Raw genomic sequence first — 90,631 nt, 5'->3', positions numbered from 1 at the left:
AGCGCGGCCCGGTGGGCTTGATCGGCCACACCAAGGGCGACGCGAACGAGACCGTCGCCTCCCTCCTGGCGGACCACGCGGCGGGCCTCCTTTCGACGCCTTCGGCGCCGTCTCCGGAGGCGGTCGAGGAGTTCCTGCGCGAGCGCGGCGTCCGCTGGACCACGTGGGAGGGGTGGTATCGGCTGGACGCCCACGAGCGCGCGCTGGGCGCCCCGGAGGGGCGCGAACGTGTGAAGGTGGTCCCCCGCGACGAAATGCTGGACGCCTCCGGCGCGTAGCCGGCACCGCACTTTTCCGGGCGGACGGGACGTTGCAGCACCTCAGGGGCGCGGGGAACTGCGCGAGAAACCACTGACGAGCGGATGGCCCTGCGCGATCGAGGGTCCACCTGCCTGGGTGGCTTGTCGCGCAGTTCCCCGCGCCCCTGATGGTGCAACGTCTCTTCGTCGTCACCTGACGCGCCGTTTCGGTTCTGCTCTGGCCCGTTCGGGTGATAGGTCCGCGCGGGTGGGCATGCGCCCCTACGCTGGATTGGGTAGGGGGTGGTGCTGCGTTGGGGGGAGTGGGCGTGGGGCGGATCAGGGTGTTGGTGGCCGATGGGCATCGGATCTTCGCTGAGGCCTTGGCCACCGCGCTCGCCGCGGAGCCGGACGTGGAGGTCGCTGCAGCAGGCAGCGCCGCAGGCGCGGAGCGTGCGTTGGAGCGCGCCGCAGGCGAGGGGCGCGGGTTCCAGGTGATGCTCGTCGACGCCGACCTCGGAGCCGGCGCCCCCGCGCACGTGCCCGCCCAGCGTCGGCCGCTCGGGGCCCAAACGGTCCCAGCGGTCGCAGCGGCGCCGCCGCGTCCGCCGACCGGTCCCACCGGAGACGGCATCGCCCTGATCGGCCGGGCCCGCGCCGTGCATCCGGAGCTGCGGGTGATCGTCCTCGCCGCCGCCGACGACCCGCACCGCGCCGTGCGCGCCCTCCAGGCAGGCGCCGGAGGGTGGGTGGCGAAGGAGAGCTCGCTCGGGCGGCTCATGGCCGTGATCCGCGGCGTGATGCGGGACGAGACGCACCTGCCGCCCAGCCTGCTCACCGGCGTCGTCCGCGAGCTCACCGCCGCGCGGAGGGACCGCACCGAGAGCGAGCGCCTGGTGGACTCCCTCACGCCACGCGAGAAACAGGTGCTGCGCTGCATGGTCGCCGGTCTCGGGCGGCAGGCCGTCGCCGACCGGCTCTACCTCTCCCCGCACACCGTGCGCACGCACATGCAGAACGTCCTCGGGAAGCTCGGCGTCCACTCCACTCTCGCGGCCGTCGCCCTGGCCCGCCGGGCGGGTGTCGGCCCGGCCGAGGGCTGAGAGCCTGTGTCTGAGCCCCCGGCTCAGGTCCGGCGGCGCACCAGCAGCAGGGCGTCCAGCGCCGCGCCCGTGCGCTGCGCCTGGCGGCGCACCAATTCGCCGCCGGTCGAGAGGGTCAGCGCGGTCAGGATGGCGATCAGATGCTCCGCGCCCGCCAGGTTCGGCTTCACCACGGCCTCACCGATCATCATCGCGACCACCAACCCGCCCGTCACCACCGCGCGATAGCGCCATGCGATGCAGACGGCCAGGGCCACCACGGCCACCGAGGGTCCGGTGTCGCGGACGAACGCCGCGTCGTAGGAGAGGCCGAAGAAGCGGTTCGGGCCCATCTGGATGCCCTGCCGCGCGTACATCGTGCCGGCCAGCGTCGCCGCGTAGCTCACGGCCAGGGTGCGCCAGCGGCCGAGAGTGAGCTCGGCGATACCGAAGACGAAGAAGAGCTGGGCCGCCGCGCCCCAGACCGGCAGGTCGGGCGCGGGGACGAAGAGAGACAGCGGCGTGCGCGAGAGTGCGACCCCGATCGGGAGCGACGCGCGGACGACGCCCAGCTGTTCGACCATCGCCGCGCCGGACGGCGTCTGCTGCCAGATTTGGAAGACCAGGACCGCCAGCGTGGCCGTGAGCGTCATCGGTATCGCGGCCAGGCCCCTGCCGCGCAGGCCCGCGCGCAGGGCGCGCACGAGTCCACCCCACTCGCGTTCCGCGCCCGAGCGGACCGCGGAACGGACGGCGGAGCCTACGGCGGTAGCTCTTCCAGGCATACGCGCGGTTCCTCCGAAGACGTCACCTTTTGCGTCTTATATAACGGTAAGCCTGAAATAAGCTGACGCTGTGCTCTGTCGAGCGGAGATCTGGATCATTCGGAAGGAGGACCCGCGACCGACGCGGCCCCTTCGGCGGGGGGCAGCGGAAGCGGGGTGTGCCGCCGCTTGAACAGGGCGGGCAGGCTCGGGGCGGTGATGAAGCCCTCCGCGCGGGCGGAGGCGACGCCGATCCTGGGCAGGTCGCTGGTGCGCTCGAAGAGCAGGTAGCGGGGCTCCCAGATCGGCCGGTACTTGGCATTGGCCCGATAGAGGGATTCGATCTGCCACCAGCGCGAGAAGAAGATCAGCACCTCGCGCCAGAGCCGCAGGATCGGCCCCGCGCCCAGCTTGCCGCCGCGCTCGAAGACGGCCCGGAACATGGCGAAGTTCAGCGAGATCCGCTTCACGCCCAGCTTCTCGGCCTGCTGGATCAGCTCGATGACCATGAACTCCATGAGGCCGTTGTCGGACTCGCGGTCCCGGCGCATCAGGTCCAGCGACAGGCCCTCGCGGCCCCAGGGGACGAAGCTCAGCAGAGCCCGCAGCTCTTCCTCGCCGTCGTGGCACTCCAGCATCACGCACTGGCCGTCGTCCGGGTCGCCGAGACGGCCGAGCGCCATCGAGAAGCCGCGCTCGGTCTCGCCGTCGCGCCAGTGGTCGGCCAGGCTGAGCAGCGAGTCCATCTCGGCCTCGGGGATGTCGCCGTGGCGGCGCACCCGGACGGTGTAGCCGGCCCGGCCGACGCGCTTGTGCGCCTGGCGGACGCCACGCATGGCCCGGCCGTCGAGTGTGAACTCGTCCACCTCGACGATCGCCTCGTCGCCCAGTTCAAGGGCGTTCAGGCCGTGGCGGGCGTACACAGTGCCGCCCTCCTCGCTGGCGCCCATCACGGCCGGCGTCCACGCGTGCACCTCGGCCTGCTCCAGCCAGCACTCGATGGCCCCGGGCCACGCCTCCACGTCGCCGATCGGGTCGCCGGACGCGAGCGAGACGCCGCCGACCACGCGGTAGGCGACGGCCGCCTTGCCGCTGGGCGAGAAGACCACGCTCTTGTCGCGGCGCAGCGCGAAGTAACCGAGCGAGTCGCGCTCTCCGTGGCGGTCGAGCAGCTCGCGCAGCCGGTTCTCGTCCTCCGCGCCCAGGTACTCCTTGCCCTTCGGGGAGCGGAACAGGGCGTAGAGGACGAGCAGGAAGAGGATCACGCTCATCACGTTGATCGCGATGTCCACCCAGTGCGGGATCTCGACGCCGACATGCTCGGAACCCGCCGGGGCCAGTGTGTACACGCGCATCAGCGCGTAGTTCATCCGGTCCCAGAGAGTGGAGCCGGCCGCGGTGTTGGTGATGGTGACCAGCGCGGTGCCGATCAGCATGCCGAGCGCGCCGCCGCCGACCAGGGCCGCCAGCGCGAGCAGCGGGTTGGACCGGTCCCCCTTGGCGTGGAACTCACGACGGCCCACGATCAGGCAGAGCAGGAAGACGGCGCTGATGCCGGTGGAGATCCAGTTGAAGCCGTGTTCGCGCACCTCGGGCGCGACGGCCATCACCAGCGCCACGAGCAGGATGTAGGCGCCGGACAGGACCACGTTGAAGATCCACGCGGCGCGCTTGCCCCGGCGCATCATGATCGCCATGAACCAGGCGACCGCGGCGGAGGTGAAGCCTGCGGTCAGCAGGTAGGGCGTGAAGAGATCACCGGTGTTGTGCCGCGTCACCTGGCGGCGGAACGGTGCGGAGACGCCGCCCAAGAGGTTGAGCGCCGTGGCGATGCGCAGGTACCAGACGGCCGCGAGGGCGGCTCGACGTTGCCACTTCTGGCGACTGATGGGCGGGGTTTCGCTCGACACGTACGCATCCATCCCGTTCTGGTCGAATCTTCATGATTACACACCAGAACGGGACAAATTGGCCACCTTGCCCCCTGTCGGTGGGGCCGGCAGCTGGTGGTGCCTACCGCCGGTGGTGCCGGAAGAGATCCAGGAAGACGCCCGCGATCACCGCATGTCCGGTGGGGGTGGCGTGGATGTCCTGGAACGGCGTGCACTCCCAGGTCCAGGTGCAGATCCGGGCCACGTTGAGCGGCACCTGGCCGATGCCGGGAAGCGTCGCCTGGTCGGTGAAGTCGAGCGTGGAGAAGGCCGTGGACACGTCCGCCAGCTGGAACTCCCCCGGCTCCAGGCCGGCCGCGATCGCGCCGTTCAGTGCCACGCCCAGCTGGGTGGAGAGCTGCGCCGCCTGCTGGCCCGCGGGCCCGGTCAGCCACACGGCCAGGAACGGGTCGTAGTAGTTCATCGCCGCGTAGCGCGGGTGGCTGCCGCCCGCGTGGTGCAGGGCGGCGGTGATCTGCGGGACCTGGGCGGCGACGGTGGCGATGCCCTGGCTCGCGCAGGCCAGGTCGATGGAGCCGCCCTTCAGGCAGCCGTCGACGTCGTTGGCGCCGATGTCGAGGGTCACGTAGGTCACGTGGCCACGGTGCTCGCGCAGGAACTGGACGGCCGCGTCGAGCTGCGAGGTCGCGCCCGGGTAGCTGCAGATGCCGCCGTTGATCATCGTCTCGGTGGTCTCGCCCGAGCAGCCGAGCTTGATGTGGACCAGATCAGGGTCGTGCTGCTTGAGCTGGGTGTAGAGCTGGTCGGTGTAGGAGACGTCGGTGTTGTGACGGACGTCCGGCTGGTAGCCGGCCGCCAGCGAGTCGCCGAGCGAGACGTAGTACTCGGGGCTCTCTTGGTGCGCCGGGCTCGGCGCCTGGGGTGCGGCGTCCACGTTGACCTGGTTCGTGGCGGAGGCCGGGCCCGCCAGGGCGAAGGCGAGCAGCGCGGCGGTGGCGGTGGCGCCGAGCGCGCGCGCCAGCCGCGGGAGTGCGGTCATCGGGTGGTGTCCCCCTTCCGGAGACCGCCGCGTTGCGGCCCCCGGCAAGGGAGTAGACAACCCGCCAGTAACCCGTGACAAGACCCGTGCATGGGTGGACGTCGACCTGGTGTGTCAGAACTGACGGAGCGGAAGCTGAGGAAGGGTCAGCGATGTCCGTCCGCGGCGACCGGCTGCCTGCTCCGGTTGTTCCGGCTACTCCGGCAAATTGTCGAAGGGCGCCACGAGCTGGCGCAGCAACCCGGCGAGATCCTCGCGCTGCGCGGGGGAGAGCTCGCCGAGGATCGCGCGTTCGTGGTCCAGCAGCCCGGCGAGCGCGGCGTCGGCGCGCTCCTGGCCCGCCTGGGTGAGCCGGACCAGCACGCCGCGGCGGTCTCCCGGGTCGGGCAGGCGCTGGACCAGGTCTTTGCCGGCCAGGCGGTCGATCCGGTTGGTCATCGTGCCGGAGGTGACCAGCGTCTGGGTGAGCAGTTGCCCCGGGGAGAGCTGATAGGGCGTCCCTGCCCGGCGCAGTGCGGTGAGGACGTCGAACTCCCACGGCTCCAGCGAATGTTCCGCGAAGGCGGCGCGACGGGCACGGTCCAGGTGGCGGGCGAGCCTGCTGACCCGGCTTAGCACCTCGAGCGGCCCCACGTCGAGGTCGGGGCGCTCGCGACGCCACGCTGCGACCAGCCGATCGACCTCGTCCTCCATGGTGATCAGTGTAGTCGGATATCTATCGACATGAAGTCTCTTGACATCAAGAATTTACGCAGGGCATGCTGAAGGTATCTTGACGTCAAGATAGTTGAAGTGAGTGCAGTGGCTGAAGTGGTTCGAGAGAAGTGATGACGACATGACGCCCGTCTCCTGGGATCCAACGCAGTACCTCCGCCACGCCGACCTGCGCGGCCGCCCGTTCTTCGAGCTGGTCGACCGCGTACCGCTGGTCCCCACCCGCGTCGTCGACCTCGGCTGCGGCCCCGGCAACACGACGGCGACACTGCCCGCACGCTGGCCGGGCGCGGTCGTCACCGGCCTGGACAGCTCGCCGCAGATGATCGAACAGGCCCGCCGCGACCACGGCGCGCACGTGGAATTCCTGGTCGGCGACATCGCGGGGTACGCACCGCCCCCGACCGGCGCGGAGCGGCCCGACCTGATCCTCTCCAACGCCGCGCTGCAGTGGGTGCCCGAGCACCTGGCGCTGTTCCCGCGCTGGATCGAGGCGCTGCCGCGCGGCGGAGCGCTCGCCCTGCAGGTGCCAGGCAACTTCGACCAGCCCTCGCACACGCTGCTGACCGAGCTGCGGAACAGCCCCCGCTGGAAGGCGACAGTCGGCGGCCCGCACCGGGCCGACATCCCCGAGCCGGGGGAGTACCTGTCGACGTTGGCCGGGCTCGGCTGCGCGGTGGACGTCTGGGAGACGACCTACCACCAGGTGCTGTCCGGCGACCACCCGGTCCTCGACTGGATGCTCGGCACCGGCCTGCGGCCCGCGCTCGACGCGCTCCCCGACCCGGCGCAGCGGGCCGACTTCCTCGCGGAGTACAGCGCACTGCTGGACACCGCGTATCCGCGCCGTGACTTCGGCACGGTCCTGCCCTACCGCCGCGTCTTCGCGGTGGCCGTCAAGCGCTAGGAGACTCGCATGATCGTCGCTCTCGACCACGTACAGCTGGCCGCACCGGCCGGCAGCGAGGACGCGCTGCGCGCGTTCTACGTGGACGTCCTGGGCCTGACCGAGATCCCCAAGCCGCCCGTGCTGGCGGCGCGCGGCGGCTGCTGGTTCGCCTCCGGCGACGGCGCGGTGCAGGTGCACGTCGGGATCGAGGACCCGTTCACCCCGGCGAAGAAGGCACATCCCGCGCTGCGGATCCGGGGCATCCGCGACTACGCGGAGACGCTGGCCGCGAAGGGCGCGGAGGTCGTCTGGGACGACAACCTGCCGGGCCACGACCGTTTCTACTCCTTCGACCCGGCCGGCAACCGCATCGAGTTCCTGGAGCCGCACGCGTAGGCACACGGGGTGACCCTCCAGGGGCGCGGGGAACTGCGCAGCAAGCCACCCGAGATGGTGGATCCCCGAACGCGCAGGGCCATCCGCACGGGGGCACCTCCCGGCCGAAGGCTGGGGGAGGGTGGTTGCTCTCGCGCGCAGTTGATCAAGCAGAGCCCCGCGCCCCTGAAGGCTTACGCCTTCCTTCGTCCCACCAACTGCGGGCGACGCTCCATGCCCTCCAGGCCGTGCCAAGCGAGGTTGACCAGGTGGGCGACGACTTCCGCCTTCTTCGGCTTGCGGACGTCCAGCCACCACTGGCCCGTCAGAGCCACCATGCCCACCAGCATCTGCGCATACATCGGCGCCAGCTTCGGGTCGTAGCCGCGCGACTTGAACTCCAGACCGAGGATGTCCTCCACCTGGTTCGCGATGTCGCCGATCAGCGAGGCGAAAGTCCCCGTCGACTGCGTCACCGGCGAGTCCCGGGTCAGGATCCGGAAGCCGTCCGTCGAGGTCTCGATGTAGTCGAGCAGCGCGAACGCCGCCTCCTCGCACAGCTCGCGCGGGTGACCGCCCGTCAGGGACCCCGTGACCATGTCCAACAGCAACTGCATCTCGCGGTCGACGACCACCGCGTAGAGCCCCTCCTTGCCCCCGAAGTGCTCGTAGACCACCGGCTTGGAGACGCCCGCCTTCGCGGCGATCTCCTCCACCGACGTCGCGTCGTAGCCACGCTCGGCGAACAGCGTCCGCCCGATGTCCAGCAGCTGTTCGCGGCGCTGCTTCCCGCTCATCCGCACGCGTGTCCCACGACGTGCCGGCGCCCCCCGCCTGGACGAGGGCGCGTCGCCTACCGGGTCTCTGTCGCCACTGCTCTCGTTCACAGCACCATCATGCCGCCCGCCGGGCCGCCAACCGATCCGGGCTCGGCCAGCGGACGTCGTGCGCCCAGCCGAATCGCTCGAACCAGCGGATCAGTCGCGCCGAGGAGTCGACCTGCCCGCGCAGCACGCCGTGGCGGGCCGAGGTCGGGTCGGCGTGGTGGAGGTTGTGCCAGGACTCGCCGCAGGAGAGGACGGCCAGCCACCAGACATTGCCGCTGCGATCGCGCGAGCGGAACGGGCGGGAGCCCACCGCGTGGCAGATCGAGTTGATCGACCAGGTCACGTGGTGCAGCAACGCGATCCGGACCAGCGAGCCCCAGAAGAACGCGGTCAGCGCACCCTGCCAGGACCACGACCACAGGCCGCCGACCAGCGGCGGGAGCAGCAGCGAGATCAAGGTGAAGAGGAAGAACTGGCGCGAGATCCAGTGCACGTCGCGGTCCTTGACCAGGTCCGGCGCGTACTGCTGCTGCGGCGTCTGCTCCTCGTCGAAGAGCCAGCCCATGTGCGCCCACCAAAGGCCGCGCAACAGCGCCGGCACGGACTCGCCGTAGCGCCACGGGGAGTGCGGGTCGCCCTCGCGGTCGGAGAACTTGTGGTGCTTGCGGTGGTCGGCCACCCAGCGCACCACCGGCCCCTCGACAGCGAGGCTGCCGGCCACGGCCATGGCGATCTTCAGGACGCGGTTGGCCTTGAAGGAACCGTGGGTGAAGTGGCGATGGAAGCCGACGGTGATCCCGTGGCAGGCGGTGAAGTACATCGCGACGGCGATGACGACGTCATGCCAGCCGATGCCCCAACCCCAGGCGACGGGCACGGTCGCCAGCACGGCGAGGAACGGCACGACGATGAACAGTCCGAGCGCCACGCGCTGCGCCACGCCCTGCTTCTGGCCGCCCCTGGTCCCATCGTCCTGCGGCGCGCCGGCCGGACCGTTCGGGCCGTTGTCGACGACGTCGGTGATCTGCAAGGTCATGCGTCGCCCCTCGGCCTACGGAACCGTAACTTACGGCATCGTAGGTTGTGTTCCCTCCGCCAGGGAAAACCATCCTCCGGACGGCGTGGCGGAAGGGTGAATTCCCGACGACGGCCGATTTCGCTCGATTGCGTGAACGGTGGTCGTTCGCCCGCGCGGCCATGCGGCGGGTGGCGAGGGTGGTGCCATGCAAGCCAAGCACCACGAACAAGCCGAAGCCCGACGCCTCCGCGCCGAGGGGCGCAGCCTCAACGAGATCTCGGACGCACTGGGCGTCTCGAAGAGCTCCGCTTCGCTGTGGGTGCGGGATCTTCCGCGGCCGCCGCGATCGCAGCAGGACCGCGATGAGCGGCGACGTCATATGGAGGAAGTCTGCTGGGGGCCGCGTCGTGCGCGTCGGGAGGCTCTGCATCGGGTTGAGCGCGAGACAGCCGCCGGGGCCGTCCAGTCACTCGGCGAGCGGGAGCTGTTCCTGCTCGGTGTGGGCCTCTACTGGGCGGAGGGGACCAAGTCGAAAGCCTGGCGTACCCAGCACAAGGTCCAATTCGTCAACAGCGATGCTGGGATGATCGACGTGTTTCTGGCCTGGCTCGACCTGCTCGGGGTCGAGCGCGATCGGTTGCGCTTCGCGGTGTCCATCCATGAGTCCTCTGACATTCCGGGGGCCGAGAACGGTATTGGTCCGATCAGGTGGGCGTGCCAGCCTCGGCGTTCAACCGGACCATCCTGAAGCGCCATAACCCCAAGACGGTGCGCAAGAACTGTGGGGAGTCCTACCACGGTTGTCTGACTGTGTATGTTCTTCGGAGCGCTGAGCTACTTCGTCGCATCGAAGGATGGTGGTGCGGCATAGTAGGGAGCGCACGTTCGCCGGTTGCGCCGGGGGACGGCGATCCTTCCCGGATCGTCTAAAGGCAGGACAGATGATTTTGGATCATCGAATGAGGGTTCGATTCCTTCTCCGGGAGCTCTGCATGAGTGCGGCCGCGTAGGCCAGTTATCCTCACTGTGTTCGGGCACGTCTGTGCGGCTCCCTGTGCGGGTGTTCGGCGGCCCGGCGGACCCTCCCCGTTCCGTTGCAGAGGAGCCTGCGCCCCATGACTCCCACCGCCGTGATCGTTCTCGCCGCCGGCGAGGGCACCCGGATGAAGTCGGCCGTTCTGCCCAAGGTGCTGCACCCGCTCTGTGGGCGCACGCTCGTCGGGCACGCCGTCGCGGCCGCGCGGGAGCTGACGCCGGAGCATCTGGCCGTCGTGATCGGCCACATGCGGGACAAGGTCGCCGCCCACCTCGCCGAGGTGGACCCGGGCGTCCGCACCGTCGTGCAGGAGCAGCAGAACGGCACGGGCAACGCCGTGCGCGTCGCGCTGGAGGCGCTCGCCGCCGAGGGGCTGGTGCTGGACGGCACGGTCATCGTCACCACCGGCGACACCCCCCTGCTCACCGGCGCCACGCTGCAGGCGTTGGCCGCCGCGCACGCCGCCGACGGGAACGCCGTCACCGTGCTGACCGCCGAGGTCCCCGACGCCACCGGCTACGGCCGGATCCTGCGCGGCGAGGACAACTCCGTGCAGGCGATCGTCGAGCACAAGGACGCCACCGATGCGCAGCGCGCCATCGCCGAGATCAACTCCGGTGTCTTCGCCTTCGACGGCAAGCTGCTGGTCCAGGGCCTGGCCGAGGTCCGGACCGACAACAGCCAGGGTGAGGAGTACCTCACCGACGTGCTCGGCATTCTGCGCGAGGCCGGCCACCGCGTCGGCGCCGTGGTCGCCGCCGACTACCGCGACATCCTCGGCATCAACGACCGGGTCCAGCTGGCCGAGGCCCGCCGCATCATGAACGACCGCCTGCTCGACGCGGCGATGCGCGCCGGTGTCACCGTGGTCGACCCGGCCACCACCTGGCTGGACGTCCAGGTCTCCTACGAGCGCGACGCCGTGCTGCAGCCGAACACCCAGCTGCTCGGCTCGACCTCCGTGGGCGAGGGTGCCGAGGTCGGTCCGAATTGCACGCTGCGGGACACCGCGATCGGCGCGGGCGCGGTTGTGATCAATGCCACAGCGGAGCGCGCGGTGGTCGGAGCGGGCGCGAGCGTCGGCCCGTACGCCTATCTGCGCCCGGGTACGGTGCTCGGCGTCAAGGCCAAGGCGGGCACCTATGTCGAGATGAAGAACGCCGTCGTCGGCGACGGCGCCAAGGTTCCGCACCTCAGCTATGTGGGTGACGCGACGATCGGTGAGGGCACGAACATCGGTGCCGCTTCGGTCTTCGTCAACTACGACGGCGTCAACAAGCACCGCACCACGATCGGTGCTCACTGCCGGACGGGTTCTGACAACATGTTCGTCGCTCCGGTGACGGTCGGGGACGGCGCGTACACCGCGGCCGGCTCGGTCATCTATCAGGATGTGCCGGCCGGCGCCCTCGGTGTGACCCGTCCGCAGCAGCGCAACATCGAGGGCTGGGTCGAGCGCAAGCGCCCCGGAACCGCGTCCGCGCAGGCCGCGGCGGCTGCGAAAGCGGCGACTGCGGGGGCCGCTGAGGCCGAGGTGACCACTCGAGGGGACGACCCGGAGGCGACGGGAGCCTCCGCGGACGCGTAACCTGGTGGTCATCCACACGCCACAGGCCCGCTCCAGGCCAGACGTTCGCCTGCGGTGTATCAGCAACAAGGAGACGGTTGCAGTGACCGGGATCAAATCGTCCGGCTCGCGGAAGATGATGCTCTTCTCCGGCCGCGCACATCCCGCCCTGGCGCGGGAGGTGGCCGAGCAGCTGGGTGTCGACTTGGTCCCCACCAAGGCTCTGGACTTCGCCAACGGCGAGATCTACGTCCGATACGAGGAGTCGGTGCGCGGTGCGCACGCCTTCGTGCTGCAGAGCCACACGGCGCCGATCAACCAGTGGATCATGGAGCAGCTGATCATGATCGACGCCCTCAAGCGGGCGTCGGTCAAGACCATCACCGTGATCATGCCGTTCTACGGCTACGCCCGTCAGGACAAGAAGCACCTCGGTCGCGAGCCCATCTCCGCGCGGCTGATAGCGGACCTGCTGAAGACGGCGGGCGCCGACCGGCTGATCTCCGTGGACCTGCACACCGCGCAGATCCAGGGTTTCTTCGACGGTCCGGTCGACCACCTCTTCGCGCTTCCGCTCCTCGCCGACTACGTCGGCGCCAAGGTGGATCGCGCCAAGCTCACCGTCGTGTCGCCGGACGCCGGTCGGGTGCGGGTCGCGGACCAGTGGTCGGACCGTCTCGCCGCGCCGCTGGCCATCATCCACAAGCGTCGTGACCCGAACGTGGCCAACAAGGTCATGTCCGCCGAGGTCGTCGGTGACGTCAAGGGCCGCGTCTGCGTCCTGGTCGACGACATGATCGACACCGGCGGCACCATCGTCGCCGCGGCGGACGCGCTCTTCGACGCGGGGGCTGAGGACGTCATCGTGGCCGCCACGCACGGCGTGCTCTCCGGTCCTGCGGCGGACCGGATCAAGAACTCGCGGGTCAGCGAGTTCGTCTTCACCAACACCCTGCCGACGCCGGGTGAGCTCCAGCTGGAGAAGGTGACCACGCTCTCGATCGCCCCGCTGATCGCCCGCGCGATCCGCGAGGTCTTCGACGACGGCTCGGTGACCAGCCTCTTCGAGAACGCCTGAGGCGGCTGCACCACCTGATCGTTTTGGCTCCCTCGCCGGGCCCGGGTAGACTCGAAAACCTGCCCGGCGAGGGAGCCTTTTCGTTGTCCTGAGTACGACACACGACACGATCGAGCTCCGTTATCGACGCGCTTCTTGTGACGAGATGTGTGAGATGGCCGCCGAGCGCCCCTGTTTCTCGCACTTCCAAGGAGCGCTTCCATGTCTGAGATCCGCCTTTCCGCTGAGGTCCGTACCGAGTTCGGCAAGGGTTCCGCTCGTCGCGCCCGCCGCGCCGGCCTGGTCCCCGCCGTCGTCTACGGCCACGGCCACACCCCGGTCCACCTGAACCTGCCGGGCCACGACCTGATGCTGGCGCTGAAGACCTCGAACGCGCTCATCTCCCTGTCGATCGACGGCAAGCAGGAGTTCGTGCTGCCGAAGGCCGTCCAGCGTGACGCCATCAAGCGCACCATCAAGCACGTCGACCTGATCCTGGTCAAGCGTGGCGAGAAGGTCACCGTCGAGATCCCGGTCCACACCGAGGGCGAGCTGGCCCCCGGCGGCAACCTGCTGGAGCACGTCCTCAACGCGCTGCCGGTCGAGGCCGAGGCCACGCACCTGCCCGAGTCCGTGACGGTCTCGGTCGAGGGCCTGGAGGCCGGCGCCTCCATCCACGCCAAGGACATCACCCTCCCGGCCGGCACCACCCTGGCCGTCGACGGCGACACCGTCGTCCTGCAGGTCATCGGCGCCCAGGCCGAGGCCCCCGCCGAGGAGACCGAGGCCGCCGAGGCGACCGAGGCCCCCGCCGAGGCCTGAGCCTTGCAGTAGGAGCTGTCCCGCTGCCCCGGTCGTCCCCGCTGATGGCCGGGGCAGCGTCGCACCCGCCGCAACCCGCATCCCGACAGGAGTCGCAAGAGATGAGCGAGCAGGGCCCCTGGCTGGTCGTCGGCCTCGGCAACCCCGGTCCGCAGTACGAGGGCAACCGGCACAACATCGGTTTCATGGTCGCCGAGCTGCTGGCCGAGCGCATCGGCGGGAAGTTCAAGGCGCACAAGAGCCGCGCGCAGGTCGTGGAGGGCAGGCTCGCGGGTCAGCGGGTGGTGCTGGCGAAGCCGATGTCCTTCATGAACGTCTCCGGCGGCCCGGTCGTGGCGCTGCGCGACTTCTACAAGGTCGGCGTGGACCGGCTCGTGGTGATCCACGACGAGCTTGACCTCGAGTACGCCACGCTCCGCCTCAAGTGCGGCGGCGGTGACAACGGCCACAACGGGCTGAAGTCCATCACCAAGTCGCTGGGCCCGGACTACTTCCGCGTCCGCGCCGGCATCGGCCGCCCGCCGGGCCGGATGGACGTCGCGGACTTCGTGCTGCGCGACTTCTCCTCGTCAGAGCGCAAGGAACTGCCGTGGTTCGTGGACCGCTGCGCGGACGCGGTGGAGTCGCTGACACAGGAGGGACTGGAGCGGGCCCAGTCCGCGTACAACGACTGAGCCCGCCCGGGGCTGTGAACTGACTTGCGTCAGGCCGTGATCAGCGCACGTGGACGTAGGTCCCGGGACCGAAGCCGTCGACGTGCCACTGGTCACCGGTGAACCACGCGACCTCCCAGGTGCCGCCTGTGGTCGCGCGGCCGTACAGGTTCCAGTTGCCATAGCGGTTGGACCATGTGTAGCCCTGGTACTGCCAGTTCCTGCTGCCGTACGGCCGGAAGAAGAGGTGCACGCGGGTGACGCCCATGCGGGACCAACTGCCATAACCCTGCTGCCACAGGCCCCCGCTGAAGTGCAGGGTCTGCCCCTTGTAGGCCCAGGTGGTGTTGGGCTTGGCCCCGGTGACGGCCGTCAGGTAGCGGAACATGTGGATCACGGGGCTGATCGCAGCTGCATAGCCGGGCGCACCCGGGTACCAGAGCTTCCAGTAGCCATGCGGATTGGCCACCCACGCCGTGACGGACTGAAGGCCGCTGCCGGGAGTGACCTTGATGTAGCCGAGGTTCTTCCAGCCGCTCGAGCCGTTGGCGGACTCCAGCACGTACACCTTGTTGCCAGGGAGCCGGTAGTCGGAGCTGTTGACTGAGTACCAGAAGCTGAGCTGTGAATACTCGTCAAGGCTCTCGGGCATCAGGACCAGGTTGACCGTTTGGACCACCGAGGTGACCTGGAAGGCCGCGGAGGCAGGGGCCAGGAAGGCGTCGCCGCGGTTGTCCTGCGCCAGGTACACCTTCCACGTGGTGGCCGCCCCGGGCGCGCTCGATTCGAGGCTGAACCGGCCGTTCGCGTCCGTGGCCGCGAGCGTCGAGGCGTAGCTGGACTGGCCGAACTCAATGGTGTTGCCGACAAGCGGGTGCCAGACCTGTTGCGCGTCCTGGTACTGCGCGACGCCGCTGAGCTTCACGAGTGAACCGACGGTGTAGCCGCCGCCGGAGGTGCTGTCGAGCACGATCCGGGTTGGGGCGGGCGCCGCGGAGTTGACGGTCGTGACGCCCAGAGTGGTGTGGTTCAGTCCGTACTGGTCGGAGCCGAAGAGCGTGTACGTCTGGTTCGAGAAGTTCGGTCCGGGCGACGCTGTGATCTTGAACTTGCCGTCCGGTGCAGTCAGGTAGGCGTACCCGCTGGCCATGTAGCCGCTGAGGTCGACCTGCGCGCCGGAGTTGACGAAAGGCGTCCCAGTGTCGCCGGTGGCCGGATCGTAGGTGGTGACCCGACCCGTCGCGGTGACCTGCTCGTTGCCGAAGCTGAGCGAGGTCGAGCCGAAAGCGATGTCGTGGTAGGCCGGGATCTTGTCGTAGACCAGGTTGCCCTGGACGACCGGGCTGTGGGTGCCCAGGCTGTCGACGACGTCGGCGGACACGACGTAGGCGGCGTACTTCAGCCCCAGTGGGGCGGTGGTCTCCCAGACTCCGTTGCTCGCCGTGCCGCTGGTGAGCGTGAACGAGGTCAGTGTGGCGGTGGGCGCCGCGTATGAGGCGGCGGTGACCTCGACGGCGCTGATGTCCGCGCCACCGTGGGCGGTGACCTTCAGCACGACGCCATGGTCGGTGTTGACGCCGGTGACCTGGTCCACGACGGGCGGCGTGGCCGGGGCCGGGGCCGGAGTTGCCGTGACCGGGGCGCTCGGGCTGTTGTTCGGCGCCGGACTCACGGACGCGCTGGGGCTCGCGCTGGGATCGGCCATGGCCTGGCCGGGCATCGCGACGACCGCGGCCAGCAGCGCGGCGGCTGTGACGGCGGGGATGATGGAACGGAGTCTCACGTTGAGATCCCCCTGATGGAAAGGTGGCTCATGCGCGGACAGACAGATGCGCGAAACATGAGTGGTGCGCGTGTGAGCCTATTGCGTGGCTCAAAGCAAACTGCGGCCGGTGTCCGGATTTCTCCGGAAACCGACCGCAGCCGATGTGCGAATCGTTACTTCGCCCGATTCGACGTCAGTCGATCCGGCGTCAGCCGGTGTTGCGCAGGCCCGCTGCCACGCCGTTCACGGTGAGGAGCAGGGCGCGGGAGCGCAGCGGGTTCTCGGTGACGGCGTTCTGGGCGTCTTCGCGCTGGCGGCGCAGCAGGGCGACCTGGAGGTAGGAGATCGGGTCGAGGTAGGCGTCGCGGATGGCGAAGGTCTGCTTCAGCACGGGGCTGTGCGAGAGGAGTTCCGTCTCGCCGGTGATCCGGAGCACCTCACTGAGCGTCAGCGCGTGTTCGGCCTCGATCAGGTCGAAGATGTGCCGGAGTTCCTTCGGGACCAGCTGCTCGACGTAGTGGCGGGCGATCCGCAGGTCCGTCTTGGCCAGCGTCATGGCGACGTTGGAGAGGAAGTTGCGGAAGAAGTGCCATTCCGTCTGCATTTCGTCCAGGATCTCGCCGAGCCCCGCCTCGCGCGCCGCCGCCAGGCCGGAGCCGACGCCGTACCAGCCGGGCACGATCTGTCGGGACTGGGTCCAGCCGAAGACCCACGGGATCGCCCGCAGGCCGTCCAGGCCGGCGCCGGAGTCCGGGCGGCGGGAGGGGCGGGAGCCGAGGTGGAGCGAGGCCAACTGGTCGACCGGGGTGGAGGCGAAGAAGTACGCCGGCAGGTCGGGGTCCTCGACCAGGCGGCGGTAGGAGCCGTGCGCGCCGTCCGAGACCGTGTTCATGGTCGCGTCCCAGCGGGCCAGCGCCTCCTCCGACTGACGCGGCGCGGTGTGCAGCGCGGAAGCCTCCAGCGTCGCGGAGACGGTGAGCTCCAGGTTCTGCCGCGCGAGGGAGGCGATCAGGTACTTGTCCGAGATCACCTCGCCCTGCTCGGTGACCTTGATCTCGCCCTCCAGCGTCCCGTAGGGCTGGGCCAGGATCGCCTCGTGCGAGGGACCGCCGCCGCGGCCGACGGTGCCGCCGCGGCCGTGGAAGAGGCGCAGCCGGACGCCGTAGCGGTGCGCGACGTCGCGGAGTCGGCGCTGGGCGCGGTGGATCTCCCACTGCGAGGTGGTGATGCCGCCGAACTTGGAGGAGTCCGAGTAGCCGAGCATGACCTCTTGCACGTCGCCGCGGAGCGAGACCAGGCGGCGGTAGGAGGGGTCGCGCAGCATCTCGTCGAGGATGGTGTCGGCGGCGCGCAGCTCGTCGGTGGTCTCCAGTAGCGGCACGATGCCGATCTTGGCGACGCCGCCGTGCAGGTCGATCAGGCCGGCCTCGCGGGCCAGGACCGCCGCGGCGAAGACGTCGTCGGCGCCCTGGCACATGGAGATGATGTAGCTCTCCACGATCTCCGGCCCGAAGCGCTCGAACGCCTCGCGGACGGTCTCGAAGACGCCGAGCGTCTTCGCGCCCGCCGCGTCCAGCGGCGCCGGGGTCGGCGCCAACGGGCGGCGGGACTTGAGCTCCTTGGCGAGCAGCCGCTGCCGGTACTCGCGTGGCATGTCGGTGTAGCGCCAGGCCTCCTCGCCGAGGCGGTCGAAGAGTTGGCCGAGCGCGTGGTGGTGCGCGTCGGCGTGCTCGCGCACGTCCATGGTGGCCAGTTGGAGGCCGAAGGCGGAGATGGTGCGGATCGCGCGGTTCATCCGGCCGTCCGCGATCAGCTCGCCCTTGTGGGCGCGGAGCGAGGACTGGATCACCTCCAGGTCCGCCAGCAGCTCGCCGGTGCCGAGGTAGTCACGGCCGGGGACGTGCGGAGTCCCGTTGGCCAGGCGCTCCTTGGTGCCGAGCAGCTTCTGCCGGATGCAGGTGGCCTTGAGCCGATAGGGCTCCTCGGCGTTCATCCGCTTGTAGCGCGGGCTGATCTCGGGCAGCTCGGCCAGGTCGGCGGCGAGGCTCTGCAGCAGCTCGTCGCTCGCGCCGGACAGCCGGACCGAGGAGGAGAGCGAGCCGCGCAGCTCGTCGACGACGTCGAGGGCGTCGTTGATCCCGTACTCGTGCTGGAGCACCAGCACGTCCAGCGTCACCTCGGGGGTGACGTTGGGGTTGCCGTCGCGGTCGCCGCCGATCCAGGTGCCGAAGGTGAGGGGGCGCACGCCCTCGGGGAGGGTGATGCCGACCCGGGACAGCTCCTCGTTCAGCTCCTCCAGCACGTCGGGGACCGCGCGCTTGTAGAGCTCGTCCAGGTAGTAGACGGCGTTGCGGGCCTCGTCGGTGGGCTCAGGGCGGGCGATGCGCAGTTCGTCGGTCTGCCAGAGCAGGTCGATGACCTCGGCGAGCCTGCGGTCGGCCTGACGGCGGCCGGTCGGGCGGGACGGGGTGTCGAACTGGTCCAGCAGCTCGGCGATCCGGCGCAGCTTCTGCAGGACGCTGCGGCGGGCGGCCTCGGTCGGGTGCGCGGTGAAGACCGGACGGACGTTGAGGTGCTTGAGCGTCTGCGCGAGGCGGTCCGCGTCGACGTCGGCCAGCTTGTCGACGGTGCGGGAGAGGAGGCTGCCGTTGTCCGCGCGGTGGGCGTTCAGCTCGCGACCGCGGTGCACCTGCTCCGCGACGTTGGCGAGGTGGAAGTAGGTGGAGAAGGCGCGGACCAGCTTGGCGGCGGTGTCGAGGTCGGTCTCCTCCAGCAGCCGTGCGGCGGCGGCGCCGTCGCTGCGCGTGAGCGCGCGGACCTGTTCGACCAGGTCGAGCAGCCACTGGCCCTCCTGGCGGACCAGGGTCTCGCCGAGCAGGTCGCCGAGGCGGCGGATGTCGGCGCGTAGGGCGCTGTTGTCCGGCTCGGCCGGGGGGACGGCGGGCACGGTGGCCTCGCGTGCGTCGCTCACGCTGGTGCTCCCTTGCGGGGTGGGTGGGGACGGGCATGGCGTGTTGCGGACCACGCTGTCCGCCCCGATTGGTGCTGCGCTCTGTCGTGCCGTGCGGTGAGAGTCTCGTCTCTCGCGGTCCAGCATAGGTTGCGGGCGGTGACCGTCCACGGGAGTGGCCGCTATGCGGACATCGCGGCGCGCCTTCCCAGCCACCCGGCCGCCGCCCCCTTTCCCACGCCCCGCACCCGCCCCGCCGACGTCGGGCCCTCACCCGGCTCCGCCGCCGCGTGCCGCGGGCCCGGTCGGTCCGTGTCGGTGCGGGCTTTCGCGCGGGCGGGGGTCGCCTTCTCTTGTCCTTCGGTGCAGCGCTCACGTCGGGGCCTCACCCGGCTCTTGCGTCCGCCGCCGCGTACCCGTCGGTCCCTGGCGGTGCGCGCTGTCGCGCGGGCGGGTCGCGTCCGTTGTCTCCTCCCGGGCGCCGCTCCGGGCGGGCCCTCACCCGGCTCTTGCCTTCGCTGCTCGATAGTCAGTCGGTGTTTACCCGGCGCCCTTCTAGGCTTGGGGTCATGAGGGTGGGAGCGTGGACGCGACGGCGGAGCATGTGGCTGGACCTGGGGATGGCCGCGGCCGCAGCGGTGGAGTGCGCGTACTCGTCTGCGATGTTCGCCTACCGCGAGGGTCTCGGCACCGTGGCGATGGCGGCTGTGGCCGTGTTCGGGCTGGTGGCCGGTTCCACCGTGCTCGTGCGGAGGCGTTGGCCGCTCGTGCCGGTCGCGGCCGCGCTGGCGACGATCCCGCTGCTGTCGGGCTACGTGCTTCTCATGATCGGCCTCTACACGCTGGGGGCCTACCGCCCTGAGGGCGCCGCTGGGCGCTTCGCCGAGCGGCGGGCGATGAGCGTGCTCTGCGCGATCGCGATCGCCGAGACGGTGCTCGTCTCGACGCTGACGCTCGGCACCCAGCAGCAGGAAGCCCTCCAGCACGGCGTGCCCGAGCCCCTGCTGATCGTCTTCTCGGTGCTGGCCGCCGTGGGGATCAGCGTTCCGCCCGCCATCCTCGGCCTCTACATCGGCGCGAAGCGACGGCTCTGGGTCGCCCTCACCGAGCGTGCCGAGGGCCTGGAAACGGAGCTCACCCTGCTCGCCGACCAGGCCCGCGAACGCGCGCGCCGGGCCCGGATGGAGGAGCGCACCCGGATCGCGCGCGAGATGCACGACGTGGTCGCCCACCGGGTCAGTCTGCTCGTCGTGCACGCGGGCGCACTCGAGCGCGTCGTGCACAAGGAGCCCGACAAGGCCGCGGCGAGCGCGAAGCTGATGGGCGACATCGGCCGGCAGGCGCTGGATGAACTGCGGCAGATCCTCGGGGTGCTGCGCACGGTCGAGCCGGAGGACTCCGACGAGGAGCCGGGGGCTTCGCGGGAGGCGGCGGCGCTGGCGCCGCTGGGCCTCGCCGACCTGGCCAAGCTGGTGGACGAGTCGCGTGCGGCCGGTCTCGGCGTCCGTTTCACGATGGGCGGGGCACGTCGCTCGCTCAGCGCAGAGGCGGAGCAGACCGCCTACCGGGTCGTCCAGGAGGCGCTGACCAATGTGCTGAAGCACGCGCCGGGCGCGGACGTCGAGGTCGTGGTCGCCTATGTGCCGGCCGGCGTCGCGCTCGCGGTCTCGAACAGCTGCCCGGTGGCGGACGCCCACTCCGCGACGGAGAAGGCGCTGCCGAGCGGCGGCAACGGCCTGATCGGCATGCGCGAACGGGTCACCGCGCTGGGCGGCGCCTTCTCGGCCGGCCCGACGGAGGAGGGTGGCTTCCGCGTCGAGGCCCGGCTCAGGACGGCGCACTGACGTCCGGGCGACAGTCTCTCCGGACCTCCACGGTTCGCGCCGGGGCGCGAGGCTGTGCTCATGAACTGCGTGCGCGACAATCCCCAGCCTTCGGCCGGGAGGTGCCCCCTACCGCGTGGCGGGCTGACCGAACGAGCAGGGCCATCCGCACAGGGTGGCGTCTCCCGCACGCGTCGCCGGTGAACGGGTGACCGGGTGCTCGGCGTGCCGTGCAACAGTTCGCGGGCGGTCGACGGCCGCGGGCTGGGCGGCACTACCGTAGGAGCGTGCCGAAGCCCCAAGCGCCGGAGTCCGCAACGTGCTGATCACTCTTGACCCCGCCTCAACAGTCCCGCCCTTCGAGCAGATCCGCGCGCAGATCGCCGCAGCGGCGACGACCGGTGACGCACCGGTGGGGATGCGGCTGCCTACGGTCCGCAAGCTGGCCGAGGAGCTCGGGCTGGCGGTCAACACCGTCGCCAAGGCGTACCGCGAGTTGGAGTCCGCGGGTGTGGTGGAGACCCGCGGCCGCGCGGGAACGGTGATCGCCGCCTCGGGCGACCGCTCGCTCGCCGAGCTCGCAGGCAGCGCGGCGCGGTACGCGGCGCGTGCCAAGGCCCTCGGCCTGCCCTCGGGCGAGGCGCTGACGCTCGTCGCGACGGCGCTTCACGAGGTCTACGGCGAGTAGCTCGCGCGTCCAGTCGGCTCCCCAGCCTTCCCGGCCGCCTTCCCCGCCCTGCACAGGGCGAGGACGCGGAAGGCGGGTACCGCACGAGTGCCACCCGGCGTGGGCCGACCGCGCCCCTTCGGGCTACAGGGCGTCGGTGAGGAAGCGCAGGCGCTCCGCCCGCAGGCCCGCGATGAGCGTCGTCAGCGCCTGGTCCATCGAGTGGCCCAGGAACCACTCGCCCGCGTGGTCGAGGCTGTAGACGCGGCCGACCGCGTCTATCGCGAGGAGCGCGGCGCCGCCGCGTTCCTCGCCCAGCGGGCAGACCGGCAGCTCCAACGAGCGGCCGAGATCGGCCAGCGTGCGCGGCTGGTGAAGGCCGCGCAGCGGGTCGATCACGAACGGGGTGCGGGCCACCTCCGCGCCCGGACCCTCCAGCGTCACCGTGAGCTCGCCGAACTCCGCCCAGGCCTCCAGCGCCGCCGGGAAGACGGCGTGGCGGTGCCCCTCGGGGGAGGCGTGGTCGGTGAGCTGCCCGGCCCACTCCTCCGCCCGCTGCAGGCGCTTGCGGCCGGGGAACCACCCGGACTTCGTCAGGACGGAGGCGACCTCCGCCGGGAACCGTACCTCCATGGATGACATGCGTCCCCTCCTTCGCTTGCTGCTGCGCTACTGCTTCGGACGGAGCGAGATCGTCTTCACGCCGAAGTGCTCCAGCAGCGGCAGGCAGGAGCGGCACGGCGGCTGGTGCGTGCCGTGCGCCGGATCGCCCTCCTCGCGGATGCGGACCGTCGTCATCTTCGCGCCGCGCAGCGCCTTGCGCGCCTCGCCCTCCCCGAAGGTCTTGCGCGCGGCCCGCCCCGACCGACCGGCCTCGGTCTGGTCGAGGAACTGGGACAGCAGCACCGCCTCGGGGCAACGCCCGGTGTACCGCTCCAGATGCTCCACCGGAAGGCCTGCCAGGAACTCGCCGACCAGCGGATGCAGCTGCGGCGGCTCACCCTTCTCGCTCACATGTGTATAGGTATCACCCCGCACTGACAGCGCCGCGGCGACGATCGGCATCAGGCTGTCCCTGCGGTAGCGCAGCAGTGGAGCGGGCGCATGTCTGCGCTGGTGGCCCGTGGTTTCCATGATCATAGGTTCCTTTCCCCCGTGAACCCCCGTGAACGTGCTGATGATCAGAGTGCCAAATGCGCCCAGAGGTGGTGAAGTCGGGGGTCTGTTCGAGAACGGATCAGGCCGGGTCGAACGCCCGGCTCCCCGGGGGAGATCCGTCCGGAGCGGCCACCCCCTAGTCTTGGCTCCGGCAGTCAGTTCCAGCAGGGGGCACACTCCATGACGACAGGTCGGCCCAACGCGGCGTACGCCGGACAGGTCGTGCACTTTCCCGATCCATTGCGCGCGCAGCGGCACCCCTCGGGGGTGAAGGTCGACCCCGCGGGGCACCCGGACTTCGCCCCCTACGCGCGCGCTGCCGCAGAGGTCGCCGACCCGCCCGATGGCTTCGGCGTCGACGAACTGCGGTTGACCGACTACGTCTCGGCGAACGCGGCCCTGCGCGCCCAGGGCCACGAGCTCTGGGCCGACGTGGAGAGCCCCGTCGGCACGCCGGTCGGCTGGACCTGGCACCACTCCGTCACGCCGGCCTCGCCCGGCAACCGGCGGCTGGAGCTGGTCCCGGTCGAGGTCAAGATGCTGCTGCGCCACCACAGCGGACTCGCGGTTTCCAGCGCCGACCACGGCAAGCGCGGCACCCGACCGCTGCAGGAGCGGCGGCCGGTGCACTTTTCGCTGCCGGGCGGCCCGGGCGGATCGGGCGAGGGCGGTGCCGAGGGCAGCGGTGGCGAGAGCCCGGCGGAGGCAGCAGCGGAGCAGTTGAGCCCGGCCGAGACCGAGCAGCGCCTGCAGTCGGTGGAGGAGTCCCTCGGCTACACCCTGCCGGGCCCGTACCGGCTCTTCCTCAAGGCGGCCGGCGGCCGCGCCCCCAAGGGGTTGGGCTTGGACACCGAGCTCGGTCTGCTGATCGACCAGCCGTTCTTCGCACTGCGCGGCGAGCGGACGCTCGACGACCTCGCCTACGTGAACAAGTGTCTGCGCGACCACGTGACCAAGGACTACCTGGGCATCGGATACGCGCAGGGCGGGCTGCTGGTGATCAAGGTGCGCGGGGACCGGATGGGGACGGTCTGGTTCCTGCCCCACGACGACGCCCGCGACGACGGCGACCCGGCGCTGACTCCGGCGGAGCGCTGCGAGCGACTGCTGCTGCCCTGCGGGGAGGACTTCGACGCCTTCCTGCTGCGGCTGGCGGGCAGTCCGCCGGAGCTTCAGACGGTCGCGGAACTGATGGTGGACGGCGGCTTCGCGCGCGCCGTCCCGGTGGAGGGGTGAGGGTGACGTCGGCGTGGTGACCTACGCGGAGGCGCAGCAGCGCGCCGAGGAGTGGATCAACGCGGGGGTGCCCGCGTACCGGCGCCGCGAGGTTCGCGTGCGCGAATTCGACCTGGGCTTCGTGGCCTGGGCTGTCGACCGCAGCGACGGTCCGTCCTCGGACGGCGGCGCGGCCCGGATGGTGATCGCGCGGGACACGGGCGTGACGACCCTCTGGCCCGGCCTGCCGATCAACGACGTGGTGCGCCGCTACGAGGAGGCGTACGGCCGCCCGGTCGGCGTGACGCCGGCGAGGATGCCGGGCATGCCCGAGCGGGACCTGGCGGAGGCGACGTCCTTCCTTCTCAGCCCGCCGCAGTGGTTGGAAGAGGCAGCGGCCTCGGCCCGTGCGGAGGAGGCGGCGCGACTTCAGGTGGCCCCGCCGGTCTCGTCCGGCCCTCCAGGAGACGTGCCGACGATGCTCGCTCCGCCTGCCTCGATCCCCGGGCCGCCCCCGGTTCAGGCTCCTGCCCAGGTGGCGGCGTCCGCGCCTGCGCCGGGTGGGCAGGGTGGCTACGGCTTCCCGCCGCCTGCGCCGACACCCGCGCCGGCGCAGGCGGGCTCGTCGATGGGCGGCCCGGTCGCGCCGCCGCCACCGCCTCCGCCTCCGGTCGCGCAGCAGGGCGGTATTGAGTACGCCCCGACGGTGCGGTCCCGCCCGGGTTCTGGCCCCGCGGTGCCGCCGCGTCCGTCTGCTGCGTCGCCTTCGGGCGGCCCTGGTCTTCCGCCGCCGCCACCGGGCACGCCGCTGGGCGTGCCCGGCGTGCCTCCTGCTCCGTCCGCTGGCCCTGGTCTTCCGCCGCCTCCGCCCGGTGCGCCGCTGGGCGGGCCTGGTGTGCCTCCGCCGCCTCCGGCGGGTCCGTTCGGCGGGCCTGCGGGTCCCGGGGCGTCGCAGGGTGGGATCGACTACGCGCCCACCATGCTGTCCGGTCCGGCCGGCGCGCCCGGGGCCGTCGGCATGCCCGGCGTGCCCGCGCCACCGCCTCCGCCCCCGGGTGCGCCGCTCGGTGCTCCGCAGGGAGGTCCCGGCATGCCGCCGCCTCCGCCTGCGGGTGCGTCGATGGGCGGACCCCAGCCTGCCGCCGCCCCGACCGGCGCGCCGACGGTCGGGCCCGGCTATCTGGCCGTGCTTCGGTACCGGGGTCCGGACGGGTCCGAGCAGCAGGTCATCCAGCGCTCCGCGCTGGGACTGCCGCACCCCGAGTGGCAGATCCTCCAGGAGGTCCGCCGCCTCAACGTGCCGCCGGAGCAGGTGCTCGAACTCCACACGGAGCTGGAGTGCTGCGACCTCCCCGCGGGCTACTGCGCGCGGATGGTCAAGGAGGCCTGGCCGAACGTGCGGATCACGCACACCGCCCCCTACGGGCGGGACGCGGGCGCGCGCCGTCGGGGCGTCGACCACCTGCTGGAGCACCTGATGGAGTTGCACACCCACGCTGCCGGCCCGGCGCCCGTGGCGTCGGTGCGCGCGCCGCTGCCGCCGGTCGGCGCACAGCAGCCGAGCCCGCCGCCGCCCCCGCAGGCCCTCGCGCAGGAGCTGCAGGCGGCGTTCGGGGACCAGAACCTGTTCCGCTACGACCCGCAGGCGGTCTCCAGGGCGGGCGTCCCCGAGGTCGTCGCGTCCACGCTAACCTGGGCGGGGCTGCCGCGCGACTTCGGTCCGTTCTTCTGGGCGCAAGCCCAGCCCGGGCGGCCGGTGCCGACGCTCGCCGAGCTCGCCGCCGAGCGCGGACTGATCGGCGGACCGGACGCGGGGACCTACCTGGTCCTGGGCAACGACTACGGCCGCCAGATCTGCGTGCAGTACGGCACCAACGCGATCGTGGCGGTGGACCTCGGCACGGCCGGTCACCCGGCCGGGCCGGAGGGCGCTCAGCCGCGCTTCGTGAACACCGGGCTGCCGCAGTTCGTGCGGAGCCTCGCCGTGCTGGGGAGGCTGTGGCGCTTCCGCTACGGGCTGACCCAGGAACAGGCGGGCCGCTGGACGACCGACTTCCAGAACGAACTTGCCGTCATCGACCCGGCGGCGCTGGCCTCGCCGGAGAACTGGTGGGCCGTGGTGCTGGAGCAGTTCTGGGACGGTCTGCTGTAGCGGCCGGACATGGTTGAGGAGTGGGGGTCGGCCACGAGGCCGACCCCCACTTCTGTGTCGGTACCGTCTTAAGAAGCACTAATCTGCTCAAAATAGGACGAGAACCGATCATGTCCGGCAAGCGGAGGAACGGAAGCAGATCATGAGCGACCCGACAACTCCGAACGCCGCAGACTTCCCGCTGATCCGCAAGGGCTACGACGTCGACCAGGTCGAGCAGTCCCTGGCCCGGCTCACCGCCGCCCGCGACCAGGCCTGGCAGCGCCTGGCCGGCCTCGGCGACGAGATGCGCGCGCTGGAGCGGCAGCTGATGAACCTGATGGAGGCGCGGGACGCGGCGGAGGCGACCGTCCCCGACTTCGAGGTGCTGAGCCCGCGCGCGGCGGGGCTGCTGGTCAGCGCGGAGGAGGAGGCGGAGGCGGTCCGGGCCGAGACGGTGCAGGAGGCCAACAAGATCGACACCGCGGCGCGCACGGGCGCGCGTCGGCTGCGCGCGACGGCCGGCCAGTACGGCGACCAGTTGCGTGCGGCGGCGGACGAGTCCCAACGGCGCGAGCTGGACCGTGCGCGCTCCCAGGCGGAGGCGCTCCGCGCCGAGGCCGACCGGGAGGCCCGCACGCTCCGCGAGGCGGCGTCCTCGCACGCCGAGGACGTGGGCGCCCGGGCGGAGGACGCCTCCCGCGAGGCCCACACCTGGCTGGCCGGCCAGCAGCGGGCGGCGGACCAGGAGTTCGCGGCGCACGACGTGAAGGTGCTGGCCTGGGAGGACGAGATCGTCGCGGTGGGCGAGCGGAAGCTCGGCGAGGGCGAGCGTCACCTGAAGGCGATGCAGGCGAAGTCCGCGCAGATCGAGGCGGACGCGACGACGCAGGCGGAGCGCAGGATCGAGAAGGCCCAGCGGGAGGCGGAGCGGATCACCGAGCAGTCGGCCCGCGAGCAGGCCGTCTTCGCTGAACGCCAGGAACACGTCCAGTCCCAGCTGGACCACATCCGCGAGACGCTCGCCGCGCTGACCGGCGCGGTGACCTCGGACACGCCGGCTCCTGCGGACAGCGAAGCGGACACCTCGGAGCTCCCTACGATTCCCCAGGTTGTGGACAACGCCGAAGAGTGAGCAGCGTTTGCCGAGGGCGGAGGGAGGTTGCACTATCCAGGGGCGCGAGGAACTGCGCGACAAGCCACCCGCCGACGTAGCGCACCGAACGCGCAGGGCCATCCGCTCATCAGTGGTTTCTCGCGCAGTTCCTCGCGCCCCTGGGGAGGTGCCCACTGGGCCCCTTGCCTATCGCGAAGCGCCTGCGCGTCGCGCGGCGTACCCTGGAGCCCCCCGGCTGCTTCGCTGTCCGGGCCTTTCGCGTTGCCTTCTGGCTGAGAGAAGTAGATGAGCCTGACCGGCCTGCTGGACATCGTCGCCTCGGACTCGGCGCTCGCCGAGGCCGGGGAAGCCGCACTCGCCGGGGACCGCCGGCATCTCGATCTGGTCGGACCGCCGGCCGCCCGGCCCTTCGCCATCGCCGCGCTGGCTCGCGCCCTCGCGGGCAAGGCGAAGGGAAGCCGTGGCCGGCCCGTCCTCGCTGTGACGGCCACCGGCCGCGAAGCCGAGGACCTCGCCGCCGCACTCGGCTCGCTGCTGTCGCCCGACGCGGTCGCCGAGTTCCCGGCCTGGGAGACGCTGCCGCACGAGCGGCTCTCGCCGCGTTCGGACACCGTCGGCCGCCGCATCGCCGTGCTCCGCAGGATCGCGCACCCGAACGCCGACGATGCCGTCTCGGGGCCGCTCCAGGTGATCGTCGCGCCGGTGCGCAGCGTGCTGCAGCCACAGGTCAAGGGCCTGGCGGAGCTGGAGCCCGTCAGCCTGAAGCAGCGTCAGGAGGTCGACCTCGACGACCTCGTCCGCCGCCTCGCCGCCGCCGCGTACCAGCGGGTCGAGCTGGTCGAGAAGCGCGGCGAGTTCGCCGTCCGCGGCGGCATCCTGGATGTCTTCCCGCCCACCGAGGAGCACCCGCTCCGGGTGGAGTTCTGGGGCGACGAGGTCGAGGAGATCCGCTACTTCAAGGTCGCCGACCAGCGTTCCCTCGAGATCGCCCAGCACGGCCTGTGGGCTCCGCCCTGCCGCGAGCTGCTGCTGACCGACGAGGTCCGGGCCCGCGCCGCCGAGCTCGCCGCCGAGCACCCGGAGCTCGCCGAGATCCTCGACAAGATCGCCCAGGGCATCGCCGTCGAGGGCATGGAGTCCCTCGCCCCCGTCCTGGTCGACGACATGGAACTGCTGATGGACGTGCTGCCGCAGGGCAGCATCGCCGTCGTCTGCGACCCGGAGCGCGTGCGCACCCGCGCCGCCGACCTCGTCGCGACCAGCGCAGAGTTCCTGCAGGCGTCCTGGGTCGCCGCGGCCTCCGGCGGGAAGGCGCCGCTGGACGTGGGCGCGGCGTCGCTCTGGTCGCTCGCCGACGTCAGGGACCACGCGGCCGAGATCGGGTTGCCGTGGTGGTCGGTCAGCCCCTTCGCCGCCGACGAGGAGAGCGCGACCGGGCCGGACGTCCTGCATATGGGCATGCACCCGGTCGAGGCCTACCGCGGCGACACCGCGCGCGCCATCGCCGACTGCAAGGGCCGTCTGGCCGAGGGTTGGCGCGTCGTGCTGGTGACGGAGGGTCAGGGGCCCGCGTCCCGGATCGCCGAGATGCTGGGCGGGGAGGGGATCGGCGCGCGGCTCACGCCCGATCTCACCACCGCGCCGGACGCCGACGTCATCCACGTCGCCTGCGGCGCGATCGAGTACGGCCTGGTCCACGAGGCGCTCAAGCTCTGTGTGATCACCGAGACCGACCTGTCCGGCCAGAAGTCCTCCACCAAGGACATGCGCCGGATGCCCTCGCGCCGCCGCAACGCGATCGACCCGCTCGCGCTCAAGCAGGGCGACTATGTGGTCCACGAGGCCCACGGCGTCGGCCGGTACATCGAGATGGTGCAGCGCACCGTCCAGGGCGCGACCCGCGAGTACCTGGTGCTGGAATACGCGCCCGCGAAGCGGGGCCAGCCCGGCGACCGGCTCTTCGTGCCGACGGACCAGCTGGAGCAGGTCACCAAGTACGTCGGCGGCGAGGCCCCGACGCTGCACCGGCTCGGCGGCGCGGACTGGACCAAGACCAAGGCGCGGGCCAAGAAGGCGGTCAAGGAGATCGCCGCCGACCTGATCAAGCTGTACTCGGCGCGGATGGCCTCGCCCGGCCACGCCTTCGGCCCGGACACCCCCTGGCAGCGGGAGCTGGAGGACGCCTTCCCCTACGCGGAGACGCCGGACCAGCTGAGCACCATCGCCGAGGTCAAGGAGGACATGGAGAAGTCGGTCCCGATGGACCGGCTGATCTGCGGCGACGTCGGCTACGGCAAGACCGAGATCGCGGTGCGCGCCGCGTTCAAGGCGGTGCAGGACGGCAAGCAGGTGGCCGTCCTCGTGCCGACGACGCTGCTGGTGCAGCAGCACTTCTCCACCTTCTCCGAGCGGTACGGCAACTTCCCCGTCGTGGTGAAGGCGCTGTCGCGGTTCCAGTCCGACAGCGAGGCGAAGGCCGTGCTGGAAGGGCTGCGCGAGGGCGGCGTCGATGTCGTCATCGGTACGCACCGGCTCTTCTCCGCCGAGACCAGGTTCAAGGACCTCGGCCTGGTCATCGTCGACGAGGAGCAGCGCTTCGGTGTCGAGCACAAGGAGCAGCTGAAGAAGCTGCGCGCCAACGTCGACGTGCTCACGATGTCCGCGACGCCCATCCCGCGCACGCTGGAGATGGCGGTCACGGGTATCCGCGAGATGTCCACGATCACCACTCCGCCGGAGGAGCGGCACCCGGTGCTGACCTTCGTCGGGCCCTACGAGGAGAAGCAGATCGCGGCGGCGGTCCGGCGGGAGCTGCTCCGCGAGGGCCAGGTCTTCTATATCCACAACCGGGTCGAGTCGATCGACAAGGCCGCGGCGCGCCTGAAGGAGCTGGTGCCCGAGGCCCGGGTCGCGACCGCGCACGGGCAGATGGGGGAGCAGCTGCTGGAGAAGGTCGTCGTCGACTTCTGGGAGAAGGAGTTCGACGTCCTGGTCTCCACCACCATCGTGGAGTCGGGCATCGACATCTCGAACGCCAACACCCTGATCGTGGAGCGCGGCGACACCTTCGGCCTGAGTCAGCTGCACCAGCTGCGCGGGCGGGTGGGCCGTGGGCGCGAGCGCGGCTACGCCTACATGCTCTACCCGCCGGAGCGGCCGCTGACCGAGACCGCCCACGAGCGGCTGGCCACCATCGCCCAGCACACCGAGATGGGCGCCGGTATGTATGTGGCGATGAAGGACCTGGAGATCCGCGGGGCGGGCAATCTGCTGGGGGGCGAGCAGTCCGGGCATATCGCGGGCGTCGGTTTCGACCTCTATATGCGGATGGTCGGCGAGGCGGTGGCGGAGTTCCGTGACCAGCTGGCCAACGGCGGCGAGGCCCCGGAGGAGGAGCCGCTCGAGGTCAAGATCGAGCTGCCGGTCGACGCGCACGTCCCGCACGACTACGCGCCGGGCGAGCGGCTGCGGCTCCAGGCATACCGTTCGATCGCGGCGGTGAACTCGGAGGAGGACATCGCCCAGGTCCGGGCCGAGCTGACGGACCGTTATGGCAAGCTGCCCGAGCCGGTGGAGAATCTGCTGCTGGTGGCCGGGCTGCGCTTGTTCGCCCGGCGCTGCGGGATCTCCGACATCACGTTGCAGGGGCAGTTCATCCGCTTCGGCCCGATCGAGCTGCGCGAGTCGCAGGAGCTGCGGCTCGGCCGGCTTTACCCGCGCAGTCAGGTCAAGGCGACGACCAAGCTGGCGCTGGTGCCGCGTCCGTCGACGGCACGGATCGGCGGTAAGCCGGTGGTCGGCCGTGAACTGCTGACCTGGTGCGCGGAGTTCCTGTCGGTGATGTTCGAGGAGCTGGCCGCAATGCGCTGAGCGCTCGGCGGCACTGCTCCACGTAGGGCGCGAGGCGACGGGCCTCGCGCCCTTTGGCGTCCTCAGCCGATGTTCCACTGGCCGGTCTGGTCGGCCATGCCGCTGTCCAGTCCGAACTGGATCTGGGTGATCTTCGCGTTGGACGGCACCTGGAAGACGATGTAGCCGAGGCCGCTCCCGCCCGGCGCGATGTTCACCGAGGCCGGGAAGCTCTGGCCGGCCTTGGTGTCGCTGACGTCAGCGTCGTAGGACTGTCCCTGGCTGTCGACGACCTTGGCGCCGTTGGACGGCGAGTCGCTGTAGGCCTTGCCGCCGGTGTCCTTGATCCGGAACTGGACGGCGAAGAAGCGCTTGCCCGCCGCCGGGGTCGTGAACTCATCGGCCCCGGCGGGGTTGTCGACCACCTTCACCACGGTGACGTCGGCCGTGGAGTCCATGCCCTTGAGCCCGATGGTGTCGCCGACCTTGGCCGACTTCGACTTCGACTGGCTGCCGGTTCCGGCCCCGGCGGAGTGGCCGGCCGCGCTCGTGGTCGGCTTGGCGTCGGTGGAGACCGAGCTGCCGGTGGTGGGGTTGCAGGCGGCGGCGCCGGCGGTGATCAGCGCCCCCAGGGCGACGGCGAGGGCGGTGCGGCGCGAGCGGTTGATGGAGCGCGACATGGCGGTACCCCTTGTGAGTTGACCCGTCCGGCGAGTGCCGGGCTGATGAGTACACAGAACCATGATGCTGTGAACCGAGTCAACACAGACTCAAGAAAATCCTATGTTCACACTGTGAACCGATACCTCTTGCACTCATGGGTATGCTCGTGTGCACGGTCCGGCCGCCCCTGCGGCCGGGCGGCCGGCACGGGAAGGGGAGCAACCGGATGGCCGAGCACACAGCCGAAGTCACCGCCGCCGAGATCGCCCGCCTGGCGGGCGTGGGCAGAGCGGCCGTCAGCAACTGGCGACGACGCCATGCCGACTTCCCCAGGCCGATCGGCGGCACTGAGACGAGCCCCGCCTTCGCTTTGGCCGACGTCGAGGAGTGGCTGCGCGGCCAGGGCAAACTCGCCGGTCTTTCGCTGCGTGAACGCGTCTGGCAGCAACTGGCCGCGCAATCGGAGGGGGTCGTCCCCGCTCTGTCCAGAGTCGGCAGTGTGCTGCTTCTGGTGCGGGACCACCCGGACCTCTGGCAGGGGCTGGAGGGCCGGCCGGAGGCAGAGCTCGTCGAGCTGCTGCCGCCGCTCCTCGATCACGCGCTGGACTCGCGACTCGGACGAGACCGCCCTGTTCACACCCCGAGCAGCCGTGAACTCCGCCCGGCACTGCCACTGCTTCGGGCCGCCGTCGAGCTCGCGGCCGATCTCGGCGCGCGGCAGACATTCGAGTTCCTCCTCGGCCGTCACCTCGACGCCAACCCACGGCTGTACACACTCACTCCGCCCGGACTCGCCGAACTGATGGCGACGCTCGCGGGCCCGGCCACTCACCCGGGTGCGACGCCGGCCGCCGGGCCGACGGTGCTCGATCCCGCTGTGGGCACCGGCAGCCTGCTGCGCGCCGAGGCACAGCCGCCCGCGCGCCCCACCGTGCTGTACGGCGTCGACAGCGATCCGGGCCAGGCGGCACTGACCGCCCTCCGGCTCGCCCTCGAATCCGAGGCCGCGGTCCGCGTCGCGGCCGTGGACAGCCTGCGGGCCGACCCCTTCCCCGAGCTGCGCGTCGACGCCGTGCTCTGCCACCCGCCGTTCAACGAGCGGGACTGGGGCTACGACGAACTCTCCTACGACGCGCGCTGGGAGTACGGCCTGCCGCCGCGTGTCGAGTCCGAGCTGGCCTGGGTCCAACACGCGCTCGCTCGGCTCCGCGACGGCGGTGGTGCGGTGCTGCTGCTGCCACCCGCCGTCGCCTCCCGCCGCTCCGGTCGGCGGATCCGCGCCGAACTGCTGCGGCGCGGGGCGCTGCGCGCGATCGTGGCGCTGCCCGCAGGGGTGGCACCGCCGCAGAGCGTGCCGCTGCACCTCTGGGTGCTGCGCAAGCCGGGCGGTGACGGCGCGCCGACTCCGCCGGGCGGGCCAGAGGTGCTGCTCGTCGACATCTCCGCGATGCCAGCCGTCTTCGGCGGCGAGGGGCTGGACTGGCAGTCCGTCAGAAGCACGGTTCTGGCGGCATGGGAGCCCTTCGCGCGCGGGCAGCGTCGAACGCCCGCCGGGGCCGAGGCCGGCGCGGGTCCGGTCAGTCGGGTGGTGCCCGTGCTCGAACTGCTCGACGACGACGTCGACCTCGCCCCGGCGCGGCATCTGCCGTCCGGCGCGGGCGCCGACGGGCTGGCCGAACTCGGCGCCCTGCGCGCCCGCCTGAGCGAAACCCTGCGCCGTACGGTGGAGCTCACGCCGCCTCCGCCCCCGGCCGAGTCGGCCCTGACGGCGGGCGGTCCGGCCGTCCGCTGGACCACCTCCACGGTCGGCGAACTCGCCCGCACCGGTGCACTGCTGATGCGGGCCGGCGGGGCGGGCGCGGTCGACGCCTCGGTCCGGGTCCTCACCGACCAGGACGTGCTGGCCGGGACCGAACCATCCGGCGGGGCCGCCCTGCTCGGCGGCGAGCCCGGCGAGGAGGCGGTGCTGCTGCGCGAGGGCGACGTGGTCGTGCCGGTTCTCGGCGGCGGCAGCGTCGCCCGAGTCGTCGACGCCGGGACGGCGGGCTCGGCGCTCGGCCGCAACCTGCAGCTGCTGCGTCCCGAGGCGGCAGCCCTGGACCCCTGGTTCCTCGCGGGCTTCCTGCGCGGCAGCGCCAACGCCCGCCAGGCCAGCAGTTACGCCTCCACAGCGGCGCGCCTCGACGTCCGGCGACTGCAGTTGCCGAGGCTTCCGCTGGCCGAACAGCGCCGGTACGGCGCGCACTTCCGTGAGCTGGCCGCCTTCGAGGAGGCGCTGCGGCTGGCGGGACGGCTCGGCGACCACCTCGTGCGCGGCCTCCACGACGCGCTCACCGACGGCGCGTTGCGGCCTGAGGCCTGACCATTCCGGCAGGGGCCGCATGTTCTGTCCGACGCGCATGGTCGGACGGGGCGTGCGGTGCGCGATCAGCGGAATCGAACATGCGGTGTCGTCGCGGGTCGCTAGGCTCGACGCGTCGACGAACAGCCCGTTCACCAGGAGCGCACATGTATGGCCCGCCGCCCGCTGTGGCTCCCGTGGCCCCCGCGCCGCCCGCCCGTCGCGGGGCGGCGGTGGGGCGGGCGCTGGTGTGGCTCGTCGTCGCGATCGTGCTGATCGGCGGGGTGGGCATCCTCGCGTGCGTGCCGCTGGCGGTACTCGCGGTCCGCAGTCGGATGCGACGCGATCTGTGGCTCGCGGCGGGCGCGTTGGCCTACTCGGTCGTCGGCTGCGTGGCTGTGTACGGGCAGCACGACAGCACGCACCCCGGGCTGCTGGTGAGCTTCCTGTCGCTGGGGATGCTGGGGCAGGGGATCGCCGCGACGGCGTACTACATCGCCTCCGACGTCCGGCGGGCGCGCGTCCCGCAGCCCCAGTGGCAGCCGAGCTATGCCCCCGGTCCCAGCCCGGCCGCGTACGGGGTTCCGCCCCAGGCGCCCGCGCAGCCCGCTGCGCCGATGCCGGCGCAGTCGTACCGGCTCGGGCAGGTGCGCGCCGAGCTCGACGAGCTCAGCGACTACCTCCGCAAGGAAGAGGGCCGTTGAACGGCCGGACCATCGCGCAGCGGTACACGATCGGCTCGCTCATCAGCCAGGGCGGCATGGGCCAGGTCTGGAAGGCTTACGACGAACGCCTCGGCCGCTCGGTCGCGGTCAAGCTGTTGCGCCCCGACCGCCTGCACGGCGAGGGCACCGAGGAGCTGCGCCGACGCTTCCTGCGCGAGGCGCAGGTCACCGCCAGGATCGACCACCCCGGTCTGGTGACGGTCCACGACGCCGGAACGGACGGCGACGACCTGTACCTGGTCATGCAGTACGTCGAGGGCGCCGACCTGGCCGACCACCTCGCCGAGCACGACCCTTACCCGTGGCCCTGGGCGGTGGCCGTCGTGGCCCAGCTCTGCGCGATCCTCGGTGCGGTCCATGCCGTCCCTGTCGTGCACCGGGATCTCAAGCCCCGCAACGTGATCGTCCGTCCGGACGGCGCCGTCACCGTGCTCGACCTCGGCATCGCCACGGTCCTCGGCGCCGACACCACGCGGCTCACCCGCACCGGGGCAGCGGTGGGCAGCCCCGCGTACATGGCTCCGGAGCAGGCGATGGGCGGCGCGGTCGGCCCGCGCACCGATCTCTACGCGCTCGGCGTCGTGCTGCACGAACTGCTCAGCGGCAGTGTCCCTTTCACCGCGCCGACGGACGTCGGCGTGCTGCACCAACACCTCTACGAGCAGCCGCAGCCGTTGCGTCGGCTGCGTCCCGAGGTGCCGCAGCCGCTGGAGTCGCTGGTACTGCGGCTGCTCGCCAAGGACCAGCAGGCGCGCCCGGTGAGCGCACAGGAGGTCCATCGGGAGCTCGCCCCGCTGCTCCCGACGCGGGGCGCGCCCAGCCCGCAGTTCGATCCGACGCGTCCGTTCCTGCGCCCGTGCGCTCCCTGGCCCGAGCCGGGCGGTGCGCCGACACCCGTGGCTGCGACCGCTCCGCCGCTGCCCGGCCTGGCGGAGGCTGTGGAGCAGGTCAAGCGGCTGCTCGACGCGGGCCAGGCGACGCAGGCCGTCGACGTGCTCGGCGGCCTGCTGCCCGCCGTCGTGGCCGAGCAGGGCGAGGGTTCGCCGGTGGCGCGGATGCTGCGCAAGCAGTACGCGCGGACGCTGCTCGGAGTCGGGCAGTACACGCGCGCCCTGCCGGAGCTGCGCCGCCTGGCGGACGAGCGCGAAGGCGAGTCGGGACCGGCCGACCAGCAGGTGCTGCAGTACCGGTACGAGGCGGCGCAGTGCCTGGAACAGCTCGGCGAGTTCGGCGAGGCGCTGGCGGAGTACCGGTCCCTGCGCTCCTACGTCGACAACCCGTACGCGGGCGTCGACCCGCGTCAGTCGCTGGACATCCGCCGCCGTGAGGCGCAGATGCGGATGGCCCTGGGCGACCGTGCGGGTGCGCGTGAGGCGCTCGCCGCTCTGCTCCCCGATGCCGAACGCGTTCACGGCCCCCGGCACCCTTTCACGGAGGAGCTCCGCTTCACGCTCTCGCGGGTGTGAACCGGCGGACGGCCGCTCCAGGCCCAGGTGTGGTTCACAGCGTTGACGCGTCGCTGCCTCGGCACGGCTGTGTCGTCGCCGAGTGGCGGGCGTCCGGGGCCGACACCGGAGAGCGGCCGCACCAAGCCCCTGATCGGTTCGCACCAGCCGGCCGCTGCGCACTCGCCACCTGTCAACCGATCCGTCGAATGCGCGGCCGCGTCGTCGCCGAGTGACGGGCGGCCGGTTGCGACCCCTGCGGGCGGCCCGCAGGCACCTCCGCTGCGGTTAGGCTCAAGGCATGCTTCTCGGACTCGCCATGGCCCTGCTCGCCGCCCTCTGTTTCGGCTCGGCGATGGTGCTTCAGGCACTCGGCGCGCAGCGACACTCCCCGGCCGAGCCGGGGTCCGGGCTGCTCGGCACGGCCAAGGCGATGCTGAATATCCCGTTCGCCTGCGGCCTGGTGCTGGACCTCTTCGGCTTTGCCGCGCAGCTGGTCGCGCTGCGTTCGCTGCCGCTGTACGTCGTGCAGGCCGCCCTGGCGGGCGCGCTCGCCGTGACGGCGGTGGCGGGTGCCGCGCTGCTACGGCTGCGCCTCGGTCGTGCCGAGTGGGCCGGGGTCGCGGGGGTCTGTGTCGGACTCGCCCTGCTCGGGGCGACGGCCGGCAAGGAGGGGGACAAGCACCCGGGGAGCGCGCTGCACTGGATCCTGCTCGGTGCCATCGTGGTGATCGCCGTCGGCGGCGCTGCCGCCTGGCGGCTCGCCGAGCCCGCCCGCGCGGCCGTGATGGGCGCCCTCTGCGGTCTCGGCTTCGGCGTCGTCGGTCTCGCCGTCCGCCTGCTGCCCGCCGTCCACGGCATGGACCTGATGCCGCTGGTGAAGGACCCCGCCACCTACGCCCTGCTCGCCGGCGGGGCGGTAGCCTTCGTCTTCATGACCGAGGGCGTCCGTGGCGGCAAGGTGACCACCGCGACCGCCGCGATGGTGCTCGGCGAGACCGCACTGCCGGCGCTGCTCGGGGTGATTCTGCTCGGCGACCGCACCCGCCCCGGTCTGCTCTGGCTCGCCCTGCTCGGCTTCGCCGTCGCGGTGGCCGGCGCACTCGCCCTCGCCCGGTTCGGCGAGGTGGCCCCGGTCGAGACGCCCGCGGAGAGCGCCGCAGGCGCGGTGAACGCCATCGACCCTCAGCCCGAGCACCAGCGCCACTGAACCGGAGCGCATCCGGTTCAGTGGCGCTGACCGGGACTGACCGGCAGGGGCTGGTCAGCGCGGCTCACGCCTCGGCGTCGAGCCGGGCCAGCGTCGCGTCGAGCCAGCGTGACTCCGCCTCGCTCGTGGCGCGGGCGATTGTCAGGATGCCCTCGCGGAAGGGGTCACCCGCCTCCTCCGCGCGGAGCGGCTGCGCGCCCTCGTAGAAGAAGCTGCTCGGTTGGGTCAGGAATGCCTGGCGGCGGCGGAGCACCTCCGCCTGCGCGACCGAGTCGGCCAGGTGCCGCAGGAAGGCCAGCACGGTGAACCAGCGGTTCTCGTCGCTGATGTCCGTCTCACCCGCCTCGCGCAGTCGGCGCAGCAACTCCTCCCGCCCCGCCGACGTCAGCGTCAGCATGTGCCTCGGCGCGGCACGGCTGCCCGGCTCGGTCTGCCGCTCAAGCCAGCCGGACCGCTCCAGGCGCTTGATCGCCGGGTAGAGCGTGCCGTCAGCGATCGGCCGGACGTGACCGGTCAGATGTGCGACGCGGCGCTTGAGGTCGTAGCCGTGCAGGGGTTGCTCGTAGAGGAATCCGAGGATCGCCAGTTCCAGCATGCTCTCATTCTGCCTCACCATCGATATACATCGGCATCTAGGTATAAGCTGCAGCTGTCGAGCTGTCCCAGGCAGAGAGGAACGCCATGCACGCCGCCCCGGTCACCGCCGACGGTTCCTGCATCCGTTGGGTCGAACTCCCCGGTGAACACGAGCCCGCCCGCGTCTATCTGCACGGGCTCGGTGCTGCGGCCGCGCCGTACTTCGCGGCCGTGGCGACGAGTCCTGCGCTGGCCGGGCACCGCTCGCTCCTGGTCGACCTGCTGGGCTTTGGTCTCAGTGACCGTCCCGTCGACTTCGGCTACACGCTGGAGGACCACGCGGACGCCCTGGCCGCCGCGCTCCGCGCCGCCGGGGTCGAGGCCGCTGACGTGGTCGCCCACAGCATGGGCGGCGCCGTCGCCATCGTGCTCGCCACCCGTCACCCCGAGCTGGTCGGCCGCCTGGTCCTGGTCGACGCCAACCTCGACGCGATCGAACCGACTCCTGTGCGGGTCGGAAGCAGCGGGATCGCGAGCTACAGCGAGGAGGAGTTCCTCCGCTCCGGTTGGCGGGAGGTGCGCGAGCGCGTGGGGCCGCACTGGTGGTCGACGATGCGCCTCGCCGGTCGGGAAGCGCTGTACCGGAGTGCGGCGCACCTCGCGCGGGGCAGCGTGCCGGTCATGCGCGAGCAACTGCTCAGCCTCAGCCTGCCCCGGACCTTTCTTCGTCCAGCCGTCGACGGACCGCTGGAGGGAGAGAAGGCGCTGGTCGCGGCGGGGGTCGACGTCGTCGCGGTGCCGGACTGCGGTCACAACATCATGCTGGACAACCCTGAGGTCTTTGCCAGGCTGACGGCGCGCGCCCTCGGCGCACACTGACTCCGCGCCGCCCGGCAGGCTGATGCAACCCGGTGGTCTTCGTGTCGGCCTCTGGTGCGCGGGGCGCGCGCATGGCACGGTGATCTCCGAATGCGTGAACCTCAAGTGTCGGCACAGGAATCAGACGGACCGTCAGTCGCAGGAGGCACCGTGAACCGCCCTCGCACCGTCCTGCTCGCGTTGCTCGCCGTGGTCGCCGCGCCGGGCCTTTCGGCCTGTTCGGGCGGGAGCGGCAGCACTGTGCACACCGGAGCCGCGGCGGTGGTCGACGGCCAGCGGATCAGCGTGGCTCAGCTGGAGAACCAGGTCACCGCGTTCCGCGACGTCGCGGCCCCGCACGGGCAGCCGCAGACGGGGACCACCGCGCCCGTCTACGGGCAGGACTCGTCCGGCATTCCGGACCACGTGCTGCAGTTCCTGATCATGGAAAAGGTCGTCCAGAGTGCGTTGGACGCCAAGGGGCTGACCGTTGCGGGGAGCGATGTCACGGCGCGGGAGACCTCCCTCGTCAAACAGTTCGGCAGTCGGACAGCCCTGGAGGCCCAGTTCGTCGCGCAGGCGGGGCTGCCGCCGGGGGATCTGGACGCCTGGTTCCGCATGAGCGCCGGCGAGTCCACGCTGTTGCAGGCGGCGGGCGTCGCCGCCTCCTCGCCGCAGGCCGGGGAGGAACTGAAGAAGATCCTCACGACGGCGGCCACCGCGCAGGGCATCGAGATCAACCCGCGCTACGGAAGCTCCTGGACACCCTTCGACCCGCAGCTTTCGGGGCCCGCGCAACCGTGGATCAAGCAGGGATAGCAGTCGGGCGGGGTAGGTTTCAGTGCGTGGCACAGAATGAGACCGACCCCGCCGACACTCCCGCGCACCTCCCCGCGGACCTCCGCAGCCCCGGACGGCTCGTGCTGCTGGGCAGCACGCACCGGGTCGCGCCCGGCCTGCTCTCCTGGCCCGCCTGGCGGACGCTCCACGAGGCCGACCGCGTGCTCGTCGGGGACGCGGCGCATCCGCAGCTGGGCCCGCTGGCGCAGGCAGGCGTCGCGGTGGAGGTCGTCGACGTCCCCTCCTACGCGCTCGCCCGCTCGCTCGCGGAGGCCGCACGGGAGTCGCTGGTCGTCTGGCTGGTCGGCCCGGACGGCGATCCGGGACTCACCGATTCGCTCGCCCGCTACGCCGTCGAGGGCGCGGAGACCCCCGGCGCGGTCGTGCCCGAGCTGGAGCTTCTGCCCGGCTCATACGACATCCCCGGCGCGCGGCTGCTCGACCTGGTCGCCGTGATGGACCGGCTCCGCTCGCCCGGCGGCTGCCCCTGGGACGCCGAGCAGACCCATGCCTCGCTGGTGAAGTACCTGGTCGAGGAGGCATACGAGCTGGTGGAGGCGATCGAGGAGGAGGACCGCGGCATGCTCCGCGAGGAGCTGGGCGATGTCCTGTTCCAGGTCTTCTTCCACTCCCGCATCGCCCAGGAGCACCCGACCGAGCCCTTCTCGATCGACGACGTGGTCGGCGATCTGGTGGACAAGCTGATGTACCGTCACCCGCACGTCTTCGGTGACGTCGACGCGGCGACCCCGGAGCAGGTCGAGGTCAACTGGGACGAGCTCAAGGCGGCCGAGAAGCAGCGTGACTCCGCCGTGGACGGCGTCCCGCTTGGCCAGCCGGCGCTCGCGCTGGCCGCGAAGCTGTACTCACGCGCGGCGAAGGCGGGCGTGGAGGTGGCCCTTCCCTCCGGAGAGGACATCGGCGCTCGGCTGCTCCGCCTGGCCGTCGCGGCCCAGGCGTCCGGGACGGACCCGGAGGCCGCGCTCCGCGAGGCCGCCCGCGCCTACCGCGACGCGATCCGACGTGCTGAATCGGCGGAGTCCGCCTGATGGAATTTCAGCGCACGCACGCCTGGCCGACGACGGAGGCCGAGGCCTTGGCGGTCCAGGAACAGCTGCGCCCCCTCGTCCGCGCCGTGCCGCTGCCCCGCACGCCACGGCTGATCGCCGGGCTCGACGTCGCCTACGCCGGCGCGCACGGCAGCGCGGACGACGCGGTGGCGGCTGCCGTTGTGGTGCTGGACGCGGCGACGCTGGAGCCGGTGGAACAGGCGACGTCGGTCGGGACGGCTGGGTTTCCCTATGTCCCGGGCTTGTTCGCCTTCCGTGAGCTGCCGGTGCTGCTGCGGGCGCTGGAACAGCTGATGATCGCCCCGGACGTCCTGCTCTGCGACGGCCAGGGCCTGGCCCACCCCCGCCGCTTCGGCCTGGCCTGCCACCTCGGCGTGCTGACGGGTGTTCCGACGCTCGGCGTCGCCAAGACGCCGCTGCTGGGGGAGTGGGACGAGCCCGGCTCCGAGCGCGGCGCGACCTCGGACGTCCGGGACGGGGACGAGATCGTCGCCCGGGTACTGCGCACGCAGACGGGGGTTCGCCCGGTCACGGTCTCGGTGGGCCACCTGATCGATCTGGACGACGCGACCGAGGTGGTACTGAACGCCGCGTCGCGCTACCGCCTGCCGGAGACCACGCGTCTGGCCGACCGCCTCTGCCGTTCGGTGCTGGGCGCGGTGTAAGTCGCTGCCAGGATCCGGAGAGGACGCCCGCTGATGGGCGACTGGTGCCCGCCGACACGCCTCCCCCTCTTGTCCGCAGGTCGCAGACGTGGTGGCATCGCCCCATGACCGCCACCCCCACCGCCCCCTCACGCTGGGGCCTCACCTTCCCCCTCGACGGCATCCCGCTGGCCGGCCAGCGCGCGCTCGTGGAGTCGCTTCCCGATCTCGGCTTCACCGATCTCTGGTCGATGGAGACCGCCGGAGCCGACGCGTTCACGCCGCTCGCTCTCGCCTCGGTCTGGGCGCCGCAGCTGCAACTGGGCACCGCGATCGTGCCCGTGCACACGCGCGGTCCCGCGCTGCTGGCCATGCAGGCCGCCGCGCTCGCTGAGGCCGCGCCGGGGCGGTTCACGCTCGGGATCGGTGCCTCGTCGCCCGTCATCGTGCAGGACTGGAACGCCATCCCCTTCGAGCAGCCGTTCCAGCGCAGCCGCGACGTCCTGCGCTTCCTGAAAGCCGCGTTCACGGGTGAGGCGGTGACGGAAGAGTTCACGACCTTCTCGGTCCGGCGCTTCCGGCTGGACCGCGTCCCCGCGCACACCCCGCCGGTGCTGCTGGCCGCGCTGCGCCCGGGGATGCTGCGGCTCGCCGCCCGCGAGGCGGACGGCACCATCCTCAACTGGCTCTCCGCGCAGGACGTGCGCACCGCGCGGGCGGAGTTCGACGCCGCGGCGGGGCCGGACCACGGCAAGCAGGTGGTCGCCCGGATCTTCGTCTGCCCGACAGAGGACGCGGACTACGCCCGCGCGTTGGGACGGCGGCTCATCGCGGCGTACCTGACGGTTCCCGCCTACGCCGAGTTCCACCGCTGGCTGGGCCGGGAGGAGCAGCTGAAGCCGCTGTGGGAGAACTGGGCGGCCGGTGACCGGAAGGCGGCGGCCGCGTCGGTGCCGGACGAAGTGGTGGACGCGCTGATCGTGCACGGCGCGCCCGAGAGCTGCCGTGAGCAGCTGGGCGCCTACGTCGAGAACGGCGTGACCGTGCCGGTCCCGGCGCTGCTGCCCACGCCGGGCCAGGGCGCGGAGGCCCTGGCCGCGGCGATCAAGTCCGTCAGCCCTTCGTGAGCACGGCAGTGGCCTCGGCCGGGATCTCGGACCTGTCGTCCTCGGCGATCTGCTCCTTGGGTCGGAGGACCAGCAGGTAGATCACGCCGAGGGCGGCCACGATGCCCACCGAGATCGGCACCAGCCAGCGGTCGAAGAAGCCGGTGCCGTTCGGCGGTGTCTTGATCGACAGCACCACGATCGCGGTCACGCCATAGGCGAGTCCGGCGATGTTCACAGCCCAGCCCCAGCGGCCGAGTGTGAACACGCCGGCCGGCTTCCAGCCGCGTGAACGGCCGATGATCGAGGCCAGTACCACCGACTGGAAACCGACGTAGATGCCGACGACGGAGAAGGTGATGATGCGGGTGATCGTCGCCGACGGCAGAAAGGCGAAGGCGGCGGGGATCACCGCGGTGACGGCGGTGGCGGCCGGGGGCATGTGGAAGGTCGGGTGCAGCTTGGAGAGCCACCGCGAACCGACGATCATGCCGTCGCGGGCGAAGGAGTAGACGAGCCGGGTGGCCGCGGCCTGGATGGCCAGCGTGCAGGAGACGAAGCCGATCACGATCATCGCCAGCGCGAACTTGCTGCCGACGGTGCCCAGCGAGGCCGAGAGCACGTCGCCCAGCGGGTCCGCGGACTTGCCGCTGATCACCGCGCCGAAGTCCGGCACGGCCAGGACCAGGCCCAACGTCAGGACGACCGTCGCGACCGCGCCGACGCCCAGCGTCATGCCCATCGCGCGCGGGACCTTGCGGGAGGGGTCCTTGACCTCCTCGGCGATGTCGCCGCAGGCCTCGAAGCCGTAGAAGATCCACACCGCGAAGAGGCAGGAGGCGAGGAAAGCGCCCAGGTAGCCGCCGCTGCCGCCCGCGCCGAAGGTGTGCACGACGACGCTGACCGGCTGCTTGTGGTGGAAGAAGAGCAGGTAGCCGCCGAGCACCAGAGTGCCCACGACCTCCGCGAAGACCCCGATGTTGGCGACGAAGGCGAGCCGCCGGACACCGAGCAGGTTGACCACGGCGGAGAGCAGGATGACGACCACACAGGTGATCACCGTGCTCCAGTGGTTGACCTGGTAGCCCAAGAGCGGCCCCGCGTAGGTGGCGATCGGGTAGGCGACCGAGGCGATCGTCACCAGCAGCGCCCAGGTGTACATCCAGCCGGAGAGCCAGGCGTACCGCGGGCCGACCAGGCGCTTGGCCCACTGGTAGATGCCGCCGGCCAGCGGGTACTGCGAGGCGACCTCGGCGAAGGTCAGCAGCACCAGGCCCTGTCCGAGCAGTACGACCGGGATGGTCCAGAAGAAGGCAGGACCGCCGGTGGCCAGGCCGTAGTCGAAGACCGAATAGACGCCGACCAGCGGGGAGAGGTACGTGAAGCCGACGGCGAAGTTGGACCAGAGGCCGAGTGCCCGGGTGAGTCTGGGCTTGTAGCCGAGCGCCGCGAGTTGCGCGGCGTCCGCGGCGTCCTGGTCCTGTGACACGACGTCACTCATGGACGGGAACCTTTCGGGGGAGCTGTGGCCGCGCGAAGCGCCCGTGTGTTCGGCAAAACATATGAATCCATAGGTCATATGGCAATGGGTCGATCGCTATGAGTTCGATTCGTGATCGCATGTGATGGGATGACCCCGTGAAGCCGCTGCCGCTGTCGAGTGCCGCCCGCCGTGCGGTCTTCGCCTCCCTCGCGGCCGAGCCCCGCGTCGACGCGGTGGTCCGGCGCCTCGGCGACGCCATCACGCTCGGCCTGCTCGGTGACGGCGAGCAACTGCCGGGGGAGAGCGAGCTCTCGGCGCAGCTCGGCGTCGCCACCGTGACCTTGCGCGAGGCGCTCGTCGTGCTGCGGCATCAGGGCCTGGTGACGACCCGTCGCGGCCGTGGCGGCGGCACCTTCGTCTGCGCCCCCGCGGACACCCTCGGCGACCGCCTGCGCGCGCGGCTGCTCGCGCACACGACGGAGGAGCTGCGCGACCTCGCCGACCACTGGGCCGCGCTCGCGGGCGGCACGGCCCGCCTCGCGGCCGAGCGCGCGGACGGGCCGGACCTGGAGACCCCGCGTCGCTCGCTGCTCGACTTCGCCGCCGCGGAGGATCCGGCCGCCCGGGGCCGGATCGACGGACGGTTCCACGTGGAGATCGCGGCGGCCGCGCAGTCCGCGCGACTGACGCGCGAGGAGATCCGTTTTCAGACGGAGATCGGCCCGCTACTCTGTCTCGCGTTCAACCAACCCGAGGCCCACCGCGAGGCGGACGCCCAGCACCGCGCGCTTCTGGACGCCCTGGCGTCCGGGGACGGGGAGCAGGCGCGCACCCTCGCCGAGCAGCACGTGCACTTCGCGCTGCACTGCCTCATCGAACGGCGACTGGACGGCCCATGGCAGCAACAGGCGTGAGCAGCGACGCCCGTGCGGACGACATCGCCCCGGTCGCAGGCGTCGCCGACGCGATCGGTGGGCTGCTGGAGACGGTCTTCGCGGTGGTCGAACGGACGCGGCGGTCGGTCACTTCTCTGCTGGATGCCGTCCCCGAGCCGACGACCTCGCAGCTGGCGCGCCTTCAGCCGGGGCTGCGCAGCGAGTTGGGCGGGCTGGTCGTGGGTGTCGGCTTCGTGGCCGCACCGGGCCTGCTGACGGATGTGCCGGCCTGGCTGGAGTGGTGGCAGCTGCGGGCCGACGCGCGGGTGCAGCCACTGCTGCTGGACCTCGACCCGGCGACCTCGGCGTACAGCGACTACACCCACTGGGACTGGTACGCGCTGCCTCGCGACACCGGGCAACGGGCGATCTCCGGGCCGTACGTCGACTACCTGTGTACGGACGAGTACAGCCTGACGCTTGCCGCGCCGGTTCACGGCCCTGACGGATCGTTCGCGGGCGTCGCGGCGGCGGATGTCTACCTCCGCCACTTCGAGGCCGTGGCCGTACCCGCGCTCCGGGCGCTCGCCCATCCGGCCTTCCTGGTCAACCCCCGCGGCCGCGTCGTGGCCTCCACCACCGCCAGCCGCCTCCCCGGCGACCTGGCCCGCGACCTCACGCCGGCCACCACCTACCCCTGCGGCGACATCCCGCTCCGCATGGTGATGATCCAGCCGGGGCGCTAGATTCCTGGCGTGAGTGAAGACAGCAGGCCGAAGATCCGGCGCGCGGAGGCGGCGGACGCCGCGGAGATCGCGAGCATCCACATGAGCTCCAGGGCGGCGACGATGCCCTATCTGCCGCCGCAGAGGCGCAGCCATGAGCAGGTCACCGCATGGGTCGAGAAAGTCCTGCTCACGAGCTCCCGGGTCTGGGTGGCAGCGGAGGACACCGAGCTCCTCGGCTACGCCGCCCTTGCGGCCGACATGCTCGACCATCTCTACCTGCGGCCGCTCGTGCGCCGCCAGGGCATCGGCACGCTGCTCCTCGACGAGGTCAAGCGGCACAGCCCTGACGGCCTGTCCCTGCACGTCTTTCAGCAGAACACCGATGCCCGCGCCTTCTACGAACGGCACGGTTTCACGACTGTCCGCATCGGCGACGGCAGCGACACCATGGAGAAGCTGCCGGACATGACCCTGCGCTGGACACCCGACGTCGCAGGGTGAAGCAGGTCCGGCGGGCCTGCGCTACGCGCCGAGCTTCGGCAGCTGGGTGACAGCCTTGCGCATGCCGGCCAGCCAGGCCTCGCGGTCCGCGACGCGGCCCTGTTCGTAGGCCGCGACCTCCTCGTGCGGGAGGATCAGGAACTGTTCCGCCGCCAGCCCGCGGACGACGGAGTCCGCGACGTCCTCAGGTTCCAGCAGCCGGCCGAAGGCCGTCAGGACCGCGCGGACGTCCTCGTTGGCCGTCATCGCGGTCCGTACGCCCTGCGGGCACAGCGCGCTGACGCGGATGCCCTGCTCGCCGTAGGCCACCGAGAGCCACTCCGCGAAGGCGACCGCTGCATGCTTCGTCGCCGTGTACGCCGCGTCGCCCGGCATCTGCAGCAGGCCCGCCGCAGACGCGGTGTTGAGCAGGTAGCCGCGCCCGCGCCGCAGCATTCCTGGCAGGACGGCACGCGCCGCGTAGACGTGGGCCATCACGTTGATGTCCCAGTTGGCCTGCCACCGCTCGTTGGACGCCTCGATCCCCGCACCGCTGCCGATCCCGGCGTTGCTGCAGAACAGGTCCACCGGACCCAGGTGCTTCTCCGCCGTGTCGACCAGCGCGCGGACGTCGCTCTCGCGGCCGACGTCGCTCGCCACGCCGACCGTGTGGCAGCCCGCCCGGTCCAGTTCCAGCGCCAGGTCCTCGACCCTCGACCCGTCCAGGTCGGCCAGCAGCAGACCGCGCGCGCCCTCTGCCGCGAAGCGCCGCGCCAGCGCCGCACCGATTCCTCCGGCCGCGCCCGTGACGACGACGACAGCACCCTTCAGCTCCATGCCCGCACCCCTGTTTCCGCTCGGCAGCCCGGACCCCCGCACGGCCCGATCGCTGCGGGCGATCGTAAGCTCACTACCGGTGGGTACGACAGTGTGTCTCTGCCCACCTTTCCGAACGGTTAACGTCGAGGCGTGCACCCGTCGCTCCCGCCTCAGCTCTTCACCTTCGATTTCGCAGCGAATCCTTACCCGGCCTATGCCTGGCTGCGCGAGCACGCACCCGTGCACTGGAAAACGCTGCCCAGCGGGGTGGACGCCTGGTTGGTCACGCGCCACGACGACGCCCGGCAGGCGCTGGCGGACGGTCGGCTGAGCAAGAACCCCGCCCGTCACAGCGCGCAGGCGCACCGTAGCGGGCGCGTCGGCATCCCCGGGGAGCGGAGCGCCGACCTGATGACGCACCTGCTGAACATCGACCCGCCGGACCACACCCGGCTGCGCCGCCTCGTCGCCAAGGCGTTCACACCGCGTCGTGTCGCCGCCTTCGAGCCGCGGGTGCGCGAGATCACCGACCGGCTGATCGACGGCTTCGCGGAGCGCGGCCACGCGGACCTGATCCACGAGTTCGCCTTCCCGCTGCCCATCTACGCGATCTGCGACCTGCTCGGCGTCCCGCCCGAGGATCAGGACGACTTCCGCGACTGGGCCGGAATGATGATCCACCATGGCCAGTCGCCGCGCGGCGGCGTCGGCCGGGCGGTGAAGAAGATGCGCGGCTACCTCGCCGAGCTGATCCACCGCAAGCGCGCCGACCTCGGCGACGACCTGATCTCCGGCCTGATCCGGGCCAGCGACCACGGCGAGCACCTCACCGAGAACGAGGCCGCCGCGATGGCCTTCATCCTCCTTTTCGCCGGCTTCGAGACCACGGTCAACCTGATCGGCAACGGCATGTACGCGCTGCTGACCCATCCCGAGCAGCGCGCCCCGCTCCAAGCCTCGCTCGACCGTGGCGAGACCGAGCTGCTCGCGTCCGCCGTCGAGGAACTGCTGCGCTACGACGGCCCGGTCGAGATCGCGACCTGGCGCTTCGCCACCGAGCCGCTCACCCTCGGCGGGCAGCAGATCAACATCGGCGACCCGGTACTGGTGGTGCTCGCGGCCGCCGACCGCGACCCCGAGCGCTTCGACGCGCCGGACGTACTCGACCTCGCCCGTCGCGACAACCCGCACATCGCCTTCGGCCTGGGCATCCACTACTGCATCGGCGCGCCGCTGGCCCGGATGGAGGCCCAGTACGCCATCGGCGCCCTGCTGCGCAGGCTCCCGGAGATCACGTTGGCCGCCGACCCAGCGGACTTGCGCTGGCGCGGCGGCCTCATCATGCGGGGGTTGCGGCAGTTGCCGGTCGAGTTCTGAGACAGGCCCTATGCCTGCCGGCCGGGGATCGTGATGCGGAGCACCAGGTGCCCGCCGAAGACCATCACCATGCCGATCGCCAGGATCACGCCGACCGGAGAGCGTCGCTCGCGCTCGCGCGGAGCGAGGAGCAGGACCAGCCCGACGAGGATCAGCGACGTCTCGACGCCGGTGTTCTGGAAGAGCAGACTTAACAGCCAGTCGAACAGCTTCTCCCTGAGGTCCAACTGTCCACCTCCTTATGTTGTCAGGATGATTTCCAGGACAGCGGGATGGGTAACCTGTAAATCTGACGACTAGACAGGTTCCGGTTCCCGCAAGGGGCGTAGGCTGCAGACGAGGGGGTTTGCGATGGCCTCGAAAGGTGTACGGGAGCGACTCGCGCAGCGGATCGCCGCAGGCGAGTGGCAGCCGGGCGAGTCGCTCCCCTCAGCGGAGGCGCTGGCCGTCCAGTTGGACGTCTCCCGGGTCACGGTGCACAAGGCGCTCACCGCGCTGGCACGGGACGGCCTTCTCCTGACCCGCCCGGGCAAGCGCGCCGTGCTGACCGGCGTCCGCTCCCGGCCGGCAGACTTCGGCCCGGACGGGGGTGCGGCAGCCGAGCCATGGGCGGAGGGCGCGGTGGACATACTCGACCGCCACCTCGGCGGGGCGCTGCGCACCGGCCGGCTCCACGTCGACGTGCTCTGCGTGACCGCCGAGTCCTTCGTGACGGCGCTCCAGCGTCAGTTGATCGGCCTGCGGGCGCGTCGCGAGCCGGTGTTGACCGAGTTCCGGATCCGTTTGCTCTTTTGCGACTTCACAGCACTGCCGACCTTCCCACGGGTACTCGGCGACCCGGACGACCTGCGTCCGCTCGAACGGCTCCGCCGTGTCGCGCATGACCAGGTGACCTCGCTCCGCACGGCGGCCTACTCGCTGCAGACCTACCAACTGGTCACCGCCGAGCCCGGGATCGAAGTGAGGACCATCCCCTTCCCCCCGATGTCCAAGCTCTACGTGCTCAACGAGGACGAGGTGCTGGAGGGCCGGTACCAGCTGATCGAGAGGTCGGTCGACGTCGGCGGCCACCGGGAGATCCTGGACGACCTGGCCGGACTGAGCAGCCGTCTGTTCGTCCGCCGCCGCCACGCCCTGGCGAACCACGTGGACTCGGCCTACGTCGACGCGGCCGGCGAATTCTTCGAATCCTGGTGGACCAAAGCGAGCCCTTACGCCGTCGGCGTCACTCTGGATCGGGCCCAGGGCGTTTGACGGTCGGTCAGTGTCGCACGGGTCGGGGCGCGGCCGTCGGATAACGCGCAGGTAACGGACGTCACATCAGTAGCTGGACGGTGTCTGCCGCCCTCGAAGAAGGCCAGGTCAGGCCCGATGCAGACGCGCCTCGGGCGGGTGTCGTGCCGCGTGTCGGGGTTTGTGAATCATCTGACGATCTGCCTAGCCTCCAGGCAGTTCGCGTAAGCGGACACCGCCTCGCGGGACGCCGAGTCCTGTCCACCGCGAGGCGGCGACGACGAGTTGACGAACGGACAGGAGCGGGGGACCCAGGAAGTCGCCGTTCACGCGGATGCGCGGACGGCTTGGGGTGAAGACGCGTGAGCGTCCGGGCCAGCCTCTACGGCCCGAACCCGACAGCTCACCTCGCAGGCGTCGCAGAGGGAATCCTTCATGCTCCTTTCCGGTACCGGTCGTCATCGTCGTATCCGTGTCAACAAGGCCAAGGCGCTCGTCGCCACCACCGGCGTCGCCGGCGCGGCCGTCGCCCTGCCGTTCGTCGGAGCGAGCAGCGCGAGCGCCGCGTCCGTCTCCACCTGGGACAAGGTCGCCCAGTGCGAGAGTGGCGGGGACTGGTCGATCAACACCGGCAACGGCTATTACGGCGGGCTGCAGTTCTCCGCCGGCACCTGGCGTGCCTACGGCGGCGGCGCGTACGCCTCGACCGCCGACCAGGCGAGCAAGGGTCAGCAGATCTCGATCGCCGAGAAGGTGCTGGCCGGTCAAGGCCCCGGCGCGTGGCCGGTCTGCGGGGCGCAAGCCGGTCTGAGCGCCGGCGGTGCGCCCGCCTCCGTGGACACTTCCACCAAGTCCGGCTCCTCCGGCACGTCGCACACCCGGCAGGCCGCGCCGAAGCAGAAGGCGCCCAAGCACGCCGCGCCGCAGCACCAGAGCGCTCCGGCGCAGCGCGGTCCGTCCACGACCGGCAACTACACCGTCAAGGCGGGCGACACCCTCTCCGGCATCGCCGCGAGCCACGACGTGGCGGGCGGCTGGCACAAGCTGTACGCGGAGAACCGCTCCACCATTGGGGGTAACCCGAATCTGATCTACGTCGGTGAGAAGCTCGTCGTGAAGTAGTCGCGAAGTTCGAACGGCCATGAGCGAGAAGCCCCTACCCGTCGGTAGGGGCTTCCTGCCGTTTTCGCCAGAAGTCCGTCAGTCAAGACAGGGCAAAGGTCCTGAGTGGTCCGGGCCCCGACACGGGCTACGCTCTGTGCGTAACAACCCGCATCCCCCTGAGGAGACAGTTGTGCCGTCGATCGACGTCGTCGTAGCCCGGGAGATCCTCGACTCACGAGGCAACCCCACCGTCGAGGTCGAGGTCGGCCTTGACGACGGCAGCACCGGCCGCGCTGCCGTGCCGTCCGGCGCCTCCACCGGCGCCTTCGAGGCCCTGGAGCTGCGTGACGGTGACAAGTCCCGTTACGGCGGCAAGGGCGTGGAGAAGGCCGTTCTCGCCGTCATCGAGCAGATCGGCCCGGAGCTCGTCGGCTACGACGCCACCGAGCAGCGGCTGATCGACCAGGCGATGCTCGACCTGGACGCCACCGCCGACAAGTCCTCGCTGGGCGCCAACGCGATCCTCGGCGTCTCGCTCGCTGTCGCGCACGCCGCGTCCGAGGCCAGCGACCTCCCGCTCTTCCGTTACCTGGGCGGCCCCAACGCCCACGTGCTGCCGGTCCCGATGATGAACATCCTCAACGGCGGTTCGCACGCGGACTCCAACGTGGACATCCAGGAGTTCATGATCGCGCCGATCGGCGCGGAGTCCTTCTCCGAGGCGCTGCGCTGGGGCGTCGAGGTCTACCACCAGCTCAAGGGCGTGCTGAAGGCCCGCGGCCTCTCCACCGGTCTGGGCGACGAGGGCGGCTTCGCGCCGAACCTCGACTCCAACCGCGAGGCGCTGGACCTGATCGTCGAGGCGATCAAGGGCGCCGGCTACACCCCCGGCCGCGACATCGCGCTCGCCCTGGACGTCGCCGCCTCCGAGTTCTTCAAGGACGGCGCCTACCAGTTCGAGGGCAAGTCCCGCACCGCCGCCGAGATGAGCGCCTACTACGGCGAGCTCGTCGCCGCGTACCCGCTGGTCTCCATCGAGGACCCGCTGTTCGAGGACGACTGGGACGGCTGGAAGACCATCACCGCCGAGCTCGGCGACAAGGTCCAGCTCGTCGGTGACGACCTGTTCGTCACCAACCCGGAGCGTCTGGCCCGCGGCATCAAGGAGGGCGCCGCCAACGCCCTGCTGGTGAAGGTCAACCAGATCGGTTCGCTGACCGAGACGCTGGACGCCGTCGAGATGGCGCAGCGCAACGGCTTCCGCTGCATGATGTCGCACCGCTCCGGTGAGACCGAGGACGTCACCATCGCCGACCTGGCCGTCGCCACCAACTGCGGCCAGATCAAGACCGGCGCCCCGGCTCGCTCCGAGCGCGTCGCCAAGTACAACCAGCTGCTGCGCATCGAGGAGATCCTCGACGACGCCGCCGAGTACGCCGGCCGCGGCGCCTTCCCGCGCTTCAACGGCTGACCTGCCCCCCGGGCAGTTCCGTCGCCCCGCCGCCCTCACCCTCTAGGGTGGGGGCGGCGGGGCGTCTCTGCTCCGTGCGGGCTGGGAGGGAGCAGGAGTGGCGAAGCAGGCACCGGCAGCGGGACCGGCGCAGGCACGGCGGCGGCCGAAGCTGACCGGCCGGGCGGCGGTGCTGGCCCTCGTGGTCTGCGCGCTGGTCGCGGCGCTCGCCTATCCGATGCGGCAGTTCATCGCCCAGCGCACGCAGATCGACGAGCAGCGCGCCGCCCAGCAGCAGGCCCAGCAGCAGGTCGAGGAGCTGCGCCGGGAAAAGGCCCGCTGGCAGGACCCGGCCTACGTCGAGGCCCAGGCCCGTGCACGCCTTCACTACGCGTTTCCCGGTGACACGCCGTTCACAGCCGTGAACCCTTCGCCCAACTCCTCGGCCGCCCCGACGGCGCAGCAGCAGGCGGCTTCCCAGCCGTGGTACCAGAGCCTGCTCGGCTCGCTCGACGCGGCCGACAAGCGGACCCCCTGAGCAGCGGACCCCCTGAGAAGCGGGCCCACGACAAACCAATGAAGAATAGGGACATGTCGCACGACCCCCAGAGTTCTGATTCCGGCGTCTCCGAGGCCGACCGCGCCGCCGTCGAGGCCCAGCTCGGCCGCGTCCCGCGCGGCCTGCGCGCCGTGGCCCACCGCTGCCCCTGCGGGCTGCCCGACGTGGTCGAGACGGCCCCCCGCCTGGAGGACGGCACGCCGTTCCCGACCCTCTACTACCTGACCTGCCCGCGTGCCGCCTCGCTGATCGGCACGCTGGAGGCGGACGGGATGATGAAGGAGCAGACGGCCAGGCTCGCCGAGGAGCCGGAACTGGCCGAGGGCTACCGCAAGGCGCACGAGGACTACATCGCCCGCCGCGACGCGATCGAGGTGCTGGAGGGCTTTCCGAGCGCCGGCGGCATGCCCGACCGGGTGAAGTGCCTGCACGTGCTGGTCGGCCACTCACTCGCGGCCGGCCCGGGCGTGAACCCGCTCGGCGACGAGGCGCTGGCCGTGCTGCCCGAGTGGTGGCGCAAGGGCCCGTGCGTCTGCGCGGACGGCAGCCTGGACGAGCCCGGGGAGTCGCAGTGAGCCTGACCCGCGTCGCGGCGGTCGACTGCGGCACCAACTCGATCCGTCTGCTCGTAGCCGACCTGGACCCGGCCACGGGCGAGCTGCACGAACTGGACCGGCGGATGACCATCGTCCGCCTCGGCCAGGGCGTCGACCGCACCGGTCGACTGGCGCCTGAGGCGCTGGAGCGGACCTTCGCCGCATGTCGCGACTATGCGACCGTGATCAAGGAGCTGGGTGCGACCCGGCTCCGCTTCGTCGCCACCAGCGCCTCGCGCGACGCCGAGAACCGGGACGAGTTCACGGCCGGCGTCCGCGAGATCCTGGGCGTCGACCCCGAGGTGATCAGTGGTGACGAGGAGGCTCAGCTCTCCTTCACCGGCGCCACCAAGGAGCTGAACGGCGCTCACGGTCCGTACCTGGTCTTCGACCTGGGCGGCGGCTCGACCGAGTTCGTGCTCGGCTCGGACCATGTCGAGGCGGCCCGCTCGGTCGACATCGGCTGCGTCCGGATGACGGAGCGCCATGGCGAGGACTACCTCTCCATGCGCGCCGACATCAAGAAGGCTCTGGACCAGGCGGCGGAGGTGGTCCCCCTCGACACTGGCGCGACCCTGGTCGGCCTGGCCGGCACGGTCACCACCGTGGCGGCGATCGCGCTCGGGCTGCCCGCCTACGACAGCGAGGCGATCCACCGCTCGCGCATCCCGGTCGCGGACGTCAGGGCCGTCACCCAGCGGTTGTTGGGCTCCACGCACGAGGAGCGCGCCGCCATCCCGGTGATGCACCCCGGTCGAGTCGACGTCATCGTCGCCGGAGCCCTGGTGCTGCTCGCGATCATGGAGCGGACCCGCGCCGCTGAGCTGGTCGTCAGTGAGCATGACATCCTCGACGGCATCGCCTGGAGCACCGTTCTCTGACGTCTCCGACGGGAAGCGCCTTCGACGTGGCGCCGAAGAAACTTCGTGAATTTCTTCACATGGAGTTCCCGCCGTTGGGGTGGGCGGTGGGGCGCTTCGTCCGAATTTGGGGGACCGAAGGCGTTCCGACGGCCGGGCCCGCGCGATCCCAGGCGGCGCCCGGCAATCGCACGCACAATCGCAATGAGGCCGTCGAGCTGCGCATTCTCACGGAGGCGCACCAGGGGTGGTGAAGGGACCCCGTTCCTGAGACACGCGGGCCGCGTAGTGTAGCAGGTGCTGTCCAGCCCCCTGTGGCCAGGCCGACAAAAGCCAGGCAGACGGGGGGTGGATACTTTCGGATATGAGCACCACGGAGCGTCCTCGCATCCTGATTGTCGGCGGTGGCTACGTCGGCCTGTATGCCGCGATGCGCATCCAGAAGAAGATGCGCTACGGAGAGGCGACCGTCACGGTCGTCGACCCGCGGTCGTACATGACGTACCTGCCCTTCCTCCCCGAGGCGGCCGGCGGCAACGTCGCGCCTCGCAACCTCGTCGCCCCGCTGCGCCGCGTCCTGAAGGACGCGGAGGTGCTGACGGGTCACGTCACCTCGGTCGACCAGGACCGCAAGGTGGCCACCGTGCACCCGGCGGCAGGCGACCCCTACGAGATCCCCTTCGACTACCTCGTCGTCGCGATGGGCTCGGTGTCCCGCACCTTCCCGATCCCGGGTCTGGCGGAGCACGGCATCGGCATGAAGTCGGTCGAGGAGGCCATCAGCCTCCGGAACCACGTCGTCGCCCAGCTCGACATGGCGGAGTCCACGACCGACGAGGCGGTGCGCAAGCAGGCGCTGACCTTCGTCGTCATCGGTGGCGGCTTCGCCGGCATCGAGACGATCGCCGAGATCGAGGACATGGCCCGCGACTCGGCGAAGATCTACCACAACGTGAAGCGAGAGGACATGCGCTTCATCGTGGTCGAGGCGGCCAACCGCATCCTCCCCGAGATGGGCCCGGACCTCGGTCTGTGGACCAAGGAGAAGCTCGAAGAGCGCGGCATCGAGATCTACATCGAGACCTCGATGGAGTCCTGCGTCGACAAGCACGTCGTGCTGAAGAACGGCATCGAGGTCGACGCCTCCACCATCGTGTGGACGGCGGGCGTCAAGCCGAACCCGGCGCTGGCCAACTTCGGCCTCCCGCTCGGCCCGCGCGGCCACGTCGACACCGCCCCGACCCTCCAGGTCCAGGGCTATGACAACGTCTGGTCGGCCGGCGACAACGCCCAGGTGCCGGACCTCGCCGTGGGCGAGGGCGCCTGGTGCCCGCCGAACGCGCAGCACGCCGTGCGTCAGGCCATCGTCCTCGGTGACAACGTGGTGGCCGGCATGCGGGGCTTCCCGCAGAAGGAGTACAAGCACAAGAACCTGGGTGCGGTCGCCGGTCTCGGCCTGCACAAGGGCGTGGCGATCCTCTTCGGCAAGTACAAGCTGAAGGGCCGTCCGGCCTGGTGGTTCCACCGCCTGTACCACGGCAGCCGCGTGCCGACCATGAACCGCAAGATCCGCGTCTTCGCCGACTGGACCCTCGCGATGTTCCTGAAGCGCGAGACGGTCTCCCTGGTGGAGATGGAGAAGCCGCGCGAGGTGTTCGTCGAGGCGGCTGGTCCCGCCAAGGCGATCCCCGCCGCTCCGGCGGCCCCGGCCGCCAAGGAGAAGGTCTCGGCCTGACCGGCTGAAAGGCGGTCGGCCCCGAGTCGACCACCGCCCACCTGCCCGGCAGCGTCGCCGGACCACAGACCGTGGTGCTCATGACCGGCACCGCTGCCGTAGAGAGTGCCCCTGCCCGTCACAGACGGGCAGGGGCACTGGCACGTTCGGGCCGAGAACTGTCGGCGCAGGCCGCTACTCGGTCTTGATGGCGCCGAGGATGTCCAGCCTGGCCGCGCTCCGGGAGGGCCAGAGAGCGGCCAGCAGGCCGACCGTCGCGCCGATCCCGATGAAGAGGGCCAGCTGACCCCACGGCAGCACCGTGGTCAGGCCCGACAGGTCCGACTTGAGCAGGCCGTTGGCCGCCCAGGCCAGGAAGGTGCCGATGGCGACGCCCATCCCAGCGCCGAAGACCGCGATCACCACGGACTCCAGCCGGACCATTCGCTTGATGCCGCGCTTGTCCAGGCCGATGGCTCGCAGCATGCCCAGCTCGCGCTTCCGCTCGAAGACCGACATGGCCAGGGTGTTGACCACGCCCAGGACGGCGATCAGGACCGCCATGCCGAGCAGTGCGTACAGGATCGTCAGCATCATCGAGATCACCGAGCTGAAGTGGTCGATCATCTGCTGCTGCGACTGGACCTTCACCAGCGGGTTCTGGCCCGTCGCATCGCGCAGCGCCTGCTCGTTGGCGGTGGTCGCGCCGCCGTCCGTCTTGACCAGCACATCGCTGTAGAAGGGAGCGGAGGTGTGGCCCGCGAGGGCCCGCTCGCTGATCAGGGCCGGGCCGAGCAGGTCGCTCTTGGCGTAGATGCCGCCGACCGTCAGCGTGCCCGAGGTGCCGTTCGGGTAGGCGACCTGAACGCTGCTGCCGAGCTGCAGGCCGCGGTTCTTGGCCTGGTCGGAGTCGAGCAGTAGTTGCCCCTGCTTGAGTGCGGAGCTGCTGCCCTGCTGCAGGTCCGGTGCGACGAGCTGGTCGAAGCTGTTCGCGTCGAAGCCGCTGACGGACAGGTCCTTGCCGCCGACCTTGAAGTACTGCGAGTCGATCACGCTGGTGGCGGTGACGCCCCGGGCGGTCTTGAGCTTGTCGGCCAGCTCAGGGGAGACCGGGTAGCCCTGCTGCATGCCGACCGCGTAGTCGGCCTTCATGTTGGCGGTGACCTGCTGGGTGATCGTGTGCGTGATCGAGGTGCCGATCACGGTGAGCGCGGTGATCAGCGTGACGCCGATGGTCAGCGCGGAGGCCGTGGCCGCCGTGCGCCGCGGGTTGCGGACCGCGTTCTGCTTGGCCAGCTTGCCGCTGATGCCGAACAGACGCTGGAACAGCGGGCCCGTCAGCGCGATGATCGGCCGCGACAGCAGTGGAGTCAGCACGAAGACGCCCACCATGACCAGCATCGCGCCCAGCGCGACCGGGACCCGCCCGGAACTCCCACCGCTGCTGACGCCCATCAGGACCACGGCGATGCCGAGACCGGCCAGCACGCCGCCGATGCTGTTCCTGACCGCCAGGCTCTTCTGGGAGACGGGCTGGTCGCCGCTGCTCATCGCCGCGACCGGGGGGACCCGGGAGGCCCGCAGCGCCGGGAAGAGCGCGGCGAGGGCGGTGACGACCGTGCCGACCCCGAGCGTGACCAGCACCGCGGACGGACTGACCGTCAGACCGCCGGCCGGGATGTTGCCGCCCGAGCTGGTCGCCCAGGCCTTGAGCGCCGCGCCGATGCCGACGCCTGCGGCCAGCCCGACCGCCGAGGCGGAGAAGCCGATCAGCAGCGCCTCGATGAGCACCGAGCGAGTGACCTGACGCCGGCTCGCACCGAGCGCCCGCATCAGCGCCAGCTCACGGGTGCGCTGGGCGATCAGCATGGTGAAGGTGTTGGAGATCAGGAAGATGCCGACGAAGAGCGCGATCCCGGCGAAGAACAGCAGCGCCGTCTTCATGCTGGAGGTGGCGTCGGTGATCTGCGTCTTCGCCGTGGCGGCCAGGTCCGCGCCGGTGTGCACGGTGATGTTGGCGCTGTGCGGGATGACCTGCAGGACCTGAGCCTCTAGCGCCTGCTGACTGGTGCCGCGCTTGGCCAGGACGTCGATGCTGCCGAACTGGCCCGGCTTGGAGTACAGCTTCTGCGCCGTGGCGTCGTCGAAGAGCACCAGCGAGCCGCCGGTGCTGACCTGCGGGTCGTCGCTGGTGAAGATGCCGGAGACGGTCAATTGCATGACCGGGCCGTTGACGGCGAGCCGGACGGTGTCGCCGACCTTGAAGCCGTTCTTCTCGGCGGTGCGCTTGTCGAGCGCGACCTGACCGGAGTTGGTCGGGCCGACGCCCTGGGCCATCGGGTAGCGCGAGTCGGAACCGTCGGAGCCGGGGCTCCAGTTGGCGCCGGTGGTCGCGCCGCGGTCGCCGATCAGATTGCCCTGGGGGTCGGCGAGGCCGGCGAAGCCGCTGACGCTGCCGACCGCGGAGGCGGTACCGGGCAGGGCGGCTATCTGCTGGAGGGTCTGTGAAGTCAGCGGGTCGGCGGCGCTGTTGTTGTTCTTCTCGCTCCGCTCGACGCCGGCGGCCTGGTTGTCGACGCGGACGGAGACCTTGTCGTAGTTGTGCGACAGGCTGTTCTGCATGGCCGTGCTGACCGAGTCCGAGAAGACCAGGGTGCCGGCGACGAAGGCGGTGCCGAGGACGACGGCGAGCATCGTCATGAGGAGGCGTCCCTTGTGGGACAGCACGTTGCGCAGTGCGGTCTTGAACATCGCTTGAGTTCTCGTCTTCTTCCGGCTCAGCTGGTCCGGCCCTTGGCGTCGAAACGACGCATGCGGTCAAGGACGCTGTCGGCGGTGGGCCCCTGGAGCTCGTCGACGATCCGGCCGTCGGCCAGGAAGACGACGCGGTCGGCGTAGGAGGCGGCGACCGGGTCGTGGGTGACCATGACGATCGTCTGGCCCAGCTCGCGCACGGAGTTGCGCAGGAAGCCGAGGATCTCGGAGCCGGAGCGGGAGTCGAGGTTGCCGGTGGGCTCGTCGGCGAAGACGATCTCGGGGCGGGACGCGAGCGCACGGGCGCAGGCGACGCGCTGCTGCTGGCCGCCGGAGAGCTGGCTCGGACGGTGGCTCAGCCGGTCGGCGAGGCCGACCGTGGCGATGACCTGGTCGAGCCAGACCTTGTCCGGCTTACGGCCTGCGATGTCCATCGGCAGCGTGATGTTCTCCAGCGCGGTCAGCGTGGGGAGCAGGTTGAACGCCTGGAAGACGAAGCCGATCTGGTCCCGGCGCAGCTTGGTGAGCTGCTTGTCCTTGAGCCCGCCGAGCTCCGTCTCGCCGATCCGGGCCGAGCCGGAGGAGACCGAGTCGAGGCCGGCCATGCAGTGCATGAGGGTGGACTTGCCGGAGCCCGAAGGACCCATGATCGCGGTGAACTCGCCGCGGTAGAAGTCCACCGAGACGTGGTCCAGCGCGGTGACGCGGGTGTCGCCGGAGCCGTAGACCTTGGACAGGTCCGAGGCTCGGGCTGCGGCGGTGCGCAGGGCAGTGGTCGTCACGGTGTGCACTCCGGAGGGCTCGAGGGCGGAGGGAAGGGCGGCGGCGCGGAACTCTTACCGCTTCTTCATCCTCTCCGGCCCGCTGAGCCCTGGAGTCGCTCCGAGGAAGGGAGTGCTGCTCCTCCTGCGGTATGACACCGTCTCCGACTCCTCGGGGACGCCCCGGGGTGCCGACTCAGGGTCGGATCCTGCTGACGATTTGTCAGAGTCCAGTAAATTACGTCAACTTCCCCCCATCCGTGCACAACCTGCGCTCGGCTGCGGATAGGCTTTCCCCGAAGGGTTACGCCCGGATGGTGGAACGCAGACACGGCGAGCTTAAACCTCGCTGGCCGCGAGGCCGTGCCGGTTCGAATCCGGCTCCGGGCACGAGTCCAGGCCCTGTCCTGACATGCGCAGGCCAGGGCCTGGCAGCTGCCTGTCGACTCTCGGCTACATGCGCGCGGCGGCGCGGCGGAGGTCGTACTCGTGGACGATGGCCTTGGCGTAGCCGTACGAGATCTCGTACTCACGCCGAAGCCAGTCGATCTTGTCCTCGCAACGGATGAGCCCGGGGCCGTCGGCGACGGCGCGGAGCCAGTCCTCGATGGTGCGGCCGGTCACGCCGGGGATGCGGGAGATCAGGTTCTGATGGGTCTCTGCGGAGTACATGAGGGTCACTGGGCGCCTCCGATAGAGCGGTCCGTTTCACGACTGTGCCGCAGGGTGAGGGCCTTGGCAACAGTCTGCGTCGAGGCTCCCGTACCCAGCGGCGCGTGGCTCCATCCACGATGCGCGGATACGCTCGCTCCATGCCTGATCCGACACCACTTGTCGCTGCCGCTGAGCGTTTGGCGGACCGTTTCCGCGCGATGCCGCAAAGCGCGTTGGCGCGGAAGGCGCCGCCCGCCCTCGCCCTCGCCCGCGCGCTGGCGCGCGCGGCGGGCTCACCGGGCGAGGTGCCGGACATCGGCGGGTTCGTGGTGGGGGATCAGATCGCGGTGACAGCGCACGATCTTGCTCTCGCGCTGGCCGAGGCTGAGGGCCCAGAGGCGGACCGCACGCTGGCTGACGCTCTGACGGCGATAGCCGAGGTCGCGGCACTCTAGGCAGTTGGCTCAGTTGCACCATCAGGGGCGCGGGGAACTGCGCGAGCAACCACCCTGTGCGGATGGCCCTGCGCGTTGAGGACCACCCGCACGTCGGTGGCTTGTCGCGCAGTTCCCCGCGCCCCTGATGGTGCAACCTGGCCTCCGTCGTGACCTGTCGCGTCTACGCGGCGGAGCCGCTGGCGGAGCAGCGCCCGGTCGCCGAAGGCTAGAGGCTGGCCACGACGCGGTCGGCCAGGACGTAGACCGTCTCCTCGTCCGAGAGGGCGAAGGTGAGGGCGTGGGCGCCGGGGAGGCGGGAGGTGCCGAGGAGGCGGACGTCGGTGCCGTTGGCCACCGCGTCACGGATCCTGCGGCCGGTCGCCTGGTCGCCGGGCGCGATGCAGAGGGTGGTCTCGTCCTCGAAGACGTAGACGTCCAGCGTCCCCATCGGCCCGGGACGGACGTCCTTCAGCGCGGTGCCCACCTCGACCAGCTCCAGCAGGCGCAGGTCGGTCCACTCGGGCGTCGGCGTCGGCTGGGGGACGAAGCCCGGCTGGGCCGGGTGCGCCGGGCGGGTCGCGCGGTCGCCCTCGGCGATCATGTCCTCAAGCGCGGAGCGGAGCGCGTCGGCGAACTCCGGGTCCATTTCCCCGGACTCGTCCACGAATCCGCGCGGAGCCGGCAGAAACATCGTGTTCTCGGCCATCAGCGTCTCCACGGAATCCTCCGCGGCGCGGGCCTCCTGCTCTGCCCAGAAGCTGCGGGCCTCGGCGATTTCGCGTTCCCGGTCCTCCGCCAGGGCGATACCGACCGCGCGGCGCACGGTCGACTCCAGGCGGCGCGACATGGCGCGCACAGAGAGCAGCGCGGCGGCCGCGATAGCGGCGACCAGCGCGAGCAGGATGAGAAGGAGGACGATCACGGGAGGCACCCCTTGCGAGGAGTCGATCAGGCGGTCACCCCAACAGTGCCGCACCGAAGCAAATCCCGGCAGTGCGTAATGTCCTTTTCATTTGTGACGTCCGACATTGCGTTAATTGTCCGCAGCTCAAATGTCTACGCAATGCGACTGCGCGATCGCACTGCGTAGATGAAAAGTGAGGTCCATATAAAGAAATCGGTCCGGGTCGCGTCGGAACGTGACCCGGACCTTACCCACGTGCTCTTGGCCCAAACGGGTCATTGTGAGAAATTCCTGAGGAGCCCAGCCCGGCTCAGCTCAGCTCAGCCGCTCGATGACCATCGCCATGCCCTGGCCGCCGCCGACGCACATGGTCTCCAGGCCGAACTGCTTGTCGTGCCATTGCAGAGAGTTGATCAGCGTCGTGGTGATCCGGGCACCGGTCATGCCGAAGGGGTGGCCGACCGCGATCGCGCCGCCGTTCACGTTCAGGCGGTCCAGGTCGATGCCCAGGTCCCGGTAGGAGGGGATGACCTGCGCGGCGAAGGCCTCGTTGATCTCGACGAGGTCGATGTCGGAGATCGAGAGGCCGGCCCGCTTGAGCGCCTGCTTGGACGCCTCGACCGGGCCGTAGCCCATGATCTCGGGAGAGAGGCCGGAGACGCCGGTGGAGACGATTCGGGCCAGCGGCGTCAGGCCGAGGTCGCGCGCCTTGGTGTCCGACATGATGACCAGCGCCGCGGCGCCGTCGTTCAGCGCGCAGCAGTTGCCGGCCGTGACCGTGCCGTCGGGGCGGAAGACCGGGTTCAGGCCGGAGACACCCTCCAGGGTGACCCCGGCGCGCGGGCCGTCGTCCTTGGTGACGACCGTGCCGTCCGGCGTCGTCACCGGGGTGATCTCGCGCTCCCAGAAACCGTCCGCGATGGCCTTCTCGGCCAGGTTCTGGCTGCGGACGCCGAACTCGTCCTGCTCGCGGCGGGTGACGCCCTTGAGCTGGGCGAGGTTCTCCGCGGTCTGGCCCATGGCGATGTAGACGTCGGGGACCAGCCCGTCCTCCCGCGGGTCGTGCCAGGTCTGGCCGCCGCCGGCGAACGTCGCCGTGCGCGCCTCGGCGTCGCCGAAGAGCGGGTTCTTGGTGTCCGGCAGGCCGTCTGAGCTGCCCTTGATGTAGCGGGAGACGGTCTCCACGCCGGCGGAGATGAAGACGTCGCCCTCGCCGGCCTTGATGGCGTGCAGCGCCATCCGGGTCGTCTGCAGCGAGGAGGAGCAGTAGCGGGTGATGGTGCAGCCGGGCAGGTGGTCCATGCCGAGCTGGACGGCCACCACGCGGCCGAGGTTGTAGCCGGCCTCGCCGCCGGGCAGGCCGCAGCCCAGCATCAGGTCGTCGATGTCGCGCGGGTCGAGCTGCGGCACCTTGGCCAGCGCGGCGGCCACGATCTGTGCGGTCAGGTCGTCCGGCCGCAGATCCTTCAGCGAACCCTTGCCGGCCCGGCCGATCGGCGAACGGGCGGCGCTGACGATAACGGCTTCGGGCATCGTTGCTCCTGGAGGCGCTGGAAGGATGGGGGCCACGGCAGGCCCGTCCGACCCCCGCCCGGAGACGGGAGCTCGAACAAGCCTGCCAAAAAGCTACTCCCAGGTAGCGGCGCCGTCAGCGCCGCTTCCGTGTGAGCTGTCTGACGTAGACACCGCCGCCTCGACGGGCGGCTCACCCGAGGCGGACGCGTTCGCGCCCACCGAGCTCAGCGGGCGCCGGGCCCGGCGCAGCAACTGCGCCCAGTGGCCCGCCGGTGCGACCTCGGTGCCGCCGTGGCTCGCCGCGACCGCTGCCGCCTTGGCGAGCGAGTGCAAGCCCTCGGCGCGGTGCCGGGCGGGGATCTCCGGCCAGATGCCGATCGCCGCGCAGAGCGTGGGCAGCATCGCCATCGCCGCCGTCGCGTAGCCCTGCGCCGACGGGTGGTAGCGGTCGGAGGCGAACATCTCGTGTCGGCCCCGGAACTCCCTGCCGAGCAGATCCCCGAGCGAGACACTGCGCGCACCGGCCTCCACCACGGCGATCGACTGCGCGGCCGCCAGTTGGCGGCTCGCTCTCCGGGCCAGCCAGCGCAGCGGCGGCCGGACCGGTTCGATGGTGCCGAGATCCGGACAGGTACCCACGACGACCTCGGTCCCTGCGGCGCGCAGCCGCTTCAGCGCGTCGCCGAGCAGCCGCACCGAGATGGCGGGTTTGGTCATCTGGGTGACATCGTTGGCGCCGATCATGATCAGGGCCAGCTCCGGCCCCTGCGGGCCGGTTCGCGCCAGCACCGCGTCGACCTGGCGGGCCAGGTCCTCGGAGGTCGCGCCGTTGGCGGCGACGACGATCAGATCCACCGGACGCTCGGCGACCGAGGCGATCCCGCCGGCCAGCAGGGCTCCCGGCGTCTCCCGGCCGCGGTCGACGCCGAAACCGGCTGCCGTCGAGTCGCCCAGGACCGCGAGGCGCAGGGGCTCCGCGTCCGCGGCCGCGAAGGCCGTGCCGTAGCGGCCTTCGGCGTGCGGAGGCTCGCCCTTCAAGGTGTCCAACTGGTGTTCCGCGATCTTCGCTTCGGCCAGCAGTACGCCGACCAGCCCCACGCCGAGCAGGCCGATCCCGCCACCGCCGTACGCCGCAGCCGCGGCGATGCGTCGGGCAACACGTGCTCGTGACATGACCACCCCCAACTGGGTAGGGCCCGGCCGTCCGGGACCCGTGGCGGTCCCGGTGCGACTCGGAACAACTGCATCACTGCGTCAATACCCGGTAACGCCTGTCGCCTCGCTTTGGTTTCGGTCGTGTGCGTGACACCCCGTGGCGCCGTGACGCGCGCCCGACCGGACCATGGGATCGAGTCTCCCCCACTACGCTGGCACCCGCGGGGACGACAAACCGTGCGCTCCGCATATTTCTGTTCAACCGCGGAGGAACCCCGTGCGGTACCACGACTCGATCATCGACCTGGTCGGCAACACCCCTCTGGTCAAGCTGAACAAGGTGACCGAAGGCATCACCGCCACGGTCCTGGCCAAGGTGGAGTACTTCAACCCCGGCGGCTCGGTGAAGGACCGGATCGCCATGAAGATGATCGAGGCCGCCGAGGCCTCGGGCGCGCTCAAGCCCGGCGGAACCATCGTCGAGCCGACCTCCGGCAATACTGGAGTCGGCCTGGCGATCGTGGCCCAGCAGAAGGGCTACCACTGCATCTTCGTCTGCCCGGACAAGGTCTCCACGGACAAGATCAACGTGCTGCGCGCCTACGGCGCCGAGGTCGTGGTCTGCCCGACGGCCGTCGCGCCCGAGCACCCGGACTCGTACTACAACGTCTCCGACCGGCTGGTCAGGGAGACCCCGGGCGCCTGGAAGCCGGACCAGTACTCGAACGTGAACAACCCGGCCTCGCACTACGAGTCCACCGGCCCCGAGCTCTGGGAGCAGACGGAAGGGAAGATCACCCACTTCGTCGCCGGCGTGGGCACCGGTGGCACCATCTCCGGCACCGGGCGCTACCTGAAGGACGTCTCCGAGGGCCGGGTCCAGGTCGTCGGCGCGGACCCCGAGGGGTCCGTCTACTCCGGCGGCACGGGCCGCCCCTACCTGGTCGAGGGCGTCGGCGAGGACTTCTGGCCGACCGCCTACGACCGCAGCGTCGCCGACGAGATCGTGGCGGTCTCCGACAAGGACTCCTTCCAGATGACCCGCCGTCTCGCCAAGGAGGAGGGTCTGCTGGTCGGCGGCTCCTGCGGGATGGCCGTGGTCGCCGCGCTGCGGGTCGCGGGGCGCCTCGGCCCGGACGACGTCGTCGTGGTGCTGCTGCCGGACTCGGGCCGCGGCTACCTGAGCAAGATCTTCAACGACGACTGGATGCAGGACTACGGCTTCCTCGAGGAGGGCGGCGACGAGGCCGTGGCCGGCGACGTGCTGGCTCGCAAGGACGCGCTGGAGCATGAGGGCATCCCGCAGTTCGTCCACGTGCACCCGGACGAGACGGTCGGCGAGGCCGTGCAGATCCTGCGCGAGTACGGCGTCTCGCAGATGCCGGTGGTCTCCCCGGGCGCCGGTCACCCGGACGTGATGGCGGGTGAGGTGATCGGCTCCATCGTCGAGCGGGACCTGCTGGAGGGCCTCTTCGCCAAGAACTTCGGCCTGGAGGACCCGATCGGCTCGCACATGTCCCCGCCGCTGCCGGTGGTCGGCTCCGGAGAGTCCGTCAGCAGCCTGATGGCGGTGCTCGGGCAGGCCGACGCGGCTGTCGTGCTGGTCCAGGGCAAGCCGCAGGGCATCGTCACCCGTCAGGACCTGCTGACCTTCATGTCGCGAAAGTAGTCGGGAGCACCGGCGGCGCCTCGGGCTCACCCGTCACATAAGTAGGCCCAAACGGTACGTAGGCGTCACGTAGCGGCAGCACGCGGTTAACACGGCTCCGGCATTGTTGTTCTCACGGCAAGAAGCCGAGCGTGGTGGCAGCGGGGAACCGGAGCGGCTCCCGGATTCCGCAGTCACCAGGACGCGTCGGACGGCCCTGACCCGGCCGGCCGCGTCCGCCCGCGGGGATCGCCGTCGTCCCGCCCCTGTCGGTCTTCCGATGGGGTGCGGCGCCCCGCGGCACCAGCTCCGCGTTCCCGGGTGGGGGAACTGGACGGAGACAGCAGGGCCGGCCCTCTGGGCCGGCCCTGCTGGTGTGTTCACAGGCCGTGTACGCGGTTGCGGCTGCCACCCGCTCGCGGCGGGTTCACACCACCCTCATGGGCCGGCCGGTCCTTGGAGCGAGCGTCTCAGCTCACGCGGCGGCGGACGACGACCAGGCCCGCACCCGCGATCAGGAAGCCCGCGCCGCCGACCAGGTAGGGAGTCGCGTCCGGACGGGCCGGGTCGGTCCCCGAGGCGCTGTTCACGACTGCCGCAGCCGGGGAGACGGAGTGCGACTGGGCAGAGACCGACGCGGAGGCGTAGGGGACCAGCGCGAGCGTGAACGCGGTGCCGATACCGGCCGCGACGGCGGTGGTGGTGAGATGGCGGCGGCCCACGGGCGCTCCTCGTGCTTCGGGTACTTCGACGTACTCGTCGGACCGAGACCGACTGGCGGTCTCCCTCGCACGACCCCCGTGACGTGCTGGTCCGGACGATGCTAATCAGCCGATCGGCCTTTGGATAGGCTCGGGCCATGACTACTCAGAGCAGCGACGCCACCCCTTCGGTCGAGGACGGCTCCCGATACATCCGGCTCCAGATCGAGCTGATCGTCGAGGTCGTCGACGAGAAGGCGCTCCAGGCCGCAGCGCTGGAGCACGTCGAGAACGACGAGTACCTCGAGGACGACGAGCGGGCCGAGGCCATCGAGGCGATCAACATCGACCCGAGTGGCGCAATCGCCCACTTCGTCGACCCGGTCGCGATGTTGGAGGGCATTCCGGGGGTCGAGCTGGCCGAGGCCGGCTGGGAGACGCAGCCCGTGGACTACGACGAGGAGAACGAGGACTGGGAGCTGCGTGAGGCAGGCGAGGAGGAGTAGGACTCGGCCCTTGACGCCTCGCCAGGTGAGAACTGCCTGAAAAGTCCGAATTGGGCTTCTGCTGCCTGTCCTGTTTAGGCTGATAAGCCGGACCAGGACAGGCAGCGGGCAACGGTAGGAGCACACCATGACGACAGCGGCACAGTGGACCCGGCGATCCGTCGTGGCCGGGATGGTGGGGACTCCGGTGCTGCTGGTCGCGGCCTGCTCGGGCTCCGACTCGAAGGGCGGCTCCAGCGGGGCGACGGGCGGCGCGAACGGTGGCGCCTCCTCGCCCGCAAAGGCCACGAAGGCGACGGTCACGGTCACACCCAAGGACGGCGCGACCGGCGCCGACATGACCGTCCCGGTCACCGTCACGGTGGCCCAGGGCACGCTGGACTCGGTCACGCTGACCGGCCCCGGCGGCAAGCAGATACCCGGTCAGCTCTCCGCCGACAGGACCAGCTGGACCAGCACTGGGACGCTGGCCTCCAGCGCCGGCTACAAACTCTCGGCCGTCGCCAAGGACACCGAGGGCACGACCGGCACCACCGCCTCCGCGTTCAGCACCGGAAAGCCCGCCAAGGCTTTCATAGGCGTCTTCAACCCGGACCACGGCGCCACGGTCGGCGTGGGGATGCCGGTGACGATCAACTTCGACAACGCGATCACAGACAAGGCAGCGGTGCAGAAGAACATCACGGTCACCGCCGACCCGCCGGTCGAGATCGTCGGCCACTGGTTCGGCGACAACCGCTTGGACTTCCGCCCGCAGACGTACTGGAAGCCGGGCACCAAGGTCACGCTGACCCTCGCGCTCAAGGACGTGGAGGGCGCGAAGGGCCGTTACGGGACCCAGGCCAAGACGGTGAGCTTCACCATCGGCCGCAGCCAGACGAGCGTCGCGGACCTGGCCACCAAGCAGCTCACGGTGACCAGGGACGGCAAGGTCGCGCAGACCTTCCCGATCTCCGGCGGAAGCCCGCAGCACACGACCTGGGCGGGCAAGATGGTCATCTCGGAGAAGCTGCTGCAGACCCGGATGGACTCACGGACCGTCAACCTGGGCGGCGAGTACGACATCGCCGACGTGCCGCACGCGCAGCGGCTGACCACCTCGGGGACCTTCATCCACGGGAACTACTGGGCCTCCGGCATCTTCGGCAACGCGAACACCAGCCACGGCTGTGTCGGCCTCCAGGACGCGAAGGGCGCGAGCGACCCGAGCACGGCGGCGGCGAAGTTCTACAACAGCTCGATGGTGGGCGACGTGGTCGAGGTCATCAACACCGGCGACCGGACGGTGGACCCGTCGAACGGCCTGAACGGCCTGAACGGCTGGAACCTGGACTGGAACGCCTGGAAGGCCGGCAGCGCGGTCTGAGGAAGCCCCGCTCGGATCAGCCCGCTCGGTCCCGCCCGGCCGCCGCCGGTCACCCGATTGTCGCGTCAGAGCGCCGCGCGGACAGCGTCGTAGGCGGTGCGCGCCTGGAGTGAGGTCGCCTTGCCGGTCACGGCGAGCGTCCGCCAGGCGTCCGGGCTGGTCGCCTGCGTAGCGGCGGACTCGGCCAGGACGGCCTCCCTCAGGTCCTCCGTGGCCAGCGTGCGCAGCAGCGACGGCAGATCGCCGCGGCCGCCGGCCGGAGGCGCGCTCGCCAAGTGGGTCAGCGCGGCGGCCTCGGTCCGGTCGACCGTCGCGAGCCGCGTCTCCATGGCGGCGGCGTCCTGCCAGACCGCGCCGGTGGCGTAGCGGAGCTTGAGCCGGAACAGCGCGGACTCGCTGGTCAGCGAGAGCACGCTCGCCCGAGCGGGCGTCATGTCGGGGCGGAGCAGCGCGTCGTCGTACCGGGGCTGACCGTCGCTGTTGGTCAGCACACAGGTGGTCGACTTGATGTCGTTGTCCCACATGGACTGTGTCGGCACGTAGGTGCTCACCCGGGCGACGTCGTCGAGCCGCCCGACGTCCACGATGTGACGGGCGGCGTCCACGGTGCACTCGACCACCGACTCCTCGGTGGCCTTCTGCAGACCGGGGAACGATCCGGAGAAGGTGTGGCGTCCGACGATCTGCCCGGCGTGCGGCTGCCCGCAGTCGATGATGTGAACGCCCGACCGGGAGTTCTGACCGTTGACATAGTCAAAGCACTTGCCGACCGCGAAGGCGCTCACGGGGCCCTGGGACGAGCCGACGTACGCCGCCGCGCCGATGATCCCGACCATGGCCAAGGCCATCCACCCGGCGCACAGCGACAGCGCGACGACCGCAGCCCGCTTGCCGCGCAGCCGCAACCGTCGGATCCGGAAGAGCGCGACGATCCCCACCACGACGGCCACGGGCACCAGCGCCAGCGCGGCGGCGACCAGCGCGACCACGGCGGCCGCGCTCGTCTTCGGTCGAGCGGCTGCGACCTCGGCCGGAGCGGGGGCGGCGCCTGCGCCGACGTAGGGCGGGACGGGTGTCTGACTCACCGCGCGAGAGTATCCGATCGGCGCTGGTCCGTCCGGGGGCTTGGCTCAGCCAGGCGGCCGGATCCGCGGCGCGGTCCCAGCGCCGCCACAGCTCATCGTCGTCGGGACGTGGCAGGCTCCCGCCGTGCGTGGCCCGGAGGTCAAGGCGATCCTGCGGACCCTGCGACCATCTGGCCGCCCTCAGGCCCCTTCAGTGGGTGAGCTGTGCGACGTGCGTGTCCAACTCGCCCGAGATGGGGTCCAGGCCGTTCAGCCAGCGCCGCTGCTGCTCGCGCCAGTGCACCCAGGTCAGCGGGCCGTCCCAGGTCACGCTGAGCGGCCAGGGGTCGAACCGCCCGGTCAGCACCCGGAGCAGGAAATCGGCCATGCCGCAGTCGTAGCGGGCCCAGTTGTCCTCGGTGTGACGTCCACGGACGACGACCGGCCAGCGGTCCGGGTCCGGGTCCGTGGTCAGCCAGTACAGCGCGTCGGGGCCGCAGGTGTGACCCCACTCCAGCAGGTGCGCGGGGTCGACGTCGAGCGGCCTGCGCGGCGGATCGACCTCGAAGAGGTAGCCGGCGTCGCCCCGTGACTCGGCGACACTTCCGACCTCCCACTCGGGCTTCGGAACCGGGAGCGGCGGCACGATGCCGAGCACGGCGCCGAAGTCGCCAGCGCCGTAACGGGCCATGAACGCGACGTAGTCCGATGGCAGGGCCCGGCCGAACGCCGCTTCGACGGCCGCCCAGTCGACCCCCTCGTCCGCGCCGTGGTCGGCGGGCGCGATGTCGAAGAGCGCGGCGACCTGCGGGCTGAGCAACATGGGAACCCTCCTGGGATCGCCGCACGCTATCACCGCGCGACTGCTCCGCCGGGTTGCGACCAGCCGTGTTCATCCTTCGTATGCAGATTCGGCGTCGTACGTGCCCGGATCGGTCAGTCCGCGGCGGCCGACGGGCCCACCTCCGTTGCTGCTTCCGCTGCTGCCGCGTCCGCCAGCAGGGCACGGAGCGGTCCGGTGGACGGGGAGTCTCCGACGAGGGCGTCAAGGGCGGCATCGAGCGCGTCCTCGACGCCCTCCGCGTAGTGCAGGTGCAGCGGCTCGTCCCAGGTCAGTACGTAGGACGCACGCCCGTGCTCCACCAGGTCGAGCAGGGCCAGGCGCTCCACTAGGCCACGGAGGGCGCCCCGGCCGAACTCGCGGGCCGCGCGGCCCGTCGCCCGCTCCGCCTCGGCGGAGCGGGGGAGCCGGGCGATGACCGGAACCGTGCCGTCGCGGTCGATCTCGTCCAGGAGGGTAGGGAGCAGCGACTCGACGGTCCCGCCAGGAGGGCAGTGCGGGGCCACGCCGCGGTGCAGTGCCGCGCGTCCGGTCTCGCGGGCCAGGACCTCCCAGGACACCGGCCGCTTCCCTGCCGCGTCGGCCGGCAGCGTCACGGCTGCGACCGCCGCCAGCAGGTGGTCCACGTCGCGCAGCAGGTCCAGCGCCTGACGCTCCTCGCCCGTGATCACCCGGCCGTCGGCGGGCAGCGCCTCCAGCGCGGCGACGCGCTCGTGCACCGGAGGGTGCGAGTCGTACGGCGAGGTCTCGCGGACCGGCGGCTCCGCGCGCACCTCGTCCAGCTCCGCCTGCCGCTTCGCGGAGCCGAGCAGGGAGCGGAAGCCGCCGTAGAACTCCGAGGCCAGCGGCAGGTAGCCGGCGTCCCAGCCGACCGCCGCGTAGCGGTCTAGATAGAAGTCGTAGGCGAGGTCCAGTGCCGGAAGCTGGCGCATCGCCGCCGCGGCGTGGTCGCGACCGGCGATCCGCGCGGACGCGAGGTCGGCGGAGAGCTCCTGACGGCGGCTCACCGACTCGGAGACACGCAGGTAGAGCTTGGCGTAGGCGCCGAAGACCGAGGCCGTCACGCCCCGTCCGGCCGCGCGCGCGTGCTGGACGACCGTGATCAGGCTCTGCCGCCCGCGCACGGTGATCCCGGCCAGCCGGGTGTCCTTGTTGCTGTAGTGGCCCAACTCGTGCGCCAGCACGGCGTCCAGCTGCGGCTCGGTCAGCCCGATCAGCAGCGGAACCCCGATCAGCATCCGCCGGTGGCCTGGAATCAGCCCGAGCAGCCGAGGGTTCTCGCTCACCGCCGCGTTGACCTGCGGGATCAGCCGGATCTCGGCGGGCGCACGGGTGCCGACCTGCTCGGCGAGGGAACGGACGCGGGCCCAGAGCTCCGGCTGCTGCTGCTCGGAGACACTGATCCCGGGCGGGGCCTCGTCCTTGGGGCGGCGGACGAAGAACACGCCGCGCGCGATCGGGATCGCGGCGAGCACGCTGAAGGCCACCAGCTTGAACGCGCCCGCGCTGAAGCCGCCCGAGGCGTTGTCCAGGATCAGCACGTCCACCAGCGCGATCAGCCCCAGCGCACCCAGCGCCAGCACGTAGAAGCCCAGGAGCAGGGCGAGCGCCTGAAGGGCGCGGAACGAGGTGCGCATGCGGACTTCCCCCGGAGCATGTGGCCAGTGCTGAGCGGCGATCAGCGGATCAGCGATCAGCGAGCGGCGGTCGGCGAGCCGTGACCGGCGAGCGGGATCGTATCGGCCGCCGCGTTCCGGCGTCACCAGGGACAACCGGACTACGCTCAGGCCTCATGAGCGAGCACAGCGAGCAGCACCACTACGCCTTCGAGACCCTGGCCATCCACGCCGGTCAGGAGGCGGACCCGCAGACCGGAGCGGTGGTCACCCCCATCTACCAGGTCTCCACCTACAAGCAGGACGGCGTCGGCGGCCTCCGCGGCGGCTACGAGTACAGCCGCTCCGCCAACCCCACCCGCACCGCGCTGGAGCAGAACCTCGCCGCGCTGGACGGAGGCCGCCGCGGCCTCGCCTTCGCGTCCGGCCTGGCGGCCGAGGACTGCCTGCTGCGCACGGTCACCAAGCCCGGTGACCACATCGTCATCCCCAACGACGCCTACGGCGGCACCTTCAGGCTTTTCGCCAAGGTACTGACCCGCTGGGGCGTGGACTTCTCGGTCGCCAACACCCACGACCCGGAGAGCGTGCGCGCCGCGGTCCGCCCGAACACCAAGGTGATCTGGGTCGAGACCCCGAGCAACCCGCTGCTCGGCATCACCGACGTCTCCGCGCTGGCGCACATCTCGCACGACACGGGCGCGCTCCTGGTCGTGGACAACACCTTCGCCAGCCCGTACCTCCAGCAGCCGCTCGCGCTCGGCGCGGACGTGGTCGTCTACTCGACCACGAAGTACATGGGCGGCCACTCCGACGTCGTCGGCGGCGCCCTGGTCACCGACGACGCCGCGCTCGGCGAGGAGCTGGCGTACCACCAGAACGCGATGGGCGCGGTCGCCGGGCCCTTCGACGCGTGGCTGGTGATGCGCGGCATCAAGACGCTGGGCATCCGGATGGACCGCCACAGCGCCAACGCGGCGAAGATCGCCGAGTTCCTGACCGGCCACCCGAAGATCGCCCAGGTGCTCTACCCGGGCCTGCCCGAGCACGCCGGCCACGAGATCGCGGCCAAGCAGATGCGCGCCTTCGGCGGCATGGTCTCCTTCCGGCACCGCGACGGCGAGGAGGCCGCGGTCGAGGTCTGCAACCGGGCCCAGCTGTTCACGCTCGGCGAGTCCTTGGGCGGTGTCGAGTCGCTGATCGAGCACCCGGGCCGGATGACCCACGCCTCGGCGGTGGGCTCGCCGCTGGAGGTCCCGTCCGACCTGGTTCGCCTCTCGGTCGGCATCGAGTCGGTGGACGACCTGCTGGGCGACCTGCAGCGCGCGCTGGGCTGACCGACCCGCTGATCGAACCGCCGACAGGCCCGCTGATCGAACCGGCCCATCGGCCCTGAGCAGCTGCGGCGACTCAGGGCCGGTGCGCCTCGATGGCGAGGTTGAAGCGGGTCAGCAGCGTGCAGAAGGCCTCCTGGTCCTCCTCCGGCCAGCCGTCCGTCAGCACCCGCATCAGCTCCCTGCGGGAGGCGCGGACCTCCTCCAGCCGGTCCCGGCCGCGCTCGGAGAGTTCCAGCAGGACCGCCCTGCCGTCGTCCGGGTTGGGCACCCGCTCCACCAGGCCGCAGTCGACCAGCGGCGCGACCTGCCGGGTCACCGTGGACGAGTCGATGCCCATGGCCTGCGCCAGCGCCTTGACGCCGACGGCGCCGGTCCGGTCGAGCCGGTTGAGCAGCAGGAACGCCGCCCGGTCCATCGAGTTCCGCTGCTCGCCCAGGGCGCCTATCCGCGCCTGCTCGACGCGGCGCGCGAAGACGGCCACCTGGTACTGGAGCTGGTCGTGCAGATCAGTGGCTGCGGCTGCCGCGGCTGTTGCGGCTGGGGAGCGGTTCTCAGGCATCGGCTTCGTCGCGATCTGTCGTTCGGCTGAGCTCTCCGAGCGTATCCGCGCCAGGCCCTACGCTGAACCCTATGAACGCCTGGCCGATCACCCTCGATGACGTCCGGGGGGCCCACAAGATGCTCTCCGGCATCGCCCGCGTCACCCCCATGGAGAGCAGCCGCCACCTCTCCTCACTGATCGGCGCGCCGGTCCAGCTGAAGTGCGAGAACCTGCAGCGCACCGGCTCGTTCAAATTGCGCGGCGCGTACGTGCGGATCGCCGGACTCTCGCAGGTCGAACGCGCCGCGGGCGTGGTGGCCGCCAGCGCGGGCAACCACGCGCAGGGCGTCGCGCTCGCCGCGAGCACGCTGGGCGTGCGGTCGACGGTCTTCATGCCGGTGGCCGCGCCGCTCCCCAAGGTCGCCGCCACGCGCGACTACGGCGCGGAGGTCCGCCTGGTCGGCGAGAACTTCGATGCGACCCTGACGGCGGCGCTGCAGTACGCGGAGACGACGGGTGCGGTCTTCATCCACCCCTTCGACCACCCAGACGTGGTGGCCGGGCAGGGCACGGTGGGCCTGGAGATCCTGGAGCAGTGCCCCGAGGTGCGGACCATCCTGGTCGGCGTCGGCGGCGGCGGCCTGATGGCGGGGATCGCGGCGGCGGTCAAGCACGTCCGCCCGGACGTGCGCGTGGTCGGCGTCCAGGCGGCGGGCGCGGCGGCGTACCCGCCCTCGCTGCGGGCGGGGCGGCCGGTCACGCTGGAGCGCTTCGCGACGATGGCCGACGGCATTCAGGTCGGCCGACCCGGCGAGGTGCCGTTCCAGATCATCAACCAGCTGGGCGACGGCGTGCTGACGGTGAGCGAGGACGCGCTGGCCCGGGCGCTGCTGCTCTGCCTGGAGCGGGCCAAGCTGGTCGTCGAGCCGGCGGGCGCGAGCCCGATCGCCGCGTTGCTGGAGCACGGCAGCGAGATCGAGGGCCCGGTGGTGGCGGTCCTCTCCGGCGGCAACATCGACCCGCTGCTGATGCAGCGGGTGCTGCGGCACGGGATGGCGGCCGCTGGCCGCTACCTGTCGCTGCGCCTGCGGATCAACGACCGGCCGGGCGCGCTGGCCACGCTCCTCGCTGCGCTCTCGCGTACGGACGCCAACGTGGTGGACGTGGCGCACGTGCGCACGGACCCGAAGCTGGGCATCGGCGAGGCGGAAGTCGACCTTCACTTGGAGACGAAGGGCACCGAGCACTGCGCCGCGGTGGTCGCGGAGCTCCGCGACGCGGGCTACGTCATCCTCAGCCAGGGCTAGCACTCGGCAGAGGATCCAGTCGCACCTCCAGGGGCGCGGGGAACTGCGCGACAAGCCACCGTGTGTGCTGGGTCCCCGAACGTGCAGGGCCATCCGCAGTGGGTGGTTTCTCGCGCAGTTCCCCGCGCCCCTGGAGGCGTTGCAACGTCCCTCCGTCGTGAGCTGTCGCGCCCCTGGATGGTTCAACTTGCCCCTGGCTGTCAGTGCCGCGCGCTACGTTGCGAGGTGGCCATGGAAGTCCGTGGTTGCGTTCTGGTCTATTCGACGTGCCGACCGCGGCCGATCGGGTAAGGCTAGGGGGACGTGTGATCGTTCTGGGGTGAGGGAGACAAGTCGATGAGCGGAGCTATCTCGGCCGAAGGGCTGGTGAAGACCTTCGGCGACGTCCGCGCACTCGACGGTGTGGATCTCGACGTGCCGGAGGGCACCGTGCTCGGCCTGCTCGGGCCGAACGGGGCCGGCAAGACCACCACCGTGCGGGTGCTGACCACGCTGCTCAAGCCGGACTCCGGCCGGGCCACGGTCGCGGGCGTCGACGTGCTGAAGCACCCCAACAAGGTGCGCAGCCTGATCGGCCTGTCCGGCCAGTACGCCGCCGTGGACGAGTACCTGACCGGGCAGGAGAACCTGCAGATGGTCGGCGAGCTCTACCAGATGTCCCCGCGTGACGCGAAGGCCCGCGCGCGTGAGCTGCTGGACTGGTTCAACCTGAGCGACGCCGCCGGGCGCATCGCGAAGACGTACTCCGGCGGCATGCGGCGCCGGCTCGACCTCGCGGCCGCGTTGGTCGTCCGGCCGCCGGTGATGTTCCTGGACGAGCCGACCACCGGCCTCGACCCGCGCAACAGGATGGCCCTCTGGGAGGTCATCGAGACCTTGGTCGGCGAGGGCACGACGCTGCTGCTCACCACTCAGTACCTGGAGGAAGCGGACCGCCTCGCTCACGACATCTGCGTCGTCGACCACGGCCGCGTGATCGCCAGGGGCACCGCCGACCAGCTCAAGGCGCAGATCGGCGGCGAGCGCGTCGAGGTCGTCGTGCAGGACGCGGACGTGCTGGGCGCGGCCGTGGAGGCGCTGACGCCGTTCGCGAAGGGCGAGCCGACGGTCGAGCCGCACACCCGGCGGATCACGGTGCCGGTCAGCGGCGGCGCACGGGTGCTCGCCGACGTGATCAGGGAGCTCGACGCCCGCGACATCGTCATCAACGACATCGGGCTGCGTCGTCCGACCCTGGACGACGTCTTCCTCTCGCTGACCGGCCACGTCACCGCAGGCGAGGACGGGGGCGACGGCGACGACGAGAACGAGAACGACGGGCCGCAGGCCGAGGAGACCGCAGCAAGCAGGAAGAAGGCCCGGGTATGACGCTGACCACCGCCCCGCTCTCGACGGGCGCGCCGCTCCAGCCCGCGCGCGGCGGCATTCTCCAGATGCTGCACGACTCCTGGGTGGTCGCCAAGCGCAATCTGCGGCGGATGACCCGGATCCCGGAGATCGTCGTCTTCGGGTTGATGCAGCCGGTCATGTTCGTGCTGCTGTTCAGCTACGTCATGGGCGGCGCCATCGCCGTGCCGGGCAGCGACCCGAACTCCTACAAGCAGTACCTGATGGCCGGCATCTTCGCGCAGACCGTCACCTTCGCCGTGGCCGGCGCCTCCGCCGGCATCGCGGAGGACATGACCAAGGGCCTGGTCGACCGGTTCCGCTCGCTGCCGATGACGCGCTCCTCGGTGCTGGTCGGGCGCACCATCGCCGACCTGGTGCAGACGGGCTTCACGGTGCTCGTCCTCGCGATCGTCGCGTCGATCATCGGCTGGAGGTTCAACAACGGCTTCCTCGAGGCGCTGGCGGCCTTTGCGCTGCTGCTCCTGCTCGGTTACGCCTTCTCCTGGATCGGCGCGCTGATCGGTCTCTCCGTGCGCAGCCCGGAGGCGGCCACCTCGGCGGGCCTGATCTGGCTCTTTCCGCTGACGTTCATCTCGAACGCCTTCGTGCCGGTCGCGAGCATGCCGGGCTGGCTCCAGGGGATCGCCTACTGGAACCCGTTCAGTGCGACGGTCGAGGCCTGCCGCAAGCTCTTCGGCAACCCGACCGGCGGGCCGGCCACGCAGTGGCCGATGCAGCACGCCGTCGGGGTGTCGATCGGCTGGTCGCTGCTGATCACTGCGGTCTTCTCGTACCTGTCCGTACGCAAGTACCGCTCCGCCACCGGCTGACCGGCGGGGAGCGGTACGAGGTTCGCGCTACGGCGAAGGGGGAGGTGGGCGGCGGATCAGACGGCGTCAGCCTGTGTAGGGCTTGGCCTCGATGATCTTGACGCCCGCCTTGCGGCCGTTCGGCAGCTCGTAGGTCACATCGGAGCCGACCTTCTTGCCGCCGATCGCGCGGCCCAGCGGCGACTGCGGCGAGTAGGTCTCCAGGTCGATGGAGGCCGCCTCGCGGGAGCCGAGCAGGAAGGTCATGGTGTCGTCCAGGTCGCCGTCGTAGGCGATGGTGACGACCATGCCCGGACCGACGATGCCGTTGTCCGCAGGGGCCTCGCCGACCTGGGCGCGCTCAAGGAGCTGGGTGAGCTGGCGGATGCGCAGCTCCATCTTGCCCTGCTCCTCGCGCGCTGCGTGGTAGCCGGCGTTCTCCTTGAGATCGCCTTCCTCGCGGGCCTGCTCGATCTTCTGCGCGATCTCGGTACGTGCGGGACCCGACAGGTGCTCCAGCTCGGCGCGGAGCTGGTTGTACGCCTCCTGGGTGAGCCAGGTGACGTTGTCGCTGGTCTGGGTCACTGGTGCTCCTCGTAGGTACTGGGGATACAAATCATCGCCCGCGCGGTGGGAACGGGCGAAACCCCCACCTTAACAATTCCGACGCGGAGAGTCAGGGGTCACGAACACCCGACGAGCTCGCCGGTGGTGCCACGCGAGGTGGTCTTGAGCATCACGGTGGTGGTCCCGTCGCCCGACCCCTCGGGCAGGGTAACGGTGACCCGGCCCACCTCGTTGCCGTTCGCGTCACGCGAGCGAACCGTGCAGGAGGCTGCCTGGCCGGTCGACTTGCTCACCGTGAGCGTGATCTTGATCGAATGGTCGGAGACCACCTGGAAGGTCTGCACCTCGCCGTTGACGGACGAGCCGGAGGTGTACTTCCAGGCGATCGCGGCGACGAGGGCGAGCACCAGGCCGACGGTGACGTAGTAGATACGCTTGCCGCGTCGGCGGGCCTGCTCCTCGTCGCGTCCGCCGTAGCGTCCGGCGGGGCGTACGCCCTGGGATGTATCCGCCATCGGACTATGGCCTCCTTCGGGGGTTCGCGGGGTGATCGCGAAATAAACCGCTGTCCCCCGTCCGTCACTATAGGAGTCGGTTCCGAAGACGAAGGGCACAGGGGCAGTGACTGAGCAGTTGCGACTGATGGCAGTGCACGCGCATCCGGACGACGAGTCCAGCAAGGGCGCGGCCACCATGGCGATGTACGTGTCGCGCGGTGTCGATGTGCTGGTGGCCACCTGTACGGGGGGCGAGCGGGGATCGGTGCTGAACCCCAAGCTCCAGGGCGACCCGTGGATCGAGGAGAACATCCACGAGGTGCGGGCCAAGGAGATGGACGCGGCCAGGGAGATCCTGGGCGTGAAGCAGGCCTGGCTGGGCTTCGTCGACTCCGGCCTGCCGGAGGGCGACCCGCTGCCGCCGCTGCCGGAGGGGTGCTTCGCACTCAAGACGGTGGAGGAGGCGGCCGAGCCGCTGGTCCGGCTGATCCGCGAGTTCCGGCCGCACGTGATCACCACGTACGACGAGAACGGGGGCTACCCGCACCCGGACCACATCATGACCCACAAGATCTCCATGGCCGCCTTCGACGCCGCGGGCGACCCCGACGCGTACCCGGAGGCCGGTGAACCCTGGCAGCCGCTGAAGCTCTACTACAACCAGGGCATCTCGTTGGAGCGGATCAAGGCCCTGGACGCGGCGATGAACGCGCGCGGCCTGGAGTCCCCGTACAAGGAGTGGATCGCCCACTGGGAGACGTCGGAGCGCAAGCCGCGTGAGATCACCACGCGCGTGCCCGCCGGGGACTTCTTCGAGATCCGGGACAAGGCGCTGATCGCGCACGCCACCCAGATCGACCCGGACGGCCCGTGGTTCCGGGTGCCGCTGGAGATCCAGCGCGAGGTCTGGCCGACGGAGGACTACGAGCTGGCCCGCTCGCTGGTGGACTCCTCGATCCCGGAGGATGACCTCTTCGAGGGGATCGCTCCGAAGATCGCAAAGGTGTCCTGAGACGATGGACGAGTGAACACTGCCATGCACCCCGCGGCCGCCCAGCTCCTGGCCGCCTTCGACACCAACAAGGTGACCCCGGGCATCCTCGGTTTCCTGGTCTTCGCCGCGCTCGGCGCCGGCACTTGGTGGATCCTCAAGGCGATGAACCGCTCGCTCCGGCGAGTCGACTTCGTCGAGGCCCCGGAGCCGGGCCAGGCACCGGGCCAGGCACCGGGCCAGGTACCGGGCCAGGCGCCTGGCGAGGCCCCGGAGCCGAAGCTCTAGCGCTAGCCACTCGCTATTGCGAATAACTTGCAAGTAAATATTGCCAGCCCCTACCTTGGATCAGCAGCAAAGATCCAAGAGGGGTGTGGCATGGGGACGATCGCACGCATCAGGGCCGCCTTGACCCGACGCGAGTGGGCCCGGATGGGGGGCATGGCGGCGTTCATCGTCGCCCTGCACGTCGTCGGGTGGGGTGTGCTGCTCTTCATCGTCTCCCCGCACCACTACGCCGTGAACGGCCAGGTCTTCGGCGTCGGCATGGGCCTCACCGCCTACACGCTGGGCATGCGGCACGCCTTCGACGCGGACCACATCGCGGCCATCGACAACACCACCAGGAAGCTGATGGGCCAGGGCAAGCGCCCGCTCTCGGTCGGCTTCTGGTTCTCGCTGGGCCACTCCTCGGTGGTCTTCGGGCTCTGCCTGCTGCTCTCACTCGGCGTCCGCGCGCTGGCCGGCCAGGTGAAGAACGGCTCCTCGACGCTGCAGACCGTGGCGGGGACGATCGGCACGACGGTCTCCGGCACCTTCCTGATGCTGATCGCCGCGATCAACGCGGTGGTGCTCGTCGGCATCATCAAGGTGTTCCGCACGATGCGCAGCGGCGCCTACAACGAGGCTGAGCTGGAGGAGCACCTCAGCAAGCGCGGCTTCATGAACCGGATCCTGGGCCGGGTGACCCGGGCCGTCGACAAGCCGTGGCACATGTACCCGGTCGGCCTGCTGTTCGGGCTCGGCTTCGACACGGCGACCGAGGTCTCGCTGCTCGTCCTGGCCGGTGGCGCGTCGGCGTTCTCACTGCCCTGGTACGCGATCCTGACGCTGCCGATCCTCTTCGCGGCCGGCATGTCGCTGCTGGACACCATCGACGGCTCGTTCATGAACTTCGCCTACGAGTGGGCCTTCTCGAAGCCGGTCCGCAAGGTCTACTACAACATCACCATCACCGGGCTCTCGGTGGCGGTGGCCGTGATCATCGGCGGCATCGAGCTGACCGGGCTGCTGGCGCAGAAGCTCAAGATCACGGGTGGTCCGGTCGGCTGGGTCGCGGGATTGAACCTGAACAATGTGGGCTTCGTGATCGTCGGGCTCTTCGTCGTCACCTGGGCGGTCGCGCTGCTGGTGTGGCGCTACGGCCGGGTCGAGGAGAAGTGGGCACTGGCGGCTGCCGAGGAGTAGGCCGCGCCCCGGCCGAGGACTAGTCGGGACCTTCGGCGGGGTGAAGGGGGACCTTGACCACCGGTTGTGAGGTGCGGGTAAGAGCCAGCATGGGAAACATGCAGCAGCTCGACCAGCGCACACGCACCTCGGAGTCGGAGGCCCCGGGCTCCAGAGGTGAGGCGCAGTACCGTCCAGGGGCGACCATCACCGACTGGCAGCCGGAGGACGAGGCCTTCTGGCTCGCCAAGGGCCGCCGGGTCGCCGCCCGAAACCTCTGGATCTCGGTGCCGGCCTTGCTGCTCGGCTTCGTGGTGTGGCAGGTCTGGTCCGTCACGGTGGTGAACCTCGGCGCGGTCGGGTTCCCGTTCAGCGCCTCGCAGCTGTTCTGGCTGACCGCCGTGCCGGGGATCACCGGCGGCACGCTGCGCATCGTCTACACCTTCGCGATGCCGCTCGTCGGCGGCCGCAGGTGGACCGCGCTGAGCACCGCCGTGCTCGTGCTTCCGCTGCTGTGGCTCGGCTTCGCCGTGCAGGACACCGGCACGCCCTACTGGGTGATGCTGCTGATCGCCGCCTTGTGCGGCATGGGCGGCGCCAACTTCGCCTCGTCGATGGTCAACATCGGCTTCTTCTACCCGAAGCGGCTCAAGGGCAACGCCCTCGGCGTCAACGGCGGCCTCGGCAACCTGGGCGTCTCCGTGGTCCAGTTGGTCGCGCCGCTGGTCGTCACGGCGGGCGTGCTGCTGGCGCCGGCGGGCGGGGCGCAGACCAAGCAGCCGGGCGGCGGCCAGGTCTGGCTGCAGAACGGCGCGTTCCTGTGGGTGCCGCTGCTGCTGGTGACGGCGGGGCTCGCCTGGTTCTCCATGAACGACCTCAAGTCCTCGGCGGCGCCGTTCCGCAGGCAGCGGATCATCTTCCGGCGTCGGCAGACCTGGCTGATGACCTGGCTCTACGTCGGCACCTTCGGCTCCTTCATCGGCTTCGCGGCGGCGCTGCCACTGCTGATCAAGACCACCTTCACCCCGATCGACCCGGCCTACTCCGCGACCACCTACGCCTGGCTCGGCCCGCTGTGCGGCGCGTTGACGCGCTGGGCGGGCGGCTGGCTGGCCGACCGCGTCGGCGGCGCGCGGTGCACGCTGATCTCCTTCGCGGGCATGGCGGTCTCGATCGGCGCGGTGATCGCGTTCCTGCCGTCCGGCGGCAGCGACGGCAATTTCTGGGGCTTCCTGATCGCCTTCCTGTGCGCGTTCTCCTTCTCCGGCCTGGGAAACGGCTCGACGTTCCAGCAGATCCCGGTGATCTTCCGCAACCAGCACCTGCGCTCCGCGCGGGGTCAGGGCGCAGCCGCGGAGGCGGCGGCGTTGAAGCAGGCGGAGATGGAGGCGGGCGCGGTGACCGGCTTCTCCTCGGCGATCGCGGCGTACGGCTTCTTCTTCATCCCGGCGATGTTCGCGAACCTCGCGGTGACGTCGGCGCTGTGGAGCTTCGTCGCCTTCTACGTGACCTGCCTGGCCATCACCTGGTACTGCTACGCCCGCAAGCGCGCCGCGGATCCTTGCTGAGACCTTGAGTTGCAACACCTCCAGGGGCGCGGGGCTCTGCTTGATTCACTACGTGCGCGAGCAACCACCCTGTGCGGATGGCCCTGTTCATTGGGATCTATCCGCACAGGGTGGCTTGTCGCGCAGTTCCTCGCGCCCCTGGGTAGGGCAACTGTGCCCTGACTCGAAAGCTAGTGGTGGAAGCCCGTCCGTGGGATCACGCCGTGGTTGCTGGCCGGGGCGGGTTGGGACTGGAGTTCGGGGAGGAGGCGGGCGAGGTCGTTGAGGAAGAGGTTGGCCAGGTCCAGGGAGAAGCCGTAGCGGCAGACGATCCGCAGGACCGCCAGGTCATCCCGTTTCGTGGGGAAGGTGTACGCCGGGATCAGCCAGCCGCGTTCCCGCATGCGGCGGGAGACGTCGAAGACGTCGAACGCGGTCACGTCGTCCGTCGTGGTGAAGGCGAAGACGGGCAGTTCTTCACCGCGCGTCAGCAGCCGGAACGGGCCCAGGCATTCGATGCCCTCCGCCAGCCGCCGTGCCACGTCGCGGGTCGCCTGCTGGACGGCCGTGTAGCCGGACCGGCCCAGTCGCACGAAGTTGTAGTACTGCGCCACCACCTGCGCGCCGGGGCGCGAGAAGTTCAGCGCGAAGGTCGGCATGTCGCCGCCCAGGTAGTTGACCCGGAAGACCAGTTCTTCCGGCAGCGCCTCCGTGTCCCGCCACAGCGCCCAGCCCACGCCCGGGTAGACGAGGCCGTACTTGTGCCCGGAGGTGTTGATCGAGGCCACGCGCGGCAGCCGGAAGTCCCAGACCAGATCCGGGTCGAGGAACGGCGCGATCATGGCGCCTGACGCCCCGTCGACGTGGACCGGAATGTCCAGACCCGTTCGCTGCTGGAGCTCGTCCAGCGCCGCGCAGATCTCCGCGATCGGTTCGTAGCTGCCGTCGAAGGTCGAGCCCAGCACGCCGACGACGCCGATGGTGTTCTCGTCGACCAGGGCCAGCGCCGAGTCCGCGTCCAGATGGAAGCGCTCGCCCTCCATCGGCGCGAGCCGCGCCTCGACCTCCCAGAAGTTGCAGAACTTCTCCCAGCAGACCTGGACGTTGACGCCCATCACCAGATTGGGCCGGGCGCCGGCCGCGTAGCGCTCACGATTGCGCGCCATCCAGCGGCGCTTGAGTGCCATTCCGGCGAGCATGCAGGCCTCGCTGGAGCCGGTGGTCGAGCAACCGACGGCCTTGCTCGGGTCGGGGGCGTGCCACAGGTCGGCCAGTATGGCCACGCAGCGGCGCTCGACCTCGGCCGTCTGCGGGTACTCGTCCTTGTCGATCATGTTCTTGTCGAGGCACTCACCGATCAGCTCGGTGGCCTGCGGATCCATCCAGGTGGTCACGAAGGTGGCCAGATTGAGGCGGGCGTTGCCGTCCAGCATCAGTTCGTCGCGAACGAGGCGTTGCGCGATCGTCGGCGGGAGCGGTCCCTCGGGCAGCCGGCCCTTCGGCACGGACTCTTCCATCGCGCCCAGCAGGTCGGGGTCGCCCGCGAGGGGCGGGAGGTGCAGCGGTCGGTTGTCGTCCTGTCCCAGGTGCAGCGCCATGTCGGCCACCCTACGTCCGGGGTCCAGACCGCTGCGTGGCGACGAACACGTGGCGAAAGGTGCTTGCTTGGAGTGCACTCCAAGGGCGTTGGATGAGCGGCATGGAGTACACACAGCTCGGACGCACCGGCCTCAAGGTCAGCCGCCTCGTTCTCGGCACCATGAACTTCGGTGGGCAGACCGACGAGCCCACCAGCCACGCCCTGATGGACGCCGCGCTCGACGCGGGCGTCAACTTCTTCGACACCGCCAACATCTACGGCGTCAGCGAGCACAAGGGTCTGACCGAGGAGGTCATCGGCTCCTGGTTCGCGAAGGGAGGCGACCGCAGGGACAAGGTCGTGCTCGCCACCAAGGTCTACGGCGACATGACCGACGACGGCAGCCCGTGGAACGTGAGCTCCTGGCCGAACCACGACCGGCTCTCCGCCGTGAACATCCGCCGCGCCGTCGACGCCAGCCTGCGCCGGCTCGGTACCGACCACATCGACATCTACCAGTTCCACCACGTCGACCGGCTCACCCCGTTCGAGGAGATCTGGCAGGCCGTCGACGTGCTGATCCAGCAGGGCAAGATCCTCTACGCCGGCTCCTCCAACTTCCCCGGCTACAAGATCGCCCAGGCCAACGAGACCGCCGCACGCGGCGGCCGGCTCGGCCTCGGGCTGGTCAGCGAGCAGTGCCTCTACAACCTCGCCGAGCGGCGCGCCGAGATGGAGGTGATCCCGGCCGCGCAGGAGTACGGCCTCGGCGTGATCCCGTGGTCGCCGTTGCACCAGGGGCTGCTGGGCGGAGCTCTGCGCAAGGAGGCAGAGGGCTCCGGTGCCCGCACGAAGGTCGGTCGTTCGGCGGCGGGCCTGGCGGACCCGGCGGTCCGGGCGAAGGTTCAGGCGTACGAGGACCTGCTGGAGAAGCACGGCCTGGAGCCCGGCGAGGTCGCGCTGGCCTGGCTGCTCACCCGGCCCGGCGTCACCGGCCCGATCGTCGGGCCGCGCACGCGCGAGCAGCTCGACTCGGCGCTTCGAGCCGTGGAGCTGGAGCTGTCGGCCGAGCTGCTGGCCGCCCTCGACGAGATCTTCCCCGGCCCTGGCCCGGCACCGGAGGCGTTCGCCTGGTAGGCGTGGGTGGTGTCGGGCGTCTCAGGCAGCCGCGTAGTCGGGCCCGAGACCGCGCGTGACGTCCTCGACGTTCATCGCCGGTGAGAACGTGACATTGGCGCCGAGCTCCTGGAAGAAGGGCTCCGCGATCGACGGCATCTGCGCCGGCTCCTTGAGGTCGAAGACGATGAAGGCGGTCCGGACTCCTTCCACGGCGGTGAAGTAGGCGGACTCGGGCTGCAGGCGGCCCAGATTTGTTTGCATGAACTCAGGCAACCGATTGCTCTGGATGGCCTGGTTCGCCTTCTCGGTGTCCATTTTCGCGATCATCAGTACGCGCATACGGCTCGACCTCCTTGTCGGCCGGGATTCCTTACCCCTCCATCGTCGTCCCGACCGAACCGCGCTGCACTCCGGACCGATCGCCCGGCAGCGCGCGTTCGGCGCGGCGGATCTCGGTCGGGGTGGCGTTCCACCAGCGGCGGCAGCAGCGGGTGAGGGCGGACTGCTCGGAGAGGCCGAGAAGGCCGGCGACCTGGGTCATCGGGATGTCGGTCGCGGTGAGGTAGCGGTGCGCGGCCTGGCGTCGTTCCTCGTCGAGGACGGCGGCGAAGCTGGTGCCCTGGTCGCCGAGGCGGCGCTGGAGCGTACGCGGGTGGAGGTTGAGCAGGCCGGCGATGGTGGCCAGCTCCGGCGGGTTGGTGCCGAGTGACCGCTGGACCGCCGCGCGCAGCCGGGGCAGCAGCTCGGAGCCGGAGCCGCCGGGGGACTGCTCCTCCAGGAAGGTCAGCGCCAGGCGGCGCAGCTGCTCGTTGCTGTCCGCGAGGGAGCGTCCGGCGAGGCTGCGCGGCACGCGCAGCAGGGCGGCCGGGCGGCGGACCCGGACCGGGGCGCCGTAGAACTCCTCGTAGACGGAGACCGGCGCGGCCGGCTGATAGGGGAGTTCGACGCTGCGCAGGCCGTAGGGGCCGACCAGATAGAGGATCGCCCGGTGCAGGAAGCCGAGGCCGAGGTCGGTGCCCTGGACGTGGAAGCCGGCCAGGTCCGGCCGCAGGTCGTAGCGGAGCGCGGCGATGCCGGGGGCGTCGTAGGGGTCGGCGACGAGGCTGAGGCTGAGCGCCTGGGCGTGCATGAAGAGGTAGCGCGAGGTGCATTCGAGCGCGTCGGCCAGGGTGGGGGAGTTCTGGATCGCGAGGGCCAGCGCGCCCAGCATGCCGAAGTCCTGTCGGGCGGCGACGCGCAGACCGAGGTCGGGGCAGCGCAGGTCCGCCGCCGCGAGCTCCAGCGCGCGACCGGCGGCGTGGTCGGGGACGAGCAGGTCGTCGGAGTCGAGTGCCGCGACGGGCAGACCGGCACGCACCGCGTAGGACTCGGCGTCGCCGCCGAGCTCGGCGACGGTGGCCCGAAAGCCCCGAAGTCCGGCGGATCGGACGAGTGACATGTCGCCCAGGGTCAAATACTTGTCGTGCAAGGTCAAGGCCCTGGGAGGGTGAGTGTTCACACTGGAGCAATGACGAGCAGCCCCCGCAGCGCACAGCCAACCTCCGTCCCCGCTCCCGAAGCGGTGCCGGAGCACGTCGACGTGGTGGTCGTCGGAGCGGGACTCTCCGGCATCGGGGCCGGCTACCGCTTGCAGACCGAGTGTCCAGGCCGCTCGTACACGATCCTGGAGGCCCGGCAGGCGATGGGTGGGACCTGGGACCTGTTTCGCTACCCGGGCATCCGTTCGGACTCGGACATGTTCACACTCGGCTTCCCTTTTCAGCCCTGGGACGGTGCGAAGGCCATCGCTGACGGTCCTTCGATCCTCAGCTACATCCGCCGGACCGCCGCGAAGCACGGCATCGACCGGAAGATCCGCTACGGGACCAAGGTGGTCGGCGCCGACTGGTCCACGGCCGAGGCGCGCTGGACGCTGACGCTGGAACGGACCGAGCCTGGCTCGGACGCGGCGGCCACGGTAACGATGACCTGCGACTTCCTCTACACCTGCGCGGGCTACTACAACTACGAGCAGGGACACGCCCCGGAGTTCGAAGGCGCGGAGTCCTTCGCCGGCGAGATCGTCCACCCGCAGTTCTGGCCGCAGGACCTCGACTACAGCGGCAAGCGCGTCGTCATCATCGGCAGTGGCGCCACGGCGGTGACCCTGGTCCCCTCGATGGCCGAGAAGGCCGCTCACGTCACCATGCTCCAGCGGACGCCGACCTGGATCAGTTCGCTGCCGGCCCGCGACAGGATCGCGGACGCGCTGCGGGCGGCGTTGCCGGCGCGGGCCGCGTACAAGCTGGCTCGGACGAAGAACATCCTCTTCGCGGTCGGTTTCTACCAGTTCTGCCGACGACGCCCCGAGGCGGCCCGGCGTCTGTTGACCCGGTTGAACAACCGCATGCTGCGTGACGAGGCCTTGGTGCGTGAACACCTGACGCCCGATTACAACCCCTGGGACCAGCGGCTCTGTGCGGTCCCCGACGCCGACCTGTTCAGGGCGATGCGGGCGGGCCGGGCGTCGATCGTCACCGACCACATCGACGCTTTCGTCCCCGAGGGCATCCGGCTGAAGTCGGGGCGGCTGCTGGAGGCGGATGTCGTGGTCACCGCGACCGGCCTGCAACTGCTGGCCTTCGGCGGGATCGCCCCCTCCGTGGACGGCGAGGCGGTGGACCTGGCGAAGCAGTTCGTCTGGAACGGCAGCATGCTGACCGGCCTCCCGAACTTCGCGGTCTGCATCGGCTACACCAACGCCTCCTGGACCCTGCGCGCGGACCTCACCTCCCGGCTGGTCTGCAAGGTCTTGGGTCACATGGACCGCCACGAGTACGCGGCGGTCGTCCCCCGTCCCGACGGCCCGCTGACCGAGCAGCCGCTGCTCGACCTGGCCGCGGGTTACGTCCAGCGCTCCATCGCCGCGTTCCCCCGCCAGGGAGACCGCCGCCCGTGGCAGGTCCGCCAGAACTACATCCTCGACGCCGCGACCACGATGCGCACCCGGCTCGACCGCACCCTCGCCCCGACCCCACGCACGACGGTGTCGCGGTTCACGGACCGGCCTGCCGCAGTGACTGCGGCGCCGACCGGTCCGCCCACCCGCTGACCGCCCCGCCAGGGCGCCGTCCCGATGCCGGGTTCTCAGCTCGCTGCCTTCCTCACGAGCTCGGCGATCCGCGCCTCGTCGGCGGCGGTCAGCTCCTTCAGGGCGAAGCCGGTCGGCCACATCGCGCCGTCGTCGAGGTTCGCACCGTCGTTGAAGCCGAGGGTCGCGTACCGCGCCTTGAACTTCTCCGCGCACTGGAAGAAGCAGACGACCTTGCCGTCCCTGGCGTAGGCGGGCATTCCGTACCAGAGTTTCGGCGCCCACGCCGGTGCGTTGGCCTTGACGAGGGCGTGGATCCGCTCGGCTATGACGCGGTCGGAGTCCTGCATCTCGGCGATCTTCGCGACCACGTCGGCCTCTTCCTCGGCCGCCTTGTCGGCCCGGGCACCACGGCGCGCCGATGCCTTCAGCTCCTTCGCGTGCTCCTTCATCGCGGCGCGTTCCTCCGCGGTGAATCCGTCGAAGGACTTGGCGGTCGTGGCGCTGGTCTTCGTGGACTGCTGTGTGGTCTTCATGTCGGGATTCCCTTCGGGGAGGTCGCTTTGGGCTTGCCGGGATCAGCCGGCCGGCCGCGCAGCGGCCGACCGACATTCGAAGTAGCGGTGAGACGAACGAGTGCCGGTCCGGCCGTCGTCAGCCCCACGCGCCGGCGATCTGGCGGGTGGTGGCATTGAGCCGATTGAACAGGTTGGTGACGCCGACCATCAGGACGATCGCGGCCAGCTGCTTCTCGTCGAAGTAGGTGGCGGCCTCGTCCCAGATCTCGTTGCTCACCGGGTCGGGACGGTCGGCCAGCCGCGTCGCGGCCTCGGCCAGCGCGAGGGCCGCCCGCTCCTCGTCGGTGAAGTAGGGGGCCTCCCGCCATGCGGCGACCGTGTTCAGCCGCTCGTCGCTCACGCCGGCCTTGCGGGCGGTCTTGGCGCCGCCGTCGACGCAGGAGCTGCATCCGTTGATCTGGCTGACCCGCAGGTGCACCAGCTCCAGCGTCTGCCCGTCCACTCCGCCGGAGTGCACAGCCTTGATGATGTCCTGGATCGGCTGCATCGCGCCGGACAGGACGACGGCGGGGTTCTGCATGCGAGACTGCATCTCGGTTGCTCCTCTTTCGGTTCGGTGCCCCGTGTTCCCAGGGTGTGAGTACATTCCAGCCGGGCCCGCTCGCCGCGACCACGGCGATGGGACACCGTGGGACAGCTGAAGCGGCCTTGAGCTGCGGTGAATTGGCCCGGCGAGTTTCTGCCGGGACGGGACGGGGGCGCTGATGGACATGCACCGGGGGACGGCGAAGGCCGATCCGCAGGACGAGCTGGCGGCCCGGTTGCGCCGGCTCCAGGAACTGTCCGGGCTCGGCGTCCGGGCCCTCGCGAGGGACACCGGCCTCAGCTCCTCCTCGCTGTCGCGCTATCTCAGCGGCCAGACCGTGCCGCCCTGGCCCGCGGTGATCGCCCTCTGCCGCCTCGTCAAGCGCGACCCGCGCCCCCTGCGCCCGCTCTGGGAACGGTCCTCGAACCCCTTGCCGGCGCCCCCGAAGAGCAGCCGCCAGGCCCGGCCGCGACCACGCAACGATCTGCCGCGCGACGTGCCCGACTTCACCGGACGCGAGGCACAGCTCGCGGCCGTGCTCGCCGCGGTGGACAGTCACCGGCTGGTCGCCGTCGACGGCATGGCCGGCGTCGGCAAGACCTGCCTGGCGGTTCACGCCGCGCACCGGCTCGCCGCCGACTACCCGGACGCCCAGCTCTACGTGGACCTGCACGGCTTCACCGAGGGCCGGGAGCCGGTCGATCCTGATGCCGCGCTGCGGATGCTGCTCGGCGCGCTCGACGTCCCCTCCGAGAAGGTCCCGCAGGAGGGCGTCGAACAACTGGCGGCCTGCTGGCGGTCGGAGCTGGCCGACCGACGAGTCGTCGTGGTCCTCGACAACGCCGTTGACGCCGAGCAGGTGCGCCTGCTGCTGCCCGGCGCAGGCCCCTCGGTCGCCCTGATCACGAGCCGCAACCGCCTGCTGGGCCTGGACGAGGCACCCCCGGTATCGCTCGACGTGCTGAGCCCGCAGGAGAGCGCGGAGCTGCTGGCCCGTGCCAGCGGCGACCCCAGCGGACCCGAGGGCCGGCTCGCCCGCGAACCTGAGAACGCCGCCGAGGTGCTGCGGCTGTGCGGCCATCTGCCGCTGGCCCTGCGGCTGGCCGCCGCCCGGCTGCGGCACCGACCGGGCTGGACCGTGGGCATCCTCGTGGAGCGGATGGCGGAGGGCGCGAGCGAGTTCGACACCGCTTTCGCGATGTCCGTACGGCAGTTGAACCGGGCCACCGCCCGCATGTTCCGGCTGCTGGGCCTGCTGCCGGGGCTGTCCTTCGACGAGTACCTGGCCGCGGCGTTGGCGGACGTGTCGCTGGGCAGCGCCCGGACGATGCTGGAGGACCTGCTCGACGCCCACCTCGTCCAGCAGCCGACGGTGGGCCGGTACCGACTGCACGACCTGGTGCACCAGCACGCGCGCCGGGCCTGCGCGGAGCAGGACTCGCAGGCTGAGCGGGAACGGGCACTGGGCCGCTTTCTCGACTACTACGTGCACGCGGCGGCCGCCGCCGACGCCGCGATGCCGGTGCTGTCGCCCACGCGTTCGGCCTCCGCAGGACGGCCTCCGGCGGTTCTGCCGCAGTTCGCGGACAAGAACGCGGCCTTCGCCTGGCTCGTCGCGGAGTACGAGAACATGATCGCCGCCTTCGAGACGGCGGACGCCGTCGGGGCGGACGTGCATGTGTGCGAGCTGCCGCGCTTCCTGCGGGCGTACTTCGCGCGGCGCTGCGGCACGACGCACCTCAACTCCCTCTTCGAGCGCTCGCTCGCCGCCGCGCAACGCCTGGGTGATCCGCTGCAACTGGCCGAGGTCCACAGCGACCTGGGCTTCGCCCGCTACAACGCGGGCCGGATGGCGGAGGCCGCGGCCGCGTACGAGGCGGCCGAGCCGCGGTTGTCCCAGGCGGGGGACGCGCTGGCGGAAGCCGAACTGGCCATGCGTCGCGGCTATCTGAGGTGGGACGAGGGGTACGTCGAGGAGCCGCTCGAGCTCTTCAGGCAGGC

General features: G+C 70.8%; 82 protein-coding genes, 2 tRNA genes, 1 pseudogene and 1 riboswitch (1 of these 86 only partly in view). Of the genes and pseudogenes, 52 read left to right on the top strand and 33 right to left on the bottom strand.

The genetic code is table 11. The features are described 5' to 3' along the window. A pseudogene (locus tag ABIA32_RS25380) lies at nt 1-278 on the top strand (pyridine nucleotide-disulfide oxidoreductase); the annotation flags it as partial. Between the two features lie 290 nt (nt 279-568). Next, nucleotides 569-1,342, top strand: a complete 774-nt coding sequence (locus ABIA32_RS25375; protein WP_370099833.1) for a LuxR C-terminal-related transcriptional regulator — start codon at nt 569-571, stop codon at nt 1,340-1,342. Nucleotides 1,343-1,365: 23 nt separating this feature from the next. Here ABIA32_RS25375 and ABIA32_RS25370 read toward each other — a convergent pair whose 3' ends face one another. The 4 genes from ABIA32_RS25370 to ABIA32_RS25355 all read right to left on the bottom strand — a co-directional run bounded on the left by ABIA32_RS25370 (nt 1,366) and on the right by ABIA32_RS25355 (nt 5,709). Further along, nucleotides 1,366-2,106 (bottom strand): hypothetical protein, encoded by a 741-nt coding sequence (locus ABIA32_RS25370; RefSeq protein ID WP_370099830.1) that lies wholly within the window; start codon nt 2,104-2,106, stop codon nt 1,366-1,368. Between the two features lie 95 nt (nt 2,107-2,201). Then, nucleotides 2,202-3,995, bottom strand: a complete 1,794-nt coding sequence (locus tag ABIA32_RS25365; protein WP_370099827.1) for a phosphatidylglycerol lysyltransferase domain-containing protein — start codon at nt 3,993-3,995, stop codon at nt 2,202-2,204. 103 nt (nt 3,996-4,098) lie between these two features. Further along, nucleotides 4,099-5,016, bottom strand: a complete 918-nt coding sequence (locus ABIA32_RS25360; protein ID WP_370099824.1) for an SGNH/GDSL hydrolase family protein — start codon at nt 5,014-5,016, stop codon at nt 4,099-4,101. Nucleotides 5,017-5,211: 195 nt separating this feature from the next. Then, complete coding sequence (locus ABIA32_RS25355) at nt 5,212-5,709, bottom strand: MarR family winged helix-turn-helix transcriptional regulator (protein WP_370099821.1); 498 nt, start codon at nt 5,707-5,709, stop codon at nt 5,212-5,214. Nucleotides 5,710-5,851: 142 nt separating this feature from the next. Here ABIA32_RS25355 and ABIA32_RS25350 point away from each other — a divergent pair, with 142 nt between their 5' ends. Both ABIA32_RS25350 and ABIA32_RS25345 read left to right on the top strand, forming a co-directional pair. Beyond that, nucleotides 5,852-6,637, top strand: coding sequence for a methyltransferase domain-containing protein (locus ABIA32_RS25350; protein WP_370099818.1), 786 nt, complete (start codon nt 5,852-5,854; stop codon nt 6,635-6,637). A 9-nt stretch (nt 6,638-6,646) separates the two neighbouring features. Continuing rightward, the gene (locus tag ABIA32_RS25345; RefSeq protein WP_370099815.1) at nt 6,647-7,015 is read left to right on the top strand and encodes a VOC family protein; all 369 of its coding nucleotides are present in this window, start codon (nt 6,647-6,649) and stop codon (nt 7,013-7,015) included. Nucleotides 7,016-7,188: 173 nt separating this feature from the next. Here ABIA32_RS25345 and ABIA32_RS25340 read toward each other — a convergent pair whose 3' ends face one another. Further along, nucleotides 7,189-7,791 carry a TetR family transcriptional regulator gene (locus ABIA32_RS25340; protein WP_370099812.1) on the bottom strand — a complete coding sequence of 201 codons (603 nt, stop codon included), beginning with the start codon at nt 7,789-7,791 and terminating at the stop codon, nt 7,189-7,191. A gap of 97 nt (nt 7,792-7,888) precedes the next feature. Next, nucleotides 7,889-8,857: an acyl-CoA desaturase gene (locus tag ABIA32_RS25335; RefSeq protein ID WP_370099810.1), complete on the bottom strand. Its 969-nt coding sequence runs from the start codon at nt 8,855-8,857 to the stop codon at nt 7,889-7,891. A 187-nt stretch (nt 8,858-9,044) separates the two neighbouring features. Here ABIA32_RS25335 and ABIA32_RS25330 point away from each other — a divergent pair, with 187 nt between their 5' ends. The 6 genes from ABIA32_RS25330 to pth all read left to right on the top strand — a co-directional run bounded on the left by ABIA32_RS25330 (nt 9,045) and on the right by pth (nt 13,995). After that, entirely contained in the window at nt 9,045-9,587 is a 543-nt protein-coding gene (locus ABIA32_RS25330; RefSeq protein ID WP_370099807.1) for a hypothetical protein, read from the top strand. Nucleotides 9,588-9,754: 167 nt separating this feature from the next. Next, a tRNA-Gln gene (locus ABIA32_RS25325) sits at nt 9,755-9,825 on the top strand. 129 nt (nt 9,826-9,954) lie between these two features. Beyond that, nucleotides 9,955-11,463: a bifunctional UDP-N-acetylglucosamine diphosphorylase/glucosamine-1-phosphate N-acetyltransferase GlmU gene (gene glmU / locus ABIA32_RS25320; RefSeq protein WP_370099804.1), complete on the top strand. Its 1,509-nt coding sequence runs from the start codon at nt 9,955-9,957 to the stop codon at nt 11,461-11,463. 82 nt (nt 11,464-11,545) lie between these two features. Beyond that, nucleotides 11,546-12,520, top strand: a complete 975-nt coding sequence (locus ABIA32_RS25315) for a ribose-phosphate diphosphokinase (RefSeq protein WP_370099801.1) — start codon at nt 11,546-11,548, stop codon at nt 12,518-12,520. Between the two features lie 201 nt (nt 12,521-12,721). Beyond that, nucleotides 12,722-13,321, top strand: a complete 600-nt coding sequence (locus tag ABIA32_RS25310) for a 50S ribosomal protein L25/general stress protein Ctc (protein ID WP_370099799.1) — start codon at nt 12,722-12,724, stop codon at nt 13,319-13,321. 101 nt (nt 13,322-13,422) lie between these two features. Continuing rightward, nucleotides 13,423-13,995 (top strand): aminoacyl-tRNA hydrolase, encoded by a 573-nt coding sequence (gene pth / locus ABIA32_RS25305; RefSeq protein WP_370099796.1) that lies wholly within the window; start codon nt 13,423-13,425, stop codon nt 13,993-13,995. A gap of 40 nt (nt 13,996-14,035) precedes the next feature. Here pth and ABIA32_RS25300 read toward each other — a convergent pair whose 3' ends face one another. Both ABIA32_RS25300 and ppc read right to left on the bottom strand, forming a co-directional pair. After that, a complete protein-coding gene (locus ABIA32_RS25300) occupies nt 14,036-15,757 on the bottom strand; it encodes a hypothetical protein (RefSeq protein ID WP_370099793.1) in 1,722 nt (573 codons plus the stop codon). 190 nt (nt 15,758-15,947) lie between these two features. After that, nucleotides 15,948-18,710 (bottom strand): phosphoenolpyruvate carboxylase, encoded by a 2,763-nt coding sequence (gene ppc / locus ABIA32_RS25295; RefSeq protein WP_370099791.1) that lies wholly within the window; start codon nt 18,708-18,710, stop codon nt 15,948-15,950. A gap of 548 nt (nt 18,711-19,258) precedes the next feature. On the opposite strand from ppc, the gene ABIA32_RS25290 reads away from it, so the two are divergent. Further along, nucleotides 19,259-20,533 (top strand): sensor histidine kinase, encoded by a 1,275-nt coding sequence (locus tag ABIA32_RS25290; RefSeq protein ID WP_370099788.1) that lies wholly within the window; start codon nt 19,259-19,261, stop codon nt 20,531-20,533. A gap of 298 nt (nt 20,534-20,831) precedes the next feature. Beyond that, nucleotides 20,832-21,200, top strand: coding sequence for a GntR family transcriptional regulator (locus tag ABIA32_RS25285; protein WP_370099785.1), 369 nt, complete (start codon nt 20,832-20,834; stop codon nt 21,198-21,200). Nucleotides 21,201-21,323: 123 nt separating this feature from the next. On the opposite strand, the gene ABIA32_RS25280 is transcribed toward ABIA32_RS25285, so the two are convergent. Together ABIA32_RS25280 and ABIA32_RS25275 are read right to left on the bottom strand one after the other, a co-directional pair. After that, the gene (locus ABIA32_RS25280; RefSeq protein ID WP_370099782.1) at nt 21,324-21,821 is read right to left on the bottom strand and encodes an SUKH-3 domain-containing protein; all 498 of its coding nucleotides are present in this window, start codon (nt 21,819-21,821) and stop codon (nt 21,324-21,326) included. Between the two features lie 27 nt (nt 21,822-21,848). After that, on the bottom strand, nt 21,849-22,313 hold the full coding sequence (locus tag ABIA32_RS25275) for a YwqJ-related putative deaminase (RefSeq protein ID WP_370099780.1): 465 nt from the start codon (nt 22,311-22,313) through the stop codon (nt 21,849-21,851). 204 nt (nt 22,314-22,517) lie between these two features. On the opposite strand from ABIA32_RS25275, the gene ABIA32_RS25270 reads away from it, so the two are divergent. The 4 genes from ABIA32_RS25270 to mfd all read left to right on the top strand — a co-directional run bounded on the left by ABIA32_RS25270 (nt 22,518) and on the right by mfd (nt 30,670). Beyond that, entirely contained in the window at nt 22,518-23,573 is a 1,056-nt protein-coding gene (locus ABIA32_RS25270; protein WP_370099777.1) for an SMI1/KNR4 family protein, read from the top strand. A gap of 13 nt (nt 23,574-23,586) precedes the next feature. After that, nucleotides 23,587-25,704 (top strand): SUKH-4 family immunity protein, encoded by a 2,118-nt coding sequence (locus ABIA32_RS25265; RefSeq protein WP_370099775.1) that lies wholly within the window; start codon nt 23,587-23,589, stop codon nt 25,702-25,704. Between the two features lie 142 nt (nt 25,705-25,846). Then, nucleotides 25,847-26,818, top strand: a complete 972-nt coding sequence (locus tag ABIA32_RS25260; protein WP_370099773.1) for a hypothetical protein — start codon at nt 25,847-25,849, stop codon at nt 26,816-26,818. Nucleotides 26,819-27,085: 267 nt separating this feature from the next. Continuing rightward, on the top strand, nt 27,086-30,670 hold the full coding sequence (gene mfd / locus ABIA32_RS25255) for a transcription-repair coupling factor (protein WP_370099771.1): 3,585 nt from the start codon (nt 27,086-27,088) through the stop codon (nt 30,668-30,670). 62 nt (nt 30,671-30,732) lie between these two features. Here the strand turns inward: mfd and ABIA32_RS25250 are convergent, their stop codons facing one another. Then, nucleotides 30,733-31,329 carry a DUF4352 domain-containing protein gene (locus tag ABIA32_RS25250; protein ID WP_370099769.1) on the bottom strand — a complete coding sequence of 199 codons (597 nt, stop codon included), beginning with the start codon at nt 31,327-31,329 and terminating at the stop codon, nt 30,733-30,735. A 209-nt stretch (nt 31,330-31,538) separates the two neighbouring features. Here ABIA32_RS25250 and ABIA32_RS25245 point away from each other — a divergent pair, with 209 nt between their 5' ends. The 4 genes from ABIA32_RS25245 (at nt 31,539) to ABIA32_RS25230 (ending at nt 37,033) form a co-directional block, all read left to right on the top strand. Further along, complete coding sequence (locus tag ABIA32_RS25245; protein ID WP_370099766.1) at nt 31,539-33,674, top strand: N-6 DNA methylase; 2,136 nt, start codon at nt 31,539-31,541, stop codon at nt 33,672-33,674. Between the two features lie 146 nt (nt 33,675-33,820). Further along, nucleotides 33,821-34,357, top strand: a complete 537-nt coding sequence (locus ABIA32_RS25240; protein ID WP_370099763.1) for a hypothetical protein — start codon at nt 33,821-33,823, stop codon at nt 34,355-34,357. Continuing rightward, entirely contained in the window at nt 34,354-35,844 is a 1,491-nt protein-coding gene (locus tag ABIA32_RS25235; protein WP_370099760.1) for a protein kinase, read from the top strand. Before ABIA32_RS25240 ends, ABIA32_RS25235 begins: the two co-directional genes overlap by 4 nt. Before the next feature lie 280 nt (nt 35,845-36,124). Next, on the top strand, nt 36,125-37,033 hold the full coding sequence (locus ABIA32_RS25230; protein WP_370099757.1) for a hypothetical protein: 909 nt from the start codon (nt 36,125-36,127) through the stop codon (nt 37,031-37,033). A gap of 64 nt (nt 37,034-37,097) precedes the next feature. Here ABIA32_RS25230 and ABIA32_RS25225 read toward each other — a convergent pair whose 3' ends face one another. Further along, a complete protein-coding gene (locus ABIA32_RS25225) occupies nt 37,098-37,628 on the bottom strand; it encodes a PadR family transcriptional regulator (protein ID WP_370099754.1) in 531 nt (176 codons plus the stop codon). An 86-nt stretch (nt 37,629-37,714) separates the two neighbouring features. Between ABIA32_RS25225 and ABIA32_RS25220 the strand changes: the two genes are divergently transcribed. The 5 genes from ABIA32_RS25220 (at nt 37,715) to ABIA32_RS25200 (ending at nt 42,148) form a co-directional block, all read left to right on the top strand. Continuing rightward, a complete protein-coding gene (locus tag ABIA32_RS25220) occupies nt 37,715-38,488 on the top strand; it encodes an alpha/beta fold hydrolase (protein ID WP_370099752.1) in 774 nt (257 codons plus the stop codon). Between the two features lie 150 nt (nt 38,489-38,638). Then, nucleotides 38,639-39,286 (top strand): SurA N-terminal domain-containing protein, encoded by a 648-nt coding sequence (locus ABIA32_RS25215; RefSeq protein ID WP_370099749.1) that lies wholly within the window; start codon nt 38,639-38,641, stop codon nt 39,284-39,286. A 26-nt stretch (nt 39,287-39,312) separates the two neighbouring features. Next, nucleotides 39,313-40,356 (top strand): MazG family protein, encoded by a 1,044-nt coding sequence (locus ABIA32_RS25210; RefSeq protein ID WP_370099746.1) that lies wholly within the window; start codon nt 39,313-39,315, stop codon nt 40,354-40,356. Then, the gene (locus ABIA32_RS25205) at nt 40,356-41,042 is read left to right on the top strand and encodes an endonuclease V (protein ID WP_370099743.1); all 687 of its coding nucleotides are present in this window, start codon (nt 40,356-40,358) and stop codon (nt 41,040-41,042) included. Before ABIA32_RS25210 ends, ABIA32_RS25205 begins: the two co-directional genes overlap by 1 nt. Before the next feature lie 104 nt (nt 41,043-41,146). After that, a complete protein-coding gene (locus ABIA32_RS25200; protein WP_370099741.1) occupies nt 41,147-42,148 on the top strand; it encodes an LLM class F420-dependent oxidoreductase in 1,002 nt (333 codons plus the stop codon). On the opposite strand, the gene ABIA32_RS25195 is transcribed toward ABIA32_RS25200, so the two are convergent. Beyond that, entirely contained in the window at nt 42,135-43,628 is a 1,494-nt protein-coding gene (locus ABIA32_RS25195; protein WP_370099738.1) for an amino acid permease, read from the bottom strand. The two genes, ABIA32_RS25200 and ABIA32_RS25195, sit on opposite strands and share 14 nt — an antisense overlap. A gap of 137 nt (nt 43,629-43,765) precedes the next feature. Between ABIA32_RS25195 and ABIA32_RS25190 the strand changes: the two genes are divergently transcribed. From ABIA32_RS25190 to ABIA32_RS25180, 3 genes are read left to right on the top strand one after another with little or no spacing between them, the layout of a single operon-like run. After that, the gene (locus ABIA32_RS25190) at nt 43,766-44,524 is read left to right on the top strand and encodes a FadR/GntR family transcriptional regulator (RefSeq protein ID WP_370099736.1); all 759 of its coding nucleotides are present in this window, start codon (nt 43,766-43,768) and stop codon (nt 44,522-44,524) included. Continuing rightward, on the top strand, nt 44,506-45,231 hold the full coding sequence (locus ABIA32_RS25185) for a cache domain-containing protein (protein ID WP_370099733.1): 726 nt from the start codon (nt 44,506-44,508) through the stop codon (nt 45,229-45,231). Before ABIA32_RS25190 ends, ABIA32_RS25185 begins: the two co-directional genes overlap by 19 nt. A 9-nt stretch (nt 45,232-45,240) precedes the next feature. Beyond that, nucleotides 45,241-45,714: an N-acetyltransferase family protein gene (locus ABIA32_RS25180; RefSeq protein ID WP_370099730.1), complete on the top strand. Its 474-nt coding sequence runs from the start codon at nt 45,241-45,243 to the stop codon at nt 45,712-45,714. 21 nt (nt 45,715-45,735) lie between these two features. Here the strand turns inward: ABIA32_RS25180 and ABIA32_RS25175 are convergent, their stop codons facing one another. Further along, nucleotides 45,736-46,530: an SDR family oxidoreductase gene (locus tag ABIA32_RS25175; protein WP_370099727.1), complete on the bottom strand. Its 795-nt coding sequence runs from the start codon at nt 46,528-46,530 to the stop codon at nt 45,736-45,738. Between the two features lie 132 nt (nt 46,531-46,662). Between ABIA32_RS25175 and ABIA32_RS25170 the strand changes: the two genes are divergently transcribed. Continuing rightward, nucleotides 46,663-47,889: a cytochrome P450 gene (locus ABIA32_RS25170; protein WP_370099725.1), complete on the top strand. Its 1,227-nt coding sequence runs from the start codon at nt 46,663-46,665 to the stop codon at nt 47,887-47,889. A gap of 8 nt (nt 47,890-47,897) precedes the next feature. On the opposite strand, the gene ABIA32_RS25165 is transcribed toward ABIA32_RS25170, so the two are convergent. After that, nucleotides 47,898-48,116 carry a hypothetical protein gene (locus tag ABIA32_RS25165; protein WP_370099723.1) on the bottom strand — a complete coding sequence of 73 codons (219 nt, stop codon included), beginning with the start codon at nt 48,114-48,116 and terminating at the stop codon, nt 47,898-47,900. Between the two features lie 124 nt (nt 48,117-48,240). On the opposite strand from ABIA32_RS25165, the gene ABIA32_RS25160 reads away from it, so the two are divergent. The 7 genes from ABIA32_RS25160 to ABIA32_RS25130 all read left to right on the top strand — a co-directional run bounded on the left by ABIA32_RS25160 (nt 48,241) and on the right by ABIA32_RS25130 (nt 55,426). Then, a complete protein-coding gene (locus tag ABIA32_RS25160; protein ID WP_370099720.1) occupies nt 48,241-49,143 on the top strand; it encodes a winged helix-turn-helix domain-containing protein in 903 nt (300 codons plus the stop codon). Nucleotides 49,144-49,398: 255 nt separating this feature from the next. Then, a riboswitch (cyclic di-AMP (ydaO/yuaA leader) is annotated at nt 49,399-49,554 on the top strand. 3 nt (nt 49,555-49,557) lie between these two features. Beyond that, on the top strand, nt 49,558-50,244 hold the full coding sequence (locus ABIA32_RS25155; RefSeq protein WP_370099717.1) for a transglycosylase family protein: 687 nt from the start codon (nt 49,558-49,560) through the stop codon (nt 50,242-50,244). Nucleotides 50,245-50,416: 172 nt separating this feature from the next. Next, nucleotides 50,417-51,697 carry a phosphopyruvate hydratase gene (gene eno / locus ABIA32_RS25150; protein ID WP_370099714.1) on the top strand — a complete coding sequence of 427 codons (1,281 nt, stop codon included), beginning with the start codon at nt 50,417-50,419 and terminating at the stop codon, nt 51,695-51,697. A gap of 97 nt (nt 51,698-51,794) precedes the next feature. Next, the gene (locus ABIA32_RS25145) at nt 51,795-52,214 is read left to right on the top strand and encodes a septum formation initiator family protein (protein ID WP_370099711.1); all 420 of its coding nucleotides are present in this window, start codon (nt 51,795-51,797) and stop codon (nt 52,212-52,214) included. Between the two features lie 53 nt (nt 52,215-52,267). Next, nucleotides 52,268-52,810 carry a DUF501 domain-containing protein gene (locus ABIA32_RS25140; protein WP_370099709.1) on the top strand — a complete coding sequence of 181 codons (543 nt, stop codon included), beginning with the start codon at nt 52,268-52,270 and terminating at the stop codon, nt 52,808-52,810. A 2-nt stretch (nt 52,811-52,812) separates the two neighbouring features. Next, entirely contained in the window at nt 52,813-53,712 is a 900-nt protein-coding gene (locus ABIA32_RS25135; protein WP_370099840.1) for an exopolyphosphatase, read from the top strand. 343 nt (nt 53,713-54,055) lie between these two features. Further along, nucleotides 54,056-55,426, top strand: a complete 1,371-nt coding sequence (locus ABIA32_RS25130; protein WP_370099706.1) for an NAD(P)/FAD-dependent oxidoreductase — start codon at nt 54,056-54,058, stop codon at nt 55,424-55,426. 174 nt (nt 55,427-55,600) lie between these two features. On the opposite strand, the gene ABIA32_RS25125 is transcribed toward ABIA32_RS25130, so the two are convergent. Continuing rightward, nucleotides 55,601-58,156: an ABC transporter permease gene (locus tag ABIA32_RS25125; protein ID WP_370099703.1), complete on the bottom strand. Its 2,556-nt coding sequence runs from the start codon at nt 58,154-58,156 to the stop codon at nt 55,601-55,603. Between the two features lie 26 nt (nt 58,157-58,182). Next, a complete protein-coding gene (locus tag ABIA32_RS25120; RefSeq protein ID WP_370099700.1) occupies nt 58,183-58,950 on the bottom strand; it encodes an ABC transporter ATP-binding protein in 768 nt (255 codons plus the stop codon). Between the two features lie 278 nt (nt 58,951-59,228). Here ABIA32_RS25120 and ABIA32_RS25115 point away from each other — a divergent pair. Further along, nucleotides 59,229-59,310 (top strand) — tRNA-Leu (locus tag ABIA32_RS25115). Between the two features lie 63 nt (nt 59,311-59,373). On the opposite strand, the gene ABIA32_RS25110 is transcribed toward ABIA32_RS25115, so the two are convergent. After that, nucleotides 59,374-59,592 (bottom strand): DUF4287 domain-containing protein, encoded by a 219-nt coding sequence (locus ABIA32_RS25110; RefSeq protein WP_370099697.1) that lies wholly within the window; start codon nt 59,590-59,592, stop codon nt 59,374-59,376. 140 nt (nt 59,593-59,732) lie between these two features. Between ABIA32_RS25110 and ABIA32_RS25105 the strand changes: the two genes are divergently transcribed. Continuing rightward, nucleotides 59,733-60,029 (top strand): hypothetical protein, encoded by a 297-nt coding sequence (locus tag ABIA32_RS25105; protein ID WP_370099695.1) that lies wholly within the window; start codon nt 59,733-59,735, stop codon nt 60,027-60,029. A 208-nt stretch (nt 60,030-60,237) separates the two neighbouring features. On the opposite strand, the gene ABIA32_RS25100 is transcribed toward ABIA32_RS25105, so the two are convergent. From ABIA32_RS25100 to ABIA32_RS25090, 3 genes are all read right to left on the bottom strand, one after another. After that, nucleotides 60,238-60,933 carry a hypothetical protein gene (locus tag ABIA32_RS25100; RefSeq protein ID WP_370099692.1) on the bottom strand — a complete coding sequence of 232 codons (696 nt, stop codon included), beginning with the start codon at nt 60,931-60,933 and terminating at the stop codon, nt 60,238-60,240. 297 nt (nt 60,934-61,230) lie between these two features. Next, nucleotides 61,231-62,448: an acetyl-CoA C-acetyltransferase gene (locus ABIA32_RS25095; RefSeq protein ID WP_370099689.1), complete on the bottom strand. Its 1,218-nt coding sequence runs from the start codon at nt 62,446-62,448 to the stop codon at nt 61,231-61,233. Nucleotides 62,449-62,541: 93 nt separating this feature from the next. Then, nucleotides 62,542-63,603, bottom strand: coding sequence for an SGNH/GDSL hydrolase family protein (locus ABIA32_RS25090; RefSeq protein ID WP_370099686.1), 1,062 nt, complete (start codon nt 63,601-63,603; stop codon nt 62,542-62,544). A 259-nt stretch (nt 63,604-63,862) separates the two neighbouring features. On the opposite strand from ABIA32_RS25090, the gene ABIA32_RS25085 reads away from it, so the two are divergent. After that, nucleotides 63,863-65,254, top strand: coding sequence for a cystathionine beta-synthase (locus tag ABIA32_RS25085; protein WP_370099683.1), 1,392 nt, complete (start codon nt 63,863-63,865; stop codon nt 65,252-65,254). 449 nt (nt 65,255-65,703) lie between these two features. On the opposite strand, the gene ABIA32_RS25080 is transcribed toward ABIA32_RS25085, so the two are convergent. Further along, nucleotides 65,704-65,955 carry a hypothetical protein gene (locus tag ABIA32_RS25080; RefSeq protein ID WP_370099681.1) on the bottom strand — a complete coding sequence of 84 codons (252 nt, stop codon included), beginning with the start codon at nt 65,953-65,955 and terminating at the stop codon, nt 65,704-65,706. 137 nt (nt 65,956-66,092) lie between these two features. Between ABIA32_RS25080 and ABIA32_RS25075 the strand changes: the two genes are divergently transcribed. Next, a complete protein-coding gene (locus ABIA32_RS25075; RefSeq protein ID WP_370099678.1) occupies nt 66,093-66,440 on the top strand; it encodes a hypothetical protein in 348 nt (115 codons plus the stop codon). A gap of 127 nt (nt 66,441-66,567) precedes the next feature. After that, a complete protein-coding gene (locus ABIA32_RS25070) occupies nt 66,568-67,806 on the top strand; it encodes an Ig-like domain-containing protein (RefSeq protein WP_370099675.1) in 1,239 nt (412 codons plus the stop codon). 65 nt (nt 67,807-67,871) lie between these two features. Here the strand turns inward: ABIA32_RS25070 and ABIA32_RS25065 are convergent, their stop codons facing one another. The 3 genes from ABIA32_RS25065 to ABIA32_RS25055 all read right to left on the bottom strand — a co-directional run bounded on the left by ABIA32_RS25065 (nt 67,872) and on the right by ABIA32_RS25055 (nt 71,348). Next, entirely contained in the window at nt 67,872-68,891 is a 1,020-nt protein-coding gene (locus ABIA32_RS25065) for a hypothetical protein (RefSeq protein ID WP_370099672.1), read from the bottom strand. Nucleotides 68,892-69,081: 190 nt separating this feature from the next. After that, nucleotides 69,082-69,693, bottom strand: a complete 612-nt coding sequence (locus ABIA32_RS25060) for an SMI1/KNR4 family protein (protein ID WP_370099669.1) — start codon at nt 69,691-69,693, stop codon at nt 69,082-69,084. 113 nt (nt 69,694-69,806) lie between these two features. Then, complete coding sequence (locus tag ABIA32_RS25055; RefSeq protein ID WP_370099667.1) at nt 69,807-71,348, bottom strand: M48 family metalloprotease; 1,542 nt, start codon at nt 71,346-71,348, stop codon at nt 69,807-69,809. Nucleotides 71,349-71,503: 155 nt separating this feature from the next. On the opposite strand from ABIA32_RS25055, the gene ABIA32_RS25050 reads away from it, so the two are divergent. After that, entirely contained in the window at nt 71,504-72,664 is a 1,161-nt protein-coding gene (locus tag ABIA32_RS25050) for a cystathionine gamma-synthase (protein ID WP_370099664.1), read from the top strand. 73 nt (nt 72,665-72,737) lie between these two features. Here the strand turns inward: ABIA32_RS25050 and ABIA32_RS25045 are convergent, their stop codons facing one another. Continuing rightward, on the bottom strand, nt 72,738-73,223 hold the full coding sequence (locus tag ABIA32_RS25045; protein ID WP_370099661.1) for a MarR family winged helix-turn-helix transcriptional regulator: 486 nt from the start codon (nt 73,221-73,223) through the stop codon (nt 72,738-72,740). A gap of 71 nt (nt 73,224-73,294) precedes the next feature. Here ABIA32_RS25045 and ilvA point away from each other — a divergent pair, with 71 nt between their 5' ends. From ilvA to ABIA32_RS25030, 3 genes are all read left to right on the top strand, one after another. Then, nucleotides 73,295-74,512: a threonine ammonia-lyase gene (ilvA, locus tag ABIA32_RS25040; RefSeq protein WP_370099659.1), complete on the top strand. Its 1,218-nt coding sequence runs from the start codon at nt 73,295-73,297 to the stop codon at nt 74,510-74,512. 336 nt (nt 74,513-74,848) lie between these two features. After that, nucleotides 74,849-75,880, top strand: a complete 1,032-nt coding sequence (locus ABIA32_RS25035; RefSeq protein WP_370099656.1) for an ATP-binding cassette domain-containing protein — start codon at nt 74,849-74,851, stop codon at nt 75,878-75,880. Further along, on the top strand, nt 75,877-76,731 hold the full coding sequence (locus ABIA32_RS25030; RefSeq protein ID WP_370099653.1) for an ABC transporter permease: 855 nt from the start codon (nt 75,877-75,879) through the stop codon (nt 76,729-76,731). The genes ABIA32_RS25035 and ABIA32_RS25030 overlap by 4 nt, the downstream gene beginning before the upstream one ends. Nucleotides 76,732-76,797: 66 nt before the next feature. Here ABIA32_RS25030 and greA read toward each other — a convergent pair whose 3' ends face one another. Continuing rightward, nucleotides 76,798-77,295 (bottom strand): transcription elongation factor GreA, encoded by a 498-nt coding sequence (gene greA / locus ABIA32_RS25025; protein ID WP_370099650.1) that lies wholly within the window; start codon nt 77,293-77,295, stop codon nt 76,798-76,800. Between the two features lie 98 nt (nt 77,296-77,393). Beyond that, nucleotides 77,394-77,792, bottom strand: coding sequence for a DUF4307 domain-containing protein (locus ABIA32_RS25020; protein ID WP_370099647.1), 399 nt, complete (start codon nt 77,790-77,792; stop codon nt 77,394-77,396). 106 nt (nt 77,793-77,898) lie between these two features. Between ABIA32_RS25020 and mca the strand changes: the two genes are divergently transcribed. The 4 genes from mca to ABIA32_RS25000 all read left to right on the top strand — a co-directional run bounded on the left by mca (nt 77,899) and on the right by ABIA32_RS25000 (nt 81,779). After that, nucleotides 77,899-78,786: a mycothiol conjugate amidase Mca gene (gene mca / locus ABIA32_RS25015; protein ID WP_370099644.1), complete on the top strand. Its 888-nt coding sequence runs from the start codon at nt 77,899-77,901 to the stop codon at nt 78,784-78,786. Nucleotides 78,787-78,798: 12 nt separating this feature from the next. Then, nucleotides 78,799-79,053 carry a hypothetical protein gene (locus tag ABIA32_RS25010; protein ID WP_370099641.1) on the top strand — a complete coding sequence of 85 codons (255 nt, stop codon included), beginning with the start codon at nt 78,799-78,801 and terminating at the stop codon, nt 79,051-79,053. Nucleotides 79,054-79,143: 90 nt separating this feature from the next. Continuing rightward, a complete protein-coding gene (locus tag ABIA32_RS25005) occupies nt 79,144-80,232 on the top strand; it encodes a HoxN/HupN/NixA family nickel/cobalt transporter (protein ID WP_370099639.1) in 1,089 nt (362 codons plus the stop codon). Nucleotides 80,233-80,330: 98 nt separating this feature from the next. Then, nucleotides 80,331-81,779: an MFS transporter gene (locus tag ABIA32_RS25000; RefSeq protein ID WP_370099636.1), complete on the top strand. Its 1,449-nt coding sequence runs from the start codon at nt 80,331-80,333 to the stop codon at nt 81,777-81,779. Nucleotides 81,780-81,949: 170 nt separating this feature from the next. Here ABIA32_RS25000 and ABIA32_RS24995 read toward each other — a convergent pair whose 3' ends face one another. Then, on the bottom strand, nt 81,950-83,356 hold the full coding sequence (locus ABIA32_RS24995) for a glutamate decarboxylase (RefSeq protein WP_370099633.1): 1,407 nt from the start codon (nt 83,354-83,356) through the stop codon (nt 81,950-81,952). Nucleotides 83,357-83,457: 101 nt separating this feature from the next. On the opposite strand from ABIA32_RS24995, the gene ABIA32_RS24990 reads away from it, so the two are divergent. Then, the gene (locus tag ABIA32_RS24990; protein ID WP_370099630.1) at nt 83,458-84,474 is read left to right on the top strand and encodes an aldo/keto reductase; all 1,017 of its coding nucleotides are present in this window, start codon (nt 83,458-83,460) and stop codon (nt 84,472-84,474) included. Nucleotides 84,475-84,495: 21 nt separating this feature from the next. Here the strand turns inward: ABIA32_RS24990 and ABIA32_RS24985 are convergent, their stop codons facing one another. Together ABIA32_RS24985 and ABIA32_RS24980 are read right to left on the bottom strand one after the other, a co-directional pair. After that, complete coding sequence (locus tag ABIA32_RS24985) at nt 84,496-84,795, bottom strand: hypothetical protein (protein WP_370099627.1); 300 nt, start codon at nt 84,793-84,795, stop codon at nt 84,496-84,498. A 31-nt stretch (nt 84,796-84,826) separates the two neighbouring features. Continuing rightward, on the bottom strand, nt 84,827-85,894 hold the full coding sequence (locus ABIA32_RS24980) for an AraC family transcriptional regulator (protein WP_370099625.1): 1,068 nt from the start codon (nt 85,892-85,894) through the stop codon (nt 84,827-84,829). A 69-nt stretch (nt 85,895-85,963) separates the two neighbouring features. On the opposite strand from ABIA32_RS24980, the gene ABIA32_RS24975 reads away from it, so the two are divergent. Further along, a complete protein-coding gene (locus tag ABIA32_RS24975; protein WP_370099622.1) occupies nt 85,964-87,547 on the top strand; it encodes a flavin-containing monooxygenase in 1,584 nt (527 codons plus the stop codon). Between the two features lie 35 nt (nt 87,548-87,582). Here the strand turns inward: ABIA32_RS24975 and ABIA32_RS24970 are convergent, their stop codons facing one another. Continuing rightward, a complete protein-coding gene (locus ABIA32_RS24970) occupies nt 87,583-88,062 on the bottom strand; it encodes an iron chaperone (protein ID WP_370099619.1) in 480 nt (159 codons plus the stop codon). A gap of 118 nt (nt 88,063-88,180) precedes the next feature. Then, nucleotides 88,181-88,636, bottom strand: coding sequence for a carboxymuconolactone decarboxylase family protein (locus ABIA32_RS24965; RefSeq protein WP_370099616.1), 456 nt, complete (start codon nt 88,634-88,636; stop codon nt 88,181-88,183). Nucleotides 88,637-88,808: 172 nt separating this feature from the next. Here ABIA32_RS24965 and ABIA32_RS24960 point away from each other — a divergent pair, with 172 nt between their 5' ends. After that, on the top strand, nt 88,809-90,631 hold the 5' portion of the coding sequence (locus ABIA32_RS24960) for a tetratricopeptide repeat protein (RefSeq protein WP_370099613.1). It continues 634 nt past the right edge of the window; only the first 1,823 of its 2,457 coding nucleotides appear in the window; it begins with the start codon at nt 88,809-88,811; its stop codon lies off the right edge, out of view.

It is taken from the genome of Streptacidiphilus sp. MAP12-20, assembly GCF_041262525.1.
Classification (GTDB): Bacteria; Actinomycetota; Actinomycetes; order Streptomycetales; family Streptomycetaceae; genus Streptacidiphilus.
This window is presented reverse-complemented; position numbering and strand designations above follow the sequence as displayed.

What these genes read in the sequence shown, in the direction of transcription:
- ABIA32_RS25280 (WP_370099782.1), bottom strand. Translation starts at nt 21,821, where the DNA reads ATGTCATCCATGGAGGTACGGTTCCCGGCGGAGGTCGCCTCCGTCCTG.
- ABIA32_RS25050 (WP_370099664.1), top strand. Translation starts at nt 71,504, where the DNA reads ATGAGCGAGCACAGCGAGCAGCACCACTACGCCTTCGAGACCCTGGCC.
- ABIA32_RS25220 (WP_370099752.1), top strand. Translation starts at nt 37,715, where the DNA reads ATGCACGCCGCCCCGGTCACCGCCGACGGTTCCTGCATCCGTTGGGTC.
- ABIA32_RS25310 (WP_370099799.1), top strand. Translation starts at nt 12,722, where the DNA reads ATGTCTGAGATCCGCCTTTCCGCTGAGGTCCGTACCGAGTTCGGCAAG.
- ABIA32_RS25110 (WP_370099697.1), bottom strand. Translation starts at nt 59,592, where the DNA reads ATGTACTCCGCAGAGACCCATCAGAACCTGATCTCCCGCATCCCCGGC.
- ABIA32_RS25140 (WP_370099709.1), top strand. Translation starts at nt 52,268, where the DNA reads ATGTCGCACGACCCCCAGAGTTCTGATTCCGGCGTCTCCGAGGCCGAC.
- ABIA32_RS24995 (WP_370099633.1), bottom strand. Translation starts at nt 83,356, where the DNA reads ATGGCGCTGCACCTGGGACAGGACGACAACCGACCGCTGCACCTCCCG.
- ABIA32_RS25090 (WP_370099686.1), bottom strand. Translation starts at nt 63,603, where the DNA reads ATGTCACGAGCACGTGTTGCCCGACGCATCGCCGCGGCTGCGGCGTAC.
- ABIA32_RS25200 (WP_370099741.1), top strand. Translation starts at nt 41,147, where the DNA reads ATGACCGCCACCCCCACCGCCCCCTCACGCTGGGGCCTCACCTTCCCC.
- ABIA32_RS25260 (WP_370099773.1), top strand. Translation starts at nt 25,847, where the DNA reads ATGAGCGACCCGACAACTCCGAACGCCGCAGACTTCCCGCTGATCCGC.
- glmU (WP_370099804.1), top strand. Translation starts at nt 9,955, where the DNA reads ATGACTCCCACCGCCGTGATCGTTCTCGCCGCCGGCGAGGGCACCCGG.
- ABIA32_RS25245 (WP_370099766.1), top strand. Translation starts at nt 31,539, where the DNA reads ATGGCCGAGCACACAGCCGAAGTCACCGCCGCCGAGATCGCCCGCCTG.
- ABIA32_RS25270 (WP_370099777.1), top strand. Translation starts at nt 22,518, where the DNA reads ATGACGACAGGTCGGCCCAACGCGGCGTACGCCGGACAGGTCGTGCAC.
- ABIA32_RS25370 (WP_370099830.1), bottom strand. Translation starts at nt 2,106, where the DNA reads ATGCCTGGAAGAGCTACCGCCGTAGGCTCCGCCGTCCGTTCCGCGGTC.
- ABIA32_RS25275 (WP_370099780.1), bottom strand. Translation starts at nt 22,313, where the DNA reads ATGGAAACCACGGGCCACCAGCGCAGACATGCGCCCGCTCCACTGCTG.
- ABIA32_RS25205 (WP_370099743.1), top strand. Translation starts at nt 40,356, where the DNA reads ATGGAATTTCAGCGCACGCACGCCTGGCCGACGACGGAGGCCGAGGCC.
- ABIA32_RS25360 (WP_370099824.1), bottom strand. Translation starts at nt 5,016, where the DNA reads ATGACCGCACTCCCGCGGCTGGCGCGCGCGCTCGGCGCCACCGCCACC.
- ABIA32_RS24985 (WP_370099627.1), bottom strand. Translation starts at nt 84,795, where the DNA reads ATGCGCGTACTGATGATCGCGAAAATGGACACCGAGAAGGCGAACCAG.
- ABIA32_RS24980 (WP_370099625.1), bottom strand. Translation starts at nt 85,894, where the DNA reads ATGTCACTCGTCCGATCCGCCGGACTTCGGGGCTTTCGGGCCACCGTC.
- ABIA32_RS25195 (WP_370099738.1), bottom strand. Translation starts at nt 43,628, where the DNA reads ATGAGTGACGTCGTGTCACAGGACCAGGACGCCGCGGACGCCGCGCAA.
- ABIA32_RS25130 (WP_370099706.1), top strand. Translation starts at nt 54,056, where the DNA reads ATGAGCACCACGGAGCGTCCTCGCATCCTGATTGTCGGCGGTGGCTAC.
- ABIA32_RS25330 (WP_370099807.1), top strand. Translation starts at nt 9,045, where the DNA reads ATGCAAGCCAAGCACCACGAACAAGCCGAAGCCCGACGCCTCCGCGCC.
- ABIA32_RS25030 (WP_370099653.1), top strand. Translation starts at nt 75,877, where the DNA reads ATGACGCTGACCACCGCCCCGCTCTCGACGGGCGCGCCGCTCCAGCCC.
- ABIA32_RS25230 (WP_370099757.1), top strand. Translation starts at nt 36,125, where the DNA reads ATGCTTCTCGGACTCGCCATGGCCCTGCTCGCCGCCCTCTGTTTCGGC.
- mfd (WP_370099771.1), top strand. Translation starts at nt 27,086, where the DNA reads ATGAGCCTGACCGGCCTGCTGGACATCGTCGCCTCGGACTCGGCGCTC.
- ABIA32_RS25005 (WP_370099639.1), top strand. Translation starts at nt 79,144, where the DNA reads ATGGGGACGATCGCACGCATCAGGGCCGCCTTGACCCGACGCGAGTGG.
- ABIA32_RS25125 (WP_370099703.1), bottom strand. Translation starts at nt 58,156, where the DNA reads ATGTTCAAGACCGCACTGCGCAACGTGCTGTCCCACAAGGGACGCCTC.
- ABIA32_RS25105 (WP_370099695.1), top strand. Translation starts at nt 59,733, where the DNA reads ATGCCTGATCCGACACCACTTGTCGCTGCCGCTGAGCGTTTGGCGGAC.
- ilvA (WP_370099659.1), top strand. Translation starts at nt 73,295, where the DNA reads ATGAACGCCTGGCCGATCACCCTCGATGACGTCCGGGGGGCCCACAAG.
- ABIA32_RS25225 (WP_370099754.1), bottom strand. Translation starts at nt 37,628, where the DNA reads ATGCTGGAACTGGCGATCCTCGGATTCCTCTACGAGCAACCCCTGCAC.
- ABIA32_RS25070 (WP_370099675.1), top strand. Translation starts at nt 66,568, where the DNA reads ATGACGACAGCGGCACAGTGGACCCGGCGATCCGTCGTGGCCGGGATG.
- ABIA32_RS24965 (WP_370099616.1), bottom strand. Translation starts at nt 88,636, where the DNA reads ATGCAGTCTCGCATGCAGAACCCCGCCGTCGTCCTGTCCGGCGCGATG.
- ABIA32_RS25290 (WP_370099788.1), top strand. Translation starts at nt 19,259, where the DNA reads ATGAGGGTGGGAGCGTGGACGCGACGGCGGAGCATGTGGCTGGACCTG.
- ABIA32_RS25155 (WP_370099717.1), top strand. Translation starts at nt 49,558, where the DNA reads ATGCTCCTTTCCGGTACCGGTCGTCATCGTCGTATCCGTGTCAACAAG.
- ABIA32_RS25055 (WP_370099667.1), bottom strand. Translation starts at nt 71,348, where the DNA reads ATGCGCACCTCGTTCCGCGCCCTTCAGGCGCTCGCCCTGCTCCTGGGC.
- ABIA32_RS25095 (WP_370099689.1), bottom strand. Translation starts at nt 62,448, where the DNA reads ATGCCCGAAGCCGTTATCGTCAGCGCCGCCCGTTCGCCGATCGGCCGG.
- ABIA32_RS25020 (WP_370099647.1), bottom strand. Translation starts at nt 77,792, where the DNA reads ATGGCGGATACATCCCAGGGCGTACGCCCCGCCGGACGCTACGGCGGA.
- ABIA32_RS25350 (WP_370099818.1), top strand. Translation starts at nt 5,852, where the DNA reads ATGACGCCCGTCTCCTGGGATCCAACGCAGTACCTCCGCCACGCCGAC.
- ABIA32_RS25000 (WP_370099636.1), top strand. Translation starts at nt 80,331, where the DNA reads ATGCAGCAGCTCGACCAGCGCACACGCACCTCGGAGTCGGAGGCCCCG.
- ABIA32_RS25075 (WP_370099678.1), top strand. Translation starts at nt 66,093, where the DNA reads ATGACTACTCAGAGCAGCGACGCCACCCCTTCGGTCGAGGACGGCTCC.
- ABIA32_RS24975 (WP_370099622.1), top strand. Translation starts at nt 85,964, where the DNA reads ATGACGAGCAGCCCCCGCAGCGCACAGCCAACCTCCGTCCCCGCTCCC.
- ABIA32_RS25045 (WP_370099661.1), bottom strand. Translation starts at nt 73,223, where the DNA reads ATGCCTGAGAACCGCTCCCCAGCCGCAACAGCCGCGGCAGCCGCAGCC.
- ABIA32_RS25175 (WP_370099727.1), bottom strand. Translation starts at nt 46,530, where the DNA reads ATGGAGCTGAAGGGTGCTGTCGTCGTCGTCACGGGCGCGGCCGGAGGA.
- ABIA32_RS25340 (WP_370099812.1), bottom strand. Translation starts at nt 7,791, where the DNA reads ATGAGCGGGAAGCAGCGCCGCGAACAGCTGCTGGACATCGGGCGGACG.
- ABIA32_RS25160 (WP_370099720.1), top strand. Translation starts at nt 48,241, where the DNA reads ATGGCCTCGAAAGGTGTACGGGAGCGACTCGCGCAGCGGATCGCCGCA.
- ABIA32_RS25250 (WP_370099769.1), bottom strand. Translation starts at nt 31,329, where the DNA reads ATGTCGCGCTCCATCAACCGCTCGCGCCGCACCGCCCTCGCCGTCGCC.
- ABIA32_RS25060 (WP_370099669.1), bottom strand. Translation starts at nt 69,693, where the DNA reads ATGTTGCTCAGCCCGCAGGTCGCCGCGCTCTTCGACATCGCGCCCGCC.
- ABIA32_RS25240 (WP_370099763.1), top strand. Translation starts at nt 33,821, where the DNA reads ATGTATGGCCCGCCGCCCGCTGTGGCTCCCGTGGCCCCCGCGCCGCCC.
- ABIA32_RS25035 (WP_370099656.1), top strand. Translation starts at nt 74,849, where the DNA reads ATGAGCGGAGCTATCTCGGCCGAAGGGCTGGTGAAGACCTTCGGCGAC.
- pth (WP_370099796.1), top strand. Translation starts at nt 13,423, where the DNA reads ATGAGCGAGCAGGGCCCCTGGCTGGTCGTCGGCCTCGGCAACCCCGGT.
- ABIA32_RS25335 (WP_370099810.1), bottom strand. Translation starts at nt 8,857, where the DNA reads ATGACCTTGCAGATCACCGACGTCGTCGACAACGGCCCGAACGGTCCG.
- ABIA32_RS25185 (WP_370099733.1), top strand. Translation starts at nt 44,506, where the DNA reads ATGGCAGCAACAGGCGTGAGCAGCGACGCCCGTGCGGACGACATCGCC.
- ABIA32_RS24990 (WP_370099630.1), top strand. Translation starts at nt 83,458, where the DNA reads ATGGAGTACACACAGCTCGGACGCACCGGCCTCAAGGTCAGCCGCCTC.
- ABIA32_RS25345 (WP_370099815.1), top strand. Translation starts at nt 6,647, where the DNA reads ATGATCGTCGCTCTCGACCACGTACAGCTGGCCGCACCGGCCGGCAGC.
- ABIA32_RS25355 (WP_370099821.1), bottom strand. Translation starts at nt 5,709, where the DNA reads ATGGAGGACGAGGTCGATCGGCTGGTCGCAGCGTGGCGTCGCGAGCGC.
- ABIA32_RS24970 (WP_370099619.1), bottom strand. Translation starts at nt 88,062, where the DNA reads ATGAAGACCACACAGCAGTCCACGAAGACCAGCGCCACGACCGCCAAG.